Source organism: Gluconobacter sp. Gdi (assembly GCF_014132155.1).
Lineage (GTDB): Bacteria > Pseudomonadota > Alphaproteobacteria > Acetobacterales > Acetobacteraceae > Gluconobacter.
Window position 1 is genome coordinate 634,388 of record NZ_BLJQ01000001.1, and the last position, 114,452, is coordinate 748,839.

The 114,452-nt window shown below is 57.5% G+C and carries 104 protein-coding genes and 2 tRNA genes (2 of these 106 running past the window's edge); 54 read left to right on the top strand and 52 right to left on the bottom strand.

Translation table 11 applies throughout. From position 1 onward, the window contains the following. Both JN414_RS02855 and JN414_RS02860 read left to right on the top strand, forming a co-directional pair. Window positions 1-321, top strand: the 3' end of a protein-coding gene (locus JN414_RS02855; protein ID WP_202206599.1) for a leucyl aminopeptidase family protein. It extends 1,071 nt beyond the left edge of the window; only the last 321 of its 1,392 coding nucleotides appear in the window; its start codon lies off the left edge, out of view; the stop codon is at window positions 319-321. Window positions 322-631: 310 nt separating this feature from the next. Next, a complete protein-coding gene (locus JN414_RS02860) occupies window positions 632-1,033 on the top strand; it encodes a MarR family transcriptional regulator (protein WP_202206600.1) in 402 nt (133 codons plus the stop codon). Here the strand turns inward: JN414_RS02860 and JN414_RS02865 are convergent, their stop codons facing one another. Continuing rightward, window positions 1,034-1,882 carry a UDP-phosphate alpha N-acetylglucosaminyltransferase gene (locus JN414_RS02865; RefSeq protein WP_237389841.1) on the bottom strand — a complete coding sequence of 283 codons (849 nt, stop codon included), beginning with the start codon at window positions 1,880-1,882 and terminating at the stop codon, window positions 1,034-1,036. Window positions 1,883-2,095: 213 nt separating this feature from the next. Between JN414_RS02865 and JN414_RS02870 the strand changes: the two genes are divergently transcribed. Genes JN414_RS02870 through JN414_RS02880 form a run of 3 tightly spaced genes read left to right on the top strand, consistent with a single transcriptional unit; the run spans window position 2,096 to window position 5,609 of the window. Further along, the gene (locus tag JN414_RS02870) at window positions 2,096-4,048 is read left to right on the top strand and encodes a nucleoside-diphosphate sugar epimerase/dehydratase (protein WP_237389861.1); all 1,953 of its coding nucleotides are present in this window, start codon (window positions 2,096-2,098) and stop codon (window positions 4,046-4,048) included. Further along, the gene (locus JN414_RS02875) at window positions 4,045-5,187 is read left to right on the top strand and encodes a DegT/DnrJ/EryC1/StrS aminotransferase family protein (RefSeq protein ID WP_202206603.1); all 1,143 of its coding nucleotides are present in this window, start codon (window positions 4,045-4,047) and stop codon (window positions 5,185-5,187) included. Before JN414_RS02870 ends, JN414_RS02875 begins: the two co-directional genes overlap by 4 nt. After that, on the top strand, window positions 5,184-5,609 hold the full coding sequence (locus JN414_RS02880) for a hypothetical protein (RefSeq protein WP_202206604.1): 426 nt from the start codon (window positions 5,184-5,186) through the stop codon (window positions 5,607-5,609). Before JN414_RS02875 ends, JN414_RS02880 begins: the two co-directional genes overlap by 4 nt. Here JN414_RS02880 and JN414_RS02885 read toward each other — a convergent pair. The 3 genes from JN414_RS02885 to JN414_RS02895 all read right to left on the bottom strand — a co-directional run bounded on the left by JN414_RS02885 (window position 5,569) and on the right by JN414_RS02895 (window position 9,658). Beyond that, a complete protein-coding gene (locus JN414_RS02885; protein WP_202206605.1) occupies window positions 5,569-6,375 on the bottom strand; it encodes a MerR family transcriptional regulator in 807 nt (268 codons plus the stop codon). The two genes, JN414_RS02880 and JN414_RS02885, sit on opposite strands and share 41 nt — an antisense overlap. Before the next feature lie 61 nt (window positions 6,376-6,436). After that, complete coding sequence (locus JN414_RS02890; RefSeq protein ID WP_202206606.1) at window positions 6,437-7,579, bottom strand: AI-2E family transporter; 1,143 nt, start codon at window positions 7,577-7,579, stop codon at window positions 6,437-6,439. A 162-nt stretch (window positions 7,580-7,741) separates the two neighbouring features. Then, window positions 7,742-9,658, bottom strand: a complete 1,917-nt coding sequence (locus tag JN414_RS02895) for an ABC-F family ATP-binding cassette domain-containing protein (protein ID WP_202206607.1) — start codon at window positions 9,656-9,658, stop codon at window positions 7,742-7,744. Window positions 9,659-9,772: 114 nt separating this feature from the next. Here JN414_RS02895 and ndk point away from each other — a divergent pair, with 114 nt between their 5' ends. Continuing rightward, on the top strand, window positions 9,773-10,195 hold the full coding sequence (gene ndk / locus JN414_RS02900) for a nucleoside-diphosphate kinase (RefSeq protein ID WP_046899630.1): 423 nt from the start codon (window positions 9,773-9,775) through the stop codon (window positions 10,193-10,195). A gap of 156 nt (window positions 10,196-10,351) precedes the next feature. Continuing rightward, window positions 10,352-11,755 (top strand): DUF2142 domain-containing protein, encoded by a 1,404-nt coding sequence (locus tag JN414_RS02905; protein ID WP_202206608.1) that lies wholly within the window; start codon window positions 10,352-10,354, stop codon window positions 11,753-11,755. An 88-nt stretch (window positions 11,756-11,843) separates the two neighbouring features. Here the strand turns inward: JN414_RS02905 and JN414_RS02910 are convergent, their stop codons facing one another. From JN414_RS02910 to purM, 3 genes are all read right to left on the bottom strand, one after another. Further along, window positions 11,844-13,256 carry a DUF2142 domain-containing protein gene (locus JN414_RS02910; RefSeq protein ID WP_202206609.1) on the bottom strand — a complete coding sequence of 471 codons (1,413 nt, stop codon included), beginning with the start codon at window positions 13,254-13,256 and terminating at the stop codon, window positions 11,844-11,846. Window positions 13,257-13,486: 230 nt separating this feature from the next. After that, window positions 13,487-14,068, bottom strand: a complete 582-nt coding sequence (gene purN, locus JN414_RS02915; RefSeq protein WP_202206610.1) for a phosphoribosylglycinamide formyltransferase — start codon at window positions 14,066-14,068, stop codon at window positions 13,487-13,489. After that, window positions 14,065-15,126 carry a phosphoribosylformylglycinamidine cyclo-ligase gene (gene purM / locus JN414_RS02920; RefSeq protein WP_202206611.1) on the bottom strand — a complete coding sequence of 354 codons (1,062 nt, stop codon included), beginning with the start codon at window positions 15,124-15,126 and terminating at the stop codon, window positions 14,065-14,067. The genes purN and purM overlap by 4 nt, the downstream gene beginning before the upstream one ends. Before the next feature lie 101 nt (window positions 15,127-15,227). On the opposite strand from purM, the gene JN414_RS02925 reads away from it, so the two are divergent. From JN414_RS02925 to JN414_RS02950, 6 genes are all read left to right on the top strand, one after another. Next, complete coding sequence (locus tag JN414_RS02925) at window positions 15,228-15,953, top strand: HdaA/DnaA family protein (protein ID WP_052750013.1); 726 nt, start codon at window positions 15,228-15,230, stop codon at window positions 15,951-15,953. Window positions 15,954-16,136: 183 nt separating this feature from the next. Then, window positions 16,137-18,329, top strand: coding sequence for an RNA degradosome polyphosphate kinase (locus JN414_RS02930; RefSeq protein WP_202206794.1), 2,193 nt, complete (start codon window positions 16,137-16,139; stop codon window positions 18,327-18,329). 6 nt (window positions 18,330-18,335) lie between these two features. Beyond that, window positions 18,336-19,814 (top strand): Ppx/GppA family phosphatase, encoded by a 1,479-nt coding sequence (locus JN414_RS02935; RefSeq protein WP_046899624.1) that lies wholly within the window; start codon window positions 18,336-18,338, stop codon window positions 19,812-19,814. 8 nt (window positions 19,815-19,822) lie between these two features. Next, the gene (locus tag JN414_RS02940; protein WP_202206612.1) at window positions 19,823-20,587 is read left to right on the top strand and encodes a CDP-diacylglycerol diphosphatase; all 765 of its coding nucleotides are present in this window, start codon (window positions 19,823-19,825) and stop codon (window positions 20,585-20,587) included. 78 nt (window positions 20,588-20,665) lie between these two features. Beyond that, window positions 20,666-21,808, top strand: a complete 1,143-nt coding sequence (locus JN414_RS02945) for an MFS transporter (protein ID WP_202206613.1) — start codon at window positions 20,666-20,668, stop codon at window positions 21,806-21,808. Next, window positions 21,805-22,491 carry an HAD family acid phosphatase gene (locus tag JN414_RS02950; protein WP_202206614.1) on the top strand — a complete coding sequence of 229 codons (687 nt, stop codon included), beginning with the start codon at window positions 21,805-21,807 and terminating at the stop codon, window positions 22,489-22,491. The genes JN414_RS02945 and JN414_RS02950 overlap by 4 nt, the downstream gene beginning before the upstream one ends. A gap of 66 nt (window positions 22,492-22,557) precedes the next feature. On the opposite strand, the gene JN414_RS02955 is transcribed toward JN414_RS02950, so the two are convergent. Continuing rightward, window positions 22,558-25,239 (bottom strand): DUF4175 domain-containing protein, encoded by a 2,682-nt coding sequence (locus tag JN414_RS02955; protein ID WP_202206615.1) that lies wholly within the window; start codon window positions 25,237-25,239, stop codon window positions 22,558-22,560. Then, window positions 25,232-26,563: a diaminopimelate decarboxylase gene (gene lysA / locus JN414_RS02960; RefSeq protein WP_202206616.1), complete on the bottom strand. Its 1,332-nt coding sequence runs from the start codon at window positions 26,561-26,563 to the stop codon at window positions 25,232-25,234. The genes JN414_RS02955 and lysA overlap by 8 nt, the downstream gene beginning before the upstream one ends. A 68-nt stretch (window positions 26,564-26,631) precedes the next feature. Between lysA and JN414_RS02965 the strand changes: the two genes are divergently transcribed. From JN414_RS02965 to JN414_RS02975, 3 genes are all read left to right on the top strand, one after another. After that, window positions 26,632-27,024 carry a cytidine deaminase gene (locus tag JN414_RS02965; RefSeq protein ID WP_202206617.1) on the top strand — a complete coding sequence of 131 codons (393 nt, stop codon included), beginning with the start codon at window positions 26,632-26,634 and terminating at the stop codon, window positions 27,022-27,024. After that, entirely contained in the window at window positions 27,021-27,713 is a 693-nt protein-coding gene (locus tag JN414_RS02970) for a serine protease (protein ID WP_202206618.1), read from the top strand. Before JN414_RS02965 ends, JN414_RS02970 begins: the two co-directional genes overlap by 4 nt. A 79-nt stretch (window positions 27,714-27,792) precedes the next feature. After that, complete coding sequence (locus tag JN414_RS02975) at window positions 27,793-28,266, top strand: response regulator (RefSeq protein ID WP_237389862.1); 474 nt, start codon at window positions 27,793-27,795, stop codon at window positions 28,264-28,266. A 19-nt stretch (window positions 28,267-28,285) separates the two neighbouring features. On the opposite strand, the gene JN414_RS02980 is transcribed toward JN414_RS02975, so the two are convergent. The 3 genes from JN414_RS02980 to JN414_RS02990 form a co-directional block, all read right to left on the bottom strand. Beyond that, a tRNA-Arg gene (locus JN414_RS02980) sits at window positions 28,286-28,362 on the bottom strand. Between the two features lie 36 nt (window positions 28,363-28,398). Continuing rightward, window positions 28,399-28,475: transfer RNA gene (locus JN414_RS02985), tRNA-Arg, on the bottom strand. A 63-nt stretch (window positions 28,476-28,538) separates the two neighbouring features. Continuing rightward, the gene (locus tag JN414_RS02990; RefSeq protein WP_202206619.1) at window positions 28,539-28,913 is read right to left on the bottom strand and encodes a hypothetical protein; all 375 of its coding nucleotides are present in this window, start codon (window positions 28,911-28,913) and stop codon (window positions 28,539-28,541) included. 75 nt (window positions 28,914-28,988) lie between these two features. On the opposite strand from JN414_RS02990, the gene guaA reads away from it, so the two are divergent. Together guaA and JN414_RS03000 are read left to right on the top strand one after the other, a co-directional pair. Beyond that, window positions 28,989-30,611 carry a glutamine-hydrolyzing GMP synthase gene (gene guaA / locus JN414_RS02995; RefSeq protein ID WP_202206620.1) on the top strand — a complete coding sequence of 541 codons (1,623 nt, stop codon included), beginning with the start codon at window positions 28,989-28,991 and terminating at the stop codon, window positions 30,609-30,611. Between the two features lie 339 nt (window positions 30,612-30,950). After that, window positions 30,951-32,501 (top strand): M81 family metallopeptidase, encoded by a 1,551-nt coding sequence (locus tag JN414_RS03000; RefSeq protein ID WP_237389842.1) that lies wholly within the window; start codon window positions 30,951-30,953, stop codon window positions 32,499-32,501. A 161-nt stretch (window positions 32,502-32,662) separates the two neighbouring features. Here JN414_RS03000 and JN414_RS03005 read toward each other — a convergent pair whose 3' ends face one another. Together JN414_RS03005 and JN414_RS03010 are read right to left on the bottom strand one after the other, a co-directional pair. Continuing rightward, window positions 32,663-33,112: a CHRD domain-containing protein gene (locus tag JN414_RS03005; RefSeq protein WP_202206621.1), complete on the bottom strand. Its 450-nt coding sequence runs from the start codon at window positions 33,110-33,112 to the stop codon at window positions 32,663-32,665. 42 nt (window positions 33,113-33,154) lie between these two features. Continuing rightward, window positions 33,155-33,718: an HNH endonuclease gene (locus JN414_RS03010; RefSeq protein WP_046899613.1), complete on the bottom strand. Its 564-nt coding sequence runs from the start codon at window positions 33,716-33,718 to the stop codon at window positions 33,155-33,157. Window positions 33,719-33,868: 150 nt separating this feature from the next. On the opposite strand from JN414_RS03010, the gene gluQRS reads away from it, so the two are divergent. Continuing rightward, complete coding sequence (gene gluQRS / locus JN414_RS03015; protein WP_202206622.1) at window positions 33,869-34,702, top strand: tRNA glutamyl-Q(34) synthetase GluQRS; 834 nt, start codon at window positions 33,869-33,871, stop codon at window positions 34,700-34,702. A 63-nt stretch (window positions 34,703-34,765) separates the two neighbouring features. Here the strand turns inward: gluQRS and lptM are convergent, their stop codons facing one another. Further along, window positions 34,766-34,903 carry an LPS translocon maturation chaperone LptM gene (gene lptM, locus JN414_RS03020; protein ID WP_202206623.1) on the bottom strand — a complete coding sequence of 46 codons (138 nt, stop codon included), beginning with the start codon at window positions 34,901-34,903 and terminating at the stop codon, window positions 34,766-34,768. Then, window positions 34,900-36,345: an argininosuccinate lyase gene (gene argH, locus JN414_RS03025; protein WP_202206624.1), complete on the bottom strand. Its 1,446-nt coding sequence runs from the start codon at window positions 36,343-36,345 to the stop codon at window positions 34,900-34,902. Before argH ends, lptM begins: the two co-directional genes overlap by 4 nt. A gap of 15 nt (window positions 36,346-36,360) precedes the next feature. Here argH and JN414_RS03030 point away from each other — a divergent pair, with 15 nt between their 5' ends. The 12 genes from JN414_RS03030 to JN414_RS03085 are packed head-to-tail and all read left to right on the top strand — an operon-like array spanning window position 36,361 to window position 46,675. Beyond that, window positions 36,361-36,936, top strand: coding sequence for a TlpA disulfide reductase family protein (locus JN414_RS03030; RefSeq protein ID WP_046899610.1), 576 nt, complete (start codon window positions 36,361-36,363; stop codon window positions 36,934-36,936). A 39-nt stretch (window positions 36,937-36,975) separates the two neighbouring features. Continuing rightward, window positions 36,976-37,545 (top strand): TlpA disulfide reductase family protein, encoded by a 570-nt coding sequence (locus JN414_RS03035; protein WP_202206625.1) that lies wholly within the window; start codon window positions 36,976-36,978, stop codon window positions 37,543-37,545. Window positions 37,546-37,579: 34 nt separating this feature from the next. Further along, entirely contained in the window at window positions 37,580-38,215 is a 636-nt protein-coding gene (locus JN414_RS03040; RefSeq protein WP_202206626.1) for a TlpA disulfide reductase family protein, read from the top strand. Between the two features lie 15 nt (window positions 38,216-38,230). Continuing rightward, the gene (locus tag JN414_RS03045) at window positions 38,231-38,995 is read left to right on the top strand and encodes an N-formylglutamate amidohydrolase (protein WP_202206627.1); all 765 of its coding nucleotides are present in this window, start codon (window positions 38,231-38,233) and stop codon (window positions 38,993-38,995) included. Further along, window positions 38,992-39,822: a shikimate dehydrogenase gene (locus JN414_RS03050; RefSeq protein WP_202206797.1), complete on the top strand. Its 831-nt coding sequence runs from the start codon at window positions 38,992-38,994 to the stop codon at window positions 39,820-39,822. Before JN414_RS03045 ends, JN414_RS03050 begins: the two co-directional genes overlap by 4 nt. Window positions 39,823-39,825: 3 nt before the next feature. Further along, window positions 39,826-40,431 (top strand): dephospho-CoA kinase, encoded by a 606-nt coding sequence (coaE, locus tag JN414_RS03055; RefSeq protein ID WP_202206628.1) that lies wholly within the window; start codon window positions 39,826-39,828, stop codon window positions 40,429-40,431. Beyond that, complete coding sequence (dnaQ, locus tag JN414_RS03060) at window positions 40,428-41,114, top strand: DNA polymerase III subunit epsilon (RefSeq protein ID WP_202206629.1); 687 nt, start codon at window positions 40,428-40,430, stop codon at window positions 41,112-41,114. Before coaE ends, dnaQ begins: the two co-directional genes overlap by 4 nt. Beyond that, the gene (locus JN414_RS03065; protein ID WP_202206799.1) at window positions 41,114-42,022 is read left to right on the top strand and encodes a glycosyltransferase family 9 protein; all 909 of its coding nucleotides are present in this window, start codon (window positions 41,114-41,116) and stop codon (window positions 42,020-42,022) included. Before dnaQ ends, JN414_RS03065 begins: the two co-directional genes overlap by 1 nt. A gap of 37 nt (window positions 42,023-42,059) precedes the next feature. Then, window positions 42,060-43,136, top strand: a complete 1,077-nt coding sequence (locus tag JN414_RS03070; protein WP_237389843.1) for a glycosyltransferase — start codon at window positions 42,060-42,062, stop codon at window positions 43,134-43,136. Next, window positions 43,136-44,896, top strand: coding sequence for an asparagine synthase (glutamine-hydrolyzing) (gene asnB, locus JN414_RS03075; RefSeq protein ID WP_202206630.1), 1,761 nt, complete (start codon window positions 43,136-43,138; stop codon window positions 44,894-44,896). The genes JN414_RS03070 and asnB overlap by 1 nt, the downstream gene beginning before the upstream one ends. 33 nt (window positions 44,897-44,929) lie before the next feature. After that, entirely contained in the window at window positions 44,930-46,249 is a 1,320-nt protein-coding gene (locus tag JN414_RS03080) for a dihydroorotase (protein WP_202206631.1), read from the top strand. Between the two features lie 45 nt (window positions 46,250-46,294). Continuing rightward, a complete protein-coding gene (locus tag JN414_RS03085; RefSeq protein ID WP_202206632.1) occupies window positions 46,295-46,675 on the top strand; it encodes a hypothetical protein in 381 nt (126 codons plus the stop codon). A gap of 7 nt (window positions 46,676-46,682) precedes the next feature. Here JN414_RS03085 and JN414_RS03090 read toward each other — a convergent pair whose 3' ends face one another. Beyond that, window positions 46,683-46,985: a hypothetical protein gene (locus JN414_RS03090; RefSeq protein ID WP_202206633.1), complete on the bottom strand. Its 303-nt coding sequence runs from the start codon at window positions 46,983-46,985 to the stop codon at window positions 46,683-46,685. Window positions 46,986-47,139: 154 nt separating this feature from the next. Here JN414_RS03090 and JN414_RS03095 point away from each other — a divergent pair, with 154 nt between their 5' ends. From JN414_RS03095 to JN414_RS03115, 5 genes are all read left to right on the top strand, one after another. Next, window positions 47,140-47,820: a tetratricopeptide repeat protein gene (locus JN414_RS03095; RefSeq protein WP_237389844.1), complete on the top strand. Its 681-nt coding sequence runs from the start codon at window positions 47,140-47,142 to the stop codon at window positions 47,818-47,820. Next, window positions 47,820-49,214: a PQQ-binding-like beta-propeller repeat protein gene (locus JN414_RS03100; RefSeq protein WP_202206635.1), complete on the top strand. Its 1,395-nt coding sequence runs from the start codon at window positions 47,820-47,822 to the stop codon at window positions 49,212-49,214. The genes JN414_RS03095 and JN414_RS03100 overlap by 1 nt, the downstream gene beginning before the upstream one ends. 4 nt (window positions 49,215-49,218) lie before the next feature. Next, complete coding sequence (gene der / locus JN414_RS03105) at window positions 49,219-50,610, top strand: ribosome biogenesis GTPase Der (RefSeq protein ID WP_046899857.1); 1,392 nt, start codon at window positions 49,219-49,221, stop codon at window positions 50,608-50,610. 185 nt (window positions 50,611-50,795) lie between these two features. Then, window positions 50,796-52,208 (top strand): sugar porter family MFS transporter, encoded by a 1,413-nt coding sequence (locus JN414_RS03110; RefSeq protein ID WP_202206636.1) that lies wholly within the window; start codon window positions 50,796-50,798, stop codon window positions 52,206-52,208. Between the two features lie 6 nt (window positions 52,209-52,214). Next, entirely contained in the window at window positions 52,215-53,603 is a 1,389-nt protein-coding gene (locus tag JN414_RS03115; protein WP_202206800.1) for an MFS transporter, read from the top strand. Here the strand turns inward: JN414_RS03115 and JN414_RS03120 are convergent. Both JN414_RS03120 and ubiA read right to left on the bottom strand, forming a co-directional pair. Continuing rightward, window positions 53,572-54,240, bottom strand: a complete 669-nt coding sequence (locus tag JN414_RS03120) for a methyltransferase (protein WP_202206637.1) — start codon at window positions 54,238-54,240, stop codon at window positions 53,572-53,574. The two genes, JN414_RS03115 and JN414_RS03120, sit on opposite strands and share 32 nt — an antisense overlap. A gap of 5 nt (window positions 54,241-54,245) precedes the next feature. After that, window positions 54,246-55,157, bottom strand: a complete 912-nt coding sequence (gene ubiA, locus JN414_RS03125; protein ID WP_202206638.1) for a 4-hydroxybenzoate octaprenyltransferase — start codon at window positions 55,155-55,157, stop codon at window positions 54,246-54,248. A 36-nt stretch (window positions 55,158-55,193) separates the two neighbouring features. On the opposite strand from ubiA, the gene JN414_RS03130 reads away from it, so the two are divergent. The 3 genes from JN414_RS03130 to JN414_RS03140 all read left to right on the top strand — a co-directional run bounded on the left by JN414_RS03130 (window position 55,194) and on the right by JN414_RS03140 (window position 58,146). After that, a complete protein-coding gene (locus JN414_RS03130; RefSeq protein ID WP_202206639.1) occupies window positions 55,194-55,934 on the top strand; it encodes a 16S rRNA (uracil(1498)-N(3))-methyltransferase in 741 nt (246 codons plus the stop codon). Between the two features lie 75 nt (window positions 55,935-56,009). Continuing rightward, window positions 56,010-57,386: a glutamate--cysteine ligase gene (locus tag JN414_RS03135; RefSeq protein ID WP_099210279.1), complete on the top strand. Its 1,377-nt coding sequence runs from the start codon at window positions 56,010-56,012 to the stop codon at window positions 57,384-57,386. Between the two features lie 127 nt (window positions 57,387-57,513). Further along, complete coding sequence (locus JN414_RS03140) at window positions 57,514-58,146, top strand: outer membrane lipoprotein carrier protein LolA (protein WP_064274045.1); 633 nt, start codon at window positions 57,514-57,516, stop codon at window positions 58,144-58,146. A 3-nt stretch (window positions 58,147-58,149) separates the two neighbouring features. Here JN414_RS03140 and rsmI read toward each other — a convergent pair whose 3' ends face one another. Further along, the gene (gene rsmI / locus JN414_RS03145; protein WP_202206801.1) at window positions 58,150-58,983 is read right to left on the bottom strand and encodes a 16S rRNA (cytidine(1402)-2'-O)-methyltransferase; all 834 of its coding nucleotides are present in this window, start codon (window positions 58,981-58,983) and stop codon (window positions 58,150-58,152) included. Between the two features lie 149 nt (window positions 58,984-59,132). Here rsmI and JN414_RS03150 point away from each other — a divergent pair, with 149 nt between their 5' ends. Beyond that, window positions 59,133-60,404, top strand: a complete 1,272-nt coding sequence (locus JN414_RS03150) for a penicillin-binding protein activator (RefSeq protein ID WP_202206640.1) — start codon at window positions 59,133-59,135, stop codon at window positions 60,402-60,404. A 115-nt stretch (window positions 60,405-60,519) separates the two neighbouring features. Here the strand turns inward: JN414_RS03150 and JN414_RS03155 are convergent, their stop codons facing one another. The 7 genes from JN414_RS03155 to pdxH form a co-directional block, all read right to left on the bottom strand. Then, window positions 60,520-60,903 carry a hypothetical protein gene (locus JN414_RS03155; RefSeq protein WP_202206641.1) on the bottom strand — a complete coding sequence of 128 codons (384 nt, stop codon included), beginning with the start codon at window positions 60,901-60,903 and terminating at the stop codon, window positions 60,520-60,522. A gap of 164 nt (window positions 60,904-61,067) precedes the next feature. After that, a complete protein-coding gene (locus JN414_RS03160) occupies window positions 61,068-61,982 on the bottom strand; it encodes a lysophospholipid acyltransferase family protein (RefSeq protein ID WP_202206642.1) in 915 nt (304 codons plus the stop codon). Beyond that, on the bottom strand, window positions 61,979-62,962 hold the full coding sequence (gene lpxK / locus JN414_RS03165) for a tetraacyldisaccharide 4'-kinase (protein WP_202206643.1): 984 nt from the start codon (window positions 62,960-62,962) through the stop codon (window positions 61,979-61,981). Before lpxK ends, JN414_RS03160 begins: the two co-directional genes overlap by 4 nt. Further along, entirely contained in the window at window positions 62,959-64,824 is a 1,866-nt protein-coding gene (locus JN414_RS03170) for a glycosyltransferase N-terminal domain-containing protein (protein ID WP_202206644.1), read from the bottom strand. Before JN414_RS03170 ends, lpxK begins: the two co-directional genes overlap by 4 nt. 53 nt (window positions 64,825-64,877) lie before the next feature. Further along, entirely contained in the window at window positions 64,878-65,588 is a 711-nt protein-coding gene (locus JN414_RS03175) for a polysaccharide lyase family 7 protein (protein ID WP_202206645.1), read from the bottom strand. 75 nt (window positions 65,589-65,663) lie between these two features. Beyond that, on the bottom strand, window positions 65,664-66,548 hold the full coding sequence (locus JN414_RS03180; RefSeq protein WP_046899585.1) for a universal stress protein: 885 nt from the start codon (window positions 66,546-66,548) through the stop codon (window positions 65,664-65,666). A 42-nt stretch (window positions 66,549-66,590) separates the two neighbouring features. After that, window positions 66,591-67,193 carry a pyridoxamine 5'-phosphate oxidase gene (gene pdxH, locus JN414_RS03185; protein ID WP_202206646.1) on the bottom strand — a complete coding sequence of 201 codons (603 nt, stop codon included), beginning with the start codon at window positions 67,191-67,193 and terminating at the stop codon, window positions 66,591-66,593. Window positions 67,194-67,483: 290 nt separating this feature from the next. Here pdxH and fabI point away from each other — a divergent pair, with 290 nt between their 5' ends. After that, the gene (gene fabI / locus JN414_RS03190) at window positions 67,484-68,335 is read left to right on the top strand and encodes an enoyl-ACP reductase FabI (protein ID WP_034881234.1); all 852 of its coding nucleotides are present in this window, start codon (window positions 67,484-67,486) and stop codon (window positions 68,333-68,335) included. Between the two features lies 1 nt (window position 68,336). After that, window positions 68,337-69,419 (top strand): chorismate synthase, encoded by a 1,083-nt coding sequence (gene aroC / locus JN414_RS03195; RefSeq protein ID WP_202206647.1) that lies wholly within the window; start codon window positions 68,337-68,339, stop codon window positions 69,417-69,419. 15 nt (window positions 69,420-69,434) lie between these two features. Here the strand turns inward: aroC and JN414_RS03200 are convergent, their stop codons facing one another. Beyond that, a complete protein-coding gene (locus JN414_RS03200; RefSeq protein ID WP_086634066.1) occupies window positions 69,435-69,866 on the bottom strand; it encodes an OsmC family protein in 432 nt (143 codons plus the stop codon). Between the two features lie 459 nt (window positions 69,867-70,325). Between JN414_RS03200 and JN414_RS03205 the strand changes: the two genes are divergently transcribed. Further along, the gene (locus JN414_RS03205) at window positions 70,326-72,179 is read left to right on the top strand and encodes a ribonucleoside-diphosphate reductase subunit alpha (protein WP_232309134.1); all 1,854 of its coding nucleotides are present in this window, start codon (window positions 70,326-70,328) and stop codon (window positions 72,177-72,179) included. Window positions 72,180-72,247: 68 nt separating this feature from the next. On the opposite strand, the gene JN414_RS16765 is transcribed toward JN414_RS03205, so the two are convergent. After that, window positions 72,248-74,818 (bottom strand): YfhO family protein, encoded by a 2,571-nt coding sequence (locus JN414_RS16765; protein ID WP_237389846.1) that lies wholly within the window; start codon window positions 74,816-74,818, stop codon window positions 72,248-72,250. A 276-nt stretch (window positions 74,819-75,094) separates the two neighbouring features. Between JN414_RS16765 and JN414_RS03215 the strand changes: the two genes are divergently transcribed. Continuing rightward, window positions 75,095-76,120 carry a ribonucleotide-diphosphate reductase subunit beta gene (locus tag JN414_RS03215; protein WP_046899852.1) on the top strand — a complete coding sequence of 342 codons (1,026 nt, stop codon included), beginning with the start codon at window positions 75,095-75,097 and terminating at the stop codon, window positions 76,118-76,120. Between the two features lie 18 nt (window positions 76,121-76,138). Here JN414_RS03215 and JN414_RS03220 read toward each other — a convergent pair whose 3' ends face one another. Continuing rightward, the gene (locus JN414_RS03220; RefSeq protein WP_237389847.1) at window positions 76,139-76,978 is read right to left on the bottom strand and encodes a tRNA1(Val) (adenine(37)-N6)-methyltransferase; all 840 of its coding nucleotides are present in this window, start codon (window positions 76,976-76,978) and stop codon (window positions 76,139-76,141) included. A 147-nt stretch (window positions 76,979-77,125) separates the two neighbouring features. On the opposite strand from JN414_RS03220, the gene JN414_RS03225 reads away from it, so the two are divergent. Continuing rightward, window positions 77,126-78,181, top strand: a complete 1,056-nt coding sequence (locus tag JN414_RS03225) for a polyprenyl synthetase family protein (protein ID WP_086634068.1) — start codon at window positions 77,126-77,128, stop codon at window positions 78,179-78,181. Window positions 78,182-78,230: 49 nt separating this feature from the next. Here the strand turns inward: JN414_RS03225 and murI are convergent, their stop codons facing one another. Together murI and JN414_RS03235 are read right to left on the bottom strand one after the other, a co-directional pair. After that, complete coding sequence (gene murI, locus JN414_RS03230) at window positions 78,231-79,067, bottom strand: glutamate racemase (RefSeq protein ID WP_202206648.1); 837 nt, start codon at window positions 79,065-79,067, stop codon at window positions 78,231-78,233. Between the two features lie 5 nt (window positions 79,068-79,072). Further along, the gene (locus JN414_RS03235; protein WP_016737749.1) at window positions 79,073-79,819 is read right to left on the bottom strand and encodes an orotate phosphoribosyltransferase; all 747 of its coding nucleotides are present in this window, start codon (window positions 79,817-79,819) and stop codon (window positions 79,073-79,075) included. Between the two features lie 174 nt (window positions 79,820-79,993). Here JN414_RS03235 and JN414_RS03240 point away from each other — a divergent pair, with 174 nt between their 5' ends. Then, on the top strand, window positions 79,994-80,230 hold the full coding sequence (locus JN414_RS03240) for a hypothetical protein (protein WP_046899580.1): 237 nt from the start codon (window positions 79,994-79,996) through the stop codon (window positions 80,228-80,230). Window positions 80,231-80,254: 24 nt separating this feature from the next. Here the strand turns inward: JN414_RS03240 and JN414_RS03245 are convergent, their stop codons facing one another. Continuing rightward, on the bottom strand, window positions 80,255-81,556 hold the full coding sequence (locus JN414_RS03245; RefSeq protein ID WP_202206649.1) for a citrate synthase: 1,302 nt from the start codon (window positions 81,554-81,556) through the stop codon (window positions 80,255-80,257). A gap of 264 nt (window positions 81,557-81,820) precedes the next feature. Between JN414_RS03245 and JN414_RS03250 the strand changes: the two genes are divergently transcribed. Then, window positions 81,821-83,566, top strand: coding sequence for a Hint domain-containing protein (locus tag JN414_RS03250; protein ID WP_237389848.1), 1,746 nt, complete (start codon window positions 81,821-81,823; stop codon window positions 83,564-83,566). Window positions 83,567-83,585: 19 nt separating this feature from the next. On the opposite strand, the gene JN414_RS03255 is transcribed toward JN414_RS03250, so the two are convergent. The 12 genes from JN414_RS03255 to JN414_RS03305 all read right to left on the bottom strand — a co-directional run bounded on the left by JN414_RS03255 (window position 83,586) and on the right by JN414_RS03305 (window position 96,261). Further along, window positions 83,586-84,101, bottom strand: coding sequence for a histidine phosphatase family protein (locus tag JN414_RS03255; protein ID WP_202206650.1), 516 nt, complete (start codon window positions 84,099-84,101; stop codon window positions 83,586-83,588). Then, a complete protein-coding gene (locus JN414_RS03260; RefSeq protein WP_202206651.1) occupies window positions 84,102-84,416 on the bottom strand; it encodes a chorismate mutase in 315 nt (104 codons plus the stop codon). Next, a complete protein-coding gene (locus JN414_RS03265; protein WP_202206652.1) occupies window positions 84,406-85,092 on the bottom strand; it encodes a metallophosphoesterase in 687 nt (228 codons plus the stop codon). The genes JN414_RS03260 and JN414_RS03265 overlap by 11 nt, the downstream gene beginning before the upstream one ends. Before the next feature lie 113 nt (window positions 85,093-85,205). Then, window positions 85,206-89,729, bottom strand: coding sequence for an AAA family ATPase (locus JN414_RS03270; RefSeq protein ID WP_202206653.1), 4,524 nt, complete (start codon window positions 89,727-89,729; stop codon window positions 85,206-85,208). Between the two features lie 28 nt (window positions 89,730-89,757). Further along, complete coding sequence (locus JN414_RS03275) at window positions 89,758-90,396, bottom strand: thioredoxin domain-containing protein (RefSeq protein ID WP_202206654.1); 639 nt, start codon at window positions 90,394-90,396, stop codon at window positions 89,758-89,760. Next, entirely contained in the window at window positions 90,397-91,026 is a 630-nt protein-coding gene (locus JN414_RS03280; protein ID WP_202206655.1) for a thioredoxin domain-containing protein, read from the bottom strand. It abuts the gene before it with no gap. A gap of 58 nt (window positions 91,027-91,084) precedes the next feature. Beyond that, entirely contained in the window at window positions 91,085-92,023 is a 939-nt protein-coding gene (locus JN414_RS03285; protein ID WP_202206656.1) for a hemolysin family protein, read from the bottom strand. After that, window positions 92,020-92,508 (bottom strand): rRNA maturation RNase YbeY, encoded by a 489-nt coding sequence (gene ybeY / locus JN414_RS03290; protein ID WP_202206657.1) that lies wholly within the window; start codon window positions 92,506-92,508, stop codon window positions 92,020-92,022. Before ybeY ends, JN414_RS03285 begins: the two co-directional genes overlap by 4 nt. Beyond that, the gene (locus tag JN414_RS03295; RefSeq protein ID WP_202206658.1) at window positions 92,477-93,661 is read right to left on the bottom strand and encodes a PhoH family protein; all 1,185 of its coding nucleotides are present in this window, start codon (window positions 93,659-93,661) and stop codon (window positions 92,477-92,479) included. The genes ybeY and JN414_RS03295 overlap by 32 nt, the downstream gene beginning before the upstream one ends. Continuing rightward, window positions 93,655-95,064: a tRNA (N6-isopentenyl adenosine(37)-C2)-methylthiotransferase MiaB gene (miaB, locus tag JN414_RS03300; RefSeq protein WP_202206659.1), complete on the bottom strand. Its 1,410-nt coding sequence runs from the start codon at window positions 95,062-95,064 to the stop codon at window positions 93,655-93,657. Before miaB ends, JN414_RS03295 begins: the two co-directional genes overlap by 7 nt. Continuing rightward, the gene (locus JN414_RS17125) at window positions 95,061-95,195 is read right to left on the bottom strand and encodes a hypothetical protein (protein ID WP_255494175.1); all 135 of its coding nucleotides are present in this window, start codon (window positions 95,193-95,195) and stop codon (window positions 95,061-95,063) included. The genes miaB and JN414_RS17125 overlap by 4 nt, the downstream gene beginning before the upstream one ends. Before the next feature lie 109 nt (window positions 95,196-95,304). Then, on the bottom strand, window positions 95,305-96,261 hold the full coding sequence (locus JN414_RS03305) for a 1-acyl-sn-glycerol-3-phosphate acyltransferase (RefSeq protein ID WP_202206660.1): 957 nt from the start codon (window positions 96,259-96,261) through the stop codon (window positions 95,305-95,307). 214 nt (window positions 96,262-96,475) lie between these two features. Here JN414_RS03305 and JN414_RS03310 point away from each other — a divergent pair, with 214 nt between their 5' ends. Then, window positions 96,476-98,584: an autotransporter assembly complex family protein gene (locus JN414_RS03310; RefSeq protein WP_202206661.1), complete on the top strand. Its 2,109-nt coding sequence runs from the start codon at window positions 96,476-96,478 to the stop codon at window positions 98,582-98,584. Further along, on the top strand, window positions 98,584-102,723 hold the full coding sequence (locus tag JN414_RS03315; RefSeq protein WP_202206662.1) for a translocation/assembly module TamB domain-containing protein: 4,140 nt from the start codon (window positions 98,584-98,586) through the stop codon (window positions 102,721-102,723). The genes JN414_RS03310 and JN414_RS03315 overlap by 1 nt, the downstream gene beginning before the upstream one ends. Here JN414_RS03315 and JN414_RS03320 read toward each other — a convergent pair. The 5 genes from JN414_RS03320 to JN414_RS03340 form a co-directional block, all read right to left on the bottom strand. Beyond that, window positions 102,717-104,294: a tetratricopeptide repeat protein gene (locus tag JN414_RS03320; protein ID WP_202206663.1), complete on the bottom strand. Its 1,578-nt coding sequence runs from the start codon at window positions 104,292-104,294 to the stop codon at window positions 102,717-102,719. The genes JN414_RS03315 and JN414_RS03320 overlap by 7 nt on opposite strands. Before the next feature lie 5 nt (window positions 104,295-104,299). Continuing rightward, window positions 104,300-104,680 carry a response regulator gene (locus JN414_RS03325; RefSeq protein WP_202206664.1) on the bottom strand — a complete coding sequence of 127 codons (381 nt, stop codon included), beginning with the start codon at window positions 104,678-104,680 and terminating at the stop codon, window positions 104,300-104,302. A gap of 3 nt (window positions 104,681-104,683) precedes the next feature. Further along, window positions 104,684-105,484, bottom strand: coding sequence for an SDR family NAD(P)-dependent oxidoreductase (locus JN414_RS03330; RefSeq protein ID WP_064274068.1), 801 nt, complete (start codon window positions 105,482-105,484; stop codon window positions 104,684-104,686). A gap of 157 nt (window positions 105,485-105,641) precedes the next feature. After that, on the bottom strand, window positions 105,642-106,229 hold the full coding sequence (locus JN414_RS03335; protein ID WP_046899564.1) for a CarD family transcriptional regulator: 588 nt from the start codon (window positions 106,227-106,229) through the stop codon (window positions 105,642-105,644). Window positions 106,230-106,282: 53 nt separating this feature from the next. Next, on the bottom strand, window positions 106,283-107,158 hold the full coding sequence (locus JN414_RS03340; RefSeq protein WP_064274069.1) for a bestrophin family protein: 876 nt from the start codon (window positions 107,156-107,158) through the stop codon (window positions 106,283-106,285). A gap of 234 nt (window positions 107,159-107,392) precedes the next feature. Between JN414_RS03340 and JN414_RS03345 the strand changes: the two genes are divergently transcribed. Genes JN414_RS03345 through JN414_RS03355 form a run of 3 tightly spaced genes read left to right on the top strand, consistent with a single transcriptional unit; the run spans window position 107,393 to window position 110,132 of the window. Next, a complete protein-coding gene (locus JN414_RS03345; RefSeq protein WP_046899562.1) occupies window positions 107,393-108,508 on the top strand; it encodes an S-(hydroxymethyl)glutathione dehydrogenase/class III alcohol dehydrogenase in 1,116 nt (371 codons plus the stop codon). 2 nt (window positions 108,509-108,510) lie between these two features. Beyond that, the gene (gene fghA, locus JN414_RS03350) at window positions 108,511-109,359 is read left to right on the top strand and encodes an S-formylglutathione hydrolase (protein ID WP_202206665.1); all 849 of its coding nucleotides are present in this window, start codon (window positions 108,511-108,513) and stop codon (window positions 109,357-109,359) included. Then, entirely contained in the window at window positions 109,356-110,132 is a 777-nt protein-coding gene (locus tag JN414_RS03355; RefSeq protein WP_202206666.1) for a ribonuclease T2 family protein, read from the top strand. The genes fghA and JN414_RS03355 overlap by 4 nt, the downstream gene beginning before the upstream one ends. Here the strand turns inward: JN414_RS03355 and hisI are convergent. Both hisI and JN414_RS03365 read right to left on the bottom strand, forming a co-directional pair. Beyond that, on the bottom strand, window positions 110,126-110,536 hold the full coding sequence (gene hisI, locus JN414_RS03360; RefSeq protein ID WP_202206667.1) for a phosphoribosyl-AMP cyclohydrolase: 411 nt from the start codon (window positions 110,534-110,536) through the stop codon (window positions 110,126-110,128). The two genes, JN414_RS03355 and hisI, sit on opposite strands and share 7 nt — an antisense overlap. Continuing rightward, the gene (locus tag JN414_RS03365; RefSeq protein ID WP_202206668.1) at window positions 110,533-111,342 is read right to left on the bottom strand and encodes a folate-binding protein YgfZ; all 810 of its coding nucleotides are present in this window, start codon (window positions 111,340-111,342) and stop codon (window positions 110,533-110,535) included. Before JN414_RS03365 ends, hisI begins: the two co-directional genes overlap by 4 nt. A gap of 289 nt (window positions 111,343-111,631) precedes the next feature. Between JN414_RS03365 and JN414_RS03370 the strand changes: the two genes are divergently transcribed. Together JN414_RS03370 and JN414_RS03375 are read left to right on the top strand one after the other, a co-directional pair. Continuing rightward, window positions 111,632-113,950, top strand: coding sequence for a cache domain-containing protein (locus JN414_RS03370; protein ID WP_202206669.1), 2,319 nt, complete (start codon window positions 111,632-111,634; stop codon window positions 113,948-113,950). Continuing rightward, window positions 113,947-114,452 carry the 5' portion of an ABC transporter permease gene (locus tag JN414_RS03375; RefSeq protein ID WP_202206670.1) on the top strand. Its footprint extends 310 nt past the window's final position, so the window shows 506 of its 816 coding nt (coding positions 1-506); its start codon is at window positions 113,947-113,949; its stop codon lies off the right edge, out of view. Before JN414_RS03370 ends, JN414_RS03375 begins: the two co-directional genes overlap by 4 nt.

Consider the following 114,452-nt stretch of genomic DNA (forward strand, 5'->3'; position numbering starts at 1 on the left):
AGTGATGAACTGGCTCAATTACTGCTCGAATCGGGCTCAGATACTGCTGATGCTTTGTGGAGATTGCCACTCTGGCATGGCTATGACGCATGGCTAGATAGTAAAATAGCCGACGTCGGAAATATAACATCCAAACCAATGGCTGGCTCTATTACAGCGGCTCTCTACCTTCAGCGCTTCGTCCCGGAGGGGCAAAAGTGGCTGCATATAGACACTTACGCGTGGAATGACGCCAATTCTCCAGGGCGGCCAGAGGGTGGCGAGACGCTGGCACTTCGTGCGCTTCTTAAAATGATAACAAACATTCGCAGGTCTTCGTGAAGTGAAGAACCTGACGGGAAGGTGATCCTTAACGAACCGTAATATGATTGTCTTAAAACTATGGGGTGTAAATCTGCTTCTGATAGGGCATACGGCCTTCCATGTTCGAAAGCTGCTAGCCGCAGCATAAATCGTTTTGAAACCCGCATACTTGCGGATGCGTTTCAAAACACCAGATGTAGAAGACCAATGCTCAATCCCATGATGGGGTGAGCCACAGATGTAACCCCTCGGGCCGGCAAGGCTCGATTGTTCTTTTTCCTGTTGCCCAATCGGGCAACAGGGAGGGCAGACCGTTAAGGAGAGAGAAATGCCTCAGGCTAACAACGACCAGATGCTTCACCTTCTGTGCGACACCATCGTCTCCATGGTGCGCCGTGATGGTCCTGATCTGTCTGCCCGCCAGCTCGCTGTGTTCCTGACCTGCTACCTGCGTGACGGTGCACACACCGTTCGTGGTCTGGCTTCGGAGCTCAAGGTGTCCAAGCCTGCCATTACACGCGCTCTGGACCGTCTGGGTGAGCTGGATCTGGCACGTCGTAAGGTTGATCCGCTGGATCGTCGTTCCGTACTCGTGCAGCGCACGCTGAAGGGTTCTTCCTTCCTGCGTGAGATGCGCGCTGTCATGGCTGAAGCTTCTGGTACCCGTCCGGTTCGTGCAGAGCGCGCAGCTGCTTCTGTCGAGCGTATCAGCACACGTCGCGCTGGCTGATTACCAACGATCCTGCACGCGGGCTCTGGCTCGCGTGCAGATATATCCTGTCCAGCAAAGCTGAGGCAGAAGAATGAGCAGGGCAATTACAAGCCACTCATTGGCCAGACAGGCCGCTGCACCCCACAGTGCAAATCCCCAATAGACAGTCGTTACAAGCGGCATTGGCAGTCCTGAGCGGATTGCGAGCTGATAAAGATGCCCACGGTGGGCCTCGGCCAGTCGATCGCCTGCGCGGGCGCGGCGAGCCAGCGTAAAGAGGACATCCCACAGCACGCCTGAAAGCACTGCGAGTACGATGAGCGCCGAAGTATGAAGAGGCTGCATGGCCCCCCAGGCGATGACAAGCGCTCCTGCCTGACTGCCAACATCTCCCATAAAAATGCGGGCTTTGGGAAAATTCCATGGCAGAAATGCTGCAAGGCACACCGCGAACAGCACGAAAATAACTGGCTGTATCCCTGCTGACGCCAGAAGGGCCGCGGCAATCATCATCGTGCCTGAGGCTAACCCGTTAATCCCGTCGATAAAGTTGAGGGCATTGGTGATAAACACGGCCCCCAGGATGAAAATCCCCATCATTGGCAGAGATGCGCCTGTTCCAGCCGCGGCCAAAAAGGCGGCTATGAACTGTGCACCAAGCTTGTAACGCGCCCTGAAAGAATACAGATCGTCCAGCCAGGAAACGGCAGCGAGTAGAATAACGCCGGCCAGCATCCCGATGACGGACGGATTTAGGATGGGCTGCCCTTTGAGAAACAGGCTTGGTAACGCGCAGAGCAGAAAAGCTCCGATAATGCCGATGCCTCCGCCTTTGGGTGTTGGCCGCGTATGGGAGCTGCGGTGCACCGGAGTGTCCATAATTCCGGCCTGAATCATTAGGACGACCAGGACCGTGCACAGGACTGCGGCACACAAGTCCAGCAGGGTAAGACCGGAGAGAAAGGACGACAAAGAAAAGGGCATGGACGGACTTTATGGGAACAGTGGTTTTGGCGTTATAAGGGAGACGTGAAAGTCACACCATCTTCTGGCCCTCAGTTTCCGGCCCCGTCTAGCGCTATCAGCCGTACAGGTCGCACGACCGCACAGGCGAGACGCATCGCTCTCAATGTTCTTCTGGATGGAGTCGTGTCCGCAGCGGCAGCCCCTGTGGCACGTTGGCTGGCTGACCCTCATGGAGGACTGCTTCATCCGCTCTGGTTTGTAGCAGGGGGGGGGATTACGCTTCTGGTCAGTGGGCTGCCTTTTCGTATGGCACAGCAATACTGGCGGTTTTCTGGTCTTTCTGATCTTTTCAACATTGCCTGCGCTTCCGTTGTCAGTGCGACACTATTTTCAGCCTTGCTACATTTGGCTGGCTATCCACTTCCAAGTACGACCTTTCCGGTCATCCATGCGCTGGTTCTCCTGACATGCCTGGGCGCTCTGCGTATGTTCTGGCGGCTGACAGCGCGTCGTCGCCTTATGGTCGCTGAGCGTGAGCGCGTGCTGTTACTCGGTGCTGATCACGAAGCGGATCTTTTCATTCGCGCAATGGAGCGGGATCATCAGGCGGGGCGTCGCGTTGTCGGGCTTCTAACAGGGGGGACGCAGCAGGCAGGGCGACGCATTCACAGTTGTCCCATTCTTGGAACGATTGATGAAACGCCTGAAATTCTGAAGCAGATGTCAGCCTCGGGGCGCCTGCCGGATACGTTGGTTATCACCACGTCCGAACTGCGGGGCGCTCCGTTGTCCCGTATCCTCGAAGTGGCGCGTGAGTATGGTGTTGATGTTCAGAGAACGCCCTCTCTGACTGATCTGAAGCCTGCAGACAGTGTTGAGCTTCGTCCCGTCGCCATTGAAGATCTGTTGAACAGACCTCCGGTAGCGTTGAATAGCGAAGGGATGAGCCGCCTGATCGCCGGTCAGGTCATCGCTGTAACGGGGGCTGGCGGCAGCATTGGATCTGAACTGGCGCGACAGATTGCTTCGTTCAGGCCTGCTGCCATTCTTCTGATTGAGAACAGTGAGTATGCGCTGTGGCAGATCAATCTGGATCTTTCAGAGCGATATCCTGCGGTTCAGCGGCATCAGATTATTGCTGATGTGCGTGATCGCGGCAGGATCTCCGAAATTTTCATGGAATACCGTCCAGCACTTATTTTCCATGCCGCCGCGCTCAAGCATGTACCGATCGTGGAATCAAATCCGATCGAGGGTGTTCTGACCAACGTCGTGGGCACCCGCATTGTTCTGGACGAGGCCGAGCGTTCAGGTGCGCAGGCGATGGTGATGATTTCGACGGACAAGGCCGTTAACCCCTCCAGCCTCATGGGGGCAAGCAAACGCTGCGCTGAGGTCTATGGACAGGCGCTCGATATGCGTGCGCGTGCTGGTAAAGGCGGTTTGCGGTGTGTGACCGTGCGTTTTGGGAATGTCCTGGGGTCTACAGGGTCTGTCGTCCCCCTGTTTCGCCGCCAGCTTGAACATGGCGGCCCGCTGACCGTAACCCACCCGGACATGACCCGTTACTTCATGACGATCCCTGAAGCGGTGGGGCTGGTGCTTCAGGCTGCCGTCCGTGGCACTCAAGCTGCTTGCGGGGAAGATACAACGGATCAGCGTCTCCGGCAGGGCGGCATTTTCGTTCTGGATATGGGCGATCCGGTCAGGATCATGGATCTTGCCTGTCAGATGATCCGTCTGGCTGGCCTCAAACCGGAAACAGACGTGGAAATCCAGATTACGGGCCTGCGCCCTGGCGAGAAGCTTTTTGAAGAGCTGTTTCATGGCCGGGAAGCCCCAGTGCCGACAGATGCGCCAGGTCTGAGAATGGCGTCTCCCCGGACAGTGGATTTCAATATCGCGACTGATGCCATGAATGCGCTGGAAGCGGCGTGCCACCGCGAAGATCTTTCAGCTGTCATGGAAATATTTCACCGGTTAGTGCCGGAATTCAACCATAACCGGGATGGAAAGGCGCCGTCTGCGGTCGCGCTTTCACAGCCTGATGCGGAGGTCACTGCATGATTACCCCGATAGCCTTCCTGGATCTGCCCAAACAGCAGGCTCGTCTGAAAGACGCGATCAAGAGCCGTGTTGACGCAGTGTTTGAGCATTGTCGCTTTGTCATGGGCCCCGAGGTCGAGGAACTTGAGCAGCGGCTGGCCGAGTTCGGGGGCGCGAAATATGCTGTTGGCGTCTCTTCGGGCACCGATGCACTTCTGATGGTTTTGATGGCAGAAGAGATCGGACCGGGCGATGCGGTCTTTCTGCCAGCCTTCACCTATACGGCGACGGCTGAAGTTGTCCTCCTTTTGGGCGCAACACCCGTTTTCGTTGATGTGGAACCAGATACGTTCCAGATCAGTCTGACGTCTCTCGCGGAGCGGCTGGCCGCTGTGCGGAATGCTGGGGAACTGGAACCGCGAGCTCTGATCGGGGTGGATCTTTTCGGTCAGCCTGCGCCGTGGGATGAACTGAAAATTTTTTCTGCTCAGGAAGGTCTGACGCTCATTGCGGACTGCGCGCAGTCTTTCGGGGCGTCTTATCACGGGCGCCGTCTGGGGCACGAGGCGCGTGCTACAACGCTATCATTTTTCCCGTCCAAGCCTCTCGGCGGCTACGGAGACGGCGGCGCTATTCTGACGGATGATGAGGACCTTGCCACCCTCTATCGTTCCCTGCGAACGCATGGTGAGGGCAAGACGCGCTACGAAGTGGAGCGCATTGGCATCAACGGTCGACTGGACACGATTCAGGCGGCTGTTCTTCTGGCGAAACTGGATGCTTTTGAAGATGAGCTGACCAAGCGCGAAGCCATTGCCTGCGCTTATGACAGCGCCATGCCGCAAGGTATTCAAGCACCTGTGCGGGTGTCTGACAGCAAAAGTGCCTGGGCGATCTACAGCGTGTTGCTACCGGATGCGGCGAAACGAGATTCTCTTCAGGCGCACCTGAAAGCCGCAGGTGTCTCGACGGCAGTCTATTACCCGAAACCGCTTCACCATCAGCCGGCTTACAGCGAGCATCATGACGGAGCTGCTCTTCCAGTCTCAGAAGGTCTGGGAGCGCGCATTTTGGCGCTGCCCATCCAGCCAGAGCTGACGGATGAAGAAGTGAGTCGTATTACGGAAGCCCTGAAAAGCTGGGCAGGAGACACATTATGAGGCGCGAACAGAAGCTGCTGCTGGCTTTTTGTGCACTGGTTTTTATTCCTGTTGGTATTGTCTGGTTCGTTGCCTGGCCGCTGATCCACGCCTGGAAGTTTCCCCCTGTGACGGAAGGCAAGATTATTGCACCTGTCAGCCGGGATCTGAGTGCTGCTGAAGTGCAGGACATCAACCTGTGGCTTCAGTCGCACACGACGGCCTGGGGCCCCAGTGGGGAACGTCCGCCTTCGAAGGGGGAAGTTATTCTGCGCATGAATAACGCAGACAATCATCCGGTCATCATTTCCATCTGGAAGCATAAGCATCAAGCGGACATCGTCGGCGTGCAGCTTGAGGACGATGGCCCCTACCGCATGAACGCCTTTGAAGACGCGTCTCTCACGGCGCTCCAGCCAGCAGAGTTGCAGCCTCACGGATAAAGCTGAATACTTCAGGACTGAAGGGCGCCTGTCGTTCAGGTGTCTGCCAGTCCTGCATGTCTTCGTACATTGTACCCGTCTTGCGCCAGAGTTCCGGGCCCACGGCATCTTGCAAAGGCTTCTGAAGTTCCAGCCATTCCTTTGCGAGCCTTTGCGCCTCTGGGGCAGATGGAGCGACCGAGCGGGCAAGAGCATCTTCACAGCGCACGATAAGTCGTTCCCAGAGAACCTGATAGGATGTTCTGTCTCCAGTTGGGAAGTGACGATCCATCTGCGTCTGCCATGCCATCTGTTCTTCGGCAGTAAAGTATTTTTCAAAAACGGGCTGAATGTTTTCCCGTTCTAGAATGGCTTCTCCTTCTCGCAGCAGAAGGCAAAACGCCACCAGATCCATCGGGCCATCGTAAATCTGGCTCTCCGAACCAGAGAGTTGGTCAGAGATTAGATGATGGGTGGTGCGGAGTTGGGAAATTGTTCTTTCTAATACTGTCTTACGTGCTGAGAGCAGGGAAAGTTGGGTCTCTATGATATCTTTTGGGGATGCCGGCTTCAGTTCCAGGGAGCGGATCTCAGCGAGACTGAATCCCATCCGCTTTAAAAGAAAAATGCGTGCCAGCGTGCTGATTGCCTGGAGCGTGTAAACGCGTCTGCCATTTTCAGCCCGGCCTGGCTTGATGAGTCCCAAAGCTTCGAAATGTCGAAGTGTCCGGGGTGTTGTTGCGCTGGCTTTGGCAAGTTCGCCAATGGTCAGGGTCTTTGCAGTCATTGATCTTCCTCCTGACGCATCATCTGCAATGATGACGTTACGTCAGGAGCAAGCGAAATATTCAGTCTTTCCGCGCTTCGTCTTCGGAAATCTCGCCGACGTCGCGACGGGTCTGCTCTTCGTCATCGAGAGGGGCAGTTGCCTTGTCTCCCATAGCCAGCAGGGCTGCCGTGATTGGGGACGCCAGGATCAGGCCCGGAATGCCAAGAATGGTGCTGAAAACCGTCTGGGACAGAATAGCAACGGCAGGTGGCATATGGACCGCGCGGCGCTGGATAAGCGGTGCGAGGACGTTGCCTTCGAAGAACTGGATGACGCTGTAAAGGATCGCCACGAACAGGGCTTCCTGGCTCCCCATGGAGAGACCTAGCAGCACGGCCGGAACAGCACCCAGAATGGCACCGATATAGGGAATGAAGTTGCAGATGCCGGCAACGACACCCAGCGCCAGCGCGAGAGGAACGCCAATTAATGACAGGCCAATGCCGGAGAGAATGCCTACGACAAGCATGTCGAGTGCCTGACCGGCTGTCCATGCCCAGAGCGTAGTTCCAGCGGCCATGAGCAGTTCACGCGCCGATGCACGGTGTTGGGAAGGAACGAGGCGCAGGAAGCCGTCAATGTAAATTGCAGGCGACAGGGCAAAGTACAGGCCGGCAATCAGAATGACAGCCAGTGTACCCAATACACCAAAGGCACTGCTGAGAATGCCGGTCACGGATCCTGCGAGACCCGAGCCTAGTGACCCAAGGCTGCCAGACGTTGCATCGTTTCCGCCTACGGCCGTTGGTAGGTGATCCAGAACGAGTTGGCCCAGAGTGGAGCCTGAAAGATGCGATTTCAGATCGCCGGACTGCTGGACAAGTGCCTGTTTGAGGCGAATGAACTGGTCCCCAATCGCCGGGCCGCTGCTCCAGACAAGGCCTGCCAGTGCAAGCAGAATCACCACTGTGACAAGAGCAACTGCGCCCTGATAAGGAATGAACGAGACATGACGCCGCACGATCCGGGCGAGGCCGTGCAGGACGACGGCCATCAGCGCGGATGCAAAGACGACTGCCAGCACATCCTTCATCAGCCAGACGGCCAACAGGATCAGTGTCACAGTCAGGGCGATCCGTAGAAGGCTGGCAATCTTGGAAAGTTCGCGCGCGCGCGGTTCCTTCTCGTCTCGGTCCTTCGGGTCGGAAAACGAAATGGGCATCAGCCGGTCCATCCTGAATCTGTAAGCCGGTGTTGGCTTATGGACTTCGGGAAGGCGGGTCAATCGGCTGATGTCGTCTAACGATACTCTCCCGGAGTGCTGATGGCGGTGAAAGCAAGCTTCAGCAGGCTACCTGACGGTGCAGATCGATCCGCAGCCCTGTCAGGCCGAAGCCTCTTCCAGTTCTGCCTGCGCTTCGAGCCAAAGCTCCTCCGTTTGCTCCTGCGTCGTGTTCAAAGCCGAGAGATGCGCGTTCAGAGACGCGATTTCGCCGGGATTCCCTGACTGATAGAGCTCCGGATCGGCAAGCTTGGTCTCAATTTTCTCTTTTTCCCGATTGATCTGAGCCAGCTTCGCTTCAGCATCACGAATTTTCCGGCGGAGCGGGGCCAGCGCTCGTGTGAGCTCCTTGCGGTCAATTTTCTTCTGGGGAGTTGTCGCCTGAGACGTTTCCTGAAAGGCCGGGCGATTGGCGTTTCTGTTCCGCTCCGTATTTTCCGCTCTGGCCTTGCGAGCGCGTTCGACCAGCCATGCCTTGTATTCCGCCATGTCGCCGTCAAACGGCGCAATGGTTCCGTCTTCAACCAGCCAGAACCGATCCGCTACGGATTCCACCAGATGGCTGTCATGGCTGATGAGGATTACCGCGCCCTCAAATTCGGAAAGAGCCCGGATCAGAGCATCGCGCGCGTCAAGATCAAGATGGTTGGTTGGCTCATCGAGGATGAGAAGATGCGGGGCGTCACGCGTGGAGAGCGCGAGAAGAAGGCGCGCTTTTTCCCCGCCGGACAATTCTGAAACACGGGTTTCAGCGCGATTAACATCCAGTCCGAAGCGCGCGAGCTGTGAGCGTACGGCAACCGGCGTCGCGTCAGGCATGGCGCGGGCCATGTGGTCGATCGGTGTTTCAGACAGGACCAGCTCATCAGCCTGATGCTGCGCGAAATAGCCGATCTTGAGCTTTGGCGAGTGATTGTAAGTTCCTGCCATGGGATCAAGACGTCCGGCCAGTAGCTTGGCAAATGTGGACTTGCCGCGCCCGTTCTGGCCCAGAAGCGCGATTCGGTCTTCCATATCGAGCCGCTGGTTCAGCCCTTTGAGAACCACCCGTCCGTCATACCCTAGACTGACATTGTCGAGGGTGATCATCGGTGGGGGCAGGGGCTGCGGTTCCGGGAATGAAAAGCGCGTCGGGGTGTCTTCCACCACGCTGTCAATCTGCGGAAGGCGCTCAAGCGCTTTCAGGCGGGCCTGAGCCTGCTTGGCTTTCGTAGCCTTCGCGCGAAAGCGATCGACGAAGGACTGCATATGCGCACGCTGTGTTGCAACGCGCTCAGCCATACGATTTTGCTGAAGGGCCTGTTCTGTCCGGATGCGCACGAAGTTGTCGTAGCCACCGGGCGTCAGGCTGAGTTTCTGATGATCCAGATGAGCAATGGCATCGACTGTATTGTCGAGAAGTGAGCGGTCATGGCTGACGATCAGAGCTGCACCAGGGAATTTTGCGAGCCAGGATTCGAGCCAGAGGGTGGCTTCAATATCAAGATGGTTGGTGGGCTCATCCAGCAGAAGGAGATCGGGGCTGAGGAAGAGGGCCGTCGCCAGCGAGACACGCATTCTCCAGCCGCCTGAGAAGTCCGAGACCGAACGAAGCTGCGCGTCTTGATCGAAGCCCAACCCTGACAGGATGGCGCCGGCACGGGCGGGGGCCGTGTAGGCGTCAATGGCAATCAGGCGCTCATGCACATCTGCGATACGGGCAGGGTCCGTGGCAGTCTCGGCTTCGGCAAGGAGAGCCGCGCGCTCGATATCGCCTTCCAGCACCGTGTCGATCAGCGAGGTGTCACCAGATGGTGTTTCCTGCTTCACGCGGCCCATTGTGGCCCGATTTGCAAGCGTGATGGTGCCCCCATCCGGGGCAATATCCCCTGCAATCGCGCCAAGAAGTGTTGATTTTCCAGCCCCATTTTTTCCGATGAGGCCAATTTTCCGACCGGGGTCGACTGTCAGCGATGCGCCATCCAGCAGGGTACGGCCGGCGATGCGGAGAGTCAGGTCAGTGATGGTGAGCAGGCTCACGGGCGCCTCGATCAGTCGGGAAGAGTGAAAAAACCGCGACAGACCTATCAGGAACTACGAATTTGCTCTAGTGGAACGGCGGGATTTACCCCTTTGTCCAACAGGAGAAGAAAGATGGCTCTCGAGCGCACGCTTTCAATCATCAAGCCCGACGCCACGAAGCGTAACCTGACCGGCAAGATCAATGCCGTGTTCGAGGAAGCCGGTCTGCGCATCGTTGCTCAGAAGCGCATCCAGCTGACCGAGAAGCAGGCTGGCGCTTTCTACGCAGTTCACAAGGAGCGTCCGTTCTACGGCAGCCTCGTGTCCTCCATGCTCGCTGAGCCGGTTGTCGTGCAGGTTCTGCAGGCTGAGAACGCTGTTGCAAAGCACCGTGAAGTCATGGGCGCAACGAACCCGGCTGATGCAGCTGAGGGCACCGTGCGTAAGCTTTATGCTGAAAGCATTGAAGCAAACTCCGTGCACGGTTCTGACAGCCTTGAGAACGCGAAGAACGAGATCGCTTTCTTCTTCGCTGAGACAGAAATCCTGCCGTAAGGTCTGGGTTCTGCCAATGGAGAGCCGCAGGTTCTGTGGCTCTCCATTTCCAATGATTTGGGACGGTATCTGAACGCCCCGACTGGTCAGCCTTCACACGTTCCCGGTTCCGCTGTCATCCAGGCCCACTCTGCGGCATGATGACGGAAGAGAGGCATGGTTCGATCTGTGGGCAACGACGCTACAACTTCTTTCCTTTTCAAATATCCGCTGGCTATCGTCTGGGGACTTCTGGTCTCTGCCTGCCTGATGTTTCTGGTGATCGCGACCCCGCCATTACAGGTCGCAGATGAGCCAAATCATTTTCAGAGAGCCATACAGATCTCTCAGGGACAGTTGATCGGTCATCGCTTTAGTGCCTCTGATAGCGGAGGTGTCATTCCTGAAGACAGCGTTGTATTCGCCTACAGATATGATGATCTCAAAGGTCGATATGAACGGAAAGTAGACTGGAACCGTATCTTCGGCAGCGCACCGTTAAGCTGGAAAAGTCCGAAGCGGGACGCAGGCTTTCCAAACACGGTGATCTATTCTCCGATCTTTTATTTTCCATCAGTGGTGGGGATTGAAGTCGGCAAAAGACTTCATGAAGATATTCTAAAGTCTTTTTATCTGGCGCGCATGTCCAACGCCGTCTTTTGCGTACTTGCCGGAATGTTCGCCCTTGCGATTACCCGTCAGGGACGGCTGATCATTGCAGCATTTCTCTCAATGCCGATGTCGCTGTCGTTGTTCGCGTCCTGCTCTCAGGATGGGCCGTTGATCGCAGCCTGTGCAGTCTGTACGGCTCTTATGACGCGATTAAATGATGATTTCTGCAAAAATAGATGGTTCTGGCCGACACTCGCGCTTTTAATGGGATGCATTATTGCATCCAAGCCGCCTTATATTCTTATCGCGTTTCTGCCGCTGATTATTGCTCCTTGGGCGGCCTGGCGTTCGGCTGTGGGTGCATGCGTGTTTGCCGTAATTGCTGCTCTGGCATGGTCGGTTATGGGTGTTCACTCAACGAAGATCCCTTTTCGTTCAGCAGATGGGGTTGATGCTGCGCGCCAGCTACATTTCGTTCTTTCTCACCCGTTCAAAACAATCGCAGTGCTTCTGCACACATTCAGGGTTTCTGCTTATTCCTTGATGGGCCAGTTTGTCGGTGTTCTGGGATGGCTTGATGCACGACTTCCAGACTGGTTTTACCAGTTCGAAGTTATGTTCTTTATGCTCATAGGTATTTTCTCTTGCCTTTACCTGACGAGAAAAATTGGAAGGGAAGAGCTACTGAGAAAGGTACTCATACTTTGCGTGTCTATTGGGACAGTCAGCGCTGTCAGCCTTTCTCTCTATCTTATCTGGACCCCCGTTGGTGACAGTTATATTGGCGGGCTTCAGGGGAGATATTATATCCCTCCAGCAATATTTTCCGTGCTGATCTTTCCTTTTGCATCCAGCCCCCATTTTCTGTCCGTTGCTAAAGCAAAAGCCATCGAAGTTGCGCTTCTTGCTGTTGGGCTCTGGGTAGGATTTGGCGCTGTTATGCAGACCATACTAGCGCGCTACTGGTAGCCGTGTTTATTCTTTAATAGGGACGTTACGTTTGCAGTGGGCATGCTACTCCTGCGAAGAAGGTAACATGCCCTTAGGTGTCTCTGTTTTAGTTCCAAAGACGCGCGTAAATACCGGTAGCTTCAATGCAGACATGCGCAACGCAAACGAAATAGGCGCCTAACAGGCCCGTACAGACCGTTTGATACGTCTTGTTCTGGCGCGGCAGGAACAACAGAACGCCACTTAGAATAGCAGCGCAGCTTATATAAAAATAACGTCCCTGAAGGCCGCTGACAGTGTCCTCTCCAAGGTGAGAGAAGCCAACGTAGAATGCCAGAAGGGTTAAGAGCGAATAAAGCGCACCAAGCGCAATCAGGATTGCTCCGGACCGTGGACTAGCAATGGGCCGTTTGTCAGCGAGAGCCAGCAGAACAATCAGAGCTATAGCTAGATACCCAGTGCCTTCGCCAATCTTGAAAAAAAGCGGCACTGGGCCGCCGCCAAAACGTCCCCATGCGTCCTCCCACCACCAGTGCGAGCCAACACGGTAAGTTTCAGCGATTTCCCGAACAAAAGACCATGGGTGCTCCAGCATGGTCAGGATCTGGACTTTAGGATCTCCTCCCGTATTCCAGTAATGCGCAGGCGTGAATGGGTAAATTCCGTTCCAGACAATGGCGGAGACAAGGCTCAGTCCGACAACCGTCATACAGAACTGGACATATTTTCTCTGGGTCGGGAAAGAATTCATCGGCACAAGAAAGCAGCCGAGACTCAGAAAGCTGCAGGTTAATTTGAAAAGCCCCAGCGGAGCGGCCAAAGCGATAATCAGCCGGATCCAGATTTTCCGGTCTTCGGGAGGGGCCATCCGGGCCCGTAGGCAGCAGGCAAGGAACAGCATTGATCCCAGATTGGTGACAGGATCGGCGCTATATGTTGTCGCCAGATGGAGGCTTGTTGGCGTGGTCATCAGGGCAAGGACGGCCAGTCGTCCTACGGGCAGCACCGCAAGGACGAGTGCGAGCATCCCGATGTATCCAAGCAGGTTCCCTAAACGACCAGCGTAATATCTTGTATCCACGCCGCCATGTCCGGCATTGGCGATTATCATGGCGGTGGCTGAGGGAATATACATCAGTGGGGAATATGAAGCGGTCGAGGGGAAATGAACGACTTCCCGGTCTCTTTTGGCGTTCTCCAGATCCTTTGCGATCTGCGCAGCGACATTGCTGTCAGAAGGCTTATGCTGGTCCCGGTTTGCATTGAAATAGCGCACCCAGGTCAGCATACTGGTGTCGAGTCCACCCCCGAACATATGCCCCGAATAACGCTGTGCCAGAAGATTTCCCTGAGCGATCTGTTGCGCGCGGTAAAAATGGAATTCTTCATCTACGCCGCTAACAGGCGTGACGCGGTACACAAGAAAAACGCCGATAACAGCAATTGCGAGAAGATAAGCGAGTTCAAGAAGCCGCAGGTTTGTTTTGCAGAACGCAAAAAATGACGAAACGGACTTCATATCAGTGCTTATTTCCTTGTTGGGGCACATGACCGACTGTCATCTGGGCTCATATGCACCCACTCAGAGTAAGGCAATCCGCAAATTATAAAACTGAGTTTCAAAAGTGCTGAGCGTTTTTACGGTCATTATCGGCAGGGCATTAACTGAGAGGTGTCTTTAGTACACAGTGCTCAGATAAAATGAGGAGCGGGATGAAAGAAGAAATTTCTGTTCATCCCGCCGCCAGATTACTGTCTGTTGATGTAGTTCTGAAGAGCCGAAGGATACAGGGCATGTTCCTGTTCCAGTACGCGTGCAGCAAGTGCGTCGGGTGTGTCACTCTCCAGAACCGGCACACGCGCTTGCCCAAGAATAGGCCCTTCATCCACGCCCGCAGTCACAAGGTGGACAGTACAACCGTGCTCGGTTGCGCCGGCAGCAATGGCAGCCTCATGTGTGTGCAGGCCCGGAAATGCGGGCAAGAGGCTCGGGTGGATGTTGAGCATCCGGCCATCCCAGGCGTTGACGAGATAAGGCGTCAGGACACGCATATATCCGGCAAGGCAGACGAGCTGAGCTCCGGAAGCGCGGATGGCGGCGTCCACCTTGCGTTCATGAGCTTCGCGGTCTTTCCCGAATGCCTTGTGGTCAATGGCCGCCGTCTGAAGACCGGCCGCGCGGGCGACCTCCAGACCAGCCGCATCCGGCTTGTTGCTGAGCACGAGTACGATCCGAGCCGGAAAATCCGGCCTTTCACAGGCCTCGATCAGTGCACGCATGTTGCTGCCACGCCCGCTGATAAGCACAGCGATGGGCGTCTTCTGCATCATGCGAAGGAGACCGGTGCGGTCAGGGCATAAGCCTCGTCGGAGCGGACAACTTCACCGATCTGGAAAGCGCTTTCCCCGCGGGCTTCCAGTTCAGCCAGAACGCGCTCTGGCTCAGGAGTGACGAGAACCATTCCAATGCCACAGTTAAAGACACGGAGCATTTCATCAGCTGAAACATTTCCGGTTTCTGCCATCCAACGGAATACGGAAGGGACGACCCACGACGAACCGTCAATGCGAACACCCAGACCTTCCGGAAGGACGCGCGGCAGATTACCTGGCAGGCCGCCACCGGTAATGTGCGCGCAGCCATGGAGCAGGCCCTTGGCGTGCAGATCCAGCACGCTGCGAACATAGAGCTTCGTTGGTGTCAGCAGGGCTTCGGCGAGTGTGTGCCCTTCAGAGAAGGGAGCCGGATCGTTCCAGCCGAGGCCTGAACGGCGGACAACTTCACGAACCAGAGAAAAGCCATTCGAGTGAACGCCTGAGGAAGGCATCCCGATCAGTGCGTCGCCTTCGCGGATGCCCGCGGGGAGGAGGGCGCCGCGTTCTGCCGCGCCGACACTGAAGCCGGCGAGATCATAATGTCCCGGTGCATACATGCCCGGCATTTCTGCAGTTTCGCCACCGACCAACGCACAGCCGGACTCTGTGCAGGCATGGGCGATGCCCTTCACGACCGTTGAGGCATCTTCGATGGAGAGTTTGCCGGTTGCCAGATAGTCTAGGAAGAACAGCGGGGTTGCGCCTTGAACGACCAGATCGTTCACGCACATGGCCACGAGATCAATTCCGACCTCATCATGCTTGCCGGCTTCAATCGCGACCATGAGTTTCGTGCCCACGCCGTCTGTGCAACTGACAAGGACCGGATCGGTGAAACCGGCAGCCTTCAGATCAAACAGGGCACCGAAGCCGCCCAGTCCGCCCATTGTGCCAGGACGGTTCGTGGCTTTGGCTGCGGGCTTGATGGCATCGACCAGGGCATCGCCTGCTGCAATGTCTACACCAGCCTGTGCATAGCTGGCGCCCTGTGAGGTGTCGGGCTGATCGGTCATGATGAAGCTTCCCGCTGGTTGACGTGACGCCGTTCTAGAGCATCCTGCACGCGGGCGGAACGCTTGAATTGAAGGCGTAACGGCATGAAAAGGGATGAGGGATGACAAAACAGGACGGACAGGAAGGGCACGCCATAAGCGATGCCGGACCTCAGATGGCCTTTCCTCTGCGTCGTCCGACCGCGATGACAGCTGAACGCTTCATCACGAGCCCTTCAAATGCGCCTGCGCGCGCGTGGCTTTCACGCAAAGTGTGGCCTGATGGCCGATTGTGGCTCTGGGGGCCAGCGGGCACGGGAAAAACCCATCTGTTGTCTGTCTGGGCGCAGGAGCACGATGCGACCATTTTGGATGCGCGCCTGTTTTCTCACGCCTCTTCGGGAGGGCGTATTCGCGTAAGGGGAAATCTTGCGATTGATAATGCCGATTCGCCGGGGGATGAGGCGACCATGCTCCACCTGTTGAATGACGCGCTGACGCAGGGGGACCGGGTGTTGATGGTCGGGCGCCTTCCACCGTCACGCAGCCATGTCTCCCTGCCAGATCTGGGAAGCCGGCTCCGTGCGACCGCAACGACGGCCACGGGAGAGCCGGAAGATGATCTGCGGGCAACGTTGCTGCTTTCTCTTCTGGCGGATCGTCAGCTCGTTGTTTCGCAGTCCGTTACGGAATGGCTTTGGCGTCATCTGCCGCGCACGGGAAATGCTCTGGTTTCGGCGGTTGAGCGGCTGGATGATGCGGCTCTTGCCCGTGGAACCGCAATTACACGGGCGCTGGCGCGAGAAATGCTTCCCGATCTTCTGATGCCTGATATGTCAGAGGAATGACATAAAACCTACGTTTGACACACTTCTCCCAAGCCTTGATCTTAAACGGGTTTTGGTTCGAGCTTCCCGGAAGAGACCATCGTGACGACTGAAAATAATAAGCCAACTCCCCGTCGACGTTCGCGTAACCAGCCGCGCGAAGGGAATCTGACGCCAGCCGCAACCCGGGCCCGGCGGCGCAGAATGGTTGTTCCGACAGCTGAAGACTATGCTGACATGCCAACATCCCCAGCGCGGTTCATCAACCGGGAGCTTTCCTGGCTCGACTTTAATCAACGCGTCATCGAAGAAGCCGAAAGTTCGCGCAATCCGCTTCTGGAGCGTGTCCGTTTTCTGTCCATCAGCGCCAGTAATCTGGACGAATTCTATTCAGTACGTGTTGCGGGTCTGGTGGGGCAGGTTCGGGAAGGGCTGGTCGTTCGGAGCCCGGATGGAGCAACACCTGTTCAGCAGCTTTCGGCCGTCCGTCAGAAAGCCCGGTTTCTGCTCGCAGAGCAGCAGCGGGTCTGGCATCAGCTTCAAGACGAGTTGAAATATGCCGGGATTTCCATCCTATCCACAGAAGGTTTGGATGGGACTGATCTTGCGCAGCTCTCAGACCTGTTTGATGAGCGCGTCTTTCCGGTTCTGACCCCACTCGCAGTCGATCCCTCACACCCGTTGCCGTTTATTCCGAACATGGGATTGGCGCTGGTTATGCGTCTCAAGGACCCTGCGTCGGGCAAGCACGTCATGGACGGGTTGATCCTGCTTCCCGCACAGGTGCCGCGTTTCCTGCGCCTTCCGTCCCGGGTTGGTGAAGGCAAGGATGCTACGGGTGAAATCCGCTTCATCCTGCTTGAAGACCTGATCAGCCTGTTTGCAGATCGCCTGTTCCCCGGTCTCATGATTGGTGCGGCTGGTGTCCTGCGGATTATCCGTGATACGGACGTTGAGTTTGAGGACGAGGCGGAAGATCTCGTTCGTTCTTATGAAACGGCTCTCAAGCAGCGCCGTCGTGGCGTCGGTATTCATCTGGCTCTTGATCACAAGCTCCCTGAAACGCTCGGGCGCGAAATGGGTGAAGAGCTGGGTGTTGGTGACGAAGATGTCGTGGTCATGCCCAATTTCGTGGGCGTTGTAGATCTGAAGCAGTTGATTGTGGATGACCGCCCGGATCTGGTTTTCCCACCGTACAGCCCACGCTTCCCGGAACGCATTCTGGATTATGATGGAGACTGCTTCGCAGCAATCCGGGCAAAGGACATTGTCGTCCACCACCCGTTCGAGAGCTTCGATGTGGTTGTGCAGTTCCTGCGCCAGGCTGCGCGTGATCCGAATGTGCTGGCCATTAAGCAGACGCTGTATCGGACCTCACGCGATAGTCCGATCGTTCATGCTCTGATCGAGGCAGCGGAAGCTGGAAAATCCGTCACGGCCATGGTGGAGCTGCGTGCCCGGTTCGACGAGGAAGCCAATATTCGTCTTTCGCGTGCGCTGGAAGCGGCCGGCGTACAAGTTGTTTTCGGGTTCGCGCATCTGAAAACGCATGCGAAACTGAGCCTTGTGGTGCGTCGTGAAAACGGGACACTACGGTCTTACGCCCACTTCGGCACCGGGAACTATCATCCCATTACCGCCCGGATTTACACGGATCTGTCGTTCTTCACCTGCGATCCAAAACTTGCGTCAGACTCTGCGCGGCTGTTCAATTACATGACCGGTTATGCCACGCCGGAAAAAATGGACGCGTTAGCCTTCTCTCCCATGACGATCCGTTCCACGCTTGAACAGCTCATCCGTGACGAGATTGCTCATGCAAAGGCAGGCCGTCCCGCCCGGATCTGGCTGAAAATGAACAGTCTGGTCGATGCCGAACTGATCGACCTGCTCTACGAAGCATCGCAGGCGGGTGTGAAGATCGTCGGGATCATACGTGGAATCTGTTGCCTTCGCCCGGGTGTGCCGGGGCTGTCTGACAACATCGACATCAAGTCCATTGTTGGTCGTTTTCTGGAGCATGCGCGTGTCTTTGCGTTTGGAAATGGTCATCGGATGCCGTCGCATAAGGCAAAAGTTTTCATTTCTTCCGCGGACTGGATGGTGCGAAACATGGATTGGCGGGTAGAAGCAATGGTGCCTATCACCAACCCAACCGTCCACGCGCAGATTCTCGGCCAGATCATGACCATGAATATCAAGGACAACCTTCAGAGCTGGACGCTTTCCAAGGACGGGCGTTGGCATCGGGTGTCTCCTGGTGCACACCCGTTCTCCGCACACGAGTACTTCATGAACAATCCCTCCCTGTCTGGCCGTGGTTCGGCCGCACGGGAAAAAGCTCTTCCGGAGGCCCATCGCCCGCGCGAACGGCCTGACCGGATTCTGGAAGACTGAAACCTCATGTCATCATCTGCACAGCGCTCCGCCATCGTCGATCTCGGGTCCAACTCCGTTCGGCTGGTGGTCTTCGAAGGCGTAGCGCGCAATCCGCTCCCCATCTTCAATGAGAAAGTTACACTCAAGCTGGGGCGCGGTCTGGATGCAACGGGTCGCCTGAACGACGAGGGCGTTACACTGGCGATGGATGTTTTGGGCCGGTTCCACACCGTCGCGCGGGCCATGGGAGCGGAACCTTTCGAGGTTCTGGCTACCGCGGCTGTGCGTGACGCCTCCAACGGGCCTGACTTCGTTTCTGCCATCCGGGCAAGAATGCCGGGTGTAGCCATTCGTGTGCTCGAAGGCACTGAGGAAGCAGATTATGCGGCCCGTGGTGTTCTCTGCGGGCTGCCGGAAGCCAATGGTCTGGTCGCGGATATCGGCGGCGGCTCACTGGAGCTCATCCATGTTGCTGACGGACAGTATTACGAAGCCCTGACAACCAAGCTGGGCGTCATTCGTCTTCAGGATCGGGCAAAGGGCGTTCTGCTGGAAGCTGAGCGGATTGCCTCTGAAATGCTTCAGGAGGTCAATTGGCTTCCGGGTATGAGTGGCCGCCCATTGTATCTGGTCGGCGGAGCGTTCCGGGCTCTAGCACGTCTTCAGATTGCACGGACGCAGTATCCTCTGAATCTTGTCCATCTCTTCACGCTTTCCGAGGGTGAAGCACGCGAGATGTCGGATTGGGTCATCGGCGCCTCAAAACGTACTCTTGAAAAACTGCCGAATGCCCCACGCAAGCGGTTGGGTGATGCGCCTTTTGCCGCGGTCGTTCTCAAGTGCCTGATGGAACGTGTTCGCCCGTCCAAAGTGGTGTTCAGCGTGGATGGCCTGCGAGAAGGCTGGTACATGCGGCATGTCGCCTCCTCTGTCGCCGGGGAGGACCCCATGACGACGCTGGCGGAGGAAATGGCGGACCGTTTGGCGCGAAGCGTAACGCTCTCAAAGGCGCTCGTGGATTGGACGACACCGATTTTCCGGGGTGAGACACCGTCTCAGAAGCGTCTGCGTCAACTGACCTGTACCCTCTCAGATATCGGATCATACGATCATCCGGAATATCGTGCTGAACAGACCTATCAGCGTGTGATGCATTGTCACGGCGTGGGGTTCGAACACACGGCCCGTGCATTTATCGGCCTGACCCTGGCCGTGCGTTATGAAGTGGCGATGGACTCTCCACTGATTGAGCCCTCGCGCCGCCTTCTGTCCCGCTCTGAAATTGATCGTGCTGTGAAGCTGGGTCTGGCACTACGTCTGGCCTATACGCTGTGCGCGGGAACGGAAGTGTTGCTGGAAGAATGCCGCCTGCTGGTGGAAGAACCTCAGCTTGTGCTGATCCTTGGGGCACGGAGTGTCCGTGCAGCAGGAAGTGCAGTCCGTCGACGCTTTGAACGATTGGCCGCAGCCATGCAGCTTGAGGCTCAGGTAAGGGAAGAATGAGTTTGAGAATGAAGATCGGGACTAAGGCTGCATTGGGACTGTGTGCGGCCCTCACGATTGGTGCCGGCCTTGTCGGTTGTGGCAAGGTTCCTGGGCATGACCGTAACAAGTTGTGGGAGCTTGTCGGAAGCCGTTGCGCGAAGGACGCCCAGCATCATCCGTGTGCAGTGTATGATCCGCAGGACGGTTATGCTCTTCTGAAAGATCTGGCCGGGCATGGTCAGTATCTGCTCATCCCGACACGGAAAGTGCCTGGCATCGAAGATCCTTCGTTGCTTCAGACTGACACGCCAAACTATTTCTCTGAAGCCTGGGCCGAACGTCACCGGGTGTCTGAGGGATATGGTTTTCCCGTTTCAGACGATCATCTTTCGCTGGCTATCAATTCCCGTGATGGCCGGACGCAGGATCAACTTCACATTCATATTGACTGTCTGACGCCCTATGTCCGTGGGGAAATTGACAAGAACATGATTGGTGAGGACTGGACCCCAGTCTCCCTTTACGGTCATCCATACCGGGCCAAGCTGGTGCAGACCCTTGATCCGTCCCCTTTCCGTCTGATCGGTGCGGACAACATGGGTGACCATACGATCGTGGTGACGCCGGGTCATCATGGCGGCTTCGTCATTCTCGACGATGTCGCTCATGCTCTGGACCGTGCGTCCGGTGAGGAAGTTCAGGATCACAAGTGCAAGATTGATGATCCGAAACACAAGAGCATGCATATGGACGGCATGGAGCCGGGTATGCACATGAATGGGATGATGTAACCCTTCATCTTGTTCTCTGCCTCCGGGACTGGCATGGTTCGATCATCCTCGAACACTTGTTAATCCCGGAGATTGCCCGTGAACTGGCCTTTATTGGCGCTGGCCGTGGGCGCGTTCGCCATCGGAACCACCGAATTCACTCCGATGGGTCTTCTGCCTGTCATTGCGCAGGGCCTTCAGGTTACCGTCCCAAAAGCGGGCGGGCTTGTAACGGCTTACGCTGTGGGCGTGATGGTCGGCGCGCCTTTCATTACTCTTCTTCTCGCAAGACTTCGCCGGAAATTCGCCCTGACACTCCTGATGGGGCTTTACGTTGCGGGTAATCTTCTGTCTGCCGTCGCAGGAAGTTACGAGCTTCTGTTTGCTTCTCGTGTACTGACCAGCCTGGCACATGGCGCATTCTTCGGGCTGGGCGCTGTAGAAGCGTCTGCCGTTGTTGCACCAGAGCGCCGGGCGAGTGCAGTTGCGACCATGTTCATGGGTTTAACAGTCGCCAATATCGTTGGCGTGCCTGCCGCAACGTGGCTTGGTATGAATTTCGGCTGGCACATGGCCTTTGGTGTGACGGCTATTTTGGGCGTTCTGACCATGATTGCCGTGCAACTGGCTCTTCCCGCTCGAGAGGCAGGCCCTGTTCCAGACGTTGCAAGTGAACTCAAGGCGTTGCTGAGGGCGAACGTCCTCCTCGCCCTGACCACAACGGCCATCGGGGCAGGGGCCATGTTCGTGCTCTACACGTACATCACGCCTATTCTTCAGCACATCACGCATGCCAGCCCGCTGGTCATTACGGTTGCCCTGATGCTGACTGGTGTCGGCTTCTCAATCGGAAATGCGATTGGTGGTCGCAGCGCAGACCGCTCTCTGGATGGCAGTCTGCTCATGTTTTTCCCCATTCTAGGGGCCGTCATGCTGCTCTTCCCCTGGGCGGCTCAAACCGTGCCGGGTGCGCTGATCGCAACTCTTGTCTGGGGCGCAGCGACATTCGCTCTGATGCCTGCTCTTCAGATGCGCGTCATGCAGGCGGCTCACGATGCACCCGCCCTGGCCTCCTCGGTTAATATTGGTGCCTTCAATCTTGGAAATGCGCTTGGTGCCGCTTTAGGAGGGGTCGCCTTGTCCATGGGGTTGGGTTATCCCGGTGTTTCCGTTATCGGAACGGCTCTGGCCTTGGTTGGGGTCGGTCTTGTTCTCTTTTCGCGAAAGGTGGCCCCGCCATGACCCGTTCCTTTCTGCTCGCCACCGGGCTTTTCTTCAGTGCGGCTCTCACGCCATTTGCAGCGTACGCCGAGCAGCCTGCCAACGTTGGTGACGCTGTCATGGCTGCCAGCGCGTATCATGATAGCGGCGATTATCAGCACGATTTCGACACGGTGATCGCACAGGCTCGTCATTGGATATCCGAGCGGGCGCCTCAGGTTCGCAAGCCGGCTATTGTTCTCGATATTGACGAGACGACACTCTCCAATTGGGACGAGATCCGTGCGGACAACTTTGGTTATATTGCCAATGGTCCGTGTGATGCGCTGCCGAAAGGTCCTTGCGGGGCGATTGCCTGGGAAAAGAGCGGCCGTGCTCCGGCGTTCGCTTCCACGCTGGCTCTGATTGATGAAGCCGAGCGAAATCATGTCGCTGTGTTCTTCATCACGGGCCGTCATGAAGATGAGCGCGAAGCGACAGCACGCAATCTTCATCTGGCTGGAATCAAGCATTGGGACGGACTGGATCTGCGCCCAATGACATCTCATGGGTATGCGGCGCACTATAAGGCACCAGCACGCGCTGCCATCGAGGCCAAGGGGTATACGATCATTGCAAGTCTGGGAGATCAGCCTTCTGATCTTGCGGACGGACATGCAGAGAAGGGCTTTCTTCTCCCCAACCCGTTTTATCGCGTTCCCTGAGACATATCTGTTTTCGGTATAAAAAAGGTGCTCAGGAGAAAATCCTGAGCACCTTTTTTTGTGGCCTCAAAACGACTTTAGAAGACGTTCCAGATAGTCCAGTTCACCCTGAGGGCGAGTTCTGTCGGAAGCGCGACGACGTAGCTCACGTTCGATGTCCCGCGCCCTGTCACGGGCGTTACGATCAGGGATGTGGGCGTCCGAATCTTTGCCGCTCTGGCCTTCGCCGAGCTTGCGGCCCAGTGGATCCTGATCCTTGCGGTCTTCGTCCCCGTCGTCGTCATCTTCGGCGTCAGGCTGATCGCCTCCGTCACCCTGCTGTCCAGCTTTGCCATGCTGCTGTTGCCCGGAGCCACCACCGCCCATGGATGGGATGAAACTCAGGCTTCCGCCTTTACCCTGACCCGACCCGCCGGACTTCTGGCTCTGGCGCATCTGCTTTCCGGCCTCAGACAGATCTGCGAGAGCCTTCTGTTCTGCCGTAAGTGCCTGATCATCCTTACGGTCTGCCAAGGCCTTGCGGGCATCCTGCATATCCGCTTTTGCCTTGTCGAACGCAGTGGCGGGCTTGCCTGTCAGGTCCTTTACCCGCCGGCCAAGAATTTCATCCACACGAGATAGTGCACGCTGAAAGGCATGATCTGCGCGACGTTCAGGCGACTGTGCAGCGACTGTCGCAGGATCGACAGGCGCTGTCGGTTTTGGAGATGCTGGCTGTTCCATATTCGGCGGGGGCTGCATTCCAAGCTGGCGCAGCAAATCGGCTGTAGACATCTGGCTGATGTCTTCATGACCGTCCTGCTGGTCAGGCGGCAGAGCGGCCTTGCGGGCGGCAGACAAACGGGCCTGTGCATGATCCAGCAGGGTCGTTTCCCGATGAACCAGATCATGAAGGGCGGCACGTTGCGCGCGTGCTTCTTCCTGAGCCTTCATCTGAGCCGCGAGGGCTTTCAGATCTTCCGGCGTGGCCTGACGCATATGCTCGGCCATGTCTTCCATCTGCTGGAGTTTACGTAATGCTTCATCCCCATGCCCCTGCGATGCATCGTTCTGAAGGCGCTGCATCTGATCCGACCATGGATCAGCAGAGCTTGTGCCGGACTGCGGCATCATGATGCCGCTTTGGGCTGCCTTCTGAAAAAGAAGCTGCATGCGGTGGTTAAGGGCGTCTTTGAGAGCTTTCGTGCGCTTCTGAAGTTCTTCCTGTTCAGCCAGCGTATGGCCTTTCTCTCCCAGAGACTGCATGTGATCGAGCTGTTGCTGAACACCCTGCTGTGCTGCCCGGACGGCCGCGGCTGCATCCGCAATTTCCGGCCCGTCCCGGCGGAGATCATCAAGATACAGAGCCAGTGCCCAAAGCTGCCCCGGCACCTGTTCCGCCGCTCCTTCAGGAGCATTGGGCTCCAGGGAAGCAATATCGAGGCCAAGTGGGGCGAGGAGGGCGAGGACATCCGTTGTCTGCGTCAGGAGCTTCAGTTCGTCTGCCGCCTGCTGCGGGCGTTCCTGTCCCAGCATCAAGCGGCGACGCAATGCGACAATGGCTCGTGCCAGTGGGTCCGAAAACTTCCGGGAGCCTAGGCGGAAGCGCACAAAAGCACTGTGGTTTTCCCGGCCGGAGACACTAACGGCATGAAGGCGGCCTTCGACTTCCATTCCGGCAAACGGGTCCGAAGAAAGATCCGGGCGTGCCTCTCCCTTTGCATCTTTGGGGTGTCCATTCAGTGGCACTGGAACACGCACGACGCGGCCTTTAGGCAGGTCAGGCAGTCTGATTTCCGCTTCCAGAGAGGCTACGCCATAAGTCTGTTGAACGTGCCAGGGAAGGCTGGTGCGCCAGTCATCTTTTTGGGGAGCGGGTTTTCCGTTCCAGGCTACGACTGGGGGCAGATCCGGCTCGACGTCCACGCGCCATGAACCCAGCGTGCGGCCGCGGGCTTTTAGAGTAACAGTGCCGGTCTGCTGCAACGTCGCTTTTTCGCTCCAGCTCTGTTCGTCCAGACGGTCATGACTGATGGAGGTCGCCCCCCGAAGAACCGGACGCCCGGATGTGCCTGTGATGGTCGCATTCAGAATGGCACCCTGAGGAACGTGGATGGGATTGCCCTGCTGCGTTTGCGACAGAAACACTGGCGCGCCGGGAGCGTAGGATGGTCGGTCGATCCAGGTCTGAACGGACGGGAGCGGAATACTGTCGTCATCGACACCGGGCACAAGGCCAGCGTGCAAGCGGGATTGGGAATGTGATCCGCTCAGAACGGCCGCAATGGCAAGGGCTGCGGCGACAGAGACAAGCCCGAGTTTTTCCTGCGTCGTGACGTCTGGCTTTGGCAGGCTGACCTTAAGCGGCCCCAGAGAAGAAACCACACGTTGAACGTGCTGCGTCCAGATGGCGCCTTGTTCGCCATCTGCTGCGTAGGCCGGGCGGTCGGCAAGAGTCAGAAGGGGCTGATAGGCCAGGCGAGAGTCGCGCTCGATCCGGCGATCAACCTGAGCATCCGTAGGCTGCGGGATAGCAAGCAGCCCTTTGACGCTCAGCCAGAAGGCAGTTCCTAAGACTGTGAGCTCGAAAAGAGCGTGTAACCAGTCAGGCAGTGACTGGGGAATGCGGGCCAGACAAGCCAGCAGGTAGAATGCCGCAAGAAGCAAAGACCAGCGCAGAGCTGGCCAGGCGTGTTCCCACCACAGAACGCGTCGAGCGCGACGGCGGACGGATGCTAGGCGAGCTGCTGCGGCAAACGAATCAGCCATGGGCGGGAAGGAGCCAGTCCGGAATAGTTTCTGCTGCGATCAGGTCTTCGACGCTCTGGCGCTGGCGAATGATCTCCCAGCGACCATTATCGACCAGAACCTGCGCAGCAAACGGCCGGGAATTATAGGTCGAACTCATGACGGATCCGTACGCTCCCGTATCCAGAAGGGCCACAAGATCTCCGCGCTTCAGGGAAGCGGGCAGAACCCGGTCCTTGGCAAAGATATCGCTGCTTTCACAGACTGGCCCCACCACGTCCCACGGCTTGAGTGCATCGTTGAATGCCGCCGGAGCGACGGGCAGAATACCGTGCCAAGAATCATAAAGCGCAGGACGGGCGAGATCGTTCATTGCCGCGTCGATCACGACGAAATCCGGATTGCCCGCTTTTGTTTCGATCACACGGGACAGCAAAATTCCTGTCGGAGCAGAGAGCCAGCGGCCGGGCTCAATGCTGAGCTCTACCCCAAGGTCTCCAAGTGTTTCGGCAATGACACCGGCCAACATTTCCGGTGGTGGAGCGATTTCGTCCTGATAGCGAATGCCTAGGCCGCCGCCACAGTCCACTGTTTTGACGGTATGCCCTAGGGCACGAATTTCCCGAACCATATCTGCCAGACGGGAATAGCCCTGGCGGAACGGCTCGGCCGTCAGCATCTGACTGCCGAGATGAACTGCCAGACCGACAAGCTCCACATGCTCCAAAGCCGAGGCTTCGGCGTACAGTTCGACCGCACGGCGGTGCTCAATCCCGAACTTGTCTCCTGCGCGGCCAGTGCTGATCTTGTCATGCGTCTGGGCGTCGACGTCCGGGTTCACGCGGAGTGCCGCCGGAGCAATCTTGCCGCAGGCCCGTGCAATATCGTTCAGGCGATAAAGCTCTTCCACGCTCTCGACATTGATCTGTCGGATGCCGTGTTCCACTGCGGCGCGAAGTTCAAGGTCCGATTTCCCGACGCCTGAAAAGACGATTCCATCCGGCTTGATCCCGGCATGTAGTGCGCGGGTCATCTCTCCACCGCTCACGATGTCCACGCCATAGCCACATTCGCGGAGGATCGTCAGTGTGGCTTGATGATCCTGTGATTTCATCGCGAAATGGAAATGCACCGGCAACCTGCGAGATTCAAACGCAGCTTTGAGCGCGTTTGCCCGGCGACGCAGAGTGCCTGCTCCTGTGATCCAGCAGGGTGTTCCTGCTACGGCGGCGATGACATGCAGAGGCACGCCTTCAAAAAGAAGACCATCGCGCGCATTGACCTCCAGAGGAGGGCGGCTTGTCAGAAGGTCGTTGAGCGTGGGTTCGGAAGAGAGAGCATTCATGATCTTCCTACCGTATCGTGGACGCTTGGATGTTCCAAGCTGTTCACACAGGCGCTAGTGTCTGAATTATGATGGAAGAACTGATCTCCCGGGCTCTTGAAGCCCGATCCCGGGCCTATGCGCCATACTCCCGCTTTCAGGTTGGCGCGGCCCTGCGCTGTGAGGGCGTGGTTCATTCAGGCTGTAATGTCGAGAATGCAGCCTATCCGCTCGGAACCTGTGCTGAAGGCGGCGCGATTTCAGCCATGATTCTTGCCGGGGGCCGGCGCATTGAGGAAATCGTGATTGTAGGGGGCGGAGATCAACCTTGCACACCATGTGGCGGCTGTCGGCAGAAGCTACGTGAATTCGGCCTGCCTGATCTGAAAGTGCACATGATTTCGCCCACAGGAACCTTGCTCCTGACACGTACCCTCGCAGAGTTGCTGCCTGACGCATTCGGTCCGGACAATCTGGAATGAAATACTGGCCCTGTCTGCTTGGACTGCTGGTGGTGGGAACGGTCTGTGCGCAGCCTCTTCCGTCTCTGCCCGGTCTTGGGGACGGGGCCAGACGTGAACTGATTGATGTCCGTGCGGCACCCTGGCGAATTCTGGGGCGAGTACAGACAGAACTCGGTGTCAAATGCACGGGTTTTGCCGTTGCTCCCAATGTAGTCATGACGGCAGCTCACTGTCTCTGGCTGCCGAAGACGCACACTTATATACGACCAGGCGATGTTCATGTGCTGATGGGATACTCGCGGGGCTCATACCGCCAACATGCTCATGTTGTGCGATTCATTATCCCACCCGGATACGACCCGAAAAACGAATCCGCTACTGGGGCCAGTGATCGGGCAACACTGTTGCTGTCAGAACCAGTTATCGCGACGCGGGACCTGCTTCCGGCGATTCCGGTGCAGGATGGCGCAAGGGCAATGCTGGTTGGGTATTCGCAAGATAGAAACGAAGTGCCATTCGGCGATCTGGACTGTCATATCAATGGAGTGACAGTCAGTGGCCTTGTCCATCACGATTGCGAGGCGACAAAAGGAGTGAGCGGCGCTCCGCTTCTGCTTCAAAAGTCTGACGGAACGTGGGGTATCGGCGGGCTTGCTGTCGCGGCAGATGTGGGGCCGGGCGGGTTGGCTGCTCCGCTCGTTCCCTAGTTGATCGCAGAAGAATTTTCATAATTCTGCAAACATCGCCTGCATGACGCGTTTGAAGGGTCGGGAAACATCATTCGTGATGTTCCCGCTTTTTATTCGGTCCGGAAAGGGGCACTTTATGTATGTCATGGCAGGGAAAGGAACGGCGTCTGTCGGGCAGTCTCGTGGCATGCATGCGAGCAACGCCTATCTGACGCATCGCAAGAATGTTCTGGTGGTTGAAGACCAGGCTCTATTGCGCTTCCTGGCTGCGGATATGCTTGAAGATGCGGGCTATAACCCGATTCTTGCTGCGACTGCCGATGAAGCCATGGATATCCTTTCCAAAGGAGAAGCCGTCGATTTGGTATTTTCTGACGTGAATATGCCCGGACGGATTAACGGACTGGATCTGGCTGAGACGGTGGGCGCTCGTTGGCCGCAGATCGGTGTGGTGCTGACCTCTGGTGCTTATCTTCAGGAAAAGCGGCCTCTGCCAAACAAGGCGATGTTCCTTCCCAAGCCATACGAATGGGAAGACGTCTATCGCGCCCTTAAGGCGTTGCAGCACTGATTTTTATGAAGACGTCGTGTGGTGCACCCGAAAGGACTTGAACCTCTAACCCCCAGATTCGTAGTCTGGTGCTCTATCCAGTTGAGCTACGGGTGCGAACACGATATGTTTTTGGCAGAGCCAAAAGTAAGATGGTGCACCCGAAAGGACTTGAACCTCTAACCCCCAGATTCGTAGTCTGGTGCTCTATCCAGTTGAGCTACGGGTGCGTCTTGAGGCGGGGTTTTACAGGCGGTTTTAAAACCTGACAACCCCCCTCCGAAAATTAATTTCTACTTTCTTGTCATGGTGATGTGGGCCCGACAGGCGCTGGAACCGAAAGTGCCGCCAATCGCCTGGCCAACGGGATATCCGTTAAAAACCAGTGCAGTCTGGTGGCCATTCATGTCCTTGCTGGCAAGTTCCGCATGATAGTGATGTGCGCCAGGTTGATAGGTTCCCACGAGAACCTCAGAGCCGTCTCCCGGTGTAAAAACGATTTTTCGTCCACGGATTTCGAGCGTGGACGTGCGTTCGGTCGGGCAGGAGCCTTGATCCGTGACGAGCGCGCCTACCCACCGTCCTGAGGGATCATTTCCAGGGTCAGGAGTGGCGCAAGCTGCCAGAAAAGCCATGGCAGAAAGAGAAAAAAGAGCGATCGGGCGCATGTTGTGCCTGTCCTGTGATGCAGAATGGATGACGCAGACGACACAACACCTTATAGGAGAGCATCAAAAGGCACCATGAACACGGAACGCGAGGCCATCACATTGACCCAGCAGGACGCCACCACCGTCGCGAAGCTCGACGAAACACTCCACGAAGACCGCATCCTCATTCTGGATTTCGGAAGCCAGGTAACGCAGCTTATCGCCCGCCGCGTGCGCGAAAGCGGCGTTTACTGCGAAATCTGGCCCTTCACGGCGACAGACGAAAAGATCCGCGAATTCAATCCACGTGGCATTATTCTGTCGGGTAGCCCTGCCAGCGTCCATGATGAAAACGCTCCTGCGATTCCGGAAATCGTGTTCTCCCTGAACCGCCCGGTTCTCGGTATCTGCTATGGCCAGCAGGCCATGTGCCAGAAGCTGGGCGGTAAGGTCGAAACGCACGAACATCGTGAATTCGGTCGCGCCTATATCGACATCGCTGAAGATTGCGCTCTGTTCCGTGGCGTTTGGGCTCGTGGTAAGCGCGAGCAGGTCTGGATGAGCCATGGTGACCGTGTAACGCAGCTTCCGCCGGGCTTCCGTGCTGTTGCCTATTCGGAAGGGGCTCCGTTCGCGATCATCGCCGATGAAGGCCGTCGCCTGTATGGTGTGCAGTTCCATCCGGAAGTCGTGCACACGCCGCATGGTGCTGCGCTGATCCGTAACTTTACGCACAATGTTGCGGGTTGCAGCGGCACGTGGACGATGGCTGGCTTCCGCGAGCTGGAAATCGCTCGTATCCGCAAGCAGGTCGGGGATGGCCGCGTCATTTGTGGTCTGTCCGGCGGTGTGGACAGCTCCGTGGCTGCGAAGCTGATCCACGATGCTATCGGCGACCAGCTGACCTGTATTTTCGTTGATCCAGGCATCCTGCGTTCCGGTGAGGCCGACGAGGTCGTTAAGACGTTCCGCGGTCGCTTCAATATCCGTCTGGTTCACCGCGACGCATCTGACCTGTTCCTGAGTGAACTTGCAGGCGTCAAAGATCCGGAAATCAAGCGGAAGACCATTGGCCGTCTCTTTATCGAAGTGTTCGAGGAAGAAGCTGCAAAGCTTGGTGGCGCGCAGTTTCTTGCTCAGGGTACGCTCTACCCAGACGTGATTGAAAGCGTCAGCTTCACGGGCGGCCCGTCCGTTACCATCAAGTCCCATCATAACGTTGGCGGCTTGCCGGATCGCATGAACATGCAGCTGGTCGAGCCTCTCCGCGAACTGTTCAAGGATGAAGTTCGTGAACTGGGGCGTGAACTTGGCATTCCGGAACACATCGTGGGACGTCATCCGTTCCCAGGGCCGGGGCTTGCTATTCGTATTCCAGGTGAGATCGACAAGGAAAAGCTGGATCTTCTGCGGAAGGTGGACGCGATCTACCTGGAAGAAATCCGCAATGCCGGCCTGTATGATGCCATCTGGCAGGCTTTTGCGGTTCTGCTTCCTGTGCGGACTGTCGGTGTGATGGGCGACGGCCGGACCTATGATCAGGCCTGCGCTCTGCGTGCCGTGACCAGTACTGACGGCATGACGGCTGAAGTCTATCCGTTCGACTTCGCGTTCCTGAATCGCGTTGCTGGCCGTATCGTTAATGAAGTCCGGGGTGTTAACCGCGTGACTTACGACATTACGTCCAAGCCACCGGGGACGATCGAGTGGGAATGAGGATTTTAAGCCTCTAGCCATTTGGAAAAGGCCTGTCCCCTATGGGGCAGGCCTTTTTTTATGATGTTGCGGAGAGTGTGGGGGTTCGTACCGCTCTCGATTTAGAGCAATCGCAACATTAGTTTTTATAGCAAAACAATATCGACCTCGTTCAGACTTAGCCTGTTCGTGTCCTGGCCATTTTCTGGCGGACAAAACGAGTGGGGAATTGCCGGTGTCAGCCATGGAGAAGAGCTGAAAGTTTCGTTGGTTCTCTGCTGAAGCCACGTGGGGTCTTCGAAGACGCGGCGACAATTCCTGCTTTTTGAACATCTGGACAATAGGACGAGGGCTAACGACGTGCGTCGCAGACTGATCTTGAAGATGCTTCCAGCGGGGCTACTGGCATTACGAGGGCAGGGGTATGCCCAAGATCGCGGAACCGGGCTGATACCAGCTTTTAAAGGTACGCCCCGGATTGCCGTGGGTGGGATTGCGTCAGAATGCAGTACTTACAGCCGTATTCGCTCCCGCATGCCGGAGTTCACCACGCTCCGAGGCAACGAAATTTTCGGAGCGCCGCTGTCCCAGCCGCTGCATCGTTATGATTTTGACCTCCTGCCGACCCTGGAAGCATCCGCCCCACCAGGCGGCCCAGTTGAGCGCAAGACGTATGAGGCTTTGAAAGCAGAATATCTTGAGCGTCTGCGCAAGCTCTTGCCGCTGGACGGTGTTTATCTGGCGATGCATGGCGCCCTGAGTGTCGAAGGCATGGATGATGCGGAAGGGGACTGGTATGCCGCAACGAGGTCTGTCGTCGGGCCGGATTGCCTATTATCTGCCTATTACGATCTTCACGGCAATCTTAGTCAGCGCAGTGTCGATACACTGGATGCTCTGACGGCATACCGTACCGCGCCGCATGTTGATCGTATCGAGAATGTCATGCGGGCTACGGATATGCTTACGCATTGTCTGCGTTACGGCCTGCGCCCCGGAATTGTGTGGGCAAGCATACCGGCGCTGCTTCCGGGGGAGCAGAGCAGCACAGAATGGGAGCCTGGCCGCCGCCTGTGGGCAGATCTGGCGGAATATAATCGGCTTCCGGGTATTCTCGATGTCTCCCAACTGGTTGGATATGTCTGGGCTGATGAACCCCGTTCGGCTGCATCCGTGGTTGTCACAGGTACGAACGTCGAAGAGCAGAAACGCATCGCTACGGAACTGGCGCAGCGATACTGGGACGCACGACACGACTTTCATTTCGGCACACCAACCGGGACGATCGATGAGTGTCTCAGCCGTGCGATGTCATCAAAAACGCATCCCGTGGTCATTTCGGATTCCGGAGATAATCCGGGCGGTGGCGGCAACTCTGACCAGACTTTTTTCCTTCAGGCTTTGCTAAGAGCTGGCGCGAAGAATGTCCTGCTGGGCGGCATGACGGACCGGCCTGCAACGGATGCCTGTTACAAGGCGGGTGTTGGCGCAGTTCTTCCGTTATCTATCGGCGCGACTTTAGACCCCGTGATGTGCAAGCCTGTGCATGTCCGCGCGACTGTGAAACATCTGACGCCGGTCTCGCATTCCGATGAAGGTGAAGCTGTCATTGAATTCAATGGCATCACGGCGACGCTTTCTGCTCGGCGGCGTCTGTATCATTCGGCGGAAGCATTCCGGGATATTGGGCTGGAGCCAACGAATTTCAGTATTGTCGTTCTGAAATGCGGGTATCTCAACCCAACCATGAAGCCACTGGCCAATCCGGCACTCATGGCGCTTTCGCCGGGGGCTATCAATCAGGATATAGTCAATATCGGTAATCATCGCCGTAAACCGACATGGCCTTGGGTTCCTGACCTGACATACACGCCGGAACCTTACGTGTCGGCCCGAATTCATCGCAGCTAGAAGGCAGGGATAGCGTAGGCCGATTTGCCTTCTGATCGGCAGAAAATCTAGATCTCCGATAACTGGATGGTCATCAAAAGCGGACAAAATGCTCGTTAAGCTCTACATACAAAAAAGGCCTGCTCCCTTCGAAGCAGGCCTTTTTGAGGTCTGGAAAGACCTTACGGTTCCATATGATGCTTATGGCCTGTCAGCTCAGTTGTAAGCTGGGCGCGGGCCTCACCGGATGGAAATTTCTCAGTATGAAGGTTGATGTAGCTTTTGCCGGCGAGCACGTCCTTCACCTGATCCGGGGTCAGGGTGAGCGTTCCAGTCATACGTGTCTGATAAGGGCCGGGAATCGGAGCGATCACGCCTGCATCTTCACCATCGGCTGCCGGGCCATGCAGATGGATTGCATTGACCGGACCTGTCAGGCCGTTGTCTTCAAAGCGGTAGGAGAGGGTGTTTTTTGTCGTGTCCAGCATGGCGGAGGCTGATCCCTTGATCGGGGATGTGGCGCCGTGTTCGCCCTTGAACGGACCAAAAAGATGGATCGTTTCAGCGGAAGCAGGCAGGGCCGTGACAGACAGACCTAGCGCGAGAGCGGTAACGAAGAAACCTGTACGCATGGAACGTGATCCTTGCAGAAGTTGGAGACACTGAACGCGGTGTCAGGTCTCCAGTTCAGTGTTCCAGTACAGATAATCACGCCAGCTTTCGTGAAGATAGTGGGGCGGGAAGGTCCTCCCGTTTTCCTGAAGAAGCCGACTGCTGGGCTGATCGGGTTTCCGGTGGGGATGCATGCCGATCTCGCTGGGGAGGCGGGAGCCTTTGAGGAGATTGCAGGGGCTGCAGGCGGTAACAACGTTCTGCCAGGTTGTCTTCCCGCCCTTTGCCCGAGGGATGACGTGATCAAAAGTCAGTTCATGTGTTGGCAATCGATCATGGCAGTACTGACACGAAAAATTGTCCCGCAAGAAAACGTTGAATCGTGTGAAAGCGGGTTTTCGTGCTGAGGGAATGTAATCTTTCAGTGCGATAACGCTGGGTAGGCGCATGGCCATGCTGGGAGAGTGAACGACGGCGTCTTCGTACTCTGATAGAACGGATACCCGGTCCAGAAACACAGCCTTCACGGCTTCCTGCCATGACCATAGCGACAGCGGAAAGTATGAGAGCGGACGAAAATCCGCATTCAGAACAAGAGCCGGAAAATGCTGACTACTGACAGGCACCACGCGCTTCCTTTTTTGAAGGACGGCACATGCGGGAACTTCGGCGTAGAAAACTTAAGACAAACGCCGATAAACATGCGTCGTCGGCTTCTTTGAGATAACTATTTCAGTAAAATTCATGAACTGCAAGAAAACCCTGATGAAAGCTTGATGACGCTGCCTCCTGTAACGCGCTTTGCGCCCAGCCCGACTGGTTTCTTGCATCTTGGACACGTTGTGTCTGCCCTTCACGCGCGTGCGTCCGCCGGACAGGGTGGGCGGTTTCTTGTGCGGATTGAGGACATTGATACCGCGCGGTGCACGTCGGCTTTTACCGATGCTCTGAAAGAGGACCTGCAATGGCTGGGGCTATGGCCGCAGGAGACTGTGCGTCAGCAATCCCTTCATCTGGCGGAATATGCGCATGTTTTGTCTGAACTCAGAAGCAGGGGGCTTATCTATCCCTGTTTCTGCACGCGCGCCGAGATCGCTGCGGCTTCCGAACGTTGTGCTCCAGACGGAAGCATTGTTTATCCGGGCACATGTCTTCGAAGCGCCCGGTCAATCTCCGGGCGTGTGCCAGCCTGGCGTCTGAACATGGCGCGCGCGCTTGATGAGCTTCAGGAAGTGCCGTCCTGGTATGAAGTGGGTGACGAAAGAATTTCTGGCCGGGCTGACGAATTTGGAGACGTTGTGCTGGCCCGACGGGACACGGGTGTTTCCTATCACCTTTGCGTCACGCATGATGATGCCCAACAAGGTGTGAACTGCGTCACGCGTGGTCGGGATCTGTATGACGCAACATCCATTCATCGTGTTCTTCAGTGCTTGATGAAATGGCCAGAACCTCACTATCGCCATCATGCCCTTATCAAAGACGAGAGTGGGCAGAAGCTCTCGAAACGGAATGGGGTAGAAGGTATTCGCACTTTGCGCGCTGCGGGGTGGATACCCGAGCAAATTCTGGCTCATCCGCTCGTGCTTGAAGCGCTTGCGGAGAGCTAAAGTCATGGAGCGGCCTGACGGGGGCCAAGCTGCTCCATCACATAGTGACTCTCAGAAAAAGCGTTACTCCGCAGGATAAGTGCGCGGATATGTGACGTCAGAGTCTGGGCCTGGTGGGCGTGGTGCACCTTTCTTTCCGCAGGCACTCAGGCTGGTGCTGAGGGCGAGAAGTGTCAGGCTGAGAAGCAGAAAACGTTTCATGTCGTCTCTCCAAGTTTGTTCAGCCAAACCTGCGCCTGCTGCTGAACGTTGGACGGAGCCGTGCCGCCAAAGCTGGTGCGGGAGGCGAGGGAAGATTCAACCGTCAGAACATCAAAAATCCCTGCATTGATGCCCGGCTCCACGGCCTGCATTTCGGCAAGGGAGAGATCAGCCAGATCACAGCCTTTCTGTTCAGCCAGGCCGACCAAACGGCCTGTAACGTGATGAGCCGTTCGGAAAGGCACGCGGAGTTCACGCACCAGCCAGTCCGCCAGATCTGTGGCGGTGGAAAAGCCCATGCCTGCGACTTCACGCATACGGTCCGTGTTGGGCTTAAGGTCTCGGATCATTCCGTCCATAGCAGCAAGGGACAGCGTCATGGCTTCTGTCGCGTCAAAGACAGGCTCTTTGTCTTCCTGCGTGTCCTTTGCGTAAGCCAGCGGCAGTCCCTTCATAACAGTCAGCAGGCCAACGAAATTCCCCATAATGCGGCCGATCTTGGCGCGCACCAGTTCAGCCGCGTCGGGGTTACGCTTCTGGGGCATGATGGACGAGCCGGTTGTGAACGCGTCCGACAGGGTTACGAATCCGAAAGGAGCGGATGCCCACATGACGATTTCTTCAGCCAGTCGCGACAGATGCATGGCCTGAAGAGACAGGGCTGACAGGAACTCCAGAGCGAAATCACGGTCTGAAACGGCGTCGAGCGAATTGGCCGTCGGGCGATCAAAATCCAGCGCTGCTGCCGTCATTGCACGGTCGATCGGGAAGGACGTTCCAGCCAGAGCCGCTGATCCTAGCGGGCATTCGTTCAACCGAGCCCGTGCATCGCGCAGGCGTCCACGGTCGCGGGAGAGCATTTCAACGTAAGCCAGAAGGTGATGGCCGAACGTTACAGGCTGAGCGACCTGAAGATGCGTGAAGCCGGGCATCGGCGTTGCGTGATGTTCCAGTGCGCGTGTCGCAAGGGCGCGCATCAGGGAGGCGGTCTGTTCCTGAAGGCCGTCAATCGCATCACGCACCCACAGGCGGAAATCTGTGGCCACCTGATCATTGCGGGACCGTGCCGTGTGCAGGCGCTTGCCGGCTTCGCCAATCCGCTCGGAGAGGCGTGCCTCGATGTTCATGTGAATGTCTTCGAGGGCAGGGGAGAACTCGAAGCGTCCTTCGCCGATTTCCTGCGCGATATCACCCAGCCCTTGCCGGATTTCCGCAAGCTCGGTTTCCGTCAGCAGGCCGACCTTCTGAAGCATCGCTGCATGTGCGAGAGAGCCGCGGATATCCTGACGCCAGAGGATTTTATCAAAGCCGATGGAAGCGTTGATCTCACTCATGATCGCAGCCGGTCCGGAGGCGAAACGGCCACCCCATTGCGGGTTGGCAGCCGTACCTTCAAAGCTTGAGGCAGGATCGGTTTCTTTTTCGACAGGAACGTTTTTCATGATAACCGTAACAGGATGAAACAGAAGCAGATCGACCGGCGAACCCTTCTTTCAGGAGGTCTAAGCCTAGCTGCGGCGGCCAGCCTGCGCAATTCCGCACGTGCTGAAGATCGCCCGAAACCGATTGTTCCGTCTCTGGAGCCGGGGGCGGCACGTCTTGCTCCGCTGGAATTGAAGCTCCAGCGGCCGGAGGGCGGCAGTCGTGCCTTGTCCGCCTGGCGTGGCACGCCATTTGTTCTGCATGTCTGGGCAACCTGGTGTGCGCCCTGCAAGCACGAACTGCCGCAGCTGGACGCCTTTATGAAGGCGCTTGGAGACGACAGCCCTATCGTCCCGGTCGCTATGGCCAGTCATGGGCCTGATGCTGTCGCTGCGTTTCTTAAGGCGCAAAATCTGACCCATATTGATCCGTGGTCTGCGGATGCTCATGAATTCCAGAGCTGGCTGGGCGACAAGCCGCTGAGCTTTCCTTCTACCTATCTGATTGATGCAGAGGGTCGTCTTCGCGCGGTGATTGAAGGCGAAACGGACTGGGGGGCGCCAGAGAGTGTGGCGCAGTTCAGAAAAGTTATTGCAGCTTTGAAAAAGTAATGGTGTTCTGGCGAAAGTGACAGCAGAACGAGTGATTTGATGGCAGTGACGATTGGTCGGCGTGGATTTATTGCGGGCGTAGGCGGTTTAAGTGTGGCTGCCGGCCTGTCTGGCGCCGCATGGGCTGGAAAGCAGGAAAATCTTCGTTCGGTCAGGAGTTTGGCGCCGGGTAAGCCGCAGCTTGAGCCTGTAGCGCTGCAACTGATTGGCCCAGCAGGGGCAACGCAATCGCTGGCCTCAATGCGGGGTAAGCCGTTCCTGCTGCATGTGTGGGCAACGTGGTGCGGTCCTTGCAAACAGGAGCTTCCAAAGCTCGACGCTTTCTGTGCTTCCCTGGGAACAGACTGTCCCATCATTCCCGCTGCTGTAGCCAGTGGCACACCGGAAAAGGTCGCGTCATTTCTGGATGCGGCGGGTCTGAAGCACCTCCCGGCGTGGACGATGGACAAGGCTGCTTACAAATCATGGTTGAAGACATCCGATGTCGCCATTCCAGTCACATACCTGATTGATTCGTCGGGTCGTCTTCGGGCTGCGGCCGAAGGTGGTGTGAACTGGTCCGCCCCTGATGCCGCGCGTCAACTGCACGACGTTCTTGCCGGAATCTGATTTTAATTTTCTGACGACACCAGGAATTCCACTAATGACTTTTTCTTTGACCCGCCGTGCCGCCCTCGCCGGAGCCGCCGGACTGCTCGCTTCTTCCCGTGTTTTCAGTGCTTCAGCTGAAGACAAAGGCATACCCTTTGTCCCGAATTCGTTCGGCGTTCTGGCCAAGCCTCGTGCTCTGCCAGTGCTCTCTTTCCAGAATGAGCAGGGGCAGGAAGTCCCTTTGTCGCATTGGTTCGGCAAGCCCTTCGTTCTGCACTTCTGGGCGACCTGGTGCCCGCCATGCATTCGTGAACTTCCGTCCGTTAACGCGACGGCCAAGGCTCTGGGCGCAGACGGGCCACAGATTGTGACGGCAGCCGTACGCGGCAGTACGGTGCCAAAGGTCCGGGCTTTTTATGATGCACACCAGATTGACGCCCTGCCGCTTCTCGTGGACCCGACGTCCTCTGTAATGATGGAAACGGCGGATCAGGATGCTCTGGTGGCGTCTATCAAGCATGTACGTCCGGACGATCTGAAAGATCTTACGCCAAGTGTCATGGCGCTGCATGGCGTGCCCCGGTCCCTTCTGCTGAACGCCAAGGGTGAGGTTGTTGCCGAGGCCATTGGGAATATGGACTGGTCTGCCGATGCGGTCCGCCATACCTTGTCCGTCCTCGCAGGCTAACAACGTAAAGAGTCGATGTCCCTTTCTCTGCTGGGTGCCGATGATCCGGCACCGTTCCTCCTGTTCCCCGAGACCCAGCCGTCACCGTTTGTGCTGGTGAGTGACCATGCGGGAAAAGCTGTTCCCAAAGCACTGGAGTTTCTGGGCGTCAGGGAACCGGACTGGCACCGGCATATTGCATGGGACATCGGAATCGTCGGGGTAGGGCGGTTTCTGCGTGACCTGCTGGGCTCTCCCCTGATTGAGCAGGTCTATTCCCGGCTGGTCATCGATTGTAATCGTGCGCCGGGTCACCCGACATCCATGCCCCATGTCAGTGATGGGACCTACGTTCCAGGAAACAGTGAAGCACCTGTTCATTGCCGGACACGGCGCGAGCGCGAAATCCTTCATCCCTATCACGATGCAATTGCCGAGGTTCTGGCGGAACGGACATCGCGCCCGACGGCGCTGATTGCCCTGCACAGTTTTACTCCGGAAATGACGGGTGTTCGGCGCCCTTGGCAGATCGGCATTCTTCATCACAAGGATAGCCGGATGGCTCGTGCGATGATCGATACTCTGCGGGCAGAAGGTGATCTTTGCGTTGGAGACAACGAGCCTTACGTCCTGACCGATACCAACGAATACACAGTCCCCCGGCATGCAGAAGCAAACGGGTTGCCCTATCTGGAAATTGAACTTCGACAGGACCTTATTGCGGATGAGGAGGGGCAACGTGCATGGGCGGAGCGTCTCGCAAGACTTCTGCCTCAGGTCTGGGAGACACTGGCTGCATGATTGACGGACATACAAAACTTGCTGGTGTCATGGGATGGCCCGTAGAGCATTCCCGTTCGCCCATGCTGCACAATCACTGGTGCAGGGTTCACGATGTGAACGGGGCGTATGTGCCGCTCCCCACGCGACCGGAACATTTTGAGGCTGCTCTCAAGGGCTTGGCTGCAGCGGGCTTTCAGGGCGTGAACGTCACGATTCCGCACAAGGAAGCCGCGATGCGAGCCTGCGACAGCATGACGGATACCGCCAGGCGTGCGGGAGCCGTTAATACGGTGCGTTTTGAGAATGGTCAGATTATCGGTGACTGCACTGACGGTACGGGTTTTTGTGACAACCTCACCGCGCATGGCGTCACCTTGTCCGGCCGAGCGCTAATCCTGGGGGCTGGAGGCGCAGCGCGCGCTGTTGCGGCTGCACTGCTGGATCGCGGCTGTGAGGTTGTAGTCGCGAACCGAACCATGGCGCGCGCCGAAGCGATGGTCGAGGCCCTGAAGGGAGGGGAAGCTGTCGAGTGGTATGACTGGCCGTCTCTCCTTCCGGGCTGTTCACTTCTGGTCAATGCAACGTCGCTGGGTATGAACGGCAAAGCCAACATAGACTGGGATGCAATGCTGCGGCAGGCCGGGTCCAGCCTGTGCGTGACAGATATTGTTTATACTCCGCGGGAGACACCGCTCCTGAAAGCGGCAAAAGCTGCCGATCTGCAAACGGTTGATGGTCTCGGGATGCTGATTCATCAGGCTCGGGCAGGGTTTCGATCCTGGTTCGGAGTAGACCCGGAAGCCGATGAGGCAACCTTTAATCTACTGGCTGCAAGTCTGCGCTAACCCATGAAAATCATCGGTCTGACAGGCGGAATGGCGGCGGGGAAAAGTACAGTCGCCGCTCTGTTTCGTCGGGCCGGTGTGCCGGTTTTTGACGCGGACGCTGTTGTACGGACCCTCCAGGGGCCAAGAGGAAAGGCGCTCCCCGCCATTGCCCGCGTCTTTCCTGTTGCAGTGCAGGGCGGCGTTCTGAATCGTATGGCTCTGCGTCAGGCTGTGGTTGGAAATGTCGCCGCGCTTCAAGCGTTGGAGGCCATCATGCATCCGCTTGTAAAAGCCGAGCGCGGGAGGTTCCTGCGTCACTGTCGTGCGCGAAAAGAACCGTTCTGTGTCTTGGATATTCCGCTCCTGATGGAAATCGGGGAAGACCGGAAATGCGATGTGGTGGTGGTGGTTGAGGCCCCAATGGCAACACGCCTGTCCCGTATTCATCAGCGCGGGAAAACGGGTGCCAGAATGAGCGAGGCACAAGCACGTTCCTTTATCGCACGGCAAATGCCGGACCACGAACGCAGACGCCGGGCACACATCGTGATACGAACCGGCCTTTCCCGTGGATCTGCTGCCCGGCAGGTTCGCGCTCTTTTGCACCGTCTGCGCGAGGCTTCATGAAACGCTCGATCCTGTTCGATACGGAAACCACAGGCTTTGACCCGGATCAGGGCGATCGCATCATCGAAATCGCGGCCATCGAACTAATCGATGATCTGCCGACGACCAATTATTACCACGTTATGGTGCACCCTGAGCGCGACATTCCGGCCGAGGCTACGAAGGTGCATGGTTTTCGGATTGAAGATCTGGAGGGTGCGCCGAAGTTTCCAGAAATCGCAGACGGATTTCTGGAGTTTATCGGCGATGCCCCGATGATCGCGCATAACGCGCGCTTCGACTTCAAATTCGTGAACGCCGAGCTGCAAAAATGTGGCCGCGCGCCGCTGGATTACGCCAGTCGTGCGATCGATACTGTCGAAATGGCGCGCAAAAAATATCCGGGTATGCCCGCCAGCCTTGATGCGCTGTGTCGCCGCCTCAACATCGACCTGTCCCAGCGCGGAACTCATAACGCTCTGCTGGACTGCAAATTGCTGGCGGAAGTGTATGTCGAACTGATGGGCGGCCGCCAGCGCGGGCTTGGACTGGCTGGACCTTCACGGAGCCGCAGTATTGCAGAAGCGGGCAATATGCTCGCAAACCGGACCCCACGGAAAATGGCGCTTCCGAGTGCAGAAGAGCTGGCTGCTCATACAGCTTTTGTGGACGATCTGAAGGACCCAGTGTGGCGTCGCGACTGATGAAGATCCTGTTCATCACATCCAACAGGCTTGGCGATGCCGTTATTTCCACCGGTGTGCTGGATGCTCTGCAAAAACGCTATCCGGCAGCTGTATTTACCGTTGTCTGTGGACCGGTCGCGGCAGGGTTGTTCGAACCAAATCCTCGCTGTGAGCGGGTTATTACTCTTGAAAAACGCCGCCACGATCGACACTGGCTGGACCTCTGGTCTACCTGCGTTCGAACGCGCTGGTTTATGGTCGTGGATCTGCGGGGTTCCCTCCTCAGCCTCACGCTCCGAACGCGTCGAAGGTTGATCGTTCAGGGGGGGCGTCGGGACGGACGCAAGATCGAGCAGCTTCGTGATGCGCTTGGCCGTCACAAAACCCCGATGCCGCGTGTCTGGACGTCCAGACAGCATGACAAAACTGCAGAAGACCTGCTTGCGGGTGGCCCCTGGCTGGCTTTGGGGCCAACGGCGAACTGGGATGGCAAAATCTGGCCTCCAGAGCGATTTGTCGCGCTTGCTGAGGGCCTGCGTCGTCAGGGGATGCGACCTGTTCTGTTTTATGGGCCGGGAGATGCAGAAAAAGAACGGGCCAGGCCTGTTTTGGAAGCGCTCCCGGAGGCGCTGGACCTGGGCGGAGACAGGTCTCTCGGAGAAGTGGCAGCGTTGCTTGCTCGTTGTGCGCTCTTTGTAGGCAATGACTCAGGTCTCATGCATCTGGCCGCCGCTGCCGGAACGCCCACGCTTGGTCTGTTTGGGCCCTCCCGCATGTCCGAATATGCTCCGTCGGGGACTGAGGCGTTCGCAATCGCGGCTCCCGGTCCGGAAGGGAAAGCCTCGTTGGAGGATCTGACGGTCGAAGCCGTTCTGGATGTCGCCAAAGCCATTCTGGCAGGAAATGCCAACACCTTCAGGACGTGACCTTGAAGCGCTGCTCCGCATGGCCGATAGAGAAAGTATGAGCGTTTCTTTCCAGCCTTCGCCTATGGTGTCGCCGTCTTTTTCCGGGCGCAAAGCCAGAGTGGCCCATGTCATGGCGGGGTCGGCACGCGGCGGGGCGGAACTGTTTTTTGAGCGCCTTTCCATGGCTCAAACCCAGGATGAGCGTTCCGTTCGCGCCCTGATTCGCCATGATGCAGCGCGGGAAGATCGTCTTCGTGCCGCTCGCGTCGACATACATACGTTCAAATTTGGTGGCGCTCTGGATGTCAGAACGCGGTCGCACTTGCTCCGGAACCTGCATGAGTTTCAGCCTGATGTCGTTGTGGCCTGGATGAGCCGTGCGGCGCGCAAACTGCCGACTGGTCCCTGGCGGACAGCGGGGCGTCTGGGCGGATATTACGATCTGTCCAATTATCGGCGCTGCGAGCATCTGATTGGGAATACGCGTGGTTTGGCAGATTGGATGAAAGCCGAGGGATGGCCCGCGGATCGCGTTCATTACCTACCAAATTTTGCGACGGATTTTGCGGCTGTGACGCCGGTACGACCGGATTTCCTGCCTCCCGATGTTCCGTTTGTGCTGGCTCTAGGACGCCTGCATGAAAACAAGGCGTTTGATGTTCTGATCCGTGCCATGACCCGTCTGCCAGGCGTGCACCTCGTCATTGCCGGGGAAGGTCCGGAGCGTGCGGCGCTGGAAGCGCTGATCCGAAGCAAAAATCTTTCAGACCGTGTTCATCTTCCGGGTTGGGTCGCGGAGAGTGGGCCATGGCTGCGGGCGTGTGATGTCATGGTTTGCCCGTCGCGGATCGAGCCGCTTGGAAATGTCGTGATTGAAGGTCTTTCGGCAGCGGTCCCTGTCGTCGGAAGTGCTATTCAGGGGCCTCAGGAAATTCTTTCCGGGACCGACGATGGCCTTCTTGCTCCCGTTGAGGATGCTGAAGCCTTCTCTGCCCAGATCGGGAACATTCTGGAAGATAAAGCTCTCGCCCAGCGTTTGCGACACAATGGTCGTACCCGGTTCGAGTGCGAGTTTGCACAGGATGTTGTGATGGCCCGTTGGTCCGAATTTTTGGACGGAGGGCTGACCTGATGTGTGGAATCGCCGGTTTGTCCTGTCTGCCCGGAAAGTCGCCGGATCAAGCCGCGCTGGAGCGGATGTCTGCTGCGATTTTTCACCGTGGGCCGGATGGGGAAGGGCGGTTGGATCTTCCGGGCGCAGCGCTTAGGCATCGCCGTCTGTCCATCGTGGATATTGCTGGTGGAACCCAGCCATTCCGGGTTGGGAATGCGGCGTTGATTGCCAATGGAGAGATCTACAACGATCCGGACATTCGCAGCACTTTTCCTGCTGATCGTTTCCAGACCAAGAGTGATTGTGAACCGCCTCTGCACCTCTGGCTGAGAGATGGAACTGGCTACACGCATGAGCTGCGTGGCATGTATGCCATCGCCGCCGTTGAGAACGAGCAAGGCCAGCACGAAATGCTGCTGTCCCGCGATCCGTTCGGCATCAAGCCACTTTATATTGCGGAATACGAAGGTGGAATCGCTTTCGCCTCAGAGGCGCAGGCTTTGCTGGCTGGAGGCTTTGGTGTCCGGCGGGTCAGGAACAAGGCGCGGAATGAACTGCTCCAGCTTCAGTTCACAACCGGGCAAAAAACAGTTTTCCCGGGAATACGGCGCTTGTTGCCGGGTGAAACCCTGCGGATTGTGGATGGGCGGATCGTTGAATCGCGCCGCCGCCACGCTTTGCACGAAGCCACGGAAACCATCCCCGCTGACCTGACGGACGAGCAGGCTCTGCGCAGGCTCGATGCCGCCTTGACCGACAGTGTCCATGCGCACCTTCGGGCCGATGTTCCTCTGGGACTGTTTCTATCGGGCGGAATTGATAGTTCTGCCATTCTCGCTGCCGCTCATAAACTCGGGCTACCGCGCCCCATGACCTGGACGGCGCGCTTTGACACTGGAAAAGCGGACGAATCTGCCGATGCAGCAGCATTGGCGGCTTCGGTTGGTGCAGATCATCATGTTCTGACCGTCACAGAAGCAATGGTCTGGTCTCATCTGCCTACTATTGTGGCCTGCATGGATGATCCTGCGGTAGACTACGCGATTATCCCAACGTGGTTTCTGGCGCAGGAAGCGCGCAAGGACGTCACTGTGATCCTGAGCGGCGAAGGGGGAGATGAGCTCTTTGCCGGATATGGGCGCTATCGTCGGGCCATGAAGCCGTGGTGGCGCGGCGGAAGAGGGCCCTGGCGTTCGGGTACATTTGGTCGGTGTGTGCCGGGGCAAGGGCGTCAGTGGCGCGCGGGGCTCGCGGCCATGGAACTATCCCAGCGTTTGACGGGACTTCCCGCAGTGCAGGCTCTCGACGTTGCGGAATGGCTCCCCAATGACTTGTTGCTCAAGTTGGATCGCTGCCTGATGGCGCATTCTGCTGAGGGGCGCACACCGCTGCTGGATCCTGTTGTGGCCAAGGCCGTCTGGTCTCTGCCGGATCATTTCAAGGTGCGGGATGGATACGGCAAGTGGCTCTTGCGCCGGTGGCTTCAGGATGCCCTTCCACAGGCAAAGCCGTTTGCTCCAAAGCAGGGTTTCACCGTGCCTGTTGGGCCCTGGATCGAAAAGCAGTCTCAACGACTGGGTCCGATGGTCGCACAGCAGTCCTGCATCCAAGACATTATGGCCTCACAAAAGGTCGAACGTATTTTCTCAACAGCGACACAGCGCGGTCACGCCCGGCAGGCCTGGACGCTGTTGTTCTACGCTTTGTGGTTCCGACACCATGTTGAAGGCATTCCGGCTGACGGAGATGTTTTCGAGACACTTTCCCGCACTTGCTAAGCGCGGTTTCCATCAGACTAACAAGGACAGACTATGCATTACGATCTGATTATCCGGGGTGGCCGCTGTGTATTCCCATGGGGAGAAGCGGAGGCCGATCTGGGTGTCCGAAACGGCCGCATCGCTTCTTTGTCCGTTTCACATGACGATGAGGCTGACAGGGTCATTGATGCGACGGGGCTGCATGTTCTGCCTGGCCTGATCGATAGTCATGTTCACCTGCGTGACCCCGGAAATGCCGCGGTGGAAACCCTTGAAACCGGAACGCGCGGGGCGGCTCTGGGCGGTGTCACAACGGTTTTTGACATGCCGAACACCTCACCCAGCGTGACGGACAAGGCGATGTTGGACTGGAAGCGCGAGCATATCAGCAAGGTCGCTCATGTTGATGTCGGCATGTACATTGGGGCGACCCGTGATAACACGCCCGACCTTGCCATGCTGGAGCAGCAGCCAGGGGTTTGTGCCATCAAGGTTTTCGCTGGGTCTTCCACCGGCAACCTGATGATCGAGGACGACGAAGGTATCGAAGCCGTCATGCGTTCCGGCCACCGTCGTGTCTGTTTTCATTCCGAAGACGAATACCGCCTGCAGGCACGTAAGCCGATGTTTCATGAAGGCCAGCCTTACGCCACACATAGTGTCTGGCGGGATGTGGAATGTGCGTTCCTGGGAACGCGCCGCATCATGGCGATTGCCCGCAAGACGGGGCGTCCTGCTCATATCCTCCACACATCTACAGCGGAAGAGCTCGCCTATATGGCTGATTTCCGGGATGTTGCAACGGTTGAAGTCTTGGTCAATCACCTCACGCAGGTTGGCCCGGAATGCTACGAAAAGCTGGGTGGCCTTGCCGTGATGAACCCGCCCTTGCGGGATCGCTATCACTACGATGCGAGCTGGAAAGCCATTCAGGATGGTCGTGTCGATGTTGTGTCTTCAGATCATGCGCCACATCCGTTGGACGCAAAGAAACGCCCATGGCCGAATTGCCCGGCTGGTCTGACAGGTGTGCAGACTATTGTTCCGGTTATGCTTGATCGTGTGAATGCAGGCCGTCTGTCTCTGGCGCGTCTGGTAGATCTGATGTCCGCCGGGCCAGCTCGCGTCTATGGGCTTCAGACCAAGGGTCGCATGGCTGTCGGTTTCGACGCCGATTTCACTCTTGTGGACATGAAGGCTCAGCGGGAAATCACTAACGACTGGATCGTCTCTCCTTCAGGATGGACACCATTTGATGGCACGCACGTGACGGGTTGGCCGATGGCAACCATCGTTCGTGGAACGGTAGTCATGCAGGATGATGAGGTGATTGGTGAAGCGACGGGACGGTTTGCCAAATTTGCGCCTTGATCGAGGCGTAGGGCGCGCGACGCTTCGACCATGAAAGAGAGTTTTATGATTCGCCCCGTTGCCGCGTTCTGCGGTCTGTCCCTTCTGTCTGCGCTTGCATTTGGAACAGCAGGAGCCGCCGAATCCGGCTGGAGTGCACCAAAATGTGGTGCCGAGCCGGAATCTCCAGTCGTGAAGGCCGGGACCGTTGCCCAGTACAACGAGAGCGTGGACCGTGTGACAGCCTACGAAAAAGAAGCGCGAGCTTACAATGCATGCGTTTCCGGGCAGGCGAACCGTGAAGAGACTGCCATCAGCCAGGAAGCCAGCGCGAAAATTTCACGAATTCATTCTGCCAGTGCTGCCGTCCAGACACACATCGCAGGATCCTTTCAGAAGCTTTCCTCTGAGTTGACTGCTGCGGGACGTAAGCTCGGCCATCACTGACGGGTTTTCACTGGCCCATCCGCACCTGATTCTGTTGTGGCGTGAGAGAAGTCGGGCCTTCATAGGTCTGGCGCGCGACATTCGGCATCAGGTCCGGCCTTGCCCAGCATTCCGTGCCCTCAAAACTGGTGGTGCAGTATGGCTGGGGCGGGGGTGGTCCAACCGGACGGGAGCAAAAGCTTTCGTCATCATACAGATAGGCTGTATTGCAGTCTTTTCCGGTGATGGCAGAGGCAATTCGGTCCGGCGCGCACCCGGCGAGCGCGCAAAAGACTAGAACTGACAATAGAAGCAAAGCTGGGTTTTTCATGTCCGGCAGCATTATCCGGCAGGGGTTAAGGAACCCCTAAATTGGTGGCCGGTTTCTTTTGGTAACAGCTTCTCAAGCGAAGCGTTTGCCGCAAACGTGCGGCGCCTGTATGGTTCCGCAAGAACTTTACAAGACCGATCCAGCAGGGGACCAGGTGGCGGACGATTTCATCACAGAGGTGAACGAAGAAATTCGGCTTCAGCGCCTACGGGCAGCTGCGCGCCGATGGGGTGCTGTTGTGGCAGGTGTTGTCGTCGTGGGAGCGATTGGCGGCGGTGTCTGGGAGTGGCAGAATCACGCCCGGAAGCAGGCCCAGCAGGCTGCATCAGCCCAGTATTTCAATACATTGGAGACGCTGGCTGATCCCAAGCACGACAAGGCTGTCACGCAGAAAGCCGAGACAGTTTTTCAGGATCTGGCAGATCATGGGCCTGTTGGCGTGCGGTCTTATGCAGCGCTGCGTCTGGCAGATCTGAAGATGCAGGATCACGATCTCGCCTCTGCTTTGAAGGCCTGGAACAGTGTTTCTTCCGATTCTGTCGCCGAGCCTGCCCTGAAGGATATGGCGCGTTACATGGTTCTGAATGCTCAGACCAATACGGCAGACCCGAAGACGTTACGTCCCGGCTATGAAGCGCTTGCGCAGAGTGGTGGCGCTTGGTCAGCTCTGGCCCAGGAAGGTCTCGTCGCTTTGGATCTCCGTCCAAACGCAACGGCTGACCAGCAGAAAGAGGCTCGCCGCCTTCTGACGCAGATTGTTGGAAGTGTATCTGCACCTGAAGGGGCTCGTGCACGGGCACAGGCCCTTCTCGAAACCTTTGGAGACGCTGGTTAATGCGCCGTCCTGACCGTTTTTCTGCGTCTATGAACCGCCGCTCGATGCTTCGTGTTGCCTGTTCTGGCGCCGCTCTGACCGCGATGGGCGGATGCAGTCTGTTCAACGATGATGAGAAGCCCATGTTGGCTGGCCATCGCGTTGACGTGCTTTCCACTGGTGCGGGTCTGACCGTCGATCCCGACGATCATACGCCCATCACACTGTCTGCACCGCAGTCCGTGACGGAATGGCTTCAGCCTGACCGCACGCCGGACCATGTTGCGGTTAATGCCGTCTGGAGCGGGTCTAACCTCAAGTGGAGCCGTTCCATCGGCGCCGAGGTGAACCCGACGAGCTTCCTGTCCATGGTGGCGATCATGCCGAACAGCCGCGGGGCCATTCAGTCCCCTCCGGTGATCGGAAATGGTCGGATTTTCACCACGGATGCACAGGGCGTGGTGAAGGCGTGGACGTGGCCGGGCATGAAGCAGCTCTGGTCTCATCAGCCAGCTCCCCGAAAGTCCCGCTCTACCAATATTGGTGGCGGCGTCGCACTTGATGGAGAGACCCTCTACATTGTGGATGGCGTTGCGCAGGCATTGGCCGTCGATGCTGCCAGCGGCAAGATCAAGTGGACTGTCGATCTCGGCACACCCGGTCGATCTGCTCCTACGATTTCTGATGGTCTTGTTGTTTTCGGGACGATTGACGAGCGTCTTTATGCACTTGAGGCTGCCACGGGCCGACAGGTCTGGACGTATCAGGCAACGGGTGCGGACACCGTCATCTTCGGTCAGGCTGCCCCGGCTATCGTAGATGGTGTGGTTCTGGCAGGCTTCGGCAGTGGCGACCTCGTAGCCCTCCGTGCGGCTTCCGGTGAAATGGTGTGGAGCGATAGCCTTGGCGGTGCCAACGGTATGGGCGCCATGCTGGATTTCTCCTGCATCCGCGGGGCTCCGGTCATCAAGGACGGCACGGCGTATGCCATTTCCATGTCCAGCGTTCTTGTGGCTGTGGATATGCGCTCCGGACGTCGCTTGTGGGAGCGCGAAGTCAGTGGCCAGACGCCCCTGACAATCTGCGGGGACTGGATGTTTGTCCTGTCCACCGATCAGCAGCTTGCCTGTCTGGACCGTCTGTCCGGCCACGTACGCTGGATTACCCAGCTTCGCCGCTTCCGCCGACAGGAAGTGCAGAAGGACGCCATCCAGTGGGTGGGGCCTCTGCTCGTAAACGGCAAGCTGGTCTGTTTCTCTACCCTGCCGCAGGAAGGCATGGTGATTGTTGATGCCGTAACCGGCAAAATTGAATCGACCCGTAAAACCACGGCTCCATGCCAGGTTCAGCCGATCGTCTGTGACGGTCTGGTTCTGACGCTGTCCCAGGATGCTGTTCTGCGGGCCTATGGCTGAACGAATGACCTCTGAGAATCTGCCCGTAGTTGTTATTGCCGGGCGCCCGAATGTCGGGAAATCCACTCTTTTCAACCGGCTTGTCGGGCGTCGTCAGGCGCTCGTCTCCGATCAGCCCGGTGTGACGCGTGACCGTAAGGAGGGCGAAGCCCACATGCGTGGTCGCCGCATCCGTGTGATTGATACGGCGGGCCTCGAAGAAGCTGCGCCGGACACGCTGTTCGGTCGTATGCGTGCATCATCCGAATCTGCCGTCTCCATGGCAGATCTGGTGCTGTTCTGCATCGACGCACGCGCCGGTATCACGCCAACTGACGCTCATTTTGCCAACTGGCTGCGTCGTCAGAACCGTCCGGTTCTGCTGATTGCCAATAAGGCAGAAGGGCAGGCTGGGACCAATTCCGCACTTGAGGCCTACTCGCTGGGTTTGGGCACGCCTCTGGCGCTGTCTGCCGAACATGGTGAGGGCATTAGTGACCTCATGGGAGAGATCGTCGATCGTCTTCCCGGTGCGCCGAAGCAGGAGCGCCGTCGTCGCCGTGACGAGGAGCCGGAAGAGGGTGAAGAGCCTGAAGAACGTCCGGCTGGCCCACTTCATCTGGCGATTGTTGGGCGCCCGAATGCAGGCAAATCCACGCTTCTGAATTGCCTTCTCGGTGAAGAGCGGATGATCACCGGCCCCGAAGCCGGTCTGACCCGCGATTCGATTTCCGTCGATTTGCATGACGAACACGGTCCGATCAAGCTTGTTGATACGGCAGGGATGCGTAAGCGTGCCCGCGTTGAGCAGCATCTTGAGCGCATGTCTGTTTCCGCCTCTATCGAAGCGCTGAAAATGGCAGAAGTCGTCGTGCTGACGATCGATGCCACACTGGGTGTGCACGAGCAGGATCTTCAAATTGCCCGTCTGATTGAGAAGGAAGGCCGCGCCTGCGTTCTGGCTCTCAATAAGTGGGACGCTGTTGAAGATCGCGTTGCCACACGTCAGGCCATTTCAGACCGGATCGAGACGTCCCTTGCTCAGGTTCGTGGCATCCCGGTGGTAACGTTTTCGGCGTTGACCGGGGCAGGCGTTAATCGCCTTCTTCCGGCGGTGCGTAAGGCCTATGAAGTCTGGAATTCGCGCGTCACGACGGGTGAACTGAACCGTTGGTTCGAAGCAATGTTGGACCGTCACCAGCCGCCTCTGGTTGATGGACGCCGCCTCAAGCTGCGTTATATGACGCAGGTGAAGGCTCGTCCGCCGACATTCATTCTTTTCGGTACCCGAGCAGAAATGCTGCCTGATGCGTACAAGCGCTATCTGGTGAACGGGCTGCGCGAGACATTTCATATGCCTGGTGTGCCCATTCGCATCCAGCTTCGCGGGACGACAAATCCTTACGCGGACAAGTAAGAGCTGTTTTTTTGTTCCGTTATGCAATGAACGCATAGCGGAACAAAATCGCTTTACCGGACTGCAAAACTCCCCATTTTCGTATACCTAATCCCCTGCCAGCCTATGGCGGTGCATGGTGTTCGGCCCTAGAAAGGCCGCCAAGCCCTACGTCAGGCCTGAGTTAGAGATGAGGATTACAGATTATGGTCGGGATTGCTGCGGTTCGCAGTGAAGGCTCCTCAGGAGAGTCTCAACGCAGCACGGCGCGCGCCACGGCATTGGGTATCATGGCCGCTCTCGCTGGCCTGATGTTCGGTCTCGATACCGGCGTTGTTGCTGGCGCCTTGCCCTTTATCGCTACAGATTTCCACGCGAGTGATGCCTTGCAGGGGTGGATCGTATCCTCGATGATGGCGGGGGCGGCGTTCGGCTCTCTTGTCGCTGGACGGATTTCCAGCCGTTATGGCCGGACAGGAGCCATGCTTGTGGCCGCGGTTTTGTTTCTTGTGGGAACATTACTGTGCGCGCTGGCGCCTTCGGCTCTGGTGCTGATTATAGGGCGCGTTTTTCTGGGGCTTGCTGTCGGCTTGGCTGCGTTCGCCGCTCCTCTCTACATCTCTGAAATCACGGTGGAATCTGCTCGCGGGTCCATGATTTCATTCTATCAGCTCATGGTCACGCTCGGGATTTTCCTGGCCTTTGTGTCTGACAGTCTGCTGGCAACAGGTCAGCATTGGCGCTGGATGCTGGGGATCATGGCCGTTCCTGCCACGCTGTTCCTAGGCATTGTTCTGATTCTGCCGCACAGCCCGCGTTGGCTGATGATGCAGGGACGCAAGGACCATGCGCGTCGTGTGCTCAATAGTCTTCGATCTGACGAAGAAGTGGCAGAAGCTGAACTCGCCGATATCCAGGCTCGTCTTCACAAAAGCAGTGACGCTGGCTTGGGTCTTTTCCGGAGCAACCCCAATTTCCGTCGCTCTGTCTATCTTGGAATGCTGCTGCAGGTCATGCAGCAGCTCACGGGTATCAATGCACTGTTGTATTACGCGCCACGGGTCTTTCAGGCCGCTCATTTCGGGGTTAACGCGTCCATCTGGGCCACGACACTCGTTGGTCTGACGAACATGATCCTGACGGGTGTTGCCATTGCCTGCGTGGACAAGTGGGGGCGTCGTCCGCTGCTCATTCTAAGTTGTGCAATTGCAGGGTTTGCGCTCCTTGGCGTGGGCGCATTGCTGGCGGTCGGGGCTTCAAGCTTTGAGGCACAGATTGCACTGTGTGGATTTGTTCTGTTGTTTGTCGCCGGATTCGCTATTGGAGAAGGCCCGCTGGTCTGGACGCTGTGTTCTGAAGTTCAGCCAACGCGCGGACGTGATTTTGGAATTGGCTGCTCAACGGTTACGAACTGGGCTGCAAACTGGGCCATTTCCAAGACTTTTCCCATGATCATGGTGGCTATGGGCGCAGCATCAACATTCATTATGTTTGCAGCGTTCAATGGACTTTTTGTTCTCGTCACGCTCATGATGGTTCCGGAAACAAAAGGTGTTTCTTTGGAGACGATTGAGGCCAATCTGTTTTCGGGCAAGAAACTTAGAAATCTGGGACGTTAAATCGTGATGAAAGCCAAGGCGGCGGATGAGAGTGATCTCGGCGTCGACCCTCAACGGCACGCTGGGCTCTACGGAGCCCAGCGTGCCAAAGCCATGTCAGCCGTTCTTCTCGGGCTGCTTCTCTCCGTTCTGGATTACGCCATAGCAAACGTGGCGCTTCCCTCCATTGCCCATGATCTGAATGCGCCGTCGTCTCGCGCGATCTGGGTGGTGAACGCTTATCAGCTCGCCAATCTGTCCTGTCTGCTCCCACTCGCGTCTTTTGGCTCCCGAGTAGGCTTTGCCCGCATGAGCCAGATTGGGATTTTTCTATTCCTCATTACGTCGGTTGGCTGTGCCCTGTCCCAGAACCTGCTGGAACTGACATTGGCACGCGCCCTTCAAGGTGTGGGTGGCGCCTGCATCATGAGCGTAAATATTGCGCTCGTACGCTTCATTTATCCTCATGCAGAGCTTGGTAAGGGCATTGCTCTGAACGGTCTGTTTGTTGGGATTGGCGTCGCTCTTGGCCCGACGATTGGGTCGATCGTCCTTTCGGTCGCAACGTGGCCTTGGATCTTCTGGATCAATCTTCCACTCGCACTTGCCGCTCTCGTCATGGCCCATTTTGCGTTGCCACAGACACCGCGGAGCGAGACGCAGGCAGACATTCCGGGTTCCTTTCTGACCGTAGCATCCTTCGCTTTGCTCGGCATCGGGTTGGACGGATTGATGCATGGCGATTTTCTACCAGGATCGTTGCTCACGGGAGCGGGCATCATCTGCTGGTGGCTGCTTCTACGGTATCAAAAGGGACGGCGTGAGCCAATTGTTCCGGTGGATCTTCTGGCGCGGCGGCCTTTTCTGTTAGCGTGCCTGGTCGGGTTTCTCGGTTTTGTAGCGTCCAACCTCTACATCGTCGCCATGCCATTCACCTTGGCATCGGCTTTTCATCGTGGAGATTCCACGATTGGATTGCTGATTGCGCCTTGGGCTGTTGGCGTCGCGGTGATGTCTTTTGTCGTTGGAAAGATTGCTGACCGCTTTCCCGCTTCGGTTCTGTCCTCGCTCGGACTGCTCCTGACAGCATTCGGATTTATGTTGCTCTGGTTGTTGCCCTTGGACGCGAGCAACGCTGCGATCGCGTGGCGAACCCTTCTGGCTGGATGTGGGTTCGGGCTTTTCCAGCCACCCAACAATCGGGCCATCATGGTGTCTGCGCCGGCTGGGCGGGAAGGTGGGGCCAGCGGCATGCTGTCCGTCGCTCGGCTGGGTGGCCAGACGACGGGTGCGCTGCTCGTTGCAGCTCTTTTCACGATCTTCCCATATCCAGCGTTCATCTGCCTTGGAGGCGCGATGATCGCCGCGCTAACGGGATCTGCCCTTAGTCTTGGGCGGAAATACCTCGCAGACTGAAGAGCGTCGTCGTTCGCTGATCGGTACTTTCCAGCTCCTGAGTGGTCTGGACTTTCTGTTGAATCAGAATGTCCAGATCCAGCTTTGGGGCGTAATGGCGACCCGGATCACAGAGCCAGACTTCGCAGTGCCGGGCACATTCCAGCAGCCATGGCATGATGCGTGCAGCCATAGCCTCGTTGTAACAGACGTCTCCGATCACCAGCAGATCACAGTCCGGTTTCGATCCGACAAGATCGCCCGGACAAAGCACTACTGTCACGGCATTGAGCGTAGCGTTAAGGGCCGTTGCTTCGAGAGCCATAGGGTCAATATCATTGGCCGCAGCAGTGGACGCACCCGCTTTTACGGCGGCAATGGCGGCTAATCCGCACCCACACGCCACGTCCAGAACTCTTTTGCCTTCAACGCGCTGCGGATTATCCAGAATGTATCGCGCAATAAGCTGGCTACCTGGCCATGCAAATGCCCAGAACGGGGGCTCAATACCGTGCGCTTCGAGGAAGGCTTCGCTGGCCTGCCAGATGGGAGTGATGTCTGTTGCCAGATGCAGGGGAATTTCGGGAACAAGGCTGGCGGTCTCGACCGCCGTATTCTCGCGGATAAATGCCGCGGGGTCCTGCAGTCTGACTGACATGATGTTCAAAGTCTTCCGCAGATAAAGGCCAGAGCCAGAAGGAAACCGATTGGAACGTTCTGCTTGAATTGTCGCAGGCAGTTTGGCGCATCGTATGGGTTCAGCGTGCGGGCCTGCTGGAGAAGGAGGCCACCTGCAATCAGGAAGAACAGCCAGAACCCCAGATGCAGATGGGCATGAATGGCGACGAGTCCCAGCGCCAGAAGCATCAGGCTGTAGCAGGTGGCAATAAAGGGCTGAGCGCGCTTTTCCATAAGGCGAGACGTGGAGCGAACACCGATGCGGGCATCATCTTCCATGTCCTGGAAGCCATAGATGGTATCGAAGCCAAGCTGCCAAAGGATGACAGCGCCATACAGCAGCGCGCCATTTCCATCCAGGCCGCCCCCTGCTGCGGCATAGCCCATGGGCGCACCAAAACCGAACGTGAAGCCCATGACGAGTTGTGGCCACCACGTCACACGTTTCGCCGCGGGGTAGAGCGCCACAAGCAGCAAAGCAAAGGGCGCCAGAAGCCAGCATGTGCGCGGCAGACACACCAAAACGCCCAGACCGCACAGTAGTAAAAAGGCCAGCAGCTTAAGGCCCTGCTTCAGGGAGAGCGCACCGCTGGCAAGCGGACGGCCCGCGGTTCGAGCAACCTTGGCATCAATATCGCGGTCCCAGATGTCATTAACCACACATCCGGCAGAGCGCATAACGAGTGAGCCGAATGCAAAAAGGGCCGTGTAGACAATTCGGAGTCCGAGTGGCGCATCTGGTGCAAGGAACAATCCCCAAACCCCAGGGAGAAACAGCAGCCATGTCCCAACTGGGCGATCCAGTCGGGCCAAAAGTGCGTAGGACCGCCAAGGTTCAGGCAGGCGGCCGGTCCAGCCTGTCAGGCTGATATCGGTATGGGGGCGGGTTTCACTCATCAAAGCACGTGATGAGGGGCAGATGCGCTTCCGTCAATGGCTGTTGCGCGCTATCGGAAAAGGATGAGCCGATCTGATCCCCGTCTTTATCTTGAAGTGCCGGATGTTCCCTTCACGGAAGGGCTGGAACTTCCTCTTCCCGCCAGTCAGGCCCACTATCTTGGCAATGTCATGCGGCAGAGCCCTGGAGATCCGGTACGTGTCTTTAATGCGCGCGATGGAGAGTGGAACGCCATCATCCAGACCTTGCGAAAAGACAAGGGAACAGTGCGGCTGGGAACGCGAGAGCGCGCACCTCAGGTCACAGAGGGTGTGGAACTGCTGTTTGCGCCCCTCAAGCGGGATGCAACAGAACTCGTTATTCGGATGGGGACTGAACTCGGGGTGACGTGTTTTCGGCCCGTCGTAACCGAACGAACCAACACGCACCGCCTGAACCTCGACCGTCTTGCCCTGATTGCCAGTGAAGCTGCTGAACAATGCGAGCGGCTGGATATTCCCGAAATCCAGCCGCTGGAGCCCTTGAAATCCGTTCTTGCGGAATGGCCTGAAGACAAGCCGCTGTTTGCGGCTCTTGAGCGACGTCCCGGGGCGGATGGTCCTTTGGTCGCATCTGCTCTTCTCATTGGGCCTGAAGGTGGCTTTTCCGATCCAGAGGTGGCGATGCTTCAGAAGCATCCTGCTGTTCATGCACTGACACTGGGGCCGTTGGTGCTGCGCGCCGAGACGGCTGTCTGCGCCGGACTGGCGCGACTTGCACTGCGTCGTGGCGCCTGAGGGTGACAGGACAGTCTGAGGTGCTACAAGTTCAATCAATATCGAACAACGATCGCAAATCGAGGCAAAACCGCCATGTCCAATCCCGGCACGTCTAATAGCGCAACGATCGAGAATCGGGCGCAACTCGTCGAGGTTCTGGAACGGGGCTCCAAGCCGCGGTCCGAATGGAAGATCGGAACCGAACACGAGAAGTTCGGCTTTGTACTGCCGGGGCAGGATGATGGGCGTACACCGTTGTCAGCGCCGCCTTATGAACCCAAAGGTATTGGTGCGCTGCTGCGGAAACTGGAGGGGCCGGACTGGGCCCCTATCCACGACGGTGAGGCGCTGATCGGTCTGGCAGGGCAGAACAGCCAGAAAGGGCGGTCCATTTCTCTGGAGCCCGCTGGACAGTTCGAGCTTTCTGGTGCGCCGGTTGTCTCTTTGCAGGAAACGCAGAGCGAGATGCAGGAGCATTTCGATCTGATCCGCGGTCCTGCTGCTGAACTCGGATTGGGCTTTCTGCCATTTGGTTTCCAGCCGCTCTGGGCGCGCGACGAGATGCCGTGGATGCCCAAGAGTCGTTACGCCATCATGCGCAGTTATATGCCCAAGGTTGGCACGCTGGGCCTGGATATGATGACGCGGACCTGCACTGTGCAGGTCAATCTGGACTTCGGTGATGAAGCCGACATGGCTCGCAAGATGCGTGTATCGCTGGCGCTTCAGCCATTGGCTACGGCTCTGTTCGCGAATTCGCCTTTTGTGGAAGGCAAAGCAAACGGCTTCCTTTCCAATCGCGCCCGTATCTGGACCGATACCGATAATCAGCGTTCAGGTCAGCCATCGCTGTTCTTTGCAGAAGATTTCAGCTTCGAGAAATACGTGGACTGGGCGCTGGATGTGCCGATGTATTTCGTCGCTCGGGACGGGAAAAACATTGATGCCAGCGGCTGCTCCTTCCGGCGTTGGCTGGAAGGTAGTGCGCAGCCCGCTCTGGACGGTCTGACGCCGACTATTGGTGATTTTGAGGATCACCTCACGACTGTTTTCCCTGACGTGCGCCTCAAGCAGTTCCTTGAGATGCGTGGCGCGGACGCCGGTCGTCCGGAGATGATGGTTGCCCAGTCTGCGCTCTGGGTTGGCTTGTTCTACGATGCCGCAACATTGGAAGCCGCTGAAAAGCTGGTATTGGAACAGCCTTGGGAGGTTTATCAGCAACTCCGTGCGGATGTTCCTGCCAAAGGCATGCAGGCTGACTTCCCCGGGGGCCTGAAAGCGCTGGCAAAGCGCGTTGTGGCTCTCGCGGAGCAGGGACTTCGTGCCCGTGTTCGCAACGAAGCACAGTTCCTGGACCCGCTGCATCTGATTGCAGATGGTGGTCCCAACCAGGCTGAGTACTGGCTTGCCCTGTATGAAGGTGCATGGGGCGGAAATGTGAAGCCGCTGTTCCGCGAAGCATCGATCTAAAGTCAGACGTATTGGAGTAGGGCGTTAAGCCCTGCTGCGATCAGTTTCCGGTTTGTGCAGGAACACGTTATGGAATGCAGGTGCGAAGCTTTTTGCAACCCATGACCTGATCGGCAGTTCCAGAGGCATGATGAACCGTCTTTTCTTCCGCGCGGCTGTAGCCAGCGCTTTCATATCCGTAGCAGCCCTTCCGCTGCCTGCCATGGCTCAGGCCGTTCCCGCGCAACTCCGTCCTGTGGATCAGGGCTGGGTCGCGCGCGTTCAGGATACGCTGGCGCAGATCACAACGCTTCAGGCGCGGTTTCAACAAATTGCACCAGATGGGAAAGCTGTTGCCGGGACAGCGACGCTTGATCGTCCGGGGCGGATGCGCTTCGACTATGACAGTCCCAGCCCGCTTCTTCTTGTCGCCAATGATGGCAAGGTCGTTTTTCAGGATCGGAGCGTCGGACAGGTAACAGTTATGCCGCTGGACCGTACTCCCCTCGGTTTGCTGCTACGGCCTGATCTGAAGCTCTCGGGCGATGTCACGGTGACAGGATTCGAGCGTAAGAACGGTCAGATCAACCTTCAGGTTGAAAAAACGGAGAGCCCGGGTGAGGGGAATCTGACCCTCATGTTCTCCGAAGCGCCACTTGCTCTTCTGGGGTGGGAAGTCGTGGATGCTCAGGGCCGAACAACGCGCATCGCCCTGTCAGATATCAGGACGGGAGGGAGCGTATCCCAATCTCTGTTCACGCTCCCGAAGTCTGAGGACTGACGTTCAGTCCTTTGTTTCGCGGGAAAGCTCCAGTGCGCGGGCATAAACCGTGCGCTTGGGAAGTTTGATAATTCCCGCCACGAGAGTGGCCGCATCCTTCACCGAATGACTGGTCAGCGCTTCGCGGAGATGCGTATCCAGATCATCTGCTCCGCTATCGTCTTCCGCTGAGGGGCCGATCAGGAGCGTGATCTCCCCTCGTGGTGCGGTTTCCTGGAAATGGGCGAGCACTTCCGCCAACGTTCCCCGCACCATCTCTTCGAAGCGTTTTGTTAGTTCTCTGCCAACCGCTGCCTCACGGTCAGGGCCGAAGACAGTGATCAGGTCTTCCAGTGTCTCGACGAGGCGGTGCGGCCCTTCATACCAGATCAGTGTGGAACGAACGCCAGCCTGTTCTGAGGCCCGAAGCGTCGCGAAGCCTGTCTTGCGGGCTTCGCTTCGTGGCGCTGGAAAGCCGAGAAACATGAAGGGAAGAGGGGGGAGGCCTGAAAGGGTCAGAGCCGTGATGACAGCGTTTGGGCCTGGGATGGCCGTAACATGGACGTCAGCGGCGATTGCTGCCCGGACGAGCCGATAGCCTGGGTCTGAGACAAGCGGAGTACCTGCGTCTGACACCACGGCGAAGCGGGCACCAGCCACCATTTTTTCCACAAAAAACGGTGCGCGATCCTGTTCGTTATGATCGTGAAGCGTTCGTGTGGGAGTGGAGATGTTGCGCGACATCAATAATTTTGCCGTAACGCGTGTATCTTCGCATAAAATAGCTTCAACACTGTTCAAGGCTTCAATCGCGCGCTCACTGATATCGGCCAGGTTGCCGATCGGCGTCGCAACCAATATCAGTTGTCCCCCCACTCTCGGGCCATGCTCCGAAGGCGGGGCGGCCGTTAACGTTTCAGCCGTATCGCTCAAGGGAGTTTCAGCGGAACATGACTTTTCGGACATCTGCATCCTCGGTGACGAACTCAAGGGTCTATTCTGGACCGATGAGCCGTCTGCGCAAGGGTGTAAGCACTGGGCTGGCCGCAGGAACCTTCCTTACGCTTACCGCCTGCTCCGGCGGAAACTCTTTCCTGTCGTCAGGCGTGGGCGGAATTCCTGGCTCCAGTCAGGCTCCCGGCGCGCATGACGTTGGCCTCATCCTCCCTCTGACGGGACGTTACGGTGCCATCGGTGCGCGAATGCGTGATGCAGCCAAGCTGGCTCTGTCTTCGCAAGGCTCGCCTGTGCTGGACGTTCATGACAGCAACGCTGCCGGTGGCGCAGCTCAGGCTGCCCATGACGCCTTAACGCGTGGCGATGCCATGCTCCTCGGGCCGCTAACGGCTACAGAAACTGCGGCTCTCGCGCCGCTGGCTGTTGCAGCAGGCAAGCCTGTGCTGGCGTTCACAAGCGATTCCACGCAGGCTCGTCCTGGCGTCTGGGTGATGGGGCTGACGCCAGAGCAGCAGGTTCGCCGGATGGTGGATGCTGCACGTGCAACAGGCCGCAAAAATTTTGCCGCCTTCCTGCCGGATAATGCTTTGGGGCACGCTATGGCAGAAGGATTGCAGCGGGCCTGTCGGGATGATGGGCTGAAAGATCCCCAGATTGTTTTCCATTCCACAGACGCACAAACCATCGATGATGGCCTGAAATCCCTTTCAGATATCGCCAATCGCCAGCCGGCCGCACCAGAAACACCCGCCCCGACAGGTCCGTCGGCTGTCGATCCTACGGCCGACTCGCCTGCCGACTCGACAACGCCGACATCACAGCCACCAGTTCCTGCGGTGATACCGCCGCCCCCGTTTGACGCTCTTCTGCTGGCAGATACCGGTGTAGAGCTGGGACGCATCATCACTGCGCTCCGTGCTGATCAGGTGACGTCGGATCAGGTGCAGATCATGGGACCGGCACTCTGGAAGGCATTCGATGGCAAACTCAGTGCATTGCATGGTGCCTGGTATGCTGCGCCGGATGCCAAGGACCGCAATGGCTATGTTGCCCAGTACAAGGCAGTTTATCATCAGGCACCATCACCCGTGACGGACTTTGCCTATGATGCCGCCGCTCTTGCCGGAAATCTGATGAAGCAGGGTGGCCCGACTATTCAGGCATTGACCCGTCCGGACGGCTATATGGGTGTGGATGGCCTGTTCCGCCTGCGCGCTGACGGTCATGTCACTCGCGCGCTGGCTATTTTCCAGATTCAGCGTGGCGGAGGTGCCCGCATCGTTGTTCCAGCATCACGGGACATTGCGGTCCGTCCAAGCTGAGAAAATACTGCTGGTTCAGAAACAGAAACACGCGTCCATCGCGATTGGCGCGTGTTTTTTTATGGCTTTTCTTGAAAGCCAACTGGGGTGTCAGGGCCGATCCTGACCGCGCAGATCAGGCTGCGTAGGTCTCGGCCAGCGGCAGAACCGGGCGAATGGTGTGAAGAGCCAGTTCGAAGCTGGCATAGCTGCCCAGTTCATGATTGCGTAGATGATCGATCAGGACCCAGCGCATCCCTTGCGGGCGGAGCATGTAGGCTGGATCCGGGTTCTCACGGACCCAGACCAGAACATGCTCAATGGGTGTCGTTCCATCGAAATTCGTGATCCCGGAATCCGTCGGTGTGATTTCTGCATCGAAGAGACCCATCCGCATTCCGGCTTCCAGCCACCGCGACAGATATTCGCGATGACGAGGGAGAACACCCTGCCTCAACGTCACGACATTACCGCCCATCGAAACGGGTGAAAGATCGTATAGGGGAGTTGCCTGCGCCATCAGGAAAGTCCTCATCAGAGCGGGGCGGGGGAGCCCGTGGATTGCGATAAGGTCAGGCTAAAATCCAAACGGCCCCTTTCACAATCTAAAATGACGCCAAAACCCCTTTCCGCGACATAAACTTTCCCCACTGTGACAAATCTGCCATGCAAAAATTGCATGGCTCAACATGTTGTTGTCATATTCCGATACAGCGCCTTGTCCCATCTCCGGTGAAGCCAGAGCCATGAGCCGGGCTCCTGCTCTATCCACTCCTGAAGCCGGTCATTGAGTTGCTGTGTCAGCTTCAGGACATCTGCCTGACGATTCTCGGTAGGCTGTGGATCAATGGGGGGATCCACAACGAGTACCAGTCTGGCAGGCCCTTCGCGGTGCACATGTCCGGTTACAATCAAGGCTTTATGCCGCAGAGCAAACACGGCGGTTGCAGAGGCTGTCATGGCAGGGCGGCCAAAAAGACGGGCTTCGATGCCATCATTCATTTTCTGATCGCCAAGCACGCCCAAATGCCCGCCGTGAGACAGGTGCTTCAGCGCAGAACGTGCTCCACGTGCTCCTTTGGGGAACATCGGAACAGCCATGCGCATGGCTCGGCGGCGGAGGGCGTGTATGATGGAATCTACAATCGGATTGCTGGCGGCGCGATAGAAAGAGGCAAAGGGCATCCCGAATCGTGCGACGACCGGGGGCATGAGTTCCCAGTTGCCAATATGGCCGGAAAAGAAAATGACCGGGCGCCCTGTTGCGCGGGCGGCTTCCAGATATTCTGATCCTTCAACACGCCATCCGGGGCCCGTCGGCGTGTTCTGTTTCAATCGCCCCACATGCGGAAACTCCGCCACTGTGCGCCCCAGGTTTTCCCAGCAGTCTTTGACGATACCGCGCCGCTCTTCCCTGGTCAGCTGTGGCATGGCCAGTTGCAGGTTTCGGTCGGCCACTCTGGAGACGGGAATAAGAGGTCCGATATGGCGTGCAACGGAGCCACCCAGTGTGGACGCGGCCGCAGGGGGGAGAATGCGCAGCCAGCCCAGCAGGACGCGCACAAGCAGGGCTTCCGCCCGATGTGGAATTGAAGTCATGAGTGAGGGAACAGAAGATCCAGAATATGGTCCGGCGCTTTTGGGTCCGCCCAAAGAAGCTCAACGTTGATGACGGTGACCTGCGCCCGGAAAGCGGGAGGAAGTTTGACCGCATCCTTGGCTGTGGTCACGAGCGTGGTTCCGGATTCCCGACGCAGCGTTTCAAGGCGCTGGATGTCATTGGCCGAGTAGGCATGATGATCCGGAAAGGGAAGGCAGCGAACAGGAGAGACTCCTGCATCCTGCAGCATGATGAAAAATTTATCGGGGCGGCCGATCCCCGCGAAAGCGACAACTCTCCGGCCTTGCAGACCGCGGATTTCAGGGCCCGGAACCAGTCTGGCCTGAGCTTTGAAGAGGAACGGGGGAAGGGTAAGAAGCAGCCCGTGACGGTCTTCCCCGATGATGACCACACACTGCGCACGCTTCAGAGCATCCAGCACCGGCTCACGCAGAGGACCGGCGGGCATGACCTGTCCATTGCCAAACCCCACGACACCATCCACGACCAGCACCGAGAGGTTCTTGTGAAGGCCCGGGTTCTGGAAACCATCATCCATCACAAGGCAATCAGCGCCTTGGCCAACCGCCAGTCTCGCGGTCTGGGCCCGGTCTGCTCCGACCCATGTTGGCGCGGCTTTTGCCAGAAGAAGAGGCTCATCGCCAACATCACGGGCGCTCGAACGTCCCGGATTGACCTCCAGCGGCCCTTTCTCTCTGCCACCATGACCGCGGCTGAGAATATGGGGAGAATGTCCACGATCTTTCAGTCGTTGGACCAGATCCAGTGTCAGGGGTGTTTTCCCCGTGCCCCCAGCAGTCACGTTGCCGCAGCATAGTACCGGGACTACGGCTCGATAGCCTTCGCGGGTCATGCGGCGACGGGTCAGACGGGTCGCGATTCCTGCCAAAGGGCGCAGCATGAATGCCGCAGGGCCTACCCTCGGGACGGACCAGAATCGCGGAGCCCGTAGTCTCATCGTTCAAGTGTCTCCAGAATGCGGGGGCTTAGTCTGGACACCACGGAGCGCTGAAGCACTGCGGGTGAAGGCGTGACATGAGGTTCAGTGATCCACTGGCTCAGACTATCGATATCCTTAACGATGTGAAGATAATCGTGCAGCAGGCTAACCGCTTCCCGCCAGTTTTCCATAAGAGGGCCGGTTGCCGTTGGAATGCCCAGGCGAAGTGGCTCGAAAGGATTATGGCCACCGCCTTTCCCCGCGAGAGAGTTGCCGAGGAAGCAGCAATTTGCGAGTCTGTAGAACAGACCCAGTTCCCCTAATGTGTCGGCAATCCAGCCATGTGTCTTGTTGTTCGGCTCCTGCCCAACGGATCGTCGGGGCAGATCGAAGCGCGAAGCCAGTTCCTCTCCGCGTTTTGGATGCCGGGGGATGAGGATCGTCAGAAGGTCGGGTTGTTTTTCTCTGGCAAGCGCTGCTGCGGCCAGCACCAGTTCCTCCTCACCAGGATGAGTCGAAGCCGCGACGAAAACCGGACGATTTCCAATCACGTCCTGAAGTCGTTCCAATTCAGCGAAGTCGCATGACAGAGGAGGAGCGTCCTGTTTGAGGTCTCCATCTTCATAAACGGCTTTGGTGCCTAGGGAGCGGAAGTGTGCCGCATCTTCCGGGCCTCGGGCTGCAACCCAGGAAAGGCGAGAAAACATGCGTCCAGTCAGGCTTGAGGCTTTTTTCCACCGGCGAGCCGAGCGATCCGAGAGGCGACCGTTGACCAGCATGACGGGAATAGCCTTGCGGTAGCAGGCTGCAATGATGCCGGGCCAGAGTTCACTTTCTACAAAGACAGCACCGTCCGGCTTCCAACGTTTGAGAAATCGGCCAAACCAGCGCGGCACATCGTGAGGAATAAAACGATGAGAGACGCGGCGCCCGAATTCCGGATGGCGGCTGACAATTTCTGCGCCGGTCACCGTGGCGGTTGTGAACAGGACATGCAGATCCGGGCGCTTTTCCAGAAGATCATCAAGCAATGGTCGCGCACACAGGGTCTCCCCCACGCTGGCAGCATGTATCCAGAGAAGTGTACCTTCAGGGCGATGACCGCCCCCGAGACCCATTCTTTCACGAAGGCGGTCTGGCAGCTCCCGTCCTCGCTTCAGACGTACCCGCAGCATGATCGTCAGAGCAGGAGCCAGAAGGCTGCCAACGCCCCCCCACAACCGATCCATGACGGAAAGATTTTGATTGCGGACGTTAGCTTCCGCCTGCTCCGCAACGGCATTGAGTGCAACACGGAGCGTCTCGGTATCCGGTTCAAGAAGCGGTTCACCGACCACGACAGACCCGCGCCCAAAGGGAAGTGGAAATGTAAGGCCGTCCCACGAGGGCAGACGAAGGCTGTTGCAGGCCATACCCAGCGGAATAATGGGGCGTCTGGAAATCCGCGATAGCACGAGAATGCCCGGCTGAACCTCCTCTGCCGGGCCGCGCGGTCCATCTGGAGTAATGGCGACAAAGGCACCCTGCTTCAGTTCCCGGAAAGCGACTCTCAGTGCCGCCGCGCCGCCTTTGTCCTTCCCTTTGCGGGACGTGGAGCCATGAATGCCAATGATTCCCCAAGGACGAATAGCATCCGCGATAAGGCGTCCATCCGCGTTACGGGAAATCAGTACCCGCAGCTTCACCCGTGGTTCGATCGCCCGGGCCCAGAACCAGAGCGCTGGAGCCAGTGTCAGGGAACGGTGCCAGAGGGCAAGAACTGTTCCCTGATCAGCTTGCGTCAGAAGCGCTCTTGCCTGTTTGGTGCCTCCGACATTCCAGTGGGTGGAGCGCAGACAGGCACCTAACCAGACATGGATCATGCGAGCGGGCGATATCATGAGCAGTCGGGTAGCATGGTCAGATGGCGCTCGCAAAACTTTGTGACAGACTGTCAGGCTGCTTCGTGATGAACCTGAAGACCGGTGAAGGTTACCCGGGCCATATCGGCGTGACTTGGCGCATGCCAACCCTGTTCGCCGACCACGGCTTCAAACCATACACCCTGTGCTATCGCGGCAGAGGGCAATGAGAAGTGATTTTCTGTTCCGTTGACGATGATGCGCATCAGACCATTCGGAGACGTGTGAATTTCATAGCGAATGGTCTGATGCGGATAAACCGTGCCGACCACAACGCTCTGCTTGGATGTGCCATTATCCACGAGTGCAAAGACCCGGTCGCCCTGAACACTTAGCTCCGCCACTGGATGCTGTGTGCTTGCCAGGCGGCCGATGACCACTTTTCCATTTCGCGGAAGCTGATCAATGTGCACGGTCGCCGTCATGTCAGAATTCGTTTGCTGAAAATACCACGCGGTATTTTCTCGCAAAAGCGTCTCCGGAGCGACCTTTCCACGGATGACTGGCTGGAGGCCGTCAGTCGTGAGCGTCAGGGCACCTGTCTGCTGATCGCGGGAGTAAAAAGCTGTGTTGTAGCCAGAGCCGAGTGTCGTGGACGGAACAAGATGCAGGCCCAGACGCTTGGCAGGCTCCTGAAGTGTAAAAGCCGAAATGTCCGGCGCTTGCGGTACATCCATGGCATGCACCGGCATGGCGATCAGAGCACTCAGGCAAAAAGCTGGGCCAGCAAGTCGGGAGATCATAATGTGTCCTTCCGGGGTTCTGGTTGTGACGTCAGATGACTGTTTCAACGCAGAACTCCCGAAAAGGACGCATGATTAGCGGCTCATGAGAACCGTGAGTTTCATGTTCTCAAGAATATGACGGGTCACGCCCCCCAGAATCATCTGGCGAAGACGGGAGTGGGAGTAGGCCCCCATGCTCAGCATATCGGCACCAAAATCTTCAGCCCCCTTCAACAGGCCGGCACCGACATCCTTATTGATGGGGTCGCAGGCGCGTGTCGTAGCGGAAATGCCATGCAGACGCAGATAACGGACAACATCGTCGCCCGTAGGGCCGCGACGCTGATATTCCTGGCATGTCAAAACCTGAACGCCTTCCGCGGTATGCGCCCATGGCAGAATGCAGCGGAGTGCAAGCGAAGACTCGGGTGTTCCGTTCCAGGCAATAGCAATGCGGCTGCCTACTGTTTTCGGAGCAATTGGCGGAGCAATGACCAGAGGACGCCCGCTGTCAAAAAGAATGGCATGCAGTGTTTCTGATGCGCGCGGGTCAGTGGCTGAAATGAGATTGGGCACGAGCGTCATGTCTGCCAGGCGTGAGCGCCATGTCAGAGCATCATGTTCCGTGCCGTCCAGTACTTCGAGGCTGGCACTGACACCGCCGCCAATCGACATGCCGATCTTGGAGGCTTCGACGCGGCGAAGTCCGTTATTATGCACAAAGCTGTCGAAGCTGTGTCGGATCCTGATAGCGCGGCGGTGGGCTTCCGTGGCCGCCGCATCAATCATTTCCGTCACCATTCCGGCAGAAATGCCTTCGCCAGCGAGTGTGGCAACTTCGGTCGGGTCTGATCCGACAACGACAGCAGACAGGTGTGCATCAAAACGACGGGCAAAATCCAGGGCCACCGACATGACTGAATCCAGATCGTCGGCCCCGGTGAGGGGGAGAAGGATGTTCTTGATTTCGATAAGCATAACGTAAGGCTCCCCACCTTGGGAAAAGGGTGTTCTCTATCTTTACGGATAAAGACGCGTGACGTTCCATTCAGATCCATCACGAGTCCATAATGCTCGGTCATGGAGGCGGAAAGGCCGGTCCTGCCAGAACTCTATGGCGTCTGGAGCAACGCGGAAACCTGTCCAGTTGTTCGGGCGTGGAATAGGGCCATTGCCATATTTTTCTTCTGCGGCCTTCAGGCGCTCTTCAAAGGTGCTGCGCTCATCCAGAGGGCGTGACTGGTCAGATGCAATCGCCCCCAGCCGGGACATGGGCGACCGGCTGGCGAAATAAGCATCTGCTTCTTCGTCACTGACCTGCGTAACCGGTCCTTCGATCCGGATCTGCCGACGCAGGGACTTCCAGTGGAACAGCAGGGCGACATGCGGATTGGCCAGCAGATCGCCACCCTTGCGGCTCTCCACGTTGGTATAGAAGACAAACCCGCGTTCATCTGCCCCTTTGAGAAGAAGCATGCGGACGGAAGGGCGACCGTCTGGCGTTGATGTCGCAACGGCCATGGCGTTGGGATCATTGGGCTCAGACGCTTCAGCATCTGACATCCATGCTGCGAACAGTGCGAACGGATCAGCAGTCAGATCGATGAGAGGCAGAGAGGACATGGAAGTCTCCTGAAGCAGCGTGGCCGGCCCGAAAGGGCGATTTAAGAACCATAGCGGTTCCGTCCGGGACCCGGAACAGACCCTGTCAGGTTCCGGTTCTGAATTATGACGTTGGGTGCACTATATAGAGAAAGGAAGAGCAAATGCCTTGACCTGCCTCATGGGCCTGAAATCCACACTACGGCTGGAAACTGCCGTCGAAGGGGCATTGAGTGTCGTGTTACTCTTGTTTGCTGGCATCTCTTGTGCGACCACGGCGCTAACACGCCAACGCGATTCAGGAAACCACAATGTCTGAAACAGAAGACAACATCCCGGCACCAGTGACCGGCACCCTCATGAAGGGTAAGCGCGGTGTCATTATGGGTGTTGCCAACAAGCACTCCATCGCGTGGGCAATCGCTAGTGCCTGTGCTGCACAGGGTGCGGAACTGGCCTTCACCTATCAGGGTGAGGCTCTTGGCAAGCGCGTTCGTCCGCTGGCAGAAAGCGTTGGCTCTGATCTGGTCCTGCCCTGTGATGTCAGCGATGATGCCGCAATCGACGCCACGTTCGACGAGATCGAAAAGAAGTGGGGCAAGATTGATTTCGTGCTTCACGCCATTGCTTTTGCTGACAAGCAGTACCTGCGCGGCCGTTATATCGACACGCCGCGTGATGCTTTCCTCCAAGCCATGGACATTTCCTGCTATTCCTTCGTGTCCGTCGCCCGTCGCGCGTCTGCCATGATGAATGCTGGTGGTTCGTTCCTGAGCATGACCTATCTCGGTGCCGAGCGCGTCATGCCGCACTACAACGTCATGGGCGTTGCCAAGGCGGCTCTTGAAGCCTCCGTGCGTTACATGGCCGCTGATCTCGGCCGTGACGATATCCGCGTGAACGGTATCTCCGCAGGACCGATCATGACGCTGGCAGCCAACGGCATCAGTGACTTCCGCTACATCCTGCGCTGGAACCAGCTCAACGCCCCGATGGAGCGTAACGTGACCCTGAAGGACGTTGGCGGTTCAGGCATGTACCTGCTCTCCGACCTCTCCAGCGGCGTGACGGGTGAAATCCATCATGTGGATTGTGGCTACCACACGGTTGGCATGAAGAACCCGGCAGCTCCGGACATTGCAGCTGTCAGCTCCGGGGACTGACATGTCAGACAATAGCTTCGGGCAACTCTTTCGCGTCACCACCTGGGGTGAAAGTCACGGGCCGGCCATTGGCTGTGTCGTAGACGGCTGCCCACCCCGCCTGAAGCTGTCCGAAGCGGACATCCAGCCTTGGCTTGATCGCCGTCGGCCGGGGCAGTCCCGCTTCACTACCCAGCGTCGGGAACCGGATCAGGTCCGGATCCTGTCGGGGGTGTTTGAAGGCCAGACGACCGGCACGCCTATTTCGCTGATGATCGAAAACACCGATCAGCGGTCGAAAGATTATGGTGAGATTGCCCAGAGCTATCGTCCGGGTCATGCGGACATTGCTTATGATTTGAAATATGGCATCCGTGATTATCGGGGTGGTGGTCGCTCGTCCGCTCGTGAAACGGCCATGCGTGTCGCAGCGGGTGCTGTCGCTCGTGTGCTGCTGAAAACGTTGGTTGGGGAAGGCTTGAAGATTCGCGCAGCTCTGACAGGGATCGGCGGTCAGACTATTGATCCCTCCCGCTGGGACTGGGACGAAGTGGAGCGCAACCCGCTCTGGTGCCCGGATGCTGCGAGCGTTGGTCCTTGGGAAGAGCTACTCGACTCTGTCCGTAAAAATGGATCGTCCATCGGGGCCACTGTTGAAGTTGTCGCGGAAGGCTTGCCGCCGGGCCTCGGTGCGCCAGTCTATGGCAAGCTGGACGCAGACCTTGCTGGCGCTCTAATGGGCATCAATGGTGTGAAGGGCGTTGAGATCGGCGACGGTTTCGCTGTAGCGGCTCTTCGTGGTGAGCAGAACGCTGATCCGATCGCACCGGGGCCACAGTTCGCGTCGAACCATGCGGGTGGCATCCTGGGAGGCATCTCCACGGGGCAACCGATCGTGGCTCGCTTTGCCATCAAGCCAACCAGTTCGATCCTGACACCCGTGCCCAGCATCAACAGTGCAGGGGATTCGGTAGAGGTTCGCACCAAGGGACGACACGATCCGTGTATCGGTATCCGTGCCGTGCCCGTGGCGGAAGCTATGATGGCCTGCGTTCTGGCAGACCATCTGCTGCGCAATCACGCGCAGTGCGGTTGGGACAACTGATCCCAGCCTTCGGGTTTAGCTGGCGAGCTTGGCGTCCAGGGTGATCTCCGTGTTGAGAACCTTGGACATCGGACAGCCGATCTTCGCCTTGTTGGCGGCATCGAGAAAGTCGGCCTCAGTCGCGTTCGGCACCACGCCACGAAGCGTTAGATGGGCCTTCGTGACGGCAAAGCCATCGCCAACCTTATCGAGGGAAATTGTCGACTCCGTATCGAGGGAGTCGGCCGTAAAGCCAGCATCACCAAGGATCAGAGAGAGCGCCATTGTGAAGCAGCTTGCGTGCGCCGCGCCGAGCAGTTCTTCCGGGTTGGTGCCGGGCTTGTCTTCGAATCGCGTGTTGAAACCATAAGGCTGGTCCTGAAGGGCGCCGCTCTGCGTCGAGATGGTGCCCTTGCCTTCCTTGATGGTGCCGCTCCAGTGGGCCGAAGCTTTCTTGTTGATGGTCATGAGACGCTCTCCGCGTGTTGAGGGGATGCTGTCTCCAACGTGACCAGACAGGAAACGTTGCCGTGAAAAAACCGTGTGGTGTGGTTGTGATGCCACTCAGGAAAAGCCCTTGGGGATGAATGGGAACCTATGGCGGTTTTCTGCGATTGGCCCTATATCTGGGGCCCGAAAAGAAGATTTCCCCCAGATATAGTGTCCGTGAGGTTCACAGGTAATTTGAATTTGCAAGCAATCTCTTTGGTTGAAATGCAAAGAGATTGCTTGCAACCCTGCCCTCCTCGAGGGCAGGAAAGCGCCTAATCACCGACAGCCGATAGAAGTATTTTGGAGAGCGCAATGACACTTCATGACGTGACGATGGACACGCCACATACGGCCGACCGCCCGCATGACGTGCTTCCGCCTGTTGACCACCCTGTTGGCGAGCGTGCTGTCGGGGAGGGGGAAGAAACGCCAGACATGTTCGATGATGTCGTGCAGCTTCCGGGTCATCATGCCGTCCGTGTGGATCGTTCGCGTGATTCGCTTCTGACGGATTTTGGCAAGGCGACTCTGAACAATCGCTACCTTCTGCCAGGCGAGCATTATCAGGATCTGTTTGCGCGTGTTGCGTCCTATTACGGGGCGGATCAGGGCCATGCCCAGCGTATTTATGATTACATTTCGCGCCACTGGTTCATGCCAGCTACACCGATTCTGTCTAACGGTGGAACGTCCCGCGGCCTGCCGATTTCCTGCTTCCTGAACGAAGCCGAAGATAGCCTGGAAGGTATCGTCGGCCTCTGGAACGAAAACGTCTGGCTGGCATCCAAGGGCGGCGGCATCGGGTCTTATTGGGGCAATCTGCGCTCGATTGGCGAGAACATCGGTCGTAACGGCAAGACGTCCGGCGTCATTCCGTTCATCCGCGTGATGGACAGCCTGACACTGGCTATCTCGCAGGGGTCCCTGCGTCGTGGGTCTGCGGCTGTGTATCTGCCGGTCTGGCATCCTGAAATCGAAGAATTTACGGAAATGCGCCGCCCAACGGGTGGTGACCCAAACCGTAAGGCCCTGAACCTGCATCATGGCGTTCTGATCACAGACGCCTTCATGCGCGCTGTTGAGGCGGACGAGGAATGGCCGCTGCTGTCCCCGAAGGATCACAGCATCATCCGCAAGGTGTCTGCTCGTGGGCTTTGGATCCGCATCCTGACGGCCCGTATGGAGCAGGGTGAGCCGTACGTCATCTATTCGGATCATGTGAACCGCGCTCGCCCCGAACATCACAAACTCGCCGGTCTTGAGGTCAAGACCTCCAATCTCTGCGCCGAGATCACGCTGCCGACCGGTATCGATCATCATGGCAAGAACCGGACGGCTGTCTGCTGCCTGTCTTCCCTGAACCTGGAAACCTGGGACGAGTGGAAGGATGATCCGCAGTTCATTGAGGACGTCATGCTGTTCCTCGACAACGTTCTGCAGGACTTCATTGACCGTGCCCCGGACGACATGGCGCGTGCCAAGTATGCCGCTGCCCGGGAGCGCTCTGTCGGTCTTGGCGTGATGGGATACCATTCCTTCCTTCAGGCCCGGATGATCCCGTTCGAGAGCGTGATGGCGAAGGTCTGGAACAAAAAGATCTTCCAGCACATCCGCGCTCAGGCCGATGCGGCTTCAAAGAAGCTGGCGGAACTACGTGGTCCGTGCCCGGATGCCGAAGAGTACGGCTTCATGGAGCGTTTCTCGCACAAGCTGGCAATTGCTCCGACGGCGTCCATTTCCATCATTACGGGCAATGCCAGCCCAGGCATTGAGCCAATCAGTGCCAACGTCTTCCTTCAGAAGACCCTGTCCGGCTCGTTCTCGGTCCGTAACCGCCATCTGACCACGATCCTCGAAGAGCGCGGTCAGAATACGGATAAGGTGTGGTCTGACATTACCCTGAGCAAAGGCTCCGTTCAGCATCTGGACTTCCTGACGCAGGATGAGAAAGACGTCTTTAAGACGGCCTTCGAACTGGATCAGCGCTGGGTTGTTGAACATGCTGCCGACCGTGCGCCGTTCATCTGTCAGGCACAGTCGGTCAACCTTTTCCTGCCGGCGGATGTGCATAAGCGCGACCTGCATCAGATCCACTTCCAGGCCTGGAAGAAAGGCCTGAAGTCTCTGTATTACTGTCGTTCCCTGTCGGTACAGCGTGCCGATGCAGTCTCCACGCTGGCCGTGAAGAGCGACATTCTGGACGATGAGAAGTACGAAGCTACCGTGCAGGCTGCCCCGCGTGGCAAAATGAGCAGTGGCGATTACGACGAGTGCCTCGCCTGTCAGTAAGGCGGGTTGGTAGTATCGGTTTGAAAAGCCCGGCTCCTCGTTTGGGGAACCGGGTTTTTTTTATGTTCTCACGGCGTGTCAGGCGCTCTAACGCGACGGAAACCCAACCAGAGCAGGATGAGGCCCAGTGCTGTAGCGATCCATCCGAATATTGCGCCGGGAGGTGCAAAATGAAAGTGGATCCGGGTTGGTCCTGCAGGAAGCGGGATACGTTCAAATAACCCGTCCCACACTTCCGGGACGATGAAAGTGCCATTTACCTCGGCCGTCCATCCCGGCAGTATCACTTCGCGACGGATAAGATAAGTCGGCGCCGGGCAGTTTGCGGCAAGCGTCTCCCGGTCTTTCAGAGTAAGGGTGCAGGCTGCTTCAGTCTCAAAATAGGGGGCAGCGTTCTTCAGTCGGATGAGGTCTCCGGTTCCCGTATGCAGAACGGGCATCATGGCTTCGCGCACAGCCTCTGTCTCAAAGCGGATGCGCGGCCAACCCACACGCTCTTTCACGGTGGACCAGATCATAACGTCTGTGGTGGCCTCTTTGAGGCTTAATGTCAGGGTGTGGGCATCGGCTGGAATGATTCTATCCAGTTCGATCGACGTCAGACCGTTGTCTGTTGCCTCTTTCAACCGTGTCTGACCCGTTGCGCATTGCGTGTCGGAACAAATGGACAGAATCAGAATTCCGTTCGAGTTTCCGGCGTAAGTGCCCAATTGCAGCGTTGCCAGGCGGCTAACCGGCTTTTCCCATGATGAAATATTGATTGTGACCTCTGGCGAGTTCGGCGTCAGAGGAAAGCCGTTTGGCTGGCGGTTTTCTAGGGGGTAGGGCGCGATGCTTGGCATGCCATGACCTGGAGGAACCAGCAGGGCTGATACGCCGAGTTTGGCGAACAGATCAGGATGCCGGGCTAAAGAGGCTTCCAGAAAGGCATCCCCATTTTCAGCAAAAGGATAGGAGCCATTAAAGGTTACGGCGTCGACTTTTGAGCCGAAGTCCTGTTTCAGGCGCTCGATCCATGCTTTCGGCGTGGGAATGGCATTGTGATTGATAGAGGCGATCCGCAGATAAGCGCCATAATTTGGCTCAATCGGTCCAATGGTCACGAAGCGCTGTAGGCCGGTTTCTCCCTGTAGTGCCGTAATAAGGCGTTGGTCTGGGCGGGGTTGTTCCGGATAGGCGCTTAGAAGAGGAAATCCGAACAAAAGAAGGGTCTCAAAACAGAGAACCGTTCCAATAATTTTCGGATGTTTCTTGCTCCATGCAAGAAAAACCACAGTAGCCAAGCAGAGGGTGCCGAAAGCTAGCGATCCCACCGCATAAATATGGGAAGAAACTGGTCCCTCAGAAACGGAACGAAGTTTCGTCAGGAACTGATGATCCAGAGCATAGGTCGTGACAATCAGGGCGCCCATCACACAAGCAGACAGGATGATTGCTCTGCGGCGCCACACACCACGGAACATGTCATCCAGGGCGAAGACTGCGAGAAGGATCAGGCAGCTTTCCACCATGGGTTCGCAAAGGCGAAAAAATACGGTGTGCCCAAGTCCTGGCACCAGATCGACGAGTTGAGTGAGCCCCGGAACACCGGCCTGTTTTCCCACGACAGCAAGGAAAATGCCGAGCAGCAGGAAGCGCAGCCCTCGCTCGTTGTTGCCCCCAATGGCGCATAAAGCCAGAAACGGAAGAGTAAGCCCGCAATAGCCTCCTAGGGCATACCATGCATCCAATTCGGAGCCGTAGAATATGGGACCGTTGATGTAGGGGAATAGCAGCATCGACCATGCCTGATGCGGCAGGGTCTCATCATTGATGCCGCCGTGAACACCGATGTCAGCATGGGGTAGGAATGTCAGAAAAGCGAGGAGTTGCGGGGCGGCAATCAAACCAGCCGTGAGGCCCCCAAGGCAGATGTGAAGGGCAAAGCGGGATCTGCTGCCAGGAGCAGTCTGGAAAAAGCGTAGAACTGCAAGCCCGAGCGCGATCAGTCCTAAAAGAAAGGCAGTTTCGGGAAAGCCTGCCAACAGGAGATAGGTCAGGCTTAGAGCAAGCCAGCCCCAATTCCCGGTTCGGGCACGTTCCACGCCATAGAGAGCGAGAGGCAGAAAGGCGAGGGGTTCAGACGGGCCGTCCGAAGCCCATGCATAGGTGCCGTTGAAAGCATAGAGCAGGCCACCGATCAGCGCGGCGCGCGGATCGAGGCGCAGCTGTTTCAAAAATGCATATGTGGACAGGCCCGCGATGATTTGCAGAGTGCACTTCATCATCAGGAGACCATTCGGCAGCCCCAGAAACAGCACGAATGGTAGAAAAAATGCGGCAGGCTGGTATTCGCCCGCCAAAGGCATGCCGACACCGCTGTAGGGATTCCACCAGGGAATGACACCATGCACCCAGTCGTGCGCCACAAGTCGGCCGAGGGCTTCTACGAAAACGCCTGCGCAACCGTCGATCCAGCCTGGATGTCCCGGGATTAGTCCCTTCGCGGCATTCGCAGAGTTCTGCACCATTAGTGACGTCGTCATCATTGGGTCGCTGGAGCGTAATCCGAGCCACTCCGGCAGGTAGAGGCAGATTGGCAGGAGGATCAGCGCGAGAAAGTGAGAGCGCGGCCAGAAGCGACGCGTTTTCTGGGGCATGGAAGCTCCGCCGGGAGGATTGTGTTCTTTGCATAACTACAGCCTTCCGGTCCTTCAAGAGATTGCGCTGTGACGCGTGACTATGATCGCATCCGAAGCTATGCTTGGAGCAGCAGGAAACCCAAAGGCCAGACAGGCTGCGTACCTTAGCGCCCTTTGATGGAAAGCCTTTGTCCTGGTTAAGGTATTGAGAAAACACGTTATTCGTGCGTCTGTGGCTTTTCCGTAAGGAGAGGTAAGGTGCACTGAAAACGTGTCTTTGAGGAAAGTAAGGTCATGAGCAACACGACCCCGAATGCTGGCGAAACGCCAGCGACCGAGCAGCATTATGACCTGATGACTGCGAACCCGGTGTACAAACCGTTTCGCTACCCGTGGGCCTATGATGCTTGGCTAACCCAGCAGCGCGTTCACTGGCTCCCGGAAGAAGTGCCGCTGGCTGATGACGTGAAGGATTGGCACCGTACGTTGACAGAAGCCGAGCAGCATCTCGTGACGCAGATTTTCCGCTTCTTCACGCAGGCGGACGTGGAAGTGAATTCCGCGTACATGAAATATTACAGCCAGGTCTTCAAGCCGACCGAAGTGCTGATGATGCTGTCGTCGTTCTCGAACATCGAGACGATCCATATTGCGGCCTATTCCCATCTTCTCGACACCATCGGGATGCCAGAAACGGAGTATTCGGCCTTCCTGAAGTACAAGGAGATGAAGGACAAATACGATTTCATGCAGTCGTTTAACATCGACAATAAGCGTGAAATTGCGAAGACCATGGCGGCATTTGGCGCCTTCATGGAAGGGCTTCAGCTTTTCGCATCGTTCGCGATCCTGCTGAACTTCCCGCGCTTCAACAAGCTCAAGGGCATGGGACAGATCGTCTCCTGGTCGGTGCGTGATGAAACGCTGCACTGCCTGTCCATGATCCGTCTGTTCCGCACGTTCATCCGTGAAAATCCGGAGCTGTGGACGGAAGATTTCCGTGAAGAACTGAAGGAAATCTGCCGCACGACCGTTGAGCATGAAGACGCGTTCATTGATCTGGCCTTTGAAATGGGTCCGGTTGAGGGAATGTCCTCGGAAGACGTCAAGCGTTACATTCGCTTCATTGCGGATCGTCGTCTGACGCAGCTTGGTCTTGATCCGGTTTATGGTGAGGAAGAAAATCCGCTCCCGTGGATTGATGACATGCTGAACGCTGTTGAGCACGCCAACTTCTTCGAAAACCGCTCTACGGAATACTCCCGTGCCTCTACGTCCGGCACCTGGGAAGAAGCCTTCGAAGGCAGCGTCTTCGAATAATCTGGGGATAGAGAAGAGTCAGCTTTCGGGCAGACTCTCTCCCCGTCGCAGAACCCGTTCGGCCGCATCGGTAAAGCGGCCATCCTCTTTATGCAAAACCAGTCCCGGACGCAGGCGAAAGATGCCTTTGCCGCCGTGGATGGCCTGGATCAGCACCAGCTTCGCTTCCCGCCCCTGTTTGGGCCAGAAGGGGTAGAGCTGGAGTGAACCGCCCCCGTTTTCCAAAAGCGTCTGGCAGGCTCTGTCCGTGATCGCTGCGGATACGATAAACGTCAGTGTACCACCGGGCAGAACCCAGCGGGTAAGGCTGCGGATCCACGCCTGTGGGTCGGTGTCTTCTGCGCTGAGGGCCAGCCGCCGTCGTTCGTCAGGGGAGGGCGTACCATGCGCGCTGTGCCACGGAGGATTGGCCATCACGTGATGGAAGCGACCATTGGCTGTCGGAGCCAGAGCTCGCAAGGATGATGGGATCGTCGGGAGCACGGCCTGAAGAGCCGAAAGCGATGTTCGCGAGTCTGGAAACGGGTTGTTCAGGAAATTGTGAGCCGCCAGTTTTACTGTGTCCGCATCTGCTTCAAGCCCAATGCCGCTCGCGCCAGCAACGCGTGCTGCAAGGCATAGCAAGCCTGCGCCTGCACCGCATCCTGCTTCCAGAACAGTCTCTCCGGCTCGTGCAGGAACCGCTGCCGCCATCAGGACAGGCTCAAGTCCCGTGCGATAGCCCTTCCGAAATTGTCGGTAATGGAGTCGTCCGTTGAGCAATGTTCCGTCCCTTTCGTTTTCAGAAAGGGGGGAAGTGCTCTTCAGATGGGCCTTAGGGGGCTGCAATGGGTTGACCACCTTCCTGCTGCCGCTCATATGGTCATTCCAACCTGTCGTCCGGCGTTAATATGGCCTGGTCGCTTTTCCAGACAGGAAGAACGAGCAGGGATACGCCACATCATATCGTGCCTGCACGGTCCTGGGCAGTCCTGGGATAGTGTGCAGGAACTGGAGTAAAGACCCTTGGATTCTGCCGCACCGGATGCTGCCGTGACCGTTGATAAAGCTGTGGTTCAGGGTACAGGTGGCGAAAGCGCACTGTCAGCGCTGTCAGCCTATCTCGAAGAGGACATGCTGGCTTGCAACCGCGCCATTATCGCGCGGATGGAGAGCCCTGTCCCCCTGATCCCGCAGCTTGGCGCTCACCTGGTGGCTGCTGGCGGCAAGCGCCTTCGTCCCCTTCTGACGCTCGCTTCAGCACGGCTGTGTGGTTATCAGCCAGGCCCTGATCATCAGCGTCATGTCGGGCTCGCAGCCTGCGTGGAGTTCATTCACACCGCAACTCTGCTGCATGATGATGTGGTGGACGAGAGCACGCTGCGTCGCGGTCTGGCTTCAGCCAATGCCGTGTTTGGCAACAAGGCGTCCGTTCTGGTGGGGGACTTCCTGTTCGCCCGTTCGTTCCAGCTTATGACGGCAGACGGCTCCCTGAAGGTCATGGCGATCCTGTCAGATGCGTCTGCAACGATTGCTGAGGGCGAAGTCCTTCAGATGGTTGTGCAAAACGATCTCACGACGCCTGTTGAGCGGTATCTCGAAGTCATTCACGGCAAGACGGCCGCACTGTTTGCGGCGGCCTGCCGCGTCGGTGCTGTTGTGGCCGAGCGTCCGGATGCCGAAGAGGATGCTCTGGAGCAGTTTGGCACCAATCTTGGTATGGCGTTCCAGCTTGTTGATGATGCTCTCGATTATGCCGCGGACCAGCAGGTTCTGGGCAAGACGGTCGGTGATGACATGCGGGAAGGCAAGATCACTCTGCCAGTCCTGGCTGCCTATGAGGCCGGCTCACCGGAAGAGCGTGTGTTTTGGGAGCGCGTTATCGGGGAAGGCGAGCAGACTGAGGAAGATCTGCCTCACGCGCTGAACCTGATTGCGAAAACAGGTGCGATCAATACGACGATCGCCCGGGCGCAGGTTTATGCAGATGCAGCTGTTGAAGCCCTGTCTATTTTCCCGGATAGCGAACTGCGTCGCCTTCTGATTGAGACAGTTCAGTTCACCGTGAACCGGGCGCGCTAAAAATCCCCGTTCTGCGTCGGCCCCTTTGGGGCTGGCGTAGACTTTGCTCTCAGGCCGTCAGTGCGAGCGGGCTGAAAAGAGACCATTCCGAAAAACCTAAACGGCTTACGGCGGCTTCCAGGCGCGGCGCATTGAATGGTGCGCTTGTCATAAAAAGCCGGGGCGGTGCTGCGACTTTGTCTGTTGCGATGGGGGCGAGTGTCTCAAGCACAGTCCGCACCTGACGGGCGACGGCTGGTGCCGGGTCAAGCCAGTTCAGATTGGGGCGTGCAAGGCGTTGAAACGCTGGCATCAGGAACGTGTAATGCGTGCAGCCAAGCCCGACGGTATCGATGTCCTTGCCATGAGGCTGTTCGAACAGGCAGGTTAGTTCGCGTTCGACGTCTGCATCCGGAATGGCATCGCCCAGAAAGGCGCGTTCGGCCAGATCAGCCAGTCCACGCGCACCATGGGTGATGAGACGACAATCCGAGGCAAACTCTCGATGCAGTTCCAGTACATAGGGTCGCCGAGCTGTTGCTGACGTAGACAGCAGGCCAACGGTCCGTGTTGTGGAAACACGTCCAGCCCAGCGGATAGGGGGGACGCATCCGACAACAGGGATGGAGAGACGTTCCCGGAGTGCTGGCAGTGCAATAGTGCTCGCCGTATTGCAGGCAATCACCAGAACATCTGGCTGGACGTCACGGCAGGCTGCTTCGAGCAGGCTGACGATGCGGCCGGTCAGGCGATCATCAGGTTGTTCCCCATATGGAAACAGCGCGGTGTCAGCCAGATAGTCGATCGTGAGGGAGGGGAGGATGTCGCGCAGAGCCTGAACGACACCCATCCCCCCGATGCCCGAGTCAAAAACAAGGCATCGGGACAAAAGGGCAGGAGAGCCCACGGACGTCAGCCTTCTGCTTTGGCCTTGAGCGCCAGCGCTTCTTCGGCGCTGCCAACACCGCCGTGCTTGCGGGACCAGCCACAGGGATCTTCAAGGAAGCGACGAACCTCGGCACTGTCCTTTTCAGAGAAATAATCGCCGCCTGCACAGGCTTCGAGAACATCCCACCAGGTGCACAGCGCGTGCAGGGAGATGTCCATGTCTGCCAGCGTTTTGTGGGCGCCTGGGAAGACACCGTAAAAGAATACGACGAAGGTGTGGTTCACGATGGCGCCTGCATCGCGCAGGGCATTGGCGAATCGGATCTTGGATGCGCCGTCTGTCGTCAGGTCTTCGACCAGCAGGGTGCGCATGCCATCGGGCACATCACCTTCGATCTGCGCATTACGGCCAAAGCCCTTCGGCTTTTTGCGGACATACGCCATCGGCGTCATCATGCGGTCCGCGATCCACGCAGCGAACGGAATACCTGCTGTCTCGCCGCCGACAACAGCATCGATGCTTTCATAGCCGATGTGGCGGCCGATCTTCTCGACAGCCAGTTCCATGATCTTGGTCCGGGCGCGTGGGAAGAAGATGATCTTGCGGCAGTCGATATAGACCGGGGACTTCCAGCCTGACGTCAGGGTGTAAGGCTCTTCCGGACGGAAGTTGACGGCCTTGATCTCCAGAAGGATGCGGGCGGTGGTCAGGGCTGCGTCCCGGTCCCACTGGGTGCGACCCGCGATCGGGCTCTCTCCATGTTGTGTCATGCTGCTCTCCACTGACGTCGTTTTCTGTGGTTTACCGGCCACAAGACACAAAGGGTAGTGCCAAATTCGTACGCACTTGTTGCTGTTATAGGGAGACCCAATCTATGCTTGCGCAGTCAGGCCTTGCCCCCTAAGGAGTAAGACCGTTTTTCCTCTTCTAAAGCAGGATCAAAAGTGAGCATCGAAACCAGCCGGATCGGCCGGAAATGCGAACGTGCTGTTGTCACAGCCTATCAGGAACTGCGTGAGGTCGGTCAGCCGGACATGCAGGCCTTTGCTGCATGCACGACGCTTTACCGCATCCATCATCCTGAATCTTCCATCACGGAAGCACGCCGCCTTGTTGCGGAATGGATCGACCATCACGTTGTCCGCAAGGCTGATGGCCAGACTCCGGGCTGCGATTGCTAATCCAGCCTGTGTGACAGGGGCCTTTCAGCCCCGGTCACTCATGGAAACAAACTCCCGCTTTGTTTCCCCTACATAAAGCTGGCGAGGGCGCGTAATCCGCCCGGCCGGATCTTCAATCATTTCTTTCCATTGGCTGACCCACCCCACTGTCCGCGCAACCGCGAATAGAACAGTGAACATGCTTGTCGGAATTCCGAGAGCTTTCAGGATCAGACCTGAGTAGAAATCCACATTCGGGTAGAGCTTACGGCTGACAAAATAATCGTCTTCCGTGGCCACTCTTTCCAGTTCCTTGGCAAGGTCGAGCAGCGGATCGCGCTCCAGGCCAAGCTCGGAAATCACTTCATGGCACGTCGCTTGTAGGATTTTCGCGCGCGGATCGAAACTCTTGTAGACGCGATGGCCAAAGCCCATCAGACGAACACTGGAATTTTTGTCTTTGACCTGCTCCAGAAAGGCAGGGATGCCTTCACGGGTTCCGATGGACTGAAGCATGTTCAGGGCAGCTTCATTGGCCCCTCCATGGGCAGGCCCCCAGAGCGCAGCAATGCCGGCAGAGATGCAGGCGTATGGATTGGCGCCGGTAGAACCAACCAGTCGAACCGTTGTGGTTGATGCGTTCTGCTCATGATCGGCGTGTAGAAGCAGGATCCGATCCATGGCGCGTGCCAGGACCGGGTTGACCCGGTAGTGGTTGCCTGGTCTGGCGAAAAGCATGTGCAGGAAATTCTCGGAGAACGACATCTCTTCATCCGGATAGATGAAGGGCTCTCCGATGGAGTATTTATAAGCCCATGCGGCGATGGTGGGCACTTTGGCAATCAAGCGGCGGGCAGAGAGATCGCGGTCTTCGGCCTGTGAAATATCCAGACCATCATGATAAAATGCTGATAGCGCGCCGACGGTGCCGCACAGGATCGCCATCGGGTGAGCGTCGCGGCGGAAACCGTTGAAGAAATTCCGGATCTGCTCGTTAAGCAGCCGGTGGGTGTTCATATCAGCCTGAAAAGCCTGATATTGCGCCGTTGTCGGCAGCTCTCCGTAAAGCAGCAGATAAGCAGTTTCCGTGAAGCTGGCATTGAGAGCCAGGTCTTCAATGGGATAGCCACGGTGGAGAAGCGTTCCCTCATCCCCGTCAATGAATGTGATCTTGCTGGTGCAGGTTGCCGTTCCCGTCAGGCCGGGATCAAAGGAAAATATACCAAGCTGCTGTTGGATTCCACGCAGATCCGCGACGTCCGGTCCCATGGTGCCCTTCAGAAGAGGGGCTTGCATGGAAGCGCCGCCAGCATGAAGGGTAGCAGTTTCGGACTTTGGATCGTGCATGGAACAAGCGCCTGTCTGGCAGAGTGACGGGAAGAGTCAAAGTTTAGGGTGTAGGGGTTTTCCCTGTCCAGAGACACTACCTGTCGGGCCGTCGAAGGCCTCAAAAAAAGCAGGGAAACCTAAAAATTGGCGTGAAACCGCGCGTCTTAAAGTTTTTGTTAATAAAATTGTGTTTTTGAATGCGTTTCCGCTACAACCCGCGCTCTTCACATCGTCAGGTTTAGAAAATCTGCGATTTCCTTTCCCGTCAAAATCAGGATCTTCATGTCTCAGATAGTTTCTTCAGGTCAGGCAATCTCCGGGGGTACCGTCAGCGGAGAGGGTAACATTCTGACCGTTGAAAATGGTGGCTCTATTCAAAGGGTAACCGTTGTGAGCGGTGGTGCTGTTTCTGACGAAGGAGAAGATCGTTTTCTGACCATCAGTAATGGTGGAACCCTGACAGTCGGCTCCGCAGGTAGATCCTACAATACGACTGTTCTGTCCGGGGGGCTCCAGGCCATTACGAACGGCGGCCATGCCTATAATGTAGCCGTCAGCAGCGGCGGAATGCAGGTTACGTCTTCAGGCGGCCAGTTAACCCATACACAGCTGAACCCGGGCGCTACTCTGTCGGCTCTGCCAGGGTCTATTGTCGATCATGCTGAGGTCCGCAGCGGAGCCTCGTTCTATGTCGCGTCGGGAGCAATTGCCGATACAACAGTCATTTCCTCAGGTGCGGTGCTGACACTGCAAAGCGGAGGCACCCTGAGTGAGACGATTTTGTTGTCAGGTGGACGGATTGATCTGGACGGACTGAGCTATTCGGACGGAGAGACGGCGACGTTTGTCAGCAGTGGAGGCGCTTATTATCTGAACGTCACATCTGCTGGAAACACCATTTATTCCACACGGATGCAGGGCGATTACAGCAGCAATGGTGTAACCCTGACAAAAGATGATGACGGTTCAACAATCGCTGCGCTTGGGCCGGTCTGCTTTCTTGGAGGAAGCCTGATCCAGACACCGGCTGGTGAGGTCGCTGTTGAAGACCTGCGTGCCGGAGATGACGTTGTGGTCATTCGGGATGGTGCCGAGCAGGTTGAGCGTCTGAGTTGGGTTGGCAGTAAGAAAGCGCAGGTTCGCCAAGGGCCACATCTTGATATGGCAGGATATCCCGTCCGCATTTGTGCAGGTGCTGTGGCCGAGGGTACCCCCCATACGGATCTGCTTCTGACGCCAGAGCATTGCCTCTATCTGGATGGCGTGTTCATTCCAGTGCGTATGCTCGTAAATGGCGGCAGCATTGCTTACGCAACAGACATTACGTCCTATGACTACTACCATGTTGAGACAGCCCATCATGATGTGATCGTGGCAAACGGTCTGAACACAGAGAGCTATCTCGACACAGGAAATCGCAACAGCTTTGCTCAGCCAGGGAGCATTACTCACTTCTCAACTGTTACGAAAAGCTGGGTGCATGACGCTTCTGCGCCACTGGTGACGGATCGGGCAGTCGTAGAGCCTGTTCATGCCCGTCTGGCTCAGCGCTCTGAACAGCTTGGGCTCACTGTTGCGTGCGCAGTTCAAACAACGCGTGCACATGATTTGCACCTTGAAACGCAAGCAGGCCAGCGCATTGCTCCCATGCGGCAGATTGAAGGACGCTTCCTGTTTTCGCTACCGAGTGGTGCGCGTGCTGTCCGTCTGGTGTCACAGGCATCTCGGTTGTGTGATTCGGTTGGCCCCTATCTGGATGACAGGCGGGTGCTTGGTGTTCTGACGAGAGCAATCCGTCTCTGGGATGGGCAGGGCATGCGCGAGCTTATGCTACTGCAACCTGAACAAGCTGACGGTTGGTATGCCGCAGATCCGTCCGGCATGCGGTGGACGAACGGCAGTGCTCTCCTTGAACTTGGGCTGCGTTCAGCGACGGAAGCCGGAGTGCTCGAAATTGAGGTGGTTGAGGCTGGACCTTATGTAAAGCCTGAACCTGCCGAAAGGCGCCTTACTCTTCTCTGCGCCTGAATGTAATTGATTAAGCCAGTCAGGGCGTAAGAACCTGACTGGCTTGAACAGTGGAAGGTCGGACATTGACCCAGTCTTCTGCTGTCTGAAAGACTGTCAGGGTTGCTGGTGCATATCCGTGTCTCAGTGCGGCAAAGGCGTCATTCTTGAGAGCGGCTCCTGCAAGATCATGCGCCAACGTTCCTATGGCCGGATTGTGCCCGATGAGGAGCAACGTCCGGATATCATCCGATGTCGCGTGAATGAAACCGTAAAGGGTGTCGAGACCTGCTCCGTAGAGGTTGCCTTCAATCTGCGGAATAATCGTATCAGGCAGAGCGGAAAGAACGCCCTTTGCCGTTTCCTGTGTTCGACGGGCGGAACTGCAAATCACCTGAAAGGGATGAGGTAGCTCCAGCCCTGCAAGCTGAGCACCAATTCTTGCCGCCTGTTGATGGCCCGTCGCAGTCAGTGGCCGCTCGATATCACCCGCTCCCGAATAAAGATGGGGGCCGGCTTCAGCGTGCCGCAGGACGAGGAGCAGGCGTTCGGCCATTCAGCGTGTACCGTGGGTTTGGGCGGCAATCGCTTCGTGATGTCTAATGACCTCCCTGATAACGAATGCCAGAAATTTTTCAGCAAAATCAGGGTCCAGATGTGCGTCCCGCGCAAGCTGGCGCAGGCGTTCGATCTGCCGGGCTTCACGGTTGGGGTCCGCGGCGGGCAGGCTGGAACGCGCCTTGAGTTCGCCAACAGCCTTGGTGCAGCGGAACCGCTCTGCCAGCATATGAATCAGGGCGGCGTCGATATTGTCGATGCTGGCACGCAGGCGCTCAAGTTCTGCGAGGGCGGAAGAGCTGTCAGAAGTCATTGATATCGATCCATGCAAGGTGGCCACCTTTTCCTGCGCCCAGATCCGTGAAGACAGCCGTGCCGCCAAGACGCCCCGTCCGGCGCCAGGGGCGTCCGTCAGTCGAGCGGCGGTCATGGCCGACATAGACCGTCATTCCGTCCGGAATGCGGTTGATCCAGGTGAGGCGGCGTTCGGGATATCCGTCCGGCTGCATGCGGCCGGTGGTTTCACCAAAAAGGGCGCGAGAGAGGGGGGCAGACATTTCGCCCAGACCCGGAACAGGCGCTTCGGACAACATGGCGGTATGGAACCCGCCATGCACGAATAATGCCCGCCCGAGCCGCAGCCATGTCGGGGCTGCAGCAATCGCCTCATAGGTGCGCTGCTGAAGCCCTTCATATTCCGGCAGGGAAAACTGCCGAAGTGTTTCTTCAAGTGGCGGATCACGCCTGAGGCGACGACCTTCCAGCGCCCGCCCCAGCTTGCGGTCATGATTGCCGAGAATAAAAAGCCCGCGATCTGTTTCCAGCAGATCAAGCATCAGCTCCATCACGCCGGCACTGTCTGGGCCGTGATCGACCAGATCTCCCAGCTGGATGACGAAGCGCTCAGTCGCAGTCGCGTGACGGAACGCGTTCAGATCACCATGCACGTCTCCCACCACACGAATACCGTGTTCACGGATTCGCGTCATGATCGGGGCGGGGAGAGGTGGTTCGACGAAAATGGGTGCGATCTTTCAAGGCGTTTTGTCTATCAAAAGGCTTCAACGCCTTAACGTCAATTTTCGATTGAAGAAAAAAGACGTTAGCCTTCGACAAGGGCAGCAGCGCGCCCCAGATCAACCGACAATACCCGGCTTACACCACGTTCCTGCATCGTAACACCATAAAGCCTGTCCATGTGGGCCATGGTAAGCTGATGATGGGTCACGACAAGGAAGCGCGTGCCCGCTTCCTTGGTCATATCTGCCAGAAGGGAACAGAAGCGTTCCACATTGGCATCATCCAGGGGGGCATCGACTTCATCCAGCACGCAGATGGGTGCAGGGTTGCAGCGGAACGTCGCAAAAATGAGGGAAAGTGCCGTCAGGGCCTGCTCGCCGCCGGAGAGCAGGGAAAGGGTGGAGAGCTTTTTCCCCGGCGGCTGAGCAAAGATTTCCAGACCAGCTTCCAGCGGATCATCACTGCCGACCATACCCAGATGCGCGCGACCCCCTCCGAACATCCGTGAGAACAATGACTGGAAATGCCGGTCCACTTCCGTGAATACGGCCAGAAGTCTTTCGCGTCCTTCACGATTGATGGTCCCAATGCCGCCACGCAGGCGGTTGATGGCGGCCGTCAGTTCTTCATGCTCGCGGGCAATGGTCTCGGCGGTCTGCTTGGCGTCCTGATACTCTGTCTCGGCCCGTAGATTGACGGCTCCCAGATCGTCCCGCTCACGGGTGAGGCGGGAGAGCCTACGGCGGGTGGACGTTTCGGCCTGTTCGGACAGATCAGACGGATAAATGCCCCCTTCTGGCGGGTCGCTTTCTGTCAACAGACGCTCACGTGCTGCCACGGCCTGTTCGGCGCGTTCGGTCAGCCGGGCAATGGCTTCACGAGCCGAAGACAGAGCTAGGTCGGCATCCCGACGACGTTCCTGCGCAGCCTGACCAGCCTGATCGGTGGCTTCGTCCTTTGCGCGGGCCTCATCATAGGCTGTCTGGGCCTTCTCAAGATCCAGATCCTGTTGCTTCAGCGCGGCTTCGAGGCGAACCGGAGTATGGGCTGCTTTGTTCCACGCATTTTCCAGCGTGTTCCGGCGCTCTTTCAGTTCCGCATGGGATTGAACGGCCAGAGAAATCTGCCCCTCAAGGTCGGACAATCGTCCTCTGAGCGCCGCGATGCTTCCGTTCAGGCGCATATCTTCCAGCGCAAGACGAGACAGGCTCTCCTGAACCGCCTGAAGCGCCTTCCGGGTTTCTTGCAGTTCCGCAGTGCCACCTAGTACGTTTTGTTCCAGAAGCGCCGGGTCTGGACGCTCTGCAATGGCAGCGTCCTGCGCCTGATGGTCCTTTGTGAGCTTCTCGACGAGCGCTTTGAGCTCCGCCGCACGTGGAGCAAGTGCCGTGCGCCGGGCGAGGGCTGCCGTTGCGGACTGGTCCAAAGTTTGCAGTTCGGCCGAAAGGCGATCTGCCTTCTGGCGGAGGTCGCCCGTGGTCTTGCTCGCGGTTTCAAGCTTCTGCCGGGCGTCCTGATGCTGCTGACGGGCGACCGCGTCACGGCGCTCCAGATCCGGAAGATCTGGTCGATCTGTGGCGATTTTTGTGGCTTCAAGCTCAGCTTGAAGAGCGTCAATGTCCCGCTCCAGCCGCGTCAGAGCGTTTTCCAGTTCCTGAAGGCGTGTCTGTGCTGTCTCATGACGCAGAATGGCCTGATCCAACGTGCGATCAGCCTGTTCAGCCTCTGTCCGGGCCGTCTGGAGATCCCGCGTCAATACTGTGAGAGCCGTTCGAGTCCTCTCCACGACCTGACCCGCCTGTTCAGCCGTGTCCGTCAGAGCTGCCGGGGAAGGATAAGCATCATAATCGGCCGCCGCTTTGTCAGCGTCCGAGCGTGCGCTTTTCGCAGCGGCCTCGGCGTCTGACAAACGACGTTCTGCTTCGTCCCATCGACCTTTTGCCAGTGCAGCCTGCTGTTCGCGTGACGAGAGCTGCGTGCGGGCCTTGCTCAGTTCAGGCTCCAGCCCCGAACGTTCCGACCGAAGACTTTGCAAGGTCTGTTCCGTTTCGACGCGAGTGCGCTGGGCTTCTTGGAAAGCGCTCTGTACGGCCGGAAGCCCCTTTTCCTGCTCAGCGAGAAGGGCGCGGGCCTGTGTCAGACGTTGTCTCTGCTCCAGACGGGCGGCTCCGGCATCAGGCGCGTCCCCCGAGCGAATGAAACCGTCCCATCTCCACAGAGCGCCATTCCGGCAGACAAGCGCCTGGCCGGGCTGGAGATGCGTTTGAAGAGCGGCACCTCTACCGGGATCATCCAGCAGGAAAACAGCGTCCAGACAGCGTTTAACAGCGTCTGGCGCCGCAACCAGAGACGAGAGAGGCGGGCAGGAGTCAATCTGTGAGTTCTCTAGTGCCGTGAGCGCAAGCCACCGACGGTCGGCTGCGACGGTCGTGGGCGCGAGCGAGGCATCGAGCCCATCCGCCAATGCCGCAGCGACGGCCCTTGCCAGATCCGCAGGAATATCAAGCCTGTCTTCTAACGGGTCTGGCTGCGCGGCGACGGCGGCGAGTGTCTGTTCCAGCCCTCCACATTCCGAACGAAGGCGCAGGATCGTGCTTTCTGTGCGGGTCAGAGCCTCACGGGTAGAGCTCTCAGCTTCGGACGCGGAAGAAAGAGCTTTTTCGGCTTCGGAAAGAGCGCGCTGAAGGGCATCCAGTCTCTCTTCCAGACCTGTGACGGTTGCTCGAAGGACGGCTACGTCAGTGTCCGGTACGAGAGTTTTCGCGGCGGTATCCCGCTCTCGAAGAGCCGTTTCTGCACGCTGGGCTGCCTGACTGGCGACCTGCTGGGCATTGTCTTTCGCACGGAGAAGGCCTTTATGGCGCTGAACGCCTTCCTCGGCCTTCGCGCGGGCTTCAAGCCATGCCGCATTGGCCTCATCCAGAGCCTGACGCGCCGCGCGTTCCCGAGCAGAAATATCTTCAAATGCCTGCAGGGTCTTTTCCCGCTGAGCCTGAAGCGCGCCGCGCTGTGCATCCGTCAGTAGAGCGACTGCCGTCTGAGCATGAACGGTGCGGTCCTGAGACAGGCGGTCTGTCGCGGCCTGAAGCCGGCGCTTCAGATCCGCCTCGGTCTTTTCCAAAACAGTCAGGCGTTGCCGTCCGTCTTCGAGGGTGCGGCTCTGCAATTCCATTGCCAGACGCGCATCCTGAAGCGTGGCAAGAGCCGCAGCTTCGATCTGTCTGGCGTCCTCAGATTCACTGATGGCGACGTCAACCTGTTGGCGCAGGCTCTCCAGAGCATCATCGTCCGGCCGATCTTTCTCCAGCGCAGTCAGTTCTGCTTCAAGCGCCTGAAGAGCGCCTGTTTCGGCATCAAGTCGCGTTGTCAGAGCATCCAGAGCGCTTTTCAGCCCATCGCGGCGGATCGCTTCTGCGTCCCGCAGACGGACTGCTTCTTCCAGAGACGCTGCCTGCGTTCGCTCAAGTGCTGCGAGCCGGTTCTGCTCTTCGGTGGCTTGAGCGCGCTGTTCAGGAAGTTGGGCGCGTTCCTTTTCCTGCGCTTCCAGATCTGCAAGAGCGGCCACCTGAGCGGCTCGATCCTGCGAGAGCCGTTCCGTGCTTCGGGCAAAATCTGCCTCCGCTTGCTGGAAGCGTGCCAGTGCTTCGGCCTCTGCTTCCCGCGCACGTGTGACGTCCACTCGTGCCGTTTCAGACTGGACTTTTAGTCGTTCAAGAGCGCTGCGAAGACGGTCTGTTTCTTCTCTGGCCTGTGGGGTGGCTTTGCGAGCTTCGAACTCCGCAATGGTCGCGTGCTCGGCTTCCTGTTCAGCTTTGCGCAGAGCTTCACGGGCCTTGGCCAGATCATCCTTGCTGCGCTGTACGGCAAGATTGGCGCGGGCATGGAGAAGCGCATGAAGCTGAACCTCGGCTTCACGCAACTTCTCGGAGAGCTCACGATATTTCCGGGCCTGAACGGTCTGCTCTTCGAGACTGCCGAGCCGCTCTTCAATCTGAAGGCGCAGATCTTCCGCACGGGAGAGGTTGGTCTCGGTCTGGCGGAGTTTCAGTTCCGCATCATGACGGCGGGCATGAAGGCCGGTGATGCCAGCAGCCTCTTCCAGCAGAAGGCGACGCTCTTCCGGCTTGGCCGCGATAAGCTGGCCGACACGGTTCTGGCTGACGATGGCGGAACTGCGCGCACCGGATGCCAAATCGGCAAAAAGCGTCTGCACGTCACGCGCACGCATGACGCGACCGTTGATGCGGTATTCGCTGCCGGAGCCACGCTCTGCACGACGCGTGATTTCGAGGTTTTCAGCATCCTGAAACGGAGCAGGGGCAAGACCCTTGGCGCCGGTCAGATGAAGCGTGACCTGAGCAATGTTCCGGGCGGAACGTGTGCCTGTTCCGGCAAAGATCAGATCGTCCAGCTCGCCGCCCCGGAGGGCGCGGGCGGAGGTCTCACCCATGGCCCAGCGCAGGCCTTCGACGACATTGGATTTGCCGCAGCCGTTTGGGCCGATAATGCCCGTCAGGCCCGGAAGGATGTCAACGCGCACCTCATCGGCGAAGCTTTTGAAGCCGCCGATCGTCAGGCGGCTGATCGTCGTGGTGTGAGTTGACATCGGTGTTTGTGAAACGTCCGGAAAGAGATCAGGACGCCTTGGCGACCAGATCGGCAAACTTCTCGTAGGTTTCCGGGTCCTGATCGTAGTGCGTGTTGTTGAAGCGGAAATACGGCGTGCCCTGGATGCTGTAGGTATCTGCGTCCTTCTGTACCTGATTGTACATGGCCTGCATGAATGCTGTGTCTTCGCTGACGCTCTTGAACTGGGCCGCAGAGACGCCGGCTAGAGCGGACATCTGCTGCAGACGCTGCATCGGATCGCCACCGGAAGCAAAGGCCCACTGCATCTGGCTGGAGAGCAGCGCTTCAATGAACGGGACATACCGCTCTTCCGGCAGGGAACGTGCCACCATGGCCGCCGTCAGGCCGACGCGGTCACCACAGAAATCATGGAACTGATAGCGGATCTTGCCGGTATCAATGAGTTGTTCCTTGATCTTCGGGAACTCTTCTGTTCCGAAATGGGCGCAATGCGTGCAGGTCAGGGAAAACCATTCCTGCACCAGCACCTTGGCATTCGGATTGCCGATAATGCGCGGTCCCATGCGCGGGTCATTGGCGGGAAGGGCTGGCGGCGCATCTGCCGCACGGGCTGCCGTACCAGCCACGGCAAGAGCCGGGGCTGCGGAGAGAATGAAGCGGCGGGAAATCATGGGGCGGGTCATTCAGGAAGCCTTTGCAACTGCTTTGGCGAACGCATCATAGCTGGAAACGACATCCGGTGCCGGAGCGTCATTGATGCGGAAATAAGGGGTACCCTGGATCTGAAGGAAAGCACCATCGCGGTCCTGCCGGTTCACGATAGCCTCGCGCAGGGCATTATCGGCATTGATCTTGTCGAACTCAGCCGATGAGACGCCTGCCATGGCGGCGCGCTTTTTCAGTTCCTGCACCGGATCGATGTTCTGCGCAAAAGCCCACTGGTCTTGCGTGCGCAGCAGATCATCCACGAAGGGCGCGTAGCGGTCTGCAGGAAGGGAGCGTGCGACCATGGAGGCGAGGAGTGCAACCTGATCCAAAGGGAAGTCATGATACCGATAACGGATTTTCCCGGTATCGATCAGGTTGGCCTTGATTTGGGGAAAAATAGTCTGTGCGAAATGAGCGCAGTGAGAGCAGGTGAGCGAAAACCACTCATCGACCTGGACCTTGGCCTCCGGGGAACCCAGAACACGCGGCCCCATACGGGGATCAGTTGGGGGAAGTCCATTTTCTTCCGCGCGGGCGGAAGAAAATGATGTCACTGCCGCAAGGGCAGGCCCGGCAATAAGAAATGCACGACGGCCAAGGGTCATGGACAAGGCTCCACTACGGACAAGATGTCCTACTCACAACGCTGATCTGGTTCAGACGTCAAGACCCGCGTTCGTCATCCTGCTGTCCAGTATCCGGCAGGGGCTTCTTTTCCCAGCCTTCCGGTACCCGCATCCGCAAGGCGCGAATATGGCGCGCATCGGCATCCAGAACGCGGAATTCCAGCCCGCTCTCATGGGTCAGAACTTCGTCTTTTGCCGGAACATGCTCTGCCAGACGGAAGACAAGTCCACCAACTGTCTCGATCTCGGCTTCGCGCTCGGCATCCGTGAGAACAGCCCCTAGCCGTTCCTCAAGCTGGCGGACGGGCAGACGGGCATCAATATCGAAAGAGCCATCCGCGCGTTCTACCCACGGGGTCGTGACAGGGTCGTCGTGTTCGTCCGAGATATCACCCACAATCGTCTCGATCAGATCTTCGATCGTGACGAGGCCGTCGATGCTACCGTATTCATCAATGACAAGGGCCATGTGCATCCGGCGCTGACGCATCTGTAGCAGCAGGTCAAGCACCGGAATGGTCGGAGCAATCATCAGAGGCTGACGAAGAAGCGGGCGGATGTCGAACGCCTCAGGCTCATCAACATAAGCCACCAGATCCTTCACATGGATCATGCCAGCGATATCGTCGAGCTGGCCGCGATAGACTGGCATGCGGGAATGGTTTTCCCGACGCATGTGATCCAGGGCATCGTTGAAAGAGATGCTCTCTGACATGGCAATGATATCTGCGCGCGGGATCATCACGTCATCTGCCGTGATGTCCCGCAAGCGCAGGACATTCATGATGAGGGCACGTTCCTGTCTGTCCAGTTCCGGCTCGTCTCCCGTTTCCTCGAAAGGCTGGGCGGCTTCGTGAACGAGTGTCGCGATGGACTCACGCAGACCCTGATCGCGGTTGCGTCGGCCGAACAGTCCGAACAATCCGCGAGAGTTCTTTTTACCGTCGTCTGAACGGTCCGTAGTGTCTTCGCTCATGCCCGTCTTCCTGCCTGTCGCCATGGATCGCCAAAACCAAGCTGGCGCATCGTGCGGGTTTCAACCCCTTCCATGTCCCGGGCTTCGCCGGGAAGATAATGATCGTATCCTGCAAGATGCAGGGCCCCATGAACCACGAGATGGGACAGATGAGCGCGCATGCTGCGATGGGCAGCATCCGCTTCTTTCCGGACTGTCTCGTAACCCAGAATGATATCTCCGCCGTGAAGGGGAGAGACCGGCTCGAACGTCAGAACGTTCGTGGGTTTGTTCTTGTTACGGAAGCGGGCATTGAGCCGCTTTACGATCCGATCTGTCGAGAGAAGAATCGACGGAGCAGGAGACCGGCTGAAATCCGGGCCGCCCTGGCGGGCGACGGCGGTGAGCGCACGACGGATTGTGCGCTCGGTATCAGAGACCGAGGAGCGCCATCTGGCGTCCTCGATGATGATGTCAGTACCGGCGTGACGACTTGGAGGTTCCATTGTTATCCCGGCGCGGCCGATCCCGGAAATTATCCAGGGGGGCAGGCGCTTTCTGTTCATAGGCATCGACGATACGGGCGACCAGCGGATGGCGCACCACATCAACGGATGTAAAGCGAGTGATGCCGATTCCCTTGATGCCTTCCAAGGTCTCGACGGCTTCCCTTAGCCCAGATGATACCCCGTTGGGCAGATCAATCTGACTGAGGTCACCTGTAACAGCCATGCGTGTGCCTTCACCCATGCGGGTCAGGAACATCTTCATCTGGGCTGGGGTCGTGTTCTGGGCTTCATCCAGAATGACGAAAGAGTGGGCGAGCGTTCTGCCGCGCATGAAAGCCAGCGGGGCAACTTCGATCTCGCCCGTGCCCATCCGTCGCACGACCTGGTCACCCGGCATCATGTCATTCAGGGCATCGTAAAGCGGGCGAAGATAGGGGTCGATCTTTTCCCGCATGTCGCCGGGCAGGAAGCCCAGACGCTCGCCTGCCTCAACAGCTGGGCGAGAAAGAATGATCCGGTCCACCTGTCCGGCAAGAAGCATGGCAACGCCCTGAGCAACAGCCAGATAGGTTTTGCCGGTGCCAGCTGGGCCGATTCCAAAAACCAGATCAGTGCGGGCCAGCATTTCCATGTAAGCGGCCTGCCCATGAGAGCGGGGAGCAATCACACCGCGCTTGGTGCGAATGGCCGGAAGATCGGTCAGAGGAGCAGACGCAGGAGAGGTCTGGGAATTTTGAGGGGCAGGTTTGTGCTGACCTGCTTCGCGACGAGGCTGTTGCTGCCTGGAAGGTGGGGCCGGGGGAACAGCAGCGCGTTGGCGTTCGTGATGCCGTGTAGGCAGCGCAGTCATCCGGATCACACCATCAACCTGAGAACTGTCGATAGTGCCGCCCTGTTCGAGCTGATTGTACAGCGCAACGATAGCCGCCTGAGCGCGGCCTACGGCATCGGTTTCGCCTGAAATGGCGATTTTGTTGCCGCGGCATGAAAGCCTGACATTGAACCCCTCCTCAAGCTGGACGAGGTGCCTGTCATGATCTCCCAGAAGTCTCTGAAGGAGAATATTGTCATTGAAGCGCAATGCGACGGTGCGATTGCCTTCGGTACCACCAGGGGTGGCGACGGAGCGCGTCGGGGGCGTTGTCAGCAAGCGGAGGCTGTCTCCCGGATGAGGGTTCCACCAAGTGAGTTGGTCATGCGAGTGGTGATGGCGACCTTGGCGATGGTGCCAATCAGATGGTCCGGCCCTTCGAAATGAACGGGCTGGAGATACGGAGACCGTCCGGAAAGCTGTCCTGGCTTGCGGCCTTTCCCCGTAATGAGAATATTCTGAACCGTGCCGACCATGTCTGCATTGAACGCATCCTGCTGTTCACGCAGAAGGGCCTGAAGCTCTGCCAGGCGACGGGTCTTCACGTCTTCGGCCACCTGAAAAGGCTGGCCCGCGGCTGGGGTGCCAGGACGGGGGGAATATGTGAAGCTGTATGCCATGGCGAAGCCGATATCGCGAACAAGCTGCATCGTGGCTTCAAAGTCTTCTTCTGTTTCACCGGGATGTCCCACGATAAAATCAGAAGACAGTGCCAGGTCTGGACGAGCTTCCCTCAGCCGACGGACACTCTCGCGATATTCATCCGCCGTGTGGCCACGGTTCATGGCTTTCAGGATGCGGTCGGAACCACTTTGAACCGGCAGATGGAGGAAAGGCATCAGGGCACGGTTATCACGGTGCGCGTCAATGAGGCTCTGGTCCACATCGCGCGGGTGTGAGGTCATGTACCGGATGCGGTCCAGTCCATCCAGTTGGCCCAGCTCGGCAGCCAGCTCAGCCAGTGTTGCGCTTCCGCCCTGGCCATTGTCACCGTGATAGGCGTTGACGTTCTGCCCCAGCAGGGTGATTTCCCGCACGCCTGCAGCAACCATCCGGCGGGCTTCTGCCATGACCGATGAAACGGGGCGGCTGGTTTCCGCGCCTCGCGTGTAAGGAACAACGCAGAAGGAACAAAATTTGTCGCAGCCTTCCTGAATGGTCAGAAAGGCAGTGAGATTGCCTGAAGATTGCGGCGCAGCTTCGGCGGGCAGGAAGTCAAACTTCTGTTCGGCCGGGAAGTCTGTTTCGATGACAGCGCCACCAGCGCGTGCCGCACGGGCGACCATTTCCGGAAGGCGATGGTAGGTCTGTGGCCCAAGCACCAGATCGACGTAGGGCGCACGGCGAAGGATTTCTTCTCCTTCGGCCTGCGCCACGCATCCGGCGACAGCAATGATGCTGCGATCCTGACCCTTCTCAATTCGTTCATCACGAATTTTGCGCAGCCGTCCAAGCTCGGAGAAAACCTTCTCCGTTGCGCGCTCACGGATATGACAGGTGTTGAGAATCACCATGTCAGCAGCCTCAGGCGTGTCGACAGGGCCATATCCCAGCGGGCGAAGAACATCCGCCATGCGTGCGCTGTCATAGACATTCATCTGACAGCCCCACGTAATAACATGCAGGCCATGACGGGCACGTTCAGCAGGGGCGGGCACGGAAGCGGAAGTCTCGGTGGTCACGGTTTCAATCCGGGGCTGGCAATATCAGGCACACACATCAGGGCTGGAGGCTGCGGGGTCAAGCCCGCCCCGACAGAGGAAAGGTCAAACATGAGAATGGACCGACATGTCAGACTGGCCTGAAGCGGCATCACCATCTCCGGATGGACGCTGAATTGCTCCCATCGATGGAACTGAAGGTGACGCGGGGCCAGCCTGCAAGTCAAGACAAACCTTGGTTTGATCCAAAGATAATGAGGTTCAGTTCAGGTCGTCAGGAACAAGTCCCTGCCGAAGCTTTGCCGCGCCCTCGCTGACGGCCTTAAAGGTGGCATTCGCCAGCTCTTTCCGGGAGCGGAAATTTTCTGGGTCTAAGGGGGGATGTAGCAGAATTGTCGCACGCATAGAGCGCCACTGGCAGAAGGACCACAGATGAGGCGTCAGATCCATATCTCCGTACCAGGAAAAGACGGATCGACGGCTACGGCCAACAGGTAACCCTTCCAAGCGATCATAAACAATCGACACTGGCTGAACGAGGGTTGAAGGGGGTTTCGGCATGCCAACCTGATCCAGCCGTCCCGGCTTCGCGACAGCAAAGAACGAGGAAAGAAAAGGCAGAACGCGGGAGCCGTCAGTAGATGTCCCTTCAGGAAACAGGACGATGTCGTCTCCGTCCCATAGGCGTTCGGTCATTTCCTGCAGTTCTTTGCCGGTATTCTGGCGGTTGCGACTGACGAAAATTGTCCTGCCCAGCCGGGAGATGGTTCCGATCAACGGCCAGGATCCCACTTCACCCTTTGCGACAAAGACCGTGTGAAGTGCGCCACCGACAACAGGAATATCCAGCCACGAGCAATGGTTCGCGACATAGATGATGGGGCGCTCGCCCTGTTGCACATCCTTGGCGTTAAGGATTTTTCCGGCTCTCGTTCCCACGATGCGGACCTGCAAGCCAAGAATGCGGCAGATCATGCGCCAGAATATCCGGGGCACCCGAACCTTGCCGGAGCCTGGAAGACGGATGAGTACAAACTGGATGGTAGAAACCCAGAATGCCCAGATCAGCACGGCCGCAAGCCTCGTCACGCAAGCGGTGCGACTGAAAGCAGAGAACTGGGTCATTGCCTGTTCGTCTGGAAAATTGACACTTTCGTCAATGATCGGTCGGTTATGGCGACGGCGGCCGAGTGGTGGCTGAGCATCAGGATGGGGCATGGGTGCTGAGTGATAAGGATTTCAGGCGGCGGAGACAATCTCGTTTGTCTTACGAACGTTGTATGCGTGTCTCAAATGGTCTTTCTATCATGGACTTGACAGTGCGCTCTGGGGTACTGCCACAAGGGTATGCGGCCACATCTGATCGGTTCGCTTTTCGTGGTTCGACCTTCTGGGGTCGATCATTTCTCAAAACGGATTATCAGGACCTCCGGTGAAGTCACGCGGTCGCTCATCTGCTGTTTCTCTCTCTCTTGCCATTGGGGCAATGGCGGCGTGCTGTCATCCGTCCGGAGCCAGGGCAGATACGCCTGTTGCCGGGGAGGCGACAGAACAGACCGTCTCTTACAAGGTCACGATTCAGCCGACCAAAAACGCTGACCTTGATGCCGCTATAAATGCATCCTCCCAGTTGCAATCTCTTCAGAACACGCATGCCGTTGGACCCTATGCGCTCGCTGGTCGTATCAGGTCAGATTATGACCGCGTGGATACGGCTCTGCAGTCTCAGGGGTATTATGCCGGGACGGTTACAATTCTTATCAAGACGGGAGCACGAGAGTTAGACGGACGTGATCCGGCCGTGCCGGACGTGCTGAACACTCTTCCCAAAGACGCCAAAGTCACCATCACGATTTCCGTCAGCAAGGGGAACCAGTTCCGCCTTGGAAAAATTATCCTGACGACACCGCCACCGAAAGCAGAACCTCAACCAGACGTTTCTGGCGCTCCGAAAACAGCGCCATCCCCCAAAGGAAGTGCGACCCCGGTCTCGAGTAAAGCTCAGACTGCCGACAAAATGGGAGCGGTTGATACCTCTGGGCAGGCTGCGGAGCAGGGAGTGCCGGTTGAGCTTACATCTGACGAACAGAAGGCCTTTAAGCTCAAGGCGGGCCAGCCTGCGATTGCTTCGGACGTTCTGGCTGCCCAGGGCAACCTGCTGACCCAGTTGCAGGAAGAGGGTTACGCCGTCGCGGATGTCTCTACGCCGCTGGCCTATCTCCAGCCGCATGATGAGACCCTTGATATTGTCTTCCGTGTGGGGAAAGGGCCGAAGGTTGTCATCGGTCCAATCGGGATGGATGACCTCAAGCGTGTGCATCAGTCCTTTCTGCGGCGGCGTCTGACGATCCGGGAAGGGCAGCTTTACCAGCCCTCCAAGATTGAAGCTGCCCGTCAGGATCTGGCAGCAGTCGGCGTGTTCTCTTCTGTTCAGGTGCATAATGCGCCGCCCATCATCACACTTCCCGCAAGCCAGACGCTCATGCCGGGCGTTCTTCAGGCCATGCCGGTCAATTTCAGCTTCAAGGAAGCAAAAAGACGCACTGTTGCAGTGCAGGCCGGGTACTCGACGGATCTCGGTGGGCGTGCCGGTGCAACCTGGACGCACCATAATCTGCTGGGCAATGCAGAGCAGCTCAAGCTCACAGCTCTCATTACGGGTCTTGGAGGATCAGCGCAGCAGGGGCTGGGCTATGACGTTTATGCGGACTTCAGCAAACCGGACTTCCTGCATAAGAACCAAAACCTGAGCCTGCGTGTCGAAGCTATTCGTCAGCTTCTGTACTCCTATCATCAGACCGCCTTCCTCATCCGTGGTGGCATCGGACGTCGTCTCGGCAAGTTCTGGTATGTGTCCGGCGGCCTGATGGGCATGCAGGAGCAGATCCAGCAGTTCGGCGATACCCGGAGCTACTTCATCGTATCGGCGCCTCTCAGTGCGGCCTACGATAGCACCCAGCTGGAAAATCCGATTGATCCGGCCACACACGGTGTTCGGGCCTCTCTGTCTGCCACACCTTCTGTGTCGCTGGAGAACGGAACATCGTTCTTCACACTACTGTCCGCGCAGGTCTCCACTTATTTCGATCTGGCCAAGATCGGCCTGACAAAACCTGGCAAGAGCGTTATCGCGGTTCGTGGAACTGTTGGGTCTGTGCAGGGCGCTTCGACGTATCAGATCCCGCCAGATCAACGGCTCTATGCGGGTGGACCGGCGACAGTGCGTGGCTTCCGATATCAGGGTGTAGGCCCGCAATACGGTCACACGAAATATGCGATCGGTGGCACCTCTCTGGATGCTGGGACAGTTGAGTTCAGGCAGAGATTGCCCATGAACCTCGGTCTGGCAGGGTTCGTGGATGCCGGACAGGTCGGCACAGGTTCCCGCCCCGGACAGGGAACACTTCGTGTGGGTTATGGCGGAGGGGTGCGCTATTTCACCCCTATCGGGCCAATTCGTGTCGATGTCGCGCTGCCGATGAACAGACCGGCCTATGGCGACAAATGGGAACTGTATATTGGTCTTGGAGAGACATTCTGATGCGCGCCCGCAGGATTATTCTCTGGATCGTCTCTCTTGTCATTGGCGTTCCGCTCGGGCTGGTTGTCCTGGCGCTCGTTGTCGTCCTTATCGGGATCAATATCGGTCCGGGCCAACGCCTGATTGAACAGAAGGTCAGTCCACTTACGGGTGGAATGGTGCAGATCTCCGGCCTGTCCGGTGCGCTTCCGCAGCATCTGAAGCTTGCGCGGCTTGCAGTGAAGGACAGCAAGGGCGTCTGGCTCGAACTGGATAACTTTGAACTTCGCTGGTCGCCCCTGTCCCTTGTGGGCATGGATGCACACGTCAAGGTTTTGAGCGCTGAGCGCCTCGCTCTTCTGCGCAAACCGATTTCTGACACAACGGCAGAGACGACTGAAACCCAAGCCAGTTCCAGCCCATCAAAGCTGAATATCCAGGTTGATCTGGATGCTCTGAAAGTCAGTCGGATCGAAATTGGTCCTGATTTCACGGGCAAGGCAACGCTGTTCAGCCTGAACGGTCACGCTCATATTGCGTCTATCGCGCCGTTCCTGAATGGCGTGACGATGCAGACACTGCCCAAGATGGACATCGCCCTGCAACTGGCCCGTCTGGATGCAGCCGGAGGACTTACGCTTTCAGCCCAGACGCCGAGAGATCGTTTGGCTCTCGCCGTTACCTTCAAGGAAGGTGTCAACGGCTTTGCAACCACACTCGGACAGCTTCCGCAGCTTGATCCTGTGGACATGCATCTGAACCTTGCAGGCCCCCGCACGGCGGCGGCCCTTGATTTCGGCCTGAGTGCTGGACCGATTACGGCATCTTCCACAGGGCAGATCAATCTCTACACCAACATCGCGAACCTGCACGTCAAGGCCAATGCCCCTGCAATGACGTTGAAGCCTGGCATTGGCTGGAATGCGATTGCCCTGAACACGGATCTACATGGTCCGCTCAAGGCTCCTGCCGGACAGGGGCTTCTGGATATTGATGCTCTGACTGCTGGCGGCGCATCCGTCGGCCATCTGCACGCGACGTTTGATGGCACGGAAGCCGCAAAGCCAGAAAATACCGTTGCACATCTGCAAGCTGCTCTGGATGGCCTGCGCATTCCCGGAAGCCAGCCAACACTTCTGGCTTCGGCGCCTCTGACACTGGATGTGACGGCTCATCCTCTGGCAGCGACACTTCCGGTTGTCGCCAAGATTGACCATCCTTTGATGCACGTCGCAGCCAATGTTGATGTCAAGCCAGCGGCCAAGGGCCATGTGACACTGGCGCTGCCAGATCTGCATCCTCTTGCCGCGATCGGAAGTACGGATCTGAGTGGTAGTGCGGCCCTTGCGGCTGACTTCGCCATGCCAGTGACCGATCATGATGATCTGACACTTGCGAGCTCAGGCACGATCTCTGTTACGGATGGTCAGCCACAGGCTCTCCATCTGATTGGCAAGGATGGTCATCTGGCGCTTCAGCTCAGCAAGTCATCCGCCAATGTTCTAACGGTGAAGAGCTTTGGTCTGGACGGTCAGGCGCTGCATCTTCTGGTGTCTGCCGTTGTTGATCTGGCGCATGGCAACACGATGCAAACCAAAGCAACGGTTGCTCTTCCTGATCTGCGGCAGGCCAGCCCGGCGCTTCTGGGCAACATGACCCTGACGGCAACCGCCGATGGCCCTACCGATGATCTGGCTGTCAAAGCAGGGCTTGAGGGTGAGTTCGGTACGAAGGATGTCGCCAAGGGCCCGGTCGCGCTGGATGCTGATTTCCAGCATTTGCCCGGCCGGCCGCAAGGTACCCTGACGGCACATGGAACACTGGATCATGCCCCGCTGGAGCTGGATACAGCTGTTCAGAAAACGGATGACGGTGCTTTCCATCTCGATCTGAACAAATTGAGTTGGAACAGCCTGACGGGGCAGGGAAAACTCCGCCTTCCGAATGGCGCCAAAGTGCCGCTGGGTGATCTGGACGTCAGCATCAAAAATCTTTCGGATTTCCAGCGACTGATCGGGCAGGCCATCAAAGGCCATCTGGCGCTGTCCATTCATACAACTGAACCGCAGGGCGCGCCTCCACAGGTTAAGCTGGGACTGGACGGTGCACTCGGTATGGCTCAGGCCAGTGTGCAGGCTCTCAATCTAAAAGGAACGATTTCCAACCCGATTGATGATCCTGCTCCAGATCTGGCGCTGGATCTAACGGGTGTCCGCTCTCAGGACATCACCGGCAAGGCTCATGCCACAGTCAAAGGTCCTCAGTCCGCCATGGCGGTGACCCTGAATGGCGCCTTTCAGAACGTCATGGGTTCTCCGGCCAATGTGGATACAGCTGTTCTGCTCAACCTGCCCAAGAAGACGGTGCGTGTGGACCGTCTGACGGCCATGGCCAAGGAAGAGTATATCCGACTGGGTGGCCCTGCGAATGTCTCTTTCGGAGATGTCATGGGGGTCGATCATCTGCGGGCGACACTGGCCCCACAAGGTGTTGCGCCAGCAACGATTGATATTGCCGGGTCCATCAAACCTCGTCTGGCTCTGACGGCGACAGTTGACCGACTGACGCCTGCCATAGCCAAGCCTTTTGCCCCCGAACTTGCTGCCAGTGGTGTCATTTCTGCGAAGGCCAATCTGGCGGGAACGATTGACGCTCCTACCGGGACTGTCGCGCTGACGGCGCATGGCTTGAAAATGCAGACAGGCCCCGCAGCATCACTGCCAGCAGCCGAAATTCTGGCCAATATCGGTCTGGCCGGAAAGACTGCCAAAGTTGATGTGACGCTTGGAGCAGGGCCGAAAGTTGCCTTGGCTGTCCGAGGGACGGCGCCTCTTTCCAAGGAAGGAGCAATTGCACTGGCGACAACAGGTCATGTCGATCTTTCTGTTGCCAATGGCGTGCTCGGTGCGAGTGGAATGGCGACGAAAGGGCAGGTTGGCATCAATCTGAACGTCGCCGGGACGGCCAGCCAGCCACGAGCGACGGGGCGTGTAGAGCTCCAGAACGTTTCATTTGACCACTATGCACAGGGCGTTCGTCTGACGGACATCAATGGTGCCGTTGTCGCTTCGGGCGATAGCCTCACGCTGGAGCATATTCTGGCTCACGCTGGGCCGGGAACGATCGCACTTGACGGTACGGTTGGAATTTTCCGTCCCGGTCTGCCGGTGGACATCAAGGTTATTTCCGACAAGGCCCGCCCTGTCTCAAGTGATCTTGTAACAGCCGTCATCAACACGGACCTGCACATCCACGGTCAGGCCACGACGCGTGTGGATGTGGATGGGAAGATTGTTCTACCAAGCGTGACGGTCAATATTCCAAACTCGATGCCAGCATCGGTCGCGCAGCTTGACGTAGTCCGGCCGGGGCAGAAGGCACCTGACAATACCAGCAGCCTCATCATCGGGCTGGGGATTGATGTAATTTCGCCGGGACAGTTTGTGGTCCAGGGGCATGGCCTGGATGCGGAAATGCAGGGCCGCTTGCATGTGCGCGGCACGAGTAGTGCCCCGTCCATTACAGGGGGGTTCGATCTCAAGCGGGGCAACTTCAATCTGGCCGGAATTAACCTGAACTTTACGCATGGTCGCGTCGCGTTCAACGGAACAGGCGTCAATCACAAGCTGGACCCGACACTGGATTTCCGCGCGGACCGTAATGCCAAGGGGACGCTCGCGAGCCTTCTTGTCACGGGTTATGCCAGTGCGCCGAAGATCGACTTCTCGTCTGTACCGACTCAGCCGCGCGATGAAGTCATGGCCATTCTGCTATTCGGAACGGATGCCCATTCACTTTCCACAACGCAGCTTGCAGAGCTTGCTGCCGCCGTCGCACAGCTTGCCGGCGGGTCATCATTCGATCCACTTGGGAAGGTGCGGAATGCCCTTGGTCTGGACCGACTGGCTGTCGGTGGGGGTGGTGGCGTTGATAACGGTGGGACCAGCGTGGAAGCGGGCAAGTACGTTATGAAGGGCGTGTATGTCGGCGCAAAACAGGCCACCTCTGGCTCCGGTACGCAGGCTCAGGTCCAGATTGATCTGACCAAGCGGCTGAAGCTCAATACGACAGTCGGGACGGGCGGCCAGGTGACAGGCTTCACCACGCCAGAGAACGATCCCGGCTCAAGTGTGGGTCTGTCTTACGGATTTGATTACTGAGCCTGAACAGCGTCTTCCAGAAGGGCCTTCACGCGGGTCACGACGTCCGACCATTCCCGGAAACGGGTCTGGCGGACGATCCGCATCTGTGGATACCACGGACTATCTTCGCGCTCGTGGAGCCAACGCCAGCAGTTGTTGAAACGGTCCATCATGATGACCGGTTTGCCTAACGCTCCAGCCAGATGAACCATGGACGTATCCACGGAGATGATCAGATCAAGGCAGGACACCAGGGCGGCTGTGTCGTCCATGTCCAGACACTGGGGCATGAAGTCCACCAGCGGGGCCGGGAAATCCAGGCATTGAAGCGCTGCGTCATCTTTCTGCAGGGAGTAGAATGTAACGCCCTCTACATCCGCGAGGGGTGCCAGCGCCGCAAGAGGCATTGACCGCTGACGGTCCACCATCTGCGCGCCAGTGTTTTCCGGGCGTGCGCCGCCGGCCCAGACCAGACCAACACGCAGGTTACGATCCGCCTTCAGGGATTTCTTCCACTGAGACGCCTTGCCAGGGTCAGCCGTCAGATAAGGCACGGGAGCGCCCATGGCGTCCGGTGTGGCCGAGAATGCGCGGGGAAGACTGATGAAGGGGCAGTGATAGTCAAAAGCAGGGGCCTCGCCGCCATGCTGAACAACGGCTACCCCTTCAACGCGACGGCACAGATCTGCCAGTGTTGAAGATCCCCAGATGTGCACAACTGCACCTGTTCGTGCCAGCGCAGGGATGTACCGAAGATACATCAACGTATCACCCAATCCTTCCTCTTGCGTGACGAGCACGCGCTTGCCCTGAAGATTGAGAGTCGGGGAAATGTTGGGCAGGAGGGTGTCTTTGGGCAGGTTGGTGTGCCCGGGGACGCCAAAACGCCACTCATGTTCTGTCCATCCTTGCGCCATCCGGCCACTCTTGAGCATGGCAATAGAGTGATTCAGTCGAAGCGCAGGTTCCTGAGGGGCAAGCGGTATAGTCTCTCGATAGACATTTGCCGCTTCCTGCAGCCGACCTATGTTGTTCAGGATCGCGGCTGTATTGCAGCCGATCTTCCAGTCTTCCGGATGCTTGCGGCGGAGGTCAGCCATGATGGAGAGTGCTTCGTCAAAGCGGCCCTGTTCCGTCAAGTTCATGACCAGAAGATTGAGCGTTCCCTTCTCATTAGGGCGTCTTCGCAGGCTATCGCGGAAGGCCACATCTGCTTCGTCGAAGCGTCCCAGATGCATGAGAATAGTACCATAGGCATCCAGAAGACGTGTGTCTTGCGGGGAAAGGCGACGGCATTCCTTGATAAGCAGGAGCAGATCAGCCCGGCGACGAAGGGAAGCTGCTTCCTCAATGAGGGCAGTGATGGCATGGCCGCCGAAAGGCTTGCTCGCGGCTTCAAGTTCTATTGCAGCCTGCGCATACTGAGCGGAACGGAAAAAAGCACGCCCCTTCGCCAGATGAACAGCATCACTCGGGGGGAGTGGCCCCAGAATGTCCAGTGCCTGCTTCGGATTGCCTGCCTGTATGGCATTTTCAGCGCGGGTGAGGGCCTCACCGTCCGTCGTGGAAGTACTTTGGCTAGCTGTCACAGTGTTTATCCTGAAACAGGTTCAGCCATCTCCCGAAGTGCTTTCAGAATGGCTGCAAGCGAATAAGGCTTGGAGATAAAGCGGGCCAGAGCCGGATTGTCAGAGGCTTCATCCCGCCGAAGGTCCCCATGACCACTAATGTAAATCACGGGGAGATCAGGCCATTTTTCTCTGGCCTGATGGCTGAGGCTCATGCCGTCGCCATCAGGAAGAGACATATCTGCCACGAGAGCATCAAGGCTGCTTTCAGCGGAAATACAGGCAATGGCTTCCGCGCAGTTACTGGCTTCCCTCACTGTAATCCCACTGTCTTGCAGAAACTCCACAAGACAGGTCCGGATCAGAAAATCATCTTCAATGATGAGAACAGTGAGGGAAGATGTCATAAATTACGAGGACCAGTTCTTTTCAAAGTCACCATACAACGTCAGGCCGCCATCAACAAAGAGGGTTTGACCCGTGATGTAGGTGCTGTCTTCGGCGGCCAGGAATGTGACGGCATCCGCGATCTCACGTCCTTCGCCCGGGCGCTTCATCGGAATGTGGTCAGCCACGTTCTTGTACTGCTCTGGATCGTTGATCCAGGACATGTTGATCGGCGTCACGATTGCACCTGGTGCGACTGCATTCACGCGGATGCCTCGGCTTGCATATTCCAGAGCCAGCGTGCGGACGATGTTGCCCACGGCGCCCTTGGAGGCGGAATAACCGAGATAATGAGGCTTCGGGATGATCTGGTGCACAGAGGAGTTCACGATGATCGCGCCCTGAATGCCGTTTTCGAGCCAGTACTTGATGGCTTCGCGGCAGGGCAGCATCACGCCCGTCACATTGACGGCCATCACGCCTTCAAAGTCTTCCAGCTTGATGTCTTCAGACGGGGAGGGGATCTGATAGCCTGCATTGCAAACCAGCACATCCAGTCCACCCATGGCCTCAATGCTTTCACGCATCAGGCGGCGGACGTCTTCTTCCTTGGAGATGTCACCCGTGGCGATCGGGTGTTCACCGCCAGAAACCTTCGGAAGCTTGTCGCGGACAGCAATCAACTTGTCTTCCTTGCGGCCATTCAGCGCAACCTGAGCGCCTTCTTCTGCAAAGCGTAAGGCTGTTGCCTCACCAATACCTTGGGACGCACCCGTAACGAGTACTTTCTTGCCGGCGAAACGATTGCTGTAAGGGGCGGGCATAGGTCCTCACCTCTCCTTGAACGTCAGTGATTTAAAAATGGGATAGGGCATCCAGGAGGGGCCTTCCGTGTCGCCAACGCGGAAACGGCCTGAAGGATGCTTTTCAAACTGTGATGTTTTCGTAATTACGCGAAGACATCACAGAATTCTGGAAGGCTCAGGCGGCCTTCATGGTCTTGGTCAGGCTCTCAAGGACCGTTGCGGGGTCCGTATTTTCGAGAACGGCAACTTCCGCGACAAAGCGCTCCTGTGCAGCTTCGAAAAGCTTACGCTCAGAGAAGCTACCATCAAGGCTGTCGACGTTACGACGCAGGTCACGAAGAACTTCCGCAATCTGGATCAGATCACCGGAGTTGATCTTTTCCTGATAGGCGACAGCACGACGGGCCCACATGCCTTTGCTGACATGCGGCTTGCCCTTGATGACCGTCATCGCCTTGTCCACGATATCCCGCGTGACGATCTTGCGGAGGCCAGCCTTACGGGCCTTCGCAAGCGGAATGCGGAGCATCATCTGATTGCCGGGGAACGAGATCTGGATCATCTCGATCATGGTATCGGCCACTTCGACCATACCAATCTTTTCCACGCGGCCTACGCCATGTGCGGCATAGACGATGGAGTCACCTTCGCTGAACGGGTCAGTGCCGTGTTCAGGGTCGGTTTGACGGGCGGTGTACTTGGCTGCGGCACGAGCCATTTCGTCGGTCATGCCGCCCTTCGGGGGGGTCTTGAAGGTGTTCATAGCCACGGATGATACCAGAAAAACCCCCTCCTGTCCTGCACTATCATGTCCAATCAGGGCTGAACGCCGTGCTTGGACTGAATGATGCCAGGAGCAGGCTCTCCAATCGGCTGAAGCAGGTCACGTTCGATTGTCCGCGCCATCGTGTGCATCGGGAGGGCATGAACGCTGGCAATAAACGGCTCCTGCAGGTCACGACCACTGCGATCCAGCATCTGGAACAGAAGCCCGATGACACTGGAACCAAGCGGCGTAATCCACCCCAGGGTCTGCACCGCAGAAAGCGGCAGAATGATGCAGAAAAGATGCGTCGCGATTTCAGGAATGACCGAATACTGCACCGGGAGCGGCGTATTGCGGATACGCTCAAGGCCGCCCTGCGCATTGGCGATATCAGACAGGATGCGATCCACGGTGCCATGGACGGCGCCGTCAATATTCTTGAGAGCCACTTCCTGCTGTACACCAAGGCCAATTTCGTAAAGCAGGGCGTTGGCCGTGTTGGAGCAGGCGAAGACTTTTTCACGGATGTCGGACGGAAGGAGGCGATCTACTTCCTCGCCCGTCTTGTCGCCACGCAGAGCTGCGCGCAGGACGTGCGGGTAGGCTGCCATCAATCTGGCCAGGTCAGGTCGCCCGCCGAGGAGGGATGCAGCCTCACGGCCAAACGACCGGCAGTTGTTCGTGATGGAGCCCCAGAGGGTTCGTCCTTCCCACCACCGGGCATAGGCCGCGTTGTTGCGCATGCCCAGAAAAATGGCCAGTGCAGAGCCCATGAGAGAAATTGGCAGCGCTGGCTGGTCCATCCACTCCTGATGATAGATCTGGAAGAGAATGACGACCACGAGGTCCCAGAGCGCCAGAATCAGAAGAGGTGGCAAGGACTCTCTGAAAAGAATGGCTAGCCCGTGTTGGCGATTGACGATCAAGCCTGTGCTCCTTGCCTGAAAACGGTATGGCCGGTGAAACTAACCGTGAAAAGTGTGACCGGCCAACACCAAAAGATGTCCACTCTCTTGCACTCTTTTGCCACTCGAACCGGAAAAGAAACCTTTCAAGCGTCAAGTGTCAGGGCAGGAGAAGAGTGTAAAGCGTAACGCGGCTCTTGCGTCCCGTTTCCCTCATGAGACACTTTGTACACATATATCAGGGAGCCAGTTCAGATGGATGTCATCGCCGCGATTGCCTTTGAGGCCGGAAAGCCTCTTGAAATTGACACCGTGCAGCTTGAAGGCCCGAAAACGGGTGAAGTTCTGGTCGAGATCAAGGCGACTGGTCTGTGTCATACGGACAAGTACACGCTGTCCGGTCAGGACCCTGAGGGCCTCTTTCCGGCCATTCTTGGGCATGAGGGTGCGGGCATCGTCCGGGAAGTGGGGCCAGGCGTCAAACATCTGAAGCCGGGCGACCACGTCATACCGCTTTACACGCCGGAATGCCGTGAGTGCCCGTCCTGCCTGTCTCGCAAGACCAATCTGTGTACGTCCATCCGCTCCACACAGGGCAAGGGCGTCATGCCGGATGGGACATCCCGGTTTTCATACAAGGGCCAGCCCATCCATCACTATATGGGGTGCTCGACCTTCGCGAATTTTACGGTTCTTCCGGAAATTTCGCTTGCGAAAATCCGTCCTGACGCTCCGTTCGACAAGGTCTGCTACATCGGTTGCGGTGTCACGACGGGTCTCGGGGCAGTCATGTTCACGGCGAAGGTGGAGCCGGGATCGACTGTCGCGGTGTTTGGGCTTGGCGGGATTGGCCTGAATGTCATTCAGGGCGCCAAGATGGTCGGGGCGACACGCATCATCGGTATTGACGTCAATCCGGCCCGGGAGCAGATGGCCCGCGAGTTCGGTATGACGGATTTCGTTAACCCCAAGGACCTGGGCCCGAACGGTGATCTGGTGGGGCATCTGGTTGAGATGACCGGCGGCGGCGCCGACTACACGTTCGAATGTGTGGGGAATGTCACCCTCATGCGGCAGGCTCTGGAAAGTGCTCATCGTGGCTGGGGTGTGTCTTGCGTGATCGGGGTGGCCGGGGCAGGGCAGGAAATCAGCACGCGCCCATTCCAGCTTGTGACGGGTCGCCGCTGGATCGGTTCAGCCTTCGGTGGGGCGAGAGGCCGCACAGATGTTCCCAAGATTGTAGACTGGTACATGGAGGGACGGATCGACATTGATTCCCTCATCACCCACAAACTCAAGCTCTCCGAAATCAATCACGGTTTTGACCTCATGACGCGCGGCGAGAGCATCCGCAGCGTCGTGGAGTATTGAGCATGACTGATGTTGAGACGCTGGGGCAGCATGCCTGTTGTGGCGGGTCTGTCCGTTTTCTAAGGCATCAGTCGGCTGAGCTGGGCGTGCCTGCAACTTTTGGGATTTTTCTGCCCAAAGAGGCTCTGGCAGGCGAAAAGGTTCCGGTTATCCATGTTCTCGGCGGTCTGACCTGTACGCATGAGACTTTTCTCATCAAGTCCAATGCCGTGCGTTTCGCAGCGGAACACGGCATTGCGCTTGTGGCGCCTGATACGTCTCCGCGGAACACCGGAACAGCCGGGGAAGATGATGAATATGACTTGGGAACCGGGGCTGGGTTCTACGTGGATGCAACGCACGCGCCATGGAGTGCCCATTACCGGATGGAGAGCTACATCCGGAAGGAACTTCCCGCTCTGACCGAAAGCCTGTTTCCGCTGGATGGAAATCGGCGCGGAATCATGGGCCATTCCATGGGCGGCATGGGAGCTCTCAATCAAGCTCTAAACCATCCGGAATTCTGGAAAACAGTTTCAGCCCTCGCGCCCATCTGTCATCCCAGCGTTATTCCCTGGGGGCGAAAAGCCTTTGATGCCTATTTCGGCGGAGACCCTGCGAAGTGGAAGGAATGTGATCCCACGCTTTTACTGCGGAGCGGGCATAAGCATCCAACGTCAATTCTCGTGGATCAGGGGCTTCAGGATCAGTATCTCGCTGACCTCCGTCCGGACGCCCTTGTCGAAGCCGCAAAAGAATGTGGGCAAGAGCTGGAAATGCGCCGGCATGACGACAGTGACCATTCCTACTGGTTTATCCAGACCGTCATTGCTGATCATCTGAGCCATCACGCCAAAGGACTGAAGGCATGAGACGTCTTGTAGTTGCCGCCCTGCTTGTTCTGGGGGGCTGCGTCTCGTCGCAGGCCCCTGTCGGGCCAGCCCTGACGCCGGTCACGCATGCAGATTTTAGCCACGATACACTGGCCCTGACCTGGCAGCCCGGCTTTTGTGCAACGGGCGGAGGATGCCTCACGGGGCAACCTCATAACCATCTGATCGGGCTGCATGGGCTCTGGGCATCCGAGCCGCATGCTCTGGAAGCGCAGGCGGTGCCGGTGCAGCAGTGGTGGATAAAGGGGTGCGATATTTATGACCATGACGATGCGCCGCCAAAGCTTCAGCCTGCCACTGAGAGTGCGCTGGCAAGCGTGGTGCCACACCTCAAGCACCCGCTGCATGTGCATGAATATACCAAGCATGCGCGTTGTTTCGGATATGACGCTGACAAGTTCTTCGTTACGTCCATGATCCTGCGGGATCGTTTTGCGTCTTCAGCCTATGGGCAGTGGCTCGCACAGCATAGCGGCTTCCAGGTGAAGAAAGACGATCTGCTGTCGATGTTCGTGCAACTCACTGGTGTTCGGGAGGAAAGAGCGCTTCAGTTTCAGTGTGAGCCTGACCACGAGGGGCGCGTTGTCCTGACGCAGTTCTGGTTCACTCTGGACCCGAAGAAGCTTTCAGTCTTTCCGGGGAATGGTGCTTATCTCTCGTCCCCGCAGGTGCAGGACAATTGCCCGGCAACGTTCATGATGCCGGGTTGGCCGCTGCCGGGAGCAGCGGTGCCAGTTAACGTCAGTCAGTGACCGTATAGTTCTTTGGTACTGATTTCGGGCTGTGCGGTGTCGCGCAGCCCGTCTGGTGTAACGCCATGATAAAAACAGCTGCGACGCCCGGTGTGGCAGGCGACGCCAGTCTGATCCACAATCATCAGGACGGCATCCATGTCACAGTCCAGACGAGCTTCAAGAAGATGCTGCTGCTGGCCTGACGTTTCGCCTTTGCGCCAGAGAGACTGTCGGCTCCGGGACCAGTAACATACACGCCCCGTCAAAAGTGTTTCACGCAGAGCATCCGCATTCATCCACGCAAGCATGAGAATGACGCCTTTCGTGTCCTGCGCGATGGCGGAAATCAGACCATTCGCATCGAACTTCGTCTGGCTGACAATGTCATCGACGATGGCGGGGGCAGGCGGGGTATAAGTCACGAACGCATCTCCAGAGGGAACCAGTCAGGCCACACAACGGAGACCGGTTTGCCCTCAAAAGCAAGGTCTGGCGACAGCCACGCTTCACGTCGGAGGAGGGCCAGAGCGTGCGATCCATGGCGCGAGCGCAATTCACCGACCTCTTTGTCACCCATCGTGAGAATGCCACCTGTTTCTGGAAATGTCCCGTCTTTCACCGTGACTGGCAGGATGCGACGGCGGAGAAGGCCACGATAATGGGTGCGCGCCGTCAACTCCTGCCCCATGTAGCAGCCTTTCTTCCATGACACGCCGTGCAGCAGGTCCAGATTGGCTTCGAGTGCGAGTGTTTTTTCGCTCTCGAAATCGTCCGTGTCTGGAAGGCCAAGAGCGAGGCGTCGGTCCAGCCAGTCATGGCCCTGTGTGGGTTCGACAGGTGATTGGGAGACAATCGCGCGCCATCCGGCATTCTCGCAGCGCGGGTCGGGCGCGGAGCAGAGCGCTTCAGATGGTACCGTGTCAGTGGCGCCAACAATGACATGCAGCTCTGTCAGTTCGATTTTGACATCCGCGCGCAGACGAAAGCGGGACAGCTTTTTGGCCAGCATTCCTGCATGCTCTGATGGACAGTCCATCAGGATGCGGTCGCCATCGGTGAAGAGAAAAAACTCGCTTAGCCATCTGCCCTGCGGCGTCAGAAGGGCACTCCAGACGGCCTTGTCAGGGGCCAGTGTCTGAACGTCATTCGTGATCAGCCCTTGCAGGAATGAGGCTCGGTCAGCGCCTGAAAAGGTCAGAACAGAGCGGCGGGGGAGCAGTTCAATCATGGAAGGCACCAGGGCATGCGTGAATGAAAGGCGAGGCAGACATGCAGACGGATGATATGCTGCCGTTTGGAGGCGAATGAAAGAGGACTTGTACGATACGGATTAAGATGCCTCTTTGTACAGAGCAAGAATTGACGAAAGTTTATTGGAAGCAGGCAAAAAACCTGCGGGTTCGAGCGTTCGTTCAGTGTCGTATGGGTTGCGGCAGATGAATGGGCAGGAGATATTGTCATGTCAAAGCCTGTCAGAAATACCATCAGACTATCCGTAGTTCCGGAGTAACACGCCCTTGTCAGCTGCCGAGATTGTTGATCCGACACGAAGCCCCGCCAGTAGCCGGCAAAGGGTTCTGCAGTTTCTTGGGCCTATTGTTGGTGTGTCGCTGGTCATTGCGGCCATTATTACGATCAGCCTGCACAACTATCGGACCACCCGGCAGGGCGCGATTGCGCTTTCCTCTGATCTGCTGCGCAGTCAGCAGAAGTATGTGACGGAAGAGGTCCGGAATTACCTTTCACCGGCGTCTGACAGCGCAAGTATTGCTCCGGACATGTTCGGCTCACCGCTGACGGATGCGTCACCAGACTCGTTCATGCTCTATGGCCGTTCCATGCTGGCCCATACGCCTCAGGTAGACAGCTTTTATCTGGCCAGTGATCAGGGCCAGTTCTGGATGGTGACACGGCACGGCAAGGACTACGAGCAGACTCATTTTCAGGTCGAGAATGGCCATGAGGTCTATAGACACACGTATGTGGATCAGAATGGCACGTATCTGAGTACGGCTTCAGATCCGGCTGACAAATATGACGTCACGGTGCGCCCGTGGTTTCAAGGGGCCATCAAACGGATTGGACGGGGAGACGGGGCGCTCTACTGGACCAATCCTTACGCGTATTTGGCGGCTCGCGAATTTACCATTACCGCTTCCATCGCGTTCCCGATGAAAGATGGGCATCGCGCAGTCTTTGCCACCAATATCTCCCTGAACCGGCTGACATCTTTTCTCAACGAGCTTCAGGTTGGCCGCAGTGGTCGAGCCGTGATCGTGGATATGAAGGGGCAGATCATCGCCGGGCATAATATGAGCGAAGACGGATCGGAGCCGTCTTTTGATCCCGCTCATATGCAACTCGATCCAAAGACGCAGCCTGTTTTCATTCGGGCCCTGAATACCTTCAAGGTCAAAGGACCTGGACCGGGCCTCGTGACGGCGCGCAACAAGAATTACGTCACCATCGCCGCGACGCTTCCTTTCGTGCACAGGCGCTGGGTCTTGTTGCTGAACGCGCCGGAAAACGATTTCTCGGAATTTGCCATTACGGCGCGTCGTCAGAACCTCTGGTTTTCGGCTCTGGTTGTTGGACTGGCGTCTTTGCTGGCCCTTGGGTTGATCATACAGGGGCGTCGTATCGACCGGCTGCGCAAGCGGATTGAAGTCGGTCGTGAGCAGATGCGGGCAGAAAATGCTTCTTTGTACGAGATTGCCAGTACGCCAGATCTGTTCGAAGCGTCTCACGATGTCCCGATCCTGACGGAAGCTCTGGCGGCGCGAACGGGCTCCCGGCGCGCCAGCCTTTGGCGACTGCTTCCAGATGGAGAACGCCTACTGTGCGAAGATGCTTTCGATCCTGTGCGGGATGTCCACAGCACAGGTATCGAGATTACGAAACGCGAGCACAGCAAGCTTTTCGATGCCTTGATGGAAGGGCATTCCCTTTTCATTGAAGATGCGCGTCAGGACGAGCGCAGTCAGAATTTCCAGCGCATCATTATGCGGGCCGTGGATGCCAGGTCGCTCGTTTTTCATCCGGTTATGCGGGGGCATCAGGCCGTTGGCGTCATTATTCTGGAAGACCCATCCAGAGCAGACGCGATGGAGCATATTGTCGCGATTGTTTCGTCTGTCGTGGCACTACGGTTTTCCCAGGCTCTGGATCAGGGAGACCAGCAGGCTGGGGCGCGTCCGAGCGTGTCGCATGAGCTGAAAGACACGCGTTACGATGAGGGATTCCTTCTGCCACCGGGTTCGGGTGTTCAGGACGGCGTGGTGCCAAGCGGGATTTACCCGCAGGTGCCAGTCATGGTGATTTCCTTTGCTGATCCTTATGCAATGGATCGCCACAGCGCCGAACGGGCCATGAAAGTTGTCTCGTCGCTTAGCGAAGACATTCAGCGCATTGCCCGGGAGACGGGGCTGTTCTCTGTTCAGGTGGTGAGTAACCGTCTGGTGCTAGTCGGCAGATGTTCGCAGGAGCCTGATCCTGGCGCGGTGCTGCGTCTGGCAGATGCTGCGGTGTCCATCCGTGAAGCCTGCCTGTCCCTTCTGGCGTCCGTAGATATTGATCCGGTCTTCCGCGTGGGTATTGATGTTGGGCCTGTCATGGCGGCGATGCTGGGCAAGGAACCGTCGGTTTTCAATCTGTGGGGTGAGGCCATCAATGTGGCTGAGCTTCTGGCTGCCAGTGCGCCTGATGCCGGGACAATTCAGGTTTCGGAACAGGCTTATATCCAACTGAGGGAGCATTTCCTCTTCAGAGCCAGAGGCATGTTCTATCTGCCGAACAGCGGCGTGACCCGCAGTTTCATTCTGGCGGGGCGGCGATGAAAACCCGTTTCGATCGCATTCCGCGCGTGCAGAACGCTTTGGGTACTTTGGGATATTTTACCCGGACCCAGATGCGGTTTACCCTGATGGTGATTGGTGCTTCCTGGGGCGTCATTCGTGTTGGTCTGTCGCCCACGTCCTGGCGCCGGACTGTGCGGATCGAATTCTGGCATTCTCTTCAGCAGGCCACAGGCGGCGGTCTTCTCAGTGTGTTGGTGACGGCCGCTCTGACGGGGTTCGGGATTGTGGCACAGGCCGTTTACTGGCTGGGTTTTGCCGGGATGGCCCAGATGACGGGCTCGATCCTGTCTACCGTGATGGTGCGGGAGATTGCTCCGGTGCTGGTTGGCGTCATTCTTCTGGGGCGTTCCGGGATGTTGATGCTGACGGAACTGGGAACCCTGACGACGGGTGGTCAGATGCGCGTTCTGACGGGGATGGGGATTGATCCGTTCGTGGCATTTCTGCTTCCGCGAAGTCTGGCCATGACCATCAGTGGGTT

What these genes read in the sequence shown, in the direction of transcription:
- JN414_RS02970 (WP_202206618.1), top strand. Translation starts at nt 27,021, where the DNA reads ATGAAATACTGGCCCTGTCTGCTTGGACTGCTGGTGGTGGGAACGGTC.
- JN414_RS16765 (WP_237389846.1), bottom strand. Translation starts at nt 74,818, where the DNA reads ATGCCCCAGAAAACGCGTCGCTTCTGGCCGCGCTCTCACTTTCTCGCG.
- JN414_RS02905 (WP_202206608.1), top strand. Translation starts at nt 10,352, where the DNA reads ATGGTTCGATCTGTGGGCAACGACGCTACAACTTCTTTCCTTTTCAAA.
- JN414_RS02965 (WP_202206617.1), top strand. Translation starts at nt 26,632, where the DNA reads ATGATGGAAGAACTGATCTCCCGGGCTCTTGAAGCCCGATCCCGGGCC.
- JN414_RS02955 (WP_202206615.1), bottom strand. Translation starts at nt 25,239, where the DNA reads ATGGCTGATTCGTTTGCCGCAGCAGCTCGCCTAGCATCCGTCCGCCGT.
- JN414_RS03255 (WP_202206650.1), bottom strand. Translation starts at nt 84,101, where the DNA reads ATGGCCGAACGCCTGCTCCTCGTCCTGCGGCACGCTGAAGCCGGCCCC.
- JN414_RS02925 (WP_052750013.1), top strand. Translation starts at nt 15,228, where the DNA reads ATGACAAAACAGGACGGACAGGAAGGGCACGCCATAAGCGATGCCGGA.
- asnB (WP_202206630.1), top strand. Translation starts at nt 43,136, where the DNA reads ATGTGTGGAATCGCCGGTTTGTCCTGTCTGCCCGGAAAGTCGCCGGAT.
- JN414_RS03335 (WP_046899564.1), bottom strand. Translation starts at nt 106,229, where the DNA reads ATGAACACCTTCAAGACCCCCCCGAAGGGCGGCATGACCGACGAAATG.
- gluQRS (WP_202206622.1), top strand. Translation starts at nt 33,869, where the DNA reads ATGACGCTGCCTCCTGTAACGCGCTTTGCGCCCAGCCCGACTGGTTTC.
- JN414_RS03315 (WP_202206662.1), top strand. Translation starts at nt 98,584, where the DNA reads ATGCGCGCCCGCAGGATTATTCTCTGGATCGTCTCTCTTGTCATTGGC.
- purN (WP_202206610.1), bottom strand. Translation starts at nt 14,068, where the DNA reads ATGATGCAGAAGACGCCCATCGCTGTGCTTATCAGCGGGCGTGGCAGC.
- dnaQ (WP_202206629.1), top strand. Translation starts at nt 40,428, where the DNA reads ATGAAACGCTCGATCCTGTTCGATACGGAAACCACAGGCTTTGACCCG.
- JN414_RS03235 (WP_016737749.1), bottom strand. Translation starts at nt 79,819, where the DNA reads ATGACACAACATGGAGAGAGCCCGATCGCGGGTCGCACCCAGTGGGAC.
- coaE (WP_202206628.1), top strand. Translation starts at nt 39,826, where the DNA reads ATGAAAATCATCGGTCTGACAGGCGGAATGGCGGCGGGGAAAAGTACA.
- ybeY (WP_202206657.1), bottom strand. Translation starts at nt 92,508, where the DNA reads ATGGAACCTCCAAGTCGTCACGCCGGTACTGACATCATCATCGAGGAC.
- ndk (WP_046899630.1), top strand. Translation starts at nt 9,773, where the DNA reads ATGGCTCTCGAGCGCACGCTTTCAATCATCAAGCCCGACGCCACGAAG.
- JN414_RS03090 (WP_202206633.1), bottom strand. Translation starts at nt 46,985, where the DNA reads ATGAAAAACCCAGCTTTGCTTCTATTGTCAGTTCTAGTCTTTTGCGCG.
- JN414_RS03175 (WP_202206645.1), bottom strand. Translation starts at nt 65,588, where the DNA reads ATGATCTCCCGACTTGCTGGCCCAGCTTTTTGCCTGAGTGCTCTGATC.
- JN414_RS02930 (WP_202206794.1), top strand. Translation starts at nt 16,137, where the DNA reads ATGGTTGTTCCGACAGCTGAAGACTATGCTGACATGCCAACATCCCCA.
- JN414_RS03200 (WP_086634066.1), bottom strand. Translation starts at nt 69,866, where the DNA reads ATGACCATCAACAAGAAAGCTTCGGCCCACTGGAGCGGCACCATCAAG.
- JN414_RS17125 (WP_255494175.1), bottom strand. Translation starts at nt 95,195, where the DNA reads ATGCCGCTTCAGGCCAGTCTGACATGTCGGTCCATTCTCATGTTTGAC.
- JN414_RS03085 (WP_202206632.1), top strand. Translation starts at nt 46,295, where the DNA reads ATGATTCGCCCCGTTGCCGCGTTCTGCGGTCTGTCCCTTCTGTCTGCG.
- JN414_RS02890 (WP_202206606.1), bottom strand. Translation starts at nt 7,579, where the DNA reads ATGCCCATTTCGTTTTCCGACCCGAAGGACCGAGACGAGAAGGAACCG.
- pdxH (WP_202206646.1), bottom strand. Translation starts at nt 67,193, where the DNA reads ATGTCCTCTCTGCCTCTCATCGATCTGACTGCTGATCCGTTCGCACTG.
- JN414_RS03245 (WP_202206649.1), bottom strand. Translation starts at nt 81,556, where the DNA reads ATGCACGATCCAAAGTCCGAAACTGCTACCCTTCATGCTGGCGGCGCT.
- JN414_RS03050 (WP_202206797.1), top strand. Translation starts at nt 38,992, where the DNA reads ATGATTGACGGACATACAAAACTTGCTGGTGTCATGGGATGGCCCGTA.
- JN414_RS03070 (WP_237389843.1), top strand. Translation starts at nt 42,060, where the DNA reads ATGAGCGTTTCTTTCCAGCCTTCGCCTATGGTGTCGCCGTCTTTTTCC.
- JN414_RS03030 (WP_046899610.1), top strand. Translation starts at nt 36,361, where the DNA reads ATGAAACAGAAGCAGATCGACCGGCGAACCCTTCTTTCAGGAGGTCTA.
- purM (WP_202206611.1), bottom strand. Translation starts at nt 15,126, where the DNA reads ATGACCGATCAGCCCGACACCTCACAGGGCGCCAGCTATGCACAGGCT.
- JN414_RS03140 (WP_064274045.1), top strand. Translation starts at nt 57,514, where the DNA reads ATGATGAACCGTCTTTTCTTCCGCGCGGCTGTAGCCAGCGCTTTCATA.
- argH (WP_202206624.1), bottom strand. Translation starts at nt 36,345, where the DNA reads ATGAAAAACGTTCCTGTCGAAAAAGAAACCGATCCTGCCTCAAGCTTT.
- JN414_RS03155 (WP_202206641.1), bottom strand. Translation starts at nt 60,903, where the DNA reads ATGGCGCAGGCAACTCCCCTATACGATCTTTCACCCGTTTCGATGGGC.
- lpxK (WP_202206643.1), bottom strand. Translation starts at nt 62,962, where the DNA reads ATGAGACTACGGGCTCCGCGATTCTGGTCCGTCCCGAGGGTAGGCCCT.
- JN414_RS03285 (WP_202206656.1), bottom strand. Translation starts at nt 92,023, where the DNA reads ATGAGCGAAGACACTACGGACCGTTCAGACGACGGTAAAAAGAACTCT.
- JN414_RS02975 (WP_237389862.1), top strand. Translation starts at nt 27,793, where the DNA reads ATGTTCCCGCTTTTTATTCGGTCCGGAAAGGGGCACTTTATGTATGTC.
- JN414_RS03280 (WP_202206655.1), bottom strand. Translation starts at nt 91,026, where the DNA reads ATGACCCTTGGCCGTCGTGCATTTCTTATTGCCGGGCCTGCCCTTGCG.
- lptM (WP_202206623.1), bottom strand. Translation starts at nt 34,903, where the DNA reads ATGAAACGTTTTCTGCTTCTCAGCCTGACACTTCTCGCCCTCAGCACC.
- JN414_RS02990 (WP_202206619.1), bottom strand. Translation starts at nt 28,913, where the DNA reads ATGCGCCCGATCGCTCTTTTTTCTCTTTCTGCCATGGCTTTTCTGGCA.
- JN414_RS02935 (WP_046899624.1), top strand. Translation starts at nt 18,336, where the DNA reads ATGTCATCATCTGCACAGCGCTCCGCCATCGTCGATCTCGGGTCCAAC.
- JN414_RS02885 (WP_202206605.1), bottom strand. Translation starts at nt 6,375, where the DNA reads ATGACTGCAAAGACCCTGACCATTGGCGAACTTGCCAAAGCCAGCGCA.
- JN414_RS03250 (WP_237389848.1), top strand. Translation starts at nt 81,821, where the DNA reads ATGTCTCAGATAGTTTCTTCAGGTCAGGCAATCTCCGGGGGTACCGTC.
- JN414_RS03220 (WP_237389847.1), bottom strand. Translation starts at nt 76,978, where the DNA reads ATGAGCGGCAGCAGGAAGGTGGTCAACCCATTGCAGCCCCCTAAGGCC.
- JN414_RS03035 (WP_202206625.1), top strand. Translation starts at nt 36,976, where the DNA reads ATGGCAGTGACGATTGGTCGGCGTGGATTTATTGCGGGCGTAGGCGGT.
- JN414_RS03345 (WP_046899562.1), top strand. Translation starts at nt 107,393, where the DNA reads ATGGATGTCATCGCCGCGATTGCCTTTGAGGCCGGAAAGCCTCTTGAA.
- JN414_RS02910 (WP_202206609.1), bottom strand. Translation starts at nt 13,256, where the DNA reads ATGAAGTCCGTTTCGTCATTTTTTGCGTTCTGCAAAACAAACCTGCGG.
- JN414_RS03135 (WP_099210279.1), top strand. Translation starts at nt 56,010, where the DNA reads ATGTCCAATCCCGGCACGTCTAATAGCGCAACGATCGAGAATCGGGCG.
- JN414_RS03150 (WP_202206640.1), top strand. Translation starts at nt 59,133, where the DNA reads ATGAGCCGTCTGCGCAAGGGTGTAAGCACTGGGCTGGCCGCAGGAACC.
- JN414_RS03215 (WP_046899852.1), top strand. Translation starts at nt 75,095, where the DNA reads ATGAGCAACACGACCCCGAATGCTGGCGAAACGCCAGCGACCGAGCAG.
- fghA (WP_202206665.1), top strand. Translation starts at nt 108,511, where the DNA reads ATGACTGATGTTGAGACGCTGGGGCAGCATGCCTGTTGTGGCGGGTCT.
- JN414_RS03275 (WP_202206654.1), bottom strand. Translation starts at nt 90,396, where the DNA reads ATGACCCGCCCCATGATTTCCCGCCGCTTCATTCTCTCCGCAGCCCCG.
- JN414_RS03115 (WP_202206800.1), top strand. Translation starts at nt 52,215, where the DNA reads ATGAAAGCCAAGGCGGCGGATGAGAGTGATCTCGGCGTCGACCCTCAA.
- JN414_RS03170 (WP_202206644.1), bottom strand. Translation starts at nt 64,824, where the DNA reads ATGATATCGCCCGCTCGCATGATCCATGTCTGGTTAGGTGCCTGTCTG.
- JN414_RS03100 (WP_202206635.1), top strand. Translation starts at nt 47,820, where the DNA reads ATGCGCCGTCCTGACCGTTTTTCTGCGTCTATGAACCGCCGCTCGATG.
- JN414_RS03180 (WP_046899585.1), bottom strand. Translation starts at nt 66,548, where the DNA reads ATGCTTATCGAAATCAAGAACATCCTTCTCCCCCTCACCGGGGCCGAC.
- JN414_RS02880 (WP_202206604.1), top strand. Translation starts at nt 5,184, where the DNA reads ATGAGGCGCGAACAGAAGCTGCTGCTGGCTTTTTGTGCACTGGTTTTT.
- JN414_RS03040 (WP_202206626.1), top strand. Translation starts at nt 37,580, where the DNA reads ATGACTTTTTCTTTGACCCGCCGTGCCGCCCTCGCCGGAGCCGCCGGA.
- JN414_RS03120 (WP_202206637.1), bottom strand. Translation starts at nt 54,240, where the DNA reads ATGTCAGTCAGACTGCAGGACCCCGCGGCATTTATCCGCGAGAATACG.
- JN414_RS03270 (WP_202206653.1), bottom strand. Translation starts at nt 89,729, where the DNA reads ATGTCAACTCACACCACGACGATCAGCCGCCTGACGATCGGCGGCTTC.
- JN414_RS03305 (WP_202206660.1), bottom strand. Translation starts at nt 96,261, where the DNA reads ATGCCCCATCCTGATGCTCAGCCACCACTCGGCCGCCGTCGCCATAAC.
- JN414_RS03080 (WP_202206631.1), top strand. Translation starts at nt 44,930, where the DNA reads ATGCATTACGATCTGATTATCCGGGGTGGCCGCTGTGTATTCCCATGG.
- JN414_RS03265 (WP_202206652.1), bottom strand. Translation starts at nt 85,092, where the DNA reads ATGACGCGAATCCGTGAACACGGTATTCGTGTGGTGGGAGACGTGCAT.
- JN414_RS03260 (WP_202206651.1), bottom strand. Translation starts at nt 84,416, where the DNA reads ATGACTTCTGACAGCTCTTCCGCCCTCGCAGAACTTGAGCGCCTGCGT.
- JN414_RS02860 (WP_202206600.1), top strand. Translation starts at nt 632, where the DNA reads ATGCCTCAGGCTAACAACGACCAGATGCTTCACCTTCTGTGCGACACC.
- JN414_RS03110 (WP_202206636.1), top strand. Translation starts at nt 50,796, where the DNA reads ATGGTCGGGATTGCTGCGGTTCGCAGTGAAGGCTCCTCAGGAGAGTCT.
- JN414_RS03045 (WP_202206627.1), top strand. Translation starts at nt 38,231, where the DNA reads ATGTCCCTTTCTCTGCTGGGTGCCGATGATCCGGCACCGTTCCTCCTG.
- JN414_RS03065 (WP_202206799.1), top strand. Translation starts at nt 41,114, where the DNA reads ATGAAGATCCTGTTCATCACATCCAACAGGCTTGGCGATGCCGTTATT.
- JN414_RS03160 (WP_202206642.1), bottom strand. Translation starts at nt 61,982, where the DNA reads ATGACTTCAATTCCACATCGGGCGGAAGCCCTGCTTGTGCGCGTCCTG.
- aroC (WP_202206647.1), top strand. Translation starts at nt 68,337, where the DNA reads ATGTCAGACAATAGCTTCGGGCAACTCTTTCGCGTCACCACCTGGGGT.
- JN414_RS03325 (WP_202206664.1), bottom strand. Translation starts at nt 104,680, where the DNA reads ATGACATCTTCCCTCACTGTTCTCATCATTGAAGATGATTTTCTGATC.
- JN414_RS03330 (WP_064274068.1), bottom strand. Translation starts at nt 105,484, where the DNA reads ATGCCCGCCCCTTACAGCAATCGTTTCGCCGGCAAGAAAGTACTCGTT.
- JN414_RS03005 (WP_202206621.1), bottom strand. Translation starts at nt 33,112, where the DNA reads ATGCGTACAGGTTTCTTCGTTACCGCTCTCGCGCTAGGTCTGTCTGTC.
- JN414_RS02940 (WP_202206612.1), top strand. Translation starts at nt 19,823, where the DNA reads ATGAAGATCGGGACTAAGGCTGCATTGGGACTGTGTGCGGCCCTCACG.
- guaA (WP_202206620.1), top strand. Translation starts at nt 28,989, where the DNA reads ATGAACACGGAACGCGAGGCCATCACATTGACCCAGCAGGACGCCACC.
- JN414_RS03130 (WP_202206639.1), top strand. Translation starts at nt 55,194, where the DNA reads ATGGCTGTTGCGCGCTATCGGAAAAGGATGAGCCGATCTGATCCCCGT.
- lysA (WP_202206616.1), bottom strand. Translation starts at nt 26,563, where the DNA reads ATGAATGCTCTCTCTTCCGAACCCACGCTCAACGACCTTCTGACAAGC.
- JN414_RS02950 (WP_202206614.1), top strand. Translation starts at nt 21,805, where the DNA reads ATGACCCGTTCCTTTCTGCTCGCCACCGGGCTTTTCTTCAGTGCGGCT.
- JN414_RS02875 (WP_202206603.1), top strand. Translation starts at nt 4,045, where the DNA reads ATGATTACCCCGATAGCCTTCCTGGATCTGCCCAAACAGCAGGCTCGT.
- JN414_RS03365 (WP_202206668.1), bottom strand. Translation starts at nt 111,342, where the DNA reads ATGATTGAACTGCTCCCCCGCCGCTCTGTTCTGACCTTTTCAGGCGCT.
- JN414_RS03205 (WP_232309134.1), top strand. Translation starts at nt 70,326, where the DNA reads ATGTTCGATGATGTCGTGCAGCTTCCGGGTCATCATGCCGTCCGTGTG.
- der (WP_046899857.1), top strand. Translation starts at nt 49,219, where the DNA reads ATGACCTCTGAGAATCTGCCCGTAGTTGTTATTGCCGGGCGCCCGAAT.
- JN414_RS03355 (WP_202206666.1), top strand. Translation starts at nt 109,356, where the DNA reads ATGAGACGTCTTGTAGTTGCCGCCCTGCTTGTTCTGGGGGGCTGCGTC.
- ubiA (WP_202206638.1), bottom strand. Translation starts at nt 55,157, where the DNA reads ATGAGTGAAACCCGCCCCCATACCGATATCAGCCTGACAGGCTGGACC.
- fabI (WP_034881234.1), top strand. Translation starts at nt 67,484, where the DNA reads ATGTCTGAAACAGAAGACAACATCCCGGCACCAGTGACCGGCACCCTC.